At 39.0% G+C, this 115343-nt stretch carries 108 protein-coding genes, 4 tRNA genes and 1 other RNA gene (2 of these 113 cut by a window edge); 86 read left to right on the forward strand and 27 right to left on the reverse strand.

Annotation, left to right across the window (positions count from 1 at the left end; genetic code table 11):
• The 14 genes from LKE05_RS01700 to yfcE form a co-directional block, all read left to right on the forward strand.
• Nucleotides 1-863 carry the 3' portion of a Na/Pi cotransporter family protein gene (locus tag LKE05_RS01700; protein WP_308455733.1) on the forward strand. 904 nt of this gene lie to the left of the window's left edge, so 863 of the gene's 1767 nt are visible here — the last part of the coding sequence; the start codon falls outside the window, past its left edge; it ends in the stop codon at nucleotides 861-863.
• 22 nt (nucleotides 864-885) lie between these two features.
• Nucleotides 886-1554, forward strand: a complete 669-nt coding sequence (locus LKE05_RS01705; protein ID WP_337599188.1) for a response regulator — start codon at nucleotides 886-888, stop codon at nucleotides 1552-1554.
• Nucleotides 1551-2891, forward strand: coding sequence for a sensor histidine kinase (locus tag LKE05_RS01710; protein ID WP_308455734.1), 1341 nt, complete (start codon nucleotides 1551-1553; stop codon nucleotides 2889-2891). Before LKE05_RS01705 ends, LKE05_RS01710 begins: the two co-directional genes overlap by 4 nt.
• 119 nt (nucleotides 2892-3010) lie before the next feature.
• On the forward strand, nucleotides 3011-3457 hold the full coding sequence (locus LKE05_RS01715; RefSeq protein WP_022229936.1) for a MarR family winged helix-turn-helix transcriptional regulator: 447 nt from the start codon (nucleotides 3011-3013) through the stop codon (nucleotides 3455-3457).
• A 53-nt stretch (nucleotides 3458-3510) separates the two neighbouring features.
• Complete coding sequence (locus LKE05_RS01720) at nucleotides 3511-5244, forward strand: ABC transporter ATP-binding protein (protein WP_308455735.1); 1734 nt, start codon at nucleotides 3511-3513, stop codon at nucleotides 5242-5244.
• On the forward strand, nucleotides 5237-7108 hold the full coding sequence (locus LKE05_RS01725; protein ID WP_308455736.1) for an ABC transporter ATP-binding protein: 1872 nt from the start codon (nucleotides 5237-5239) through the stop codon (nucleotides 7106-7108). The genes LKE05_RS01720 and LKE05_RS01725 overlap by 8 nt, the downstream gene beginning before the upstream one ends.
• A gap of 169 nt (nucleotides 7109-7277) precedes the next feature.
• A complete protein-coding gene (gene iorA, locus LKE05_RS01730) occupies nucleotides 7278-9020 on the forward strand; it encodes an indolepyruvate ferredoxin oxidoreductase subunit alpha (protein WP_308455737.1) in 1743 nt (580 codons plus the stop codon).
• Nucleotide 9021: 1 nt separating this feature from the next.
• On the forward strand, nucleotides 9022-9582 hold the full coding sequence (locus tag LKE05_RS01735; protein ID WP_022229940.1) for an indolepyruvate oxidoreductase subunit beta: 561 nt from the start codon (nucleotides 9022-9024) through the stop codon (nucleotides 9580-9582).
• 10 nt (nucleotides 9583-9592) lie between these two features.
• A complete protein-coding gene (locus tag LKE05_RS01740) occupies nucleotides 9593-9715 on the forward strand; it encodes a hypothetical protein (RefSeq protein WP_308455738.1) in 123 nt (40 codons plus the stop codon).
• Nucleotides 9716-9729: 14 nt separating this feature from the next.
• Entirely contained in the window at nucleotides 9730-11037 is a 1308-nt protein-coding gene (locus LKE05_RS01745) for a phenylacetate--CoA ligase family protein (protein ID WP_308455739.1), read from the forward strand.
• 16 nt (nucleotides 11038-11053) lie between these two features.
• The gene (locus LKE05_RS01750) at nucleotides 11054-11488 is read left to right on the forward strand and encodes an ACT domain-containing protein (protein ID WP_022229942.1); all 435 of its coding nucleotides are present in this window, start codon (nucleotides 11054-11056) and stop codon (nucleotides 11486-11488) included.
• A gap of 229 nt (nucleotides 11489-11717) precedes the next feature.
• The gene (locus LKE05_RS01755) at nucleotides 11718-18230 is read left to right on the forward strand and encodes a glycoside hydrolase family 2 protein (RefSeq protein WP_308455740.1); all 6513 of its coding nucleotides are present in this window, start codon (nucleotides 11718-11720) and stop codon (nucleotides 18228-18230) included.
• Nucleotides 18231-18333: 103 nt separating this feature from the next.
• Nucleotides 18334-19032 (forward strand): metallophosphoesterase, encoded by a 699-nt coding sequence (locus LKE05_RS01760; RefSeq protein WP_308455741.1) that lies wholly within the window; start codon nucleotides 18334-18336, stop codon nucleotides 19030-19032.
• A gap of 11 nt (nucleotides 19033-19043) precedes the next feature.
• Nucleotides 19044-19559, forward strand: coding sequence for a phosphodiesterase (gene yfcE / locus LKE05_RS01765; RefSeq protein ID WP_308455742.1), 516 nt, complete (start codon nucleotides 19044-19046; stop codon nucleotides 19557-19559).
• Nucleotides 19560-20067: 508 nt separating this feature from the next.
• Here yfcE and LKE05_RS01770 read toward each other — a convergent pair.
• Nucleotides 20068-20694, reverse strand: a complete 627-nt coding sequence (locus LKE05_RS01770) for a 3'-5' exonuclease (RefSeq protein ID WP_022228941.1) — start codon at nucleotides 20692-20694, stop codon at nucleotides 20068-20070.
• 148 nt (nucleotides 20695-20842) lie between these two features.
• Between LKE05_RS01770 and LKE05_RS01775 the strand changes: the two genes are divergently transcribed.
• The 4 genes from LKE05_RS01775 to LKE05_RS01790 are packed head-to-tail and all read left to right on the forward strand — an operon-like array spanning nucleotide 20843 to nucleotide 23121.
• On the forward strand, nucleotides 20843-21553 hold the full coding sequence (locus LKE05_RS01775; RefSeq protein WP_147514626.1) for a 5'-methylthioadenosine/adenosylhomocysteine nucleosidase: 711 nt from the start codon (nucleotides 20843-20845) through the stop codon (nucleotides 21551-21553).
• Complete coding sequence (locus LKE05_RS01780) at nucleotides 21550-22026, forward strand: S-ribosylhomocysteine lyase (RefSeq protein WP_308455743.1); 477 nt, start codon at nucleotides 21550-21552, stop codon at nucleotides 22024-22026. Before LKE05_RS01775 ends, LKE05_RS01780 begins: the two co-directional genes overlap by 4 nt.
• A gap of 44 nt (nucleotides 22027-22070) precedes the next feature.
• Nucleotides 22071-22442, forward strand: coding sequence for a CidA/LrgA family protein (locus LKE05_RS01785; protein ID WP_022228938.1), 372 nt, complete (start codon nucleotides 22071-22073; stop codon nucleotides 22440-22442).
• A complete protein-coding gene (locus LKE05_RS01790; protein WP_308455744.1) occupies nucleotides 22435-23121 on the forward strand; it encodes an LrgB family protein in 687 nt (228 codons plus the stop codon). The genes LKE05_RS01785 and LKE05_RS01790 overlap by 8 nt, the downstream gene beginning before the upstream one ends.
• On the opposite strand, the gene LKE05_RS01795 is transcribed toward LKE05_RS01790, so the two are convergent.
• Nucleotides 23098-23658: a DUF4364 family protein gene (locus tag LKE05_RS01795; RefSeq protein ID WP_118445778.1), complete on the reverse strand. Its 561-nt coding sequence runs from the start codon at nucleotides 23656-23658 to the stop codon at nucleotides 23098-23100. The genes LKE05_RS01790 and LKE05_RS01795 overlap by 24 nt on opposite strands.
• Nucleotides 23659-23743: 85 nt before the next feature.
• Between LKE05_RS01795 and rnhB the strand changes: the two genes are divergently transcribed.
• Genes rnhB through LKE05_RS01825 form a run of 6 tightly spaced genes read left to right on the forward strand, consistent with a single transcriptional unit; the run spans nucleotide 23744 to nucleotide 27715 of the window.
• The gene (rnhB, locus tag LKE05_RS01800; protein WP_022228935.1) at nucleotides 23744-24391 is read left to right on the forward strand and encodes a ribonuclease HII; all 648 of its coding nucleotides are present in this window, start codon (nucleotides 23744-23746) and stop codon (nucleotides 24389-24391) included.
• Nucleotides 24392-24393: 2 nt separating this feature from the next.
• Entirely contained in the window at nucleotides 24394-24750 is a 357-nt protein-coding gene (locus LKE05_RS01805) for a YraN family protein (RefSeq protein WP_117965449.1), read from the forward strand.
• A gap of 15 nt (nucleotides 24751-24765) precedes the next feature.
• Complete coding sequence (locus LKE05_RS01810) at nucleotides 24766-25662, forward strand: dipeptidase (RefSeq protein WP_308455745.1); 897 nt, start codon at nucleotides 24766-24768, stop codon at nucleotides 25660-25662.
• Nucleotides 25655-26398 (forward strand): 16S rRNA (uracil(1498)-N(3))-methyltransferase, encoded by a 744-nt coding sequence (locus tag LKE05_RS01815; RefSeq protein WP_308455746.1) that lies wholly within the window; start codon nucleotides 25655-25657, stop codon nucleotides 26396-26398. The genes LKE05_RS01810 and LKE05_RS01815 overlap by 8 nt, the downstream gene beginning before the upstream one ends.
• A 25-nt stretch (nucleotides 26399-26423) precedes the next feature.
• Entirely contained in the window at nucleotides 26424-27131 is a 708-nt protein-coding gene (locus LKE05_RS01820) for an NAD-dependent protein deacylase (protein WP_308455747.1), read from the forward strand.
• Nucleotides 27128-27715, forward strand: coding sequence for a 4'-phosphopantetheinyl transferase family protein (locus LKE05_RS01825; protein WP_308455748.1), 588 nt, complete (start codon nucleotides 27128-27130; stop codon nucleotides 27713-27715). The genes LKE05_RS01820 and LKE05_RS01825 overlap by 4 nt, the downstream gene beginning before the upstream one ends.
• Here LKE05_RS01825 and LKE05_RS01830 read toward each other — a convergent pair.
• The 3 genes from LKE05_RS01830 to pdxS form a co-directional block, all read right to left on the reverse strand.
• Nucleotides 27703-27897: a hypothetical protein gene (locus LKE05_RS01830; protein WP_022229531.1), complete on the reverse strand. Its 195-nt coding sequence runs from the start codon at nucleotides 27895-27897 to the stop codon at nucleotides 27703-27705. The two genes, LKE05_RS01825 and LKE05_RS01830, sit on opposite strands and share 13 nt — an antisense overlap.
• An 86-nt stretch (nucleotides 27898-27983) precedes the next feature.
• Entirely contained in the window at nucleotides 27984-28550 is a 567-nt protein-coding gene (gene pdxT / locus LKE05_RS01835) for a pyridoxal 5'-phosphate synthase glutaminase subunit PdxT (RefSeq protein ID WP_308455749.1), read from the reverse strand.
• On the reverse strand, nucleotides 28550-29422 hold the full coding sequence (gene pdxS, locus LKE05_RS01840; RefSeq protein WP_022229529.1) for a pyridoxal 5'-phosphate synthase lyase subunit PdxS: 873 nt from the start codon (nucleotides 29420-29422) through the stop codon (nucleotides 28550-28552). The genes pdxT and pdxS overlap by 1 nt, the downstream gene beginning before the upstream one ends.
• Before the next feature lie 136 nt (nucleotides 29423-29558).
• Here pdxS and pdxR point away from each other — a divergent pair, with 136 nt between their 5' ends.
• Nucleotides 29559-30917: a MocR-like pyridoxine biosynthesis transcription factor PdxR gene (gene pdxR / locus LKE05_RS01845; RefSeq protein ID WP_308455750.1), complete on the forward strand. Its 1359-nt coding sequence runs from the start codon at nucleotides 29559-29561 to the stop codon at nucleotides 30915-30917.
• 91 nt (nucleotides 30918-31008) lie between these two features.
• Here pdxR and LKE05_RS01850 read toward each other — a convergent pair.
• Nucleotides 31009-31083, reverse strand: a tRNA-Gly gene (locus LKE05_RS01850).
• 44 nt (nucleotides 31084-31127) lie between these two features.
• Nucleotides 31128-32558 (reverse strand): glycan biosynthesis hexose transferase WsfD, encoded by a 1431-nt coding sequence (gene wsfD / locus LKE05_RS01855; protein ID WP_308455751.1) that lies wholly within the window; start codon nucleotides 32556-32558, stop codon nucleotides 31128-31130.
• Between the two features lie 175 nt (nucleotides 32559-32733).
• Here wsfD and LKE05_RS01860 point away from each other — a divergent pair, with 175 nt between their 5' ends.
• From LKE05_RS01860 to LKE05_RS01875, 4 genes are all read left to right on the forward strand, one after another.
• Nucleotides 32734-36459, forward strand: coding sequence for a phosphoribosylformylglycinamidine synthase (locus LKE05_RS01860; protein WP_308455752.1), 3726 nt, complete (start codon nucleotides 32734-32736; stop codon nucleotides 36457-36459).
• A gap of 60 nt (nucleotides 36460-36519) precedes the next feature.
• Complete coding sequence (locus LKE05_RS01865) at nucleotides 36520-40563, forward strand: PolC-type DNA polymerase III (protein WP_308455753.1); 4044 nt, start codon at nucleotides 36520-36522, stop codon at nucleotides 40561-40563.
• Between the two features lie 83 nt (nucleotides 40564-40646).
• Complete coding sequence (locus LKE05_RS01870; protein ID WP_308455754.1) at nucleotides 40647-41378, forward strand: threonine/serine exporter family protein; 732 nt, start codon at nucleotides 40647-40649, stop codon at nucleotides 41376-41378.
• A gap of 178 nt (nucleotides 41379-41556) precedes the next feature.
• Nucleotides 41557-43020, forward strand: a complete 1464-nt coding sequence (locus LKE05_RS01875) for a serpin family protein (protein ID WP_308455755.1) — start codon at nucleotides 41557-41559, stop codon at nucleotides 43018-43020.
• Nucleotides 43021-43051: 31 nt separating this feature from the next.
• Here the strand turns inward: LKE05_RS01875 and LKE05_RS01880 are convergent, their stop codons facing one another.
• Nucleotides 43052-47353: an acyl-CoA dehydratase activase-related protein gene (locus LKE05_RS01880; protein WP_373367865.1), complete on the reverse strand. Its 4302-nt coding sequence runs from the start codon at nucleotides 47351-47353 to the stop codon at nucleotides 43052-43054.
• 204 nt (nucleotides 47354-47557) lie between these two features.
• Here LKE05_RS01880 and LKE05_RS01885 point away from each other — a divergent pair, with 204 nt between their 5' ends.
• Both LKE05_RS01885 and LKE05_RS01890 read left to right on the forward strand, forming a co-directional pair.
• On the forward strand, nucleotides 47558-48694 hold the full coding sequence (locus tag LKE05_RS01885) for a trypsin-like peptidase domain-containing protein (RefSeq protein ID WP_147514635.1): 1137 nt from the start codon (nucleotides 47558-47560) through the stop codon (nucleotides 48692-48694).
• Between the two features lie 13 nt (nucleotides 48695-48707).
• Nucleotides 48708-50840 (forward strand): copper amine oxidase N-terminal domain-containing protein, encoded by a 2133-nt coding sequence (locus LKE05_RS01890; RefSeq protein WP_308455757.1) that lies wholly within the window; start codon nucleotides 48708-48710, stop codon nucleotides 50838-50840.
• 41 nt (nucleotides 50841-50881) lie between these two features.
• Here LKE05_RS01890 and recR read toward each other — a convergent pair whose 3' ends face one another.
• From recR to ffs, 4 genes are all read right to left on the reverse strand, one after another.
• The gene (gene recR, locus LKE05_RS01895; protein WP_022229521.1) at nucleotides 50882-51478 is read right to left on the reverse strand and encodes a recombination mediator RecR; all 597 of its coding nucleotides are present in this window, start codon (nucleotides 51476-51478) and stop codon (nucleotides 50882-50884) included.
• Nucleotide 51479: 1 nt separating this feature from the next.
• A complete protein-coding gene (locus LKE05_RS01900) occupies nucleotides 51480-51833 on the reverse strand; it encodes a YbaB/EbfC family nucleoid-associated protein (RefSeq protein WP_022229520.1) in 354 nt (117 codons plus the stop codon).
• A 30-nt stretch (nucleotides 51834-51863) separates the two neighbouring features.
• On the reverse strand, nucleotides 51864-53714 hold the full coding sequence (gene dnaX, locus LKE05_RS01905) for a DNA polymerase III subunit gamma/tau (RefSeq protein WP_308455758.1): 1851 nt from the start codon (nucleotides 53712-53714) through the stop codon (nucleotides 51864-51866).
• A 66-nt stretch (nucleotides 53715-53780) separates the two neighbouring features.
• An RNA gene (gene ffs / locus LKE05_RS01910) (signal recognition particle sRNA small type) lies at nucleotides 53781-53878 on the reverse strand.
• 167 nt (nucleotides 53879-54045) lie between these two features.
• Here ffs and LKE05_RS01915 point away from each other — a divergent pair.
• From LKE05_RS01915 to LKE05_RS01955, 9 genes are all read left to right on the forward strand, one after another.
• Nucleotides 54046-54369 carry a DUF6514 family protein gene (locus LKE05_RS01915; protein ID WP_022229518.1) on the forward strand — a complete coding sequence of 108 codons (324 nt, stop codon included), beginning with the start codon at nucleotides 54046-54048 and terminating at the stop codon, nucleotides 54367-54369.
• Between the two features lie 42 nt (nucleotides 54370-54411).
• Entirely contained in the window at nucleotides 54412-55023 is a 612-nt protein-coding gene (locus LKE05_RS01920) for a ribonuclease M5 (protein WP_022229517.1), read from the forward strand.
• Between the two features lie 78 nt (nucleotides 55024-55101).
• Entirely contained in the window at nucleotides 55102-55434 is a 333-nt protein-coding gene (gene ylxM, locus LKE05_RS01925) for a YlxM family DNA-binding protein (protein ID WP_022229516.1), read from the forward strand.
• 33 nt (nucleotides 55435-55467) lie between these two features.
• Nucleotides 55468-56811 carry a signal recognition particle protein gene (gene ffh, locus LKE05_RS01930; RefSeq protein ID WP_022229515.1) on the forward strand — a complete coding sequence of 448 codons (1344 nt, stop codon included), beginning with the start codon at nucleotides 55468-55470 and terminating at the stop codon, nucleotides 56809-56811.
• A 59-nt stretch (nucleotides 56812-56870) separates the two neighbouring features.
• Nucleotides 56871-57113: a 30S ribosomal protein S16 gene (rpsP, locus tag LKE05_RS01935; RefSeq protein ID WP_022229514.1), complete on the forward strand. Its 243-nt coding sequence runs from the start codon at nucleotides 56871-56873 to the stop codon at nucleotides 57111-57113.
• 17 nt (nucleotides 57114-57130) lie between these two features.
• Nucleotides 57131-57364 (forward strand): KH domain-containing protein, encoded by a 234-nt coding sequence (locus LKE05_RS01940; RefSeq protein WP_022229513.1) that lies wholly within the window; start codon nucleotides 57131-57133, stop codon nucleotides 57362-57364.
• 70 nt (nucleotides 57365-57434) lie between these two features.
• Nucleotides 57435-57947, forward strand: a complete 513-nt coding sequence (gene rimM / locus LKE05_RS01945) for a ribosome maturation factor RimM (RefSeq protein ID WP_022229512.1) — start codon at nucleotides 57435-57437, stop codon at nucleotides 57945-57947.
• A gap of 8 nt (nucleotides 57948-57955) precedes the next feature.
• On the forward strand, nucleotides 57956-58681 hold the full coding sequence (gene trmD / locus LKE05_RS01950) for a tRNA (guanosine(37)-N1)-methyltransferase TrmD (protein WP_147514650.1): 726 nt from the start codon (nucleotides 57956-57958) through the stop codon (nucleotides 58679-58681).
• Nucleotides 58682-58737: 56 nt separating this feature from the next.
• Nucleotides 58738-58822: transfer RNA gene (locus tag LKE05_RS01955), tRNA-Leu, on the forward strand.
• 294 nt (nucleotides 58823-59116) lie between these two features.
• Here the strand turns inward: LKE05_RS01955 and LKE05_RS01960 are convergent.
• The 5 genes from LKE05_RS01960 to LKE05_RS01980 form a co-directional block, all read right to left on the reverse strand.
• On the reverse strand, nucleotides 59117-60046 hold the full coding sequence (locus LKE05_RS01960; RefSeq protein WP_308455759.1) for a site-specific integrase: 930 nt from the start codon (nucleotides 60044-60046) through the stop codon (nucleotides 59117-59119).
• Between the two features lie 132 nt (nucleotides 60047-60178).
• On the reverse strand, nucleotides 60179-60409 hold the full coding sequence (locus tag LKE05_RS01965) for an NYN domain-containing protein (RefSeq protein ID WP_308455760.1): 231 nt from the start codon (nucleotides 60407-60409) through the stop codon (nucleotides 60179-60181).
• A 6-nt stretch (nucleotides 60410-60415) separates the two neighbouring features.
• A complete protein-coding gene (locus LKE05_RS01970; RefSeq protein ID WP_308455761.1) occupies nucleotides 60416-60844 on the reverse strand; it encodes a PIN domain-containing protein in 429 nt (142 codons plus the stop codon).
• A 257-nt stretch (nucleotides 60845-61101) separates the two neighbouring features.
• Complete coding sequence (locus LKE05_RS01975; protein ID WP_308455762.1) at nucleotides 61102-61287, reverse strand: hypothetical protein; 186 nt, start codon at nucleotides 61285-61287, stop codon at nucleotides 61102-61104.
• Nucleotides 61245-61886, reverse strand: coding sequence for a LexA family protein (locus LKE05_RS01980; RefSeq protein WP_308455763.1), 642 nt, complete (start codon nucleotides 61884-61886; stop codon nucleotides 61245-61247). Before LKE05_RS01980 ends, LKE05_RS01975 begins: the two co-directional genes overlap by 43 nt.
• A 167-nt stretch (nucleotides 61887-62053) precedes the next feature.
• Here LKE05_RS01980 and LKE05_RS01985 point away from each other — a divergent pair, with 167 nt between their 5' ends.
• From LKE05_RS01985 to LKE05_RS02005, 5 genes are all read left to right on the forward strand, one after another.
• Nucleotides 62054-63379, forward strand: coding sequence for a minor capsid protein (locus tag LKE05_RS01985; RefSeq protein WP_308455764.1), 1326 nt, complete (start codon nucleotides 62054-62056; stop codon nucleotides 63377-63379).
• 6 nt (nucleotides 63380-63385) lie between these two features.
• A complete protein-coding gene (locus LKE05_RS01990) occupies nucleotides 63386-63694 on the forward strand; it encodes a hypothetical protein (protein WP_308455765.1) in 309 nt (102 codons plus the stop codon).
• A 174-nt stretch (nucleotides 63695-63868) separates the two neighbouring features.
• A complete protein-coding gene (locus LKE05_RS01995; protein WP_308455766.1) occupies nucleotides 63869-64003 on the forward strand; it encodes a hypothetical protein in 135 nt (44 codons plus the stop codon).
• 148 nt (nucleotides 64004-64151) lie between these two features.
• Complete coding sequence (locus tag LKE05_RS02000) at nucleotides 64152-65132, forward strand: minor capsid protein (RefSeq protein WP_308455767.1); 981 nt, start codon at nucleotides 64152-64154, stop codon at nucleotides 65130-65132.
• 6 nt (nucleotides 65133-65138) lie between these two features.
• Nucleotides 65139-65444, forward strand: a complete 306-nt coding sequence (locus LKE05_RS02005; RefSeq protein WP_147514045.1) for a hypothetical protein — start codon at nucleotides 65139-65141, stop codon at nucleotides 65442-65444.
• A 753-nt stretch (nucleotides 65445-66197) separates the two neighbouring features.
• Here LKE05_RS02005 and zupT read toward each other — a convergent pair.
• The gene (gene zupT / locus LKE05_RS02010) at nucleotides 66198-66947 is read right to left on the reverse strand and encodes a zinc transporter ZupT (protein WP_489711273.1); all 750 of its coding nucleotides are present in this window, start codon (nucleotides 66945-66947) and stop codon (nucleotides 66198-66200) included.
• Between the two features lie 181 nt (nucleotides 66948-67128).
• On the opposite strand from zupT, the gene LKE05_RS02015 reads away from it, so the two are divergent.
• The 16 genes from LKE05_RS02015 to LKE05_RS02090 all read left to right on the forward strand — a co-directional run bounded on the left by LKE05_RS02015 (nucleotide 67129) and on the right by LKE05_RS02090 (nucleotide 83027).
• Entirely contained in the window at nucleotides 67129-67899 is a 771-nt protein-coding gene (locus LKE05_RS02015) for a TrmH family RNA methyltransferase (RefSeq protein WP_022230018.1), read from the forward strand.
• Between the two features lie 52 nt (nucleotides 67900-67951).
• Nucleotides 67952-69064 (forward strand): DNA-processing protein DprA, encoded by a 1113-nt coding sequence (gene dprA / locus LKE05_RS02020; RefSeq protein ID WP_308455769.1) that lies wholly within the window; start codon nucleotides 67952-67954, stop codon nucleotides 69062-69064.
• A 16-nt stretch (nucleotides 69065-69080) separates the two neighbouring features.
• Nucleotides 69081-71171, forward strand: coding sequence for a type I DNA topoisomerase (topA, locus tag LKE05_RS02025; protein ID WP_308455770.1), 2091 nt, complete (start codon nucleotides 69081-69083; stop codon nucleotides 71169-71171).
• On the forward strand, nucleotides 71168-72484 hold the full coding sequence (gene trmFO, locus LKE05_RS02030; protein ID WP_308455771.1) for a methylenetetrahydrofolate--tRNA-(uracil(54)-C(5))-methyltransferase (FADH(2)-oxidizing) TrmFO: 1317 nt from the start codon (nucleotides 71168-71170) through the stop codon (nucleotides 72482-72484). Before topA ends, trmFO begins: the two co-directional genes overlap by 4 nt.
• Nucleotides 72477-72881 carry a thioredoxin domain-containing protein gene (locus tag LKE05_RS02035; protein ID WP_308455772.1) on the forward strand — a complete coding sequence of 135 codons (405 nt, stop codon included), beginning with the start codon at nucleotides 72477-72479 and terminating at the stop codon, nucleotides 72879-72881. Before trmFO ends, LKE05_RS02035 begins: the two co-directional genes overlap by 8 nt.
• Nucleotides 72882-72972: 91 nt before the next feature.
• Entirely contained in the window at nucleotides 72973-73836 is an 864-nt protein-coding gene (gpr, locus tag LKE05_RS02040) for a GPR endopeptidase (protein WP_308455773.1), read from the forward strand.
• Between the two features lie 115 nt (nucleotides 73837-73951).
• Nucleotides 73952-75208 carry an EF-P 5-aminopentanol modification-associated protein YfmF gene (yfmF, locus tag LKE05_RS02045; RefSeq protein ID WP_147514089.1) on the forward strand — a complete coding sequence of 419 codons (1257 nt, stop codon included), beginning with the start codon at nucleotides 73952-73954 and terminating at the stop codon, nucleotides 75206-75208.
• The gene (gene yfmH, locus LKE05_RS02050) at nucleotides 75208-76497 is read left to right on the forward strand and encodes an EF-P 5-aminopentanol modification-associated protein YfmH (protein ID WP_147514090.1); all 1290 of its coding nucleotides are present in this window, start codon (nucleotides 75208-75210) and stop codon (nucleotides 76495-76497) included. Before yfmF ends, yfmH begins: the two co-directional genes overlap by 1 nt.
• A 104-nt stretch (nucleotides 76498-76601) precedes the next feature.
• Complete coding sequence (spoVAD, locus tag LKE05_RS02055) at nucleotides 76602-77609, forward strand: stage V sporulation protein AD (protein WP_308455774.1); 1008 nt, start codon at nucleotides 76602-76604, stop codon at nucleotides 77607-77609.
• Between the two features lie 11 nt (nucleotides 77610-77620).
• Complete coding sequence (gene spoVAE / locus LKE05_RS02060; RefSeq protein ID WP_117968211.1) at nucleotides 77621-77977, forward strand: stage V sporulation protein AE; 357 nt, start codon at nucleotides 77621-77623, stop codon at nucleotides 77975-77977.
• Between the two features lie 63 nt (nucleotides 77978-78040).
• Nucleotides 78041-78898: a shikimate dehydrogenase gene (gene aroE, locus LKE05_RS02065; RefSeq protein ID WP_308455775.1), complete on the forward strand. Its 858-nt coding sequence runs from the start codon at nucleotides 78041-78043 to the stop codon at nucleotides 78896-78898.
• Complete coding sequence (locus tag LKE05_RS02070) at nucleotides 78895-79419, forward strand: shikimate kinase (RefSeq protein ID WP_308455776.1); 525 nt, start codon at nucleotides 78895-78897, stop codon at nucleotides 79417-79419. Before aroE ends, LKE05_RS02070 begins: the two co-directional genes overlap by 4 nt.
• Nucleotides 79416-79814, forward strand: coding sequence for an RrF2 family transcriptional regulator (locus LKE05_RS02075; RefSeq protein ID WP_022230426.1), 399 nt, complete (start codon nucleotides 79416-79418; stop codon nucleotides 79812-79814). Before LKE05_RS02070 ends, LKE05_RS02075 begins: the two co-directional genes overlap by 4 nt.
• A 110-nt stretch (nucleotides 79815-79924) precedes the next feature.
• Entirely contained in the window at nucleotides 79925-80617 is a 693-nt protein-coding gene (locus LKE05_RS02080; RefSeq protein ID WP_118446155.1) for an N-acetylmuramoyl-L-alanine amidase family protein, read from the forward strand.
• Nucleotides 80618-80735: 118 nt separating this feature from the next.
• Nucleotides 80736-81815 (forward strand): 3-phosphoserine/phosphohydroxythreonine transaminase, encoded by a 1080-nt coding sequence (gene serC / locus LKE05_RS02085; RefSeq protein WP_117968223.1) that lies wholly within the window; start codon nucleotides 80736-80738, stop codon nucleotides 81813-81815.
• 57 nt (nucleotides 81816-81872) lie between these two features.
• Nucleotides 81873-83027, forward strand: coding sequence for a phosphoglycerate dehydrogenase (locus LKE05_RS02090; RefSeq protein ID WP_022230429.1), 1155 nt, complete (start codon nucleotides 81873-81875; stop codon nucleotides 83025-83027).
• Between the two features lie 131 nt (nucleotides 83028-83158).
• Here LKE05_RS02090 and pflA read toward each other — a convergent pair whose 3' ends face one another.
• The 3 genes from pflA to LKE05_RS02105 form a co-directional block, all read right to left on the reverse strand.
• Nucleotides 83159-83896, reverse strand: coding sequence for a pyruvate formate-lyase-activating protein (gene pflA / locus LKE05_RS02095; RefSeq protein WP_308455777.1), 738 nt, complete (start codon nucleotides 83894-83896; stop codon nucleotides 83159-83161).
• A 6-nt stretch (nucleotides 83897-83902) separates the two neighbouring features.
• Nucleotides 83903-86155, reverse strand: a complete 2253-nt coding sequence (gene pflB / locus LKE05_RS02100) for a formate C-acetyltransferase (protein ID WP_308455778.1) — start codon at nucleotides 86153-86155, stop codon at nucleotides 83903-83905.
• A gap of 249 nt (nucleotides 86156-86404) precedes the next feature.
• Nucleotides 86405-86785 carry a metal-dependent transcriptional regulator gene (locus tag LKE05_RS02105; RefSeq protein WP_022230432.1) on the reverse strand — a complete coding sequence of 127 codons (381 nt, stop codon included), beginning with the start codon at nucleotides 86783-86785 and terminating at the stop codon, nucleotides 86405-86407.
• 379 nt (nucleotides 86786-87164) lie between these two features.
• Here LKE05_RS02105 and LKE05_RS02110 point away from each other — a divergent pair, with 379 nt between their 5' ends.
• The 8 genes from LKE05_RS02110 to LKE05_RS02145 all read left to right on the forward strand — a co-directional run bounded on the left by LKE05_RS02110 (nucleotide 87165) and on the right by LKE05_RS02145 (nucleotide 93235).
• Nucleotides 87165-87377 carry a FeoA family protein gene (locus tag LKE05_RS02110; RefSeq protein WP_022229318.1) on the forward strand — a complete coding sequence of 71 codons (213 nt, stop codon included), beginning with the start codon at nucleotides 87165-87167 and terminating at the stop codon, nucleotides 87375-87377.
• Nucleotides 87378-87398: 21 nt separating this feature from the next.
• Nucleotides 87399-87620: a FeoA family protein gene (locus LKE05_RS02115; protein ID WP_022229317.1), complete on the forward strand. Its 222-nt coding sequence runs from the start codon at nucleotides 87399-87401 to the stop codon at nucleotides 87618-87620.
• Nucleotides 87621-87675: 55 nt separating this feature from the next.
• A complete protein-coding gene (feoB, locus tag LKE05_RS02120) occupies nucleotides 87676-90183 on the forward strand; it encodes a ferrous iron transport protein B (protein ID WP_308455779.1) in 2508 nt (835 codons plus the stop codon).
• 37 nt (nucleotides 90184-90220) lie between these two features.
• Nucleotides 90221-90391, forward strand: a complete 171-nt coding sequence (locus LKE05_RS02125; protein WP_308455780.1) for a FeoB-associated Cys-rich membrane protein — start codon at nucleotides 90221-90223, stop codon at nucleotides 90389-90391.
• A 145-nt stretch (nucleotides 90392-90536) separates the two neighbouring features.
• Complete coding sequence (locus LKE05_RS02130; RefSeq protein WP_308455781.1) at nucleotides 90537-91007, forward strand: MarR family winged helix-turn-helix transcriptional regulator; 471 nt, start codon at nucleotides 90537-90539, stop codon at nucleotides 91005-91007.
• Nucleotides 91004-91699, forward strand: coding sequence for an ABC transporter permease (locus tag LKE05_RS02135; RefSeq protein WP_308455782.1), 696 nt, complete (start codon nucleotides 91004-91006; stop codon nucleotides 91697-91699). The genes LKE05_RS02130 and LKE05_RS02135 overlap by 4 nt, the downstream gene beginning before the upstream one ends.
• Nucleotides 91700-91751: 52 nt before the next feature.
• A complete protein-coding gene (locus LKE05_RS02140; RefSeq protein WP_308455852.1) occupies nucleotides 91752-92162 on the forward strand; it encodes an HlyD family secretion protein in 411 nt (136 codons plus the stop codon).
• A 152-nt stretch (nucleotides 92163-92314) separates the two neighbouring features.
• Nucleotides 92315-93235 (forward strand): ferredoxin-like domain-containing protein, encoded by a 921-nt coding sequence (locus tag LKE05_RS02145; protein ID WP_308455783.1) that lies wholly within the window; start codon nucleotides 92315-92317, stop codon nucleotides 93233-93235.
• 37 nt (nucleotides 93236-93272) lie between these two features.
• On the opposite strand, the gene yycI is transcribed toward LKE05_RS02145, so the two are convergent.
• The 4 genes from yycI to LKE05_RS02165 form a co-directional block, all read right to left on the reverse strand.
• A complete protein-coding gene (gene yycI, locus LKE05_RS02150; RefSeq protein WP_308455784.1) occupies nucleotides 93273-94076 on the reverse strand; it encodes a two-component system regulatory protein YycI in 804 nt (267 codons plus the stop codon).
• A gap of 14 nt (nucleotides 94077-94090) precedes the next feature.
• Complete coding sequence (locus tag LKE05_RS02155; RefSeq protein ID WP_147514101.1) at nucleotides 94091-95905, reverse strand: ATP-binding protein; 1815 nt, start codon at nucleotides 95903-95905, stop codon at nucleotides 94091-94093.
• An 84-nt stretch (nucleotides 95906-95989) separates the two neighbouring features.
• Nucleotides 95990-96688, reverse strand: coding sequence for a response regulator (locus LKE05_RS02160; protein WP_308455785.1), 699 nt, complete (start codon nucleotides 96686-96688; stop codon nucleotides 95990-95992).
• Between the two features lie 185 nt (nucleotides 96689-96873).
• Nucleotides 96874-98037: a nucleotidyltransferase gene (locus tag LKE05_RS02165; RefSeq protein ID WP_308455786.1), complete on the reverse strand. Its 1164-nt coding sequence runs from the start codon at nucleotides 98035-98037 to the stop codon at nucleotides 96874-96876.
• Nucleotides 98038-98268: 231 nt separating this feature from the next.
• Between LKE05_RS02165 and nifS the strand changes: the two genes are divergently transcribed.
• The 16 genes from nifS to LKE05_RS02245 all read left to right on the forward strand — a co-directional run bounded on the left by nifS (nucleotide 98269) and on the right by LKE05_RS02245 (nucleotide 114067).
• Nucleotides 98269-99456: a cysteine desulfurase NifS gene (gene nifS, locus LKE05_RS02170; RefSeq protein WP_308455787.1), complete on the forward strand. Its 1188-nt coding sequence runs from the start codon at nucleotides 98269-98271 to the stop codon at nucleotides 99454-99456.
• Nucleotides 99456-99887 (forward strand): Fe-S cluster assembly scaffold protein NifU, encoded by a 432-nt coding sequence (gene nifU / locus LKE05_RS02175; RefSeq protein ID WP_117965835.1) that lies wholly within the window; start codon nucleotides 99456-99458, stop codon nucleotides 99885-99887. Before nifS ends, nifU begins: the two co-directional genes overlap by 1 nt.
• 333 nt (nucleotides 99888-100220) lie before the next feature.
• Nucleotides 100221-100766 carry a DeoR family transcriptional regulator gene (locus LKE05_RS02180; protein ID WP_022229304.1) on the forward strand — a complete coding sequence of 182 codons (546 nt, stop codon included), beginning with the start codon at nucleotides 100221-100223 and terminating at the stop codon, nucleotides 100764-100766.
• 11 nt (nucleotides 100767-100777) lie between these two features.
• Nucleotides 100778-101785: a phosphate acyltransferase PlsX gene (gene plsX, locus LKE05_RS02185; RefSeq protein ID WP_022229303.1), complete on the forward strand. Its 1008-nt coding sequence runs from the start codon at nucleotides 100778-100780 to the stop codon at nucleotides 101783-101785.
• Nucleotides 101778-102755 carry a beta-ketoacyl-ACP synthase III gene (locus LKE05_RS02190; RefSeq protein ID WP_308455788.1) on the forward strand — a complete coding sequence of 326 codons (978 nt, stop codon included), beginning with the start codon at nucleotides 101778-101780 and terminating at the stop codon, nucleotides 102753-102755. Before plsX ends, LKE05_RS02190 begins: the two co-directional genes overlap by 8 nt.
• A 32-nt stretch (nucleotides 102756-102787) precedes the next feature.
• Nucleotides 102788-103729 (forward strand): enoyl-[acyl-carrier-protein] reductase FabK, encoded by a 942-nt coding sequence (gene fabK, locus LKE05_RS02195; RefSeq protein WP_022229301.1) that lies wholly within the window; start codon nucleotides 102788-102790, stop codon nucleotides 103727-103729.
• A 41-nt stretch (nucleotides 103730-103770) separates the two neighbouring features.
• Nucleotides 103771-104706, forward strand: coding sequence for an ACP S-malonyltransferase (fabD, locus tag LKE05_RS02200; RefSeq protein ID WP_118446400.1), 936 nt, complete (start codon nucleotides 103771-103773; stop codon nucleotides 104704-104706).
• Nucleotides 104707-104724: 18 nt separating this feature from the next.
• Nucleotides 104725-105465 carry a 3-oxoacyl-[acyl-carrier-protein] reductase gene (gene fabG / locus LKE05_RS02205; RefSeq protein WP_117965830.1) on the forward strand — a complete coding sequence of 247 codons (741 nt, stop codon included), beginning with the start codon at nucleotides 104725-104727 and terminating at the stop codon, nucleotides 105463-105465.
• A 65-nt stretch (nucleotides 105466-105530) separates the two neighbouring features.
• Entirely contained in the window at nucleotides 105531-105758 is a 228-nt protein-coding gene (acpP, locus tag LKE05_RS02210) for an acyl carrier protein (protein WP_022229298.1), read from the forward strand.
• Between the two features lie 111 nt (nucleotides 105759-105869).
• On the forward strand, nucleotides 105870-107108 hold the full coding sequence (gene fabF / locus LKE05_RS02215) for a beta-ketoacyl-ACP synthase II (protein ID WP_118446398.1): 1239 nt from the start codon (nucleotides 105870-105872) through the stop codon (nucleotides 107106-107108).
• A gap of 99 nt (nucleotides 107109-107207) precedes the next feature.
• Nucleotides 107208-107909 (forward strand): ribonuclease III, encoded by a 702-nt coding sequence (gene rnc / locus LKE05_RS02220; RefSeq protein ID WP_117965828.1) that lies wholly within the window; start codon nucleotides 107208-107210, stop codon nucleotides 107907-107909.
• Between the two features lie 2 nt (nucleotides 107910-107911).
• The gene (locus LKE05_RS02225; RefSeq protein WP_308455789.1) at nucleotides 107912-108916 is read left to right on the forward strand and encodes an elongator complex protein 3; all 1005 of its coding nucleotides are present in this window, start codon (nucleotides 107912-107914) and stop codon (nucleotides 108914-108916) included.
• Complete coding sequence (smc, locus tag LKE05_RS02230) at nucleotides 108901-112473, forward strand: chromosome segregation protein SMC (RefSeq protein WP_308455790.1); 3573 nt, start codon at nucleotides 108901-108903, stop codon at nucleotides 112471-112473. The genes LKE05_RS02225 and smc overlap by 16 nt, the downstream gene beginning before the upstream one ends.
• Nucleotides 112474-112482: 9 nt before the next feature.
• Entirely contained in the window at nucleotides 112483-113394 is a 912-nt protein-coding gene (gene ftsY, locus LKE05_RS02235; RefSeq protein WP_117965819.1) for a signal recognition particle-docking protein FtsY, read from the forward strand.
• 105 nt (nucleotides 113395-113499) lie between these two features.
• Nucleotides 113500-113697 carry a hypothetical protein gene (locus LKE05_RS02240; RefSeq protein WP_308455791.1) on the forward strand — a complete coding sequence of 66 codons (198 nt, stop codon included), beginning with the start codon at nucleotides 113500-113502 and terminating at the stop codon, nucleotides 113695-113697.
• A 34-nt stretch (nucleotides 113698-113731) separates the two neighbouring features.
• On the forward strand, nucleotides 113732-114067 hold the full coding sequence (locus tag LKE05_RS02245; protein ID WP_147514109.1) for an HIRAN domain-containing protein: 336 nt from the start codon (nucleotides 113732-113734) through the stop codon (nucleotides 114065-114067).
• Nucleotides 114068-114104: 37 nt separating this feature from the next.
• Here the strand turns inward: LKE05_RS02245 and LKE05_RS02250 are convergent.
• Nucleotides 114105-114178 (reverse strand) — tRNA-Gln (locus LKE05_RS02250).
• Nucleotides 114179-114304: 126 nt separating this feature from the next.
• Nucleotides 114305-114388 (reverse strand) — tRNA-Leu (locus tag LKE05_RS02255).
• A gap of 76 nt (nucleotides 114389-114464) precedes the next feature.
• On the opposite strand from LKE05_RS02255, the gene LKE05_RS02260 reads away from it, so the two are divergent.
• Nucleotides 114465-115343, forward strand: partial view of a D-alanyl-D-alanine carboxypeptidase family protein gene (locus tag LKE05_RS02260; RefSeq protein ID WP_147514110.1) — the 5' portion only. 243 nt of this gene lie beyond the right edge of the window; the window shows 879 of its 1122 coding nt (coding positions 1-879); it begins with the start codon at nucleotides 114465-114467; the stop codon falls past the right edge of the window.

Here is a 115343-nt window from a genome sequence, read left to right on the forward strand (position 1 = left end):
TTGCAACGGCTGTATTGTTGCCGTTTAACAAGTTACTTGAAAAACTGGCAAGAATGACAATTAAAGAGGGTGCGGAAGAAAGCACATTCGGTTTGCTTGACGAAAGATTTTTACAAACTCCGTCATTCGCTGTTGAACAATGTATGACGCTTGCTACAAATATGGCATATATGGTAAAAGAGAGCTTTACCATGGCACAGGAATGTGTTGCAAAGTATTCAGAGTCGATAGATAGGAAAATTATAGAAACAGAAAATCTTGCCGATGAATATGAGGACGCACTCGGTGCATATCTTGTAAAGCTTTCGGCAAAGAGCTTGAATGAGTCGGATTCGCAGAAAGTTTCAATACTTCTTCACGCAATATCAGATTTTGAGAAAATGACGGACTATACCGCCGATTTGGTATTTACAGCGAGAGAAAAACGTGATAAAGACGTTCATTTCTCCGACAAGGCAAGACAGGAAATCACTATAATGGTTAATGCCGTCGGTGAAATTATCGACCTTACAATCAGTGCATTTTCAAAGGACGATGTTAAACTTGCTAATAAAGTTGAGCCTTTGGAGGACGTTATCGACAGACTTAGAAATGACCTTAAAAACCGTCATATAAAGCGTATGCAAGAGGGCAGATGCAGTGTAAATCAAGGTTTTGTATTTACCGATTACATTACCGCACTTGAAAAAATATCTGATCACTGTGCAAACGTTGCTGCAGCTATTATTGAACTCAATGACGAAAATTATGATGTGCATCACGTTATGAGTAACAGACGAAACAATCCTGAATATAAAGAATTGTGCGTTGAATTCGGTAAAAAGTATATATTGCCGTTTTCAGTATCGTCAGAAGTTGAATAATGTATAAATGGGGGATTGTTTTATGGATTTGATTTATTGCGTCGAAGATGATGAGGGAATAAGAGATTTAATAACGTATGCAGTGAAATCAGCAGGGTTTGAGGCAGAGGGCTTTGAAAGTGCCTCAGATTTTGAAAAACGACTTGGCGAGCGTTTGCCGTCAATGGTGCTTTTGGATATAATGCTGCCGGATAAAGACGGAATTGCTATACTGAAAGACATACGAAACAACGATACGACTAAAAATGTTCCTGTTATTATGATAACAGCCAAAGGTACTGAAAGTGACAAAGTCAAAGGCTTTGAATACGGAGCGGACGACTATGTAACAAAGCCTTTCGGCGTTATGGAACTTATTTCAAGAATTAAAGCAGTCCTTCGTAGGAGCGGTCCGCAAGCCAGTTCTGATATAATCGAATACAAGGGTATCATTTTGGACAACCAAAGCAGGAATGTAAAGGTTGACGGAAAGGATATTGCGATAACGTTTAAAGAATTTGAACTTCTTAAATATCTTCTGAAAAACAAAGGCACAGTTGTGCCGAGAGAGGTTTTGCTTGAAAAGATATGGGGTTATCACTTTGAGGGCGAAAGCAGAACGCTGGACGTTCATATAGGAAGTTTAAGACATAAACTCGGCGAAAAGGGTAAGTGTATCGAAACTATAAGAAATGTAGGATATAAGATATGAGAAAAGCTATAAACGGCACGCTGAAAATTCTTACAATATCATCAGTTATAGTAAGTATGCTGCTTATTTTGGTGGCATATTGTACACAGTATTCGATAAAGGAAAAATCAGATTTAAAATCAAGAACAAATATATTGGCACAATGCTTAGACGGTTATGACGAAAACAGTGAAATTAATATATTAACCAAAATGTATGATGATGTATCCGATATTCGAGTGACGCTTATCAAATCAGACGGTACGGTTATTTATGATAACGAGGCGGATACAACTACAATGGAAAACCATTTTGAACGACCGGAAGTTAAACAAGCCGTTACATACGGAAACGGGAGCAGTAGCCGTAATTCCGAAACGATTGGTGAAAAAATATATTATTATGCCGTAAAATTGAATAACGGCAGTATATTAAGAATGTCACAGCCGACAAAAGTAATAATGTATATGGTTTTGACCATAATGCCGATAGTTATTATTATTTTAATATGCGTTATTGCTGTTTCGTTTGTGAGTGCAAAGCATTTGACGAAATATATTTTAGATCCGATTAATGAAGTGGATATAAATAATATAGGCAAGGCAGAGATATATGACGAGTTGAAACCGTTTTTTGCAAGAATAGCAAATCAAAATGCGGAAAAAGAAAAGACGGAAAAAATCAGACGTGAATTTACCGCAAACGTTTCGCACGAGCTTAAAACACCGCTTACAACCATTTCGGGATATGCACAAATGATAAGCAACGGTATGGCAAAGGCGGAGGACATCAAGGAGTTTGGCAGAAAGATAGAAAAAGAGTCCGACCGACTTCTTACTCTTATAGATGATATAATAAATCTATCAAATATTGACGAACAGGGAAGTGTTGAAAATCCGGAAAATATCGACCTTTCGCTGGTTACGGAAGAGGCGATATGTGTTCTTGAAAAAGCCGCAAAAGAACGAGGTATTCAGATTTATTATACGAAGATACCGACATTCATAAAAGGTAACGTGACATTGGTGAGTGAGCTTGTATATAACTTGCTTGACAATGCGATAAAGTATAATAAGGATAACGGAAAAATAACCGTATTTGTCGGCGAGTCGGCAAAGGGCGTGGAACTGTCCGTAAAGGATACGGGTATAGGAATACCGCCCGAAGATACGGAAAGAATATTTGAACGTTTTTATCGCGTTGATAAAAGCCACTCAAAAAAAGTCGGCGGTACAGGCTTGGGACTTTCAATAGTAAAGCACGTTTGTGCCTGCCATAATGCGACTATACGCGTAAAGAGCAAAGTCGGCAAAGGTACAACTATTTATGTTACGTTTCCGAATAACGTGAACAATTAATGAACAAAATATGAACTTTGAAAAAGGTTTATTGACATTAATATTAATAATGTGTATAATATGTAGCGTACTACACAAAAAGTATAGTACGCTACATTTTTTTGCGAGGAGGTGTATTTGTGAAAAAGAAAGGTATAGGCTTTTATTTTAAGAGGATAGATGAGATTATGTCTATGGCGGCAAATGCACATCTGAAGAAATACGATATAACCTGTTCGCAGGCAAATATACTTTTTTATATGCTTGAAAAGGGCAAGAATGTTGTAATGCAAAAGGAGATTGAACAGGAATTTGGGTTAAGACATTCCACGATTATCGGACTTTTAAAGCGTATGGAGAAGAATAATTTTGTGCGTGTTGAGGTAAATCCGGAGGACCATAGATGCAGACAGGTTATTTTGTTTGACAAGGCTTTTGAGCTTGGCAGTGAAATGAAAGAACACAGAAAGTATATGGATTCGTTGATAACAGGTGCATTAAATGATGAGGAGGAAAAAGAACTCAAAAAACTTTTAACAAAGGTTTACGAACATATGTACCAAGACAATGATAAGTGTGAAAAATAGGGTATATTTTTACCTTAATATGTAGCGTACTACATTTTTAAAGGAGGAATTAGATGATAAAGACATTATTAAAAAGTGTAAGAGAGTATAAACGTGATTCGATTCTTGCACCGATTTTTGTTACTCTTGAAGTTATTATGGAAGTTGTAATACCGCTTCTTATGGCTATGCTTATTGACAAGGGTATTGACGCTGGAAATATGAATTACATATTGAAAATAGGTATCGCCCTTGCAATTTCATGTGTAATTTCATTGGTTTTCGGTGCATTGTCGGGTAAATTTGCGGCGAGTGCATCGGCAGGTTTTGCGAAGAATTTGAGAAAGGATATGTTCTATAATGTACAGAACTTCTCATTTTCAAATATTGATAAATTCTCTGCATCAAGTATCGTAACAAGACTTACAACTGATATAACGAACGTACAAAATGCTTATCAGATGATAGTCAGAATTGCGGTAAGAGGTCCGATAATGATTATATTCTCGCTTATTATGGCGTTTGGTATAAATCATAAACTTTCACTTGTATTCTTGCTTGCAATTCCTGTTTTGGGCGGCGGATTGTATTTTATAATGACTCACGCACACCCGATATTTGAACGAGTATTCAAGATATACGATAAACTTAACAACGTTGTACAGGAAAATTTGAGAGGTATAAGAGTTGTTAAATCATTTGTAAGAGAAGATTTCGAAGAAAAGAAATTTAAAAACGTTTCTGAAGATATATACGATGACTTTGTAAAAGCCGAAAAACTTTTGGCATTTAACGCACCGCTTATGCAGTTCGCGGCATACGGCTGTATGCTTTTCATATCGTGGTTCGGTGCAAAGCTTATCGTTGCGTCAACTATGACAACAGGTGAGCTTACAAGCCTTATTGCATATACAATGCAAATTCTTATGAACCTTATGATGCTTTCAATGGTGTTCGTAATGATTACAATGGCAAGAGCGTCATCTGAAAGAATCGTCGAAATACTTGACGAAAAGAGCGATCTTACAAATCCTGAAAATCCTGTATATGAAATTAAAAACGGCGATATTTCATTCAGAAATGTAAACTTCGGATATTCAAAGAAAAAGAGAAAACTCTGCCTTAAGAATATAAATCTTGATATTAAATCGGGTGAAACTGTCGGAATTATAGGCGGTACGGGAAGTTCAAAGTCAAGCCTTGTACAGCTTATCCCAAGACTTTACGATACAACCGACGGTGAAGTGATTGTCGGTGACAGAAACGTAAAGGAATATGATATTGAGTCATTGCGTGACGAGGTTGCAATGGTACTTCAGAAAAATGTGTTGTTCTCCGGAACAATCAAAGAAAACTTGCGTTGGGGTAATGACCACGCAACAGATGAAGAAATCGAAAGAGTATGTAAGCTTGCACAAGCCGATGAATTTATTCAGACATTCCCTGATAAGTATGATACTTATATCGAACAGGGCGGTTCAAATGTATCGGGAGGTCAGAAACAAAGACTTTGTATCGCAAGAGCTTTGTTAAAGAAACCGAAAATCCTTATTTTGGACGACAGTACAAGTGCGGTTGATACAAAGACAGATGCAAGTATCAGACGTGCGTTCCGTGAAGAAATACCGAACACGACAAAGATTATTATTGCACAGAGAATTTCATCTGTCGAAGACGCAGATAAGATAATTGTTATGGATAACGGTGAAATAAACGGAATAGGTACTCATGAGGAACTTTTGAAGAACAACGAAATATATAAGGAAGTATATAATTCACAGGTGAAAGGAGGCGGTGACGATGAATAAACACGGTGCACAAAATACCGGTAAGACAATCAAACGTATTCTTTCATATATGAAGGAATACAAATTCAGATTTATCTTTGTATTGATATGTATATTGCTGAGTGCCGTTGCAAACGTTGCCGGCTCAATGTTTATCGGTACGCTTATCGATGACTATATAACACCGCTTTTGGGCAGTACAAACCCTGTATTCACGGGCTTGCTTAAAGCAATCTGCGTAATGGGTATTGTGTATTTAGTGGGAATACTTGCTACATTGTTTTATAACAGAACAATGGTATCAATCGCACAAGGTGTGTTAAAGAAAATTCGTGACGATATGTTTACTCATATGCAGAAATTGCCGATTAAGTATTTCGATACACATACTCACGGCGATATAATGAGTTACTACACAAACGATACAGATACTCTAAGACAGATGATGGCACAGAGTATTCCGCAGATGTTTTCGTCGGCGGTTACAATTATATCGGTAGTCGTTGCGATGTTTATATCGAATGTTTATCTTGCAATATTTGTGTTGGTGTTTGCGACCTGTATGATGTTTGTAATAAAGAAAATTGCAGGAGCGAGCGGAAGATTTTTTGTAAAACAACAGCAGTCCATCGGTAAGGTAAACGGTTATATCGAAGAAATGATTAACGGTCAGAAGGTCGTTAAGGTGTTCTGTCACGAAGAACATTCAAAAGAAGATTTTGATAAGATTAACGAAGAGCTTTGTGAAAACGCAACAGAGGCTAATAAATACGCAAATATCCTAATGCCGATTATGGCTAATTTAGGTAACCTGCAGTATGTGCTTATAGCTATTATCGGCGGTGCACTTGCACTAAACGGAGTTGCGGGACTTACACTTGGCGTTATAGCGTCATTTCTGCAACTTTCAAAATCATTTACAATGCCGATAAACCAAATATCGCAACAGCTTAACTCAATCGTTATGGCACTTGCCGGAGCGGAAAGAATATTCAATCTTATGGATGAAGAAGTAGAACAGGACAACGGCGATGTTACACTTGTCAATGTTAAGTACGACAGAAACGACAATATAGTTGAAACGGAAGAAAAGACATATATGTGGGCTTGGAAAGAAGTTCAAAAGGACGGCAGTGTTAAATACACACGTCTTACGGGTGAAGTTAAATTCTTTGATGTTGATTTCGGATATAATCCCGAAAAAATCGTACTGCATGATATAACATTGTATGCCGACCACGGCGAAAAGGTTGCGTTTGTCGGTGCGACAGGTGCGGGTAAAACTACAATTACCAACCTTATAAATCGTTTCTATGATATTGCCGACGGTACGATAACTTATGACGGAATTAATATTAACCGTATCAAAAAGAAAGATTTAAGACGTTCGCTCGGTATCGTTTTACAGGATACAAACTTGTTTACGGGTACAATTAAGGAAAATATCCGATACGGTAATCTTGACGCAACGGACGAAGAAGTTTATGCAGCGGCAAGACTTGCGAATGCGGATGAGTTTATAAATATGTTGCCTGACGGATACGATACAGTTATTTCGGGTGACGGCGGCAGCTTGTCGCAAGGTCAAAGACAGCTTTTGTCAATCGCAAGAGCGGCAGTTGCAGACCCTCCTGTAATGATACTTGACGAGGCAACTTCAAGTATTGATACAAGAACAGAGGCGATAGTTCAAAGAGGTATGGACGCACTTATGACGGGACGTACAGTATTTGTTATCGCACACAGACTTTCAACGGTAAGAAATTCAGATGTAATTATGGTGCTTGAACTCGGAAGAATTATCGAACGCGGTAATCACGAACAGCTTATTGCACAAAAAGGTAAGTATTATCAACTTTACACAGGTGCATTTGAACTTGAATGATTGTTTGAAACGTGAAAAATCCGAACTGATACCCATTTGCTTAATGCAAATGGGTATTTTAATATGAAAGTATAATATATTTTGTTGCTTTTTTCTACAATGTACTTGACGATAGAGGCGAATTTTGTTAAAATTATAATAATGGTTAAATAACGAGGAGGATTACATGATGAAAAAGTTAATGCTTGGAAATGAAGCGGTTGCACGCGGTGCTTATGAGGCCGGTGTAAGCGTTGTTTCCTCATATCCCGGCACACCGAGTACCGAGATTACAGAAAATATAGTTAAATATGACGATATATACGTTGAATGGGCGCCGAATGAAAAGGTTGCGGCAGAAGTTGCAATCGGTGCGTCAATCGCCGGCGCAAGAAGTATGTCTTGTATGAAACACGTCGGACTTAACGTAATGGCTGACCCTGTTTTCACTGCAAGCTATACAGGAGTAAACGGCGGTCTTGTATTGTGCGTTGCCGATGACCAAGGTATGCACTCATCACAGAATGAACAGGATTCACGTCACTATGCAAAGGCATCTAAAATACTTATGTTAGAGCCGTCTGACAGCGGAGAATGTAAGGAGTTCACAAAGACTGCATATGAACTTTCCGAAAAATACGATACACCTGTATTTTTAAGACTTTCAACAAGAGTTTCTCATTCACAGAGTCTTGTTGAGGAAGAAGAAAAGCAGGAAGTTGCATTAAAGGATTACGAGAAAAATCCGCAGAAGTATGTAATGATGCCGGGTAATGCGATAAAGCGTCACGTTGTCGTTGAGGACAGAATAAACGCACTAAAGGAAATGGCTGAAACATCACCTCTTAACAGAGTTGAAGAAAACGGCTCAAAAATCGGTATTATCGCAGGCGGTATCGCATATATGTATGCAAAAGAAGCACTTGGCGATAAGGCTGATTATTTGAAAATCGGTATAGTTTATCCGCTACCTGAAAAGAAGATAAAAGAATTTGCGTCAAAGTATGATAAAGTTTTCGTTATCGAAGAACTTGACCCTGTTATCGAAGATTTCTGTAAGAGCGTCGGAGTTGATGTAATAGGCAAGGACGTATTTACACTTCAAGGCGAATATACACCGTCAATGATTAAGAAAGCTGTTTTGGATACAGACGCACCTGAATTTGATGTTATAGACGAGCCTACACCTGTTCGTCCTCCTGTAATGTGTGCAGGTTGTCCGCACAGAGGTACATTCTATGTACTAAAGAAACTCGGTCTTGTTGTTTCGGGCGATATAGGCTGTTATACACTTGGTGCAACACCTCCTCTGCAAAGCGTTGACACAACAATTTGTATGGGTGCTTCAATCAGTGCCGCACACGGTATGGCAAAAGCAAGAGGTGCTGAATTTAATAAGAAACTTGTATCAGTAATCGGCGATTCAACATTTATGCACTCGGGTATTACAGGTCTTGTTGACATTGTATACAACAAGGGTAACAATACTGTTATAATTCTTGACAACTCAATCACAGGTATGACAGGTCACCAGGATAACCCTACAACAGGTTACACAATCCGTAAGGAAGAAACAAAGCAAGTTAATTTGATAACACTTTGCAAGTCAATCGGTATTGAACACGTTGTCGTTGCAGATCCGTTTGACGTAAAGAATTTTGAAAAGGTCGTAAAAGAAGAAGTTGAAAGAGAAGAACCTTCGGTTATTATCGCACAAAGACCTTGCGCACTTCTTCCGAATATGCGTAAAAAGTATTCGGGTCACTGTCACATAACAGACAAGTGTAAGAAGTGTAAGATGTGTATGAAACTCGGCTGTCCTGCAATTTCATTAGACGGCGATACTGTTAAGATTGACACAACACAGTGTAACGGCTGCGGACTATGTACAAATGTCTGTCCGTTTGGTGCGATTGAAAAGGAGGAAAAGTAGAATGAACATAATGATAGTCGGTGTCGGCGGACAAGGTACACTTCTTGCAAGCCGTATACTTGGTAAGGTTGCAATTAAAGAGGGTTATGACGTTAAAGTCAGCGAGGTTCACGGTATGAGCCAACGCGGCGGCAGTGTTGTTACATATGTAAAGTATGGTGATAAGGTTTATTCACCTATTATAGACCGCGGTGAGGCGGATTTGATTTTGGCATTTGAAATGCTTGAGGCTATGCGTGCTTTGCCTTATTTGAAAAAAGGCGGTAAGATGATTGCCAATACTCAAAAAATGAATCCTATGCCTGTAATCACAGGTGCTATGGAATATCCTGAGAATATTGAAGAAAAACTTAGTGCAAAGATTAATTTGCAGGCTGTTGACGCACTTTCTCTTGCGGAAAAGGCAGGTACAATCAAGGCTGTAAACGTAGTTTTAATCGGACTTTTGGCAAAGAGTATGGACGTAGATAAAAATGTTTGGATTGACGTTATAAAGGAAACTGTTCCGGAAAAATTCCTTGATGTCAATATTAAAGCGTTTGAACTTGGATATGAACTTTAAGGAGTAAAAAGTGCAATTATTGATTAAAACTCTACATGATTTATTCACTACCTATATAGGTTGGACAGTCGCAATTATTGTTATTTGGGCTGTTATAGCGGCAGTGCTTATAAGAAACAAAAAGAAAAAGTAAAGGAGATGTACCCAATGGGAATGTATCAGCCGGAAATTGAAACAATGGACAGAAACGAGCTTGAAAAACTTCAGCTTGAAAGACTTCAAAAACAGGTAAAGAATGTTTATGAAAATGTTCCGATGTACAGAGAAAGAATGGATAAAAAGGGTGTAAAGCCTGAGGATATAAAAGAACTTAAAGATCTTGCAAAGTTGCCTTTTACAACAAAGCAGGACTTGAGAGATTATTATCCGTTTGAGCTTTTTGCGGCAGACAAAAAGGATATTGTAAGAATACACGCATCGTCGGGTACAACAGGCAGACAGATTGTAGCCGGTTATACAAGAAACGACCTTGATATGTGGGCAGACTGTATGGCAAGACAGATTGCGGCAGCAGGCGGCGATGAAAATTCGGTTGTCCAGGTGTCATACGGTTACGGCTTGTTCACAGGCGGTTTGGGTGCACACGGCGGTTCTGAAAGAATCGGTGCTATGACAATCCCTACATCATCGGGTAACACCGAAAGACAAATCAGACTTATGATTGAACTCGGTGCAACTCACCTTTGCTGTACTCCGTCATACGCAATGTATCTTGGCGAAACAATAAACGAAATGGGCGTTAAAGACCAACTTAGTCTAAAAGCAGGTATATTCGGTGCAGAGCCTTGGACGGAAGATATGCGTCATCAGATTGAGCAGTCGCTTGGTATAAAGGCATATGACGTATACGGACTTACCGAAATCACAGGCCCTGGTGTATCTTATGAATGTTCTGCTCAAAATGGCATGCACGTTTGTGAAGATATGTTTATTCCTGAAATTATCGACCCTGATACGGAAGAAGTACTTCCTCCGGGCTCATTCGGTGAACTTGTTTTCACAACGATTACAAAAGAGGGTATGCCAATGATGCGTTACAGAACGCGTGACTTGTGCGTACTTGATTATGAAAAATGCGAATGTGGCAGAACACTTGTAAGAATGAAGAAACCTGCAGGAAGAACCGACGATATGCTTATTATAAGAGGTGTAAACGTATTCCCGTCACAGATTGAAGAAGTACTTTTGAAAATCGGCGGCGATATTACTCCTAACTATCAGATTATTGTCGGCAGAGAAAATAACACAGATACTCTTGAAGTACAAGTTGAAATGTCGGAGGGCATGCTTTCTGATGATGTTAAGTCTGTTGCGGCGATTGAAAAGAATATCGTTGCAAAATTACGCAGTACGTTGGGACTTGGCGCAAAGGTAACACTTGTTGAACCGAAAACCATCACAAGAAGTGAGGGTAAGGCAAAGAGAGTTATAGATAACCGTAAACTTCACGATTAATAGGGAGGTAAAAGCTATGAAACTGATTAAACAAATATCTGTTTTTGTGGAAAATAAATCGGGCAGACTTTCGGATATACTTAATGTAATAGGAAAGAATGGTATCGACATCAGTGCATTGTCGATTGCGGATACTACTGATTTCGGTATTGTGAGAATGATTGTAAACGATCCGGATAAAGCGGCTGAAATTCTAAAGAGCAATAATCTTGTCGTAAAGGTTACGGACGTTATTGCACTTGCGGTTGCTGATAAACCGGGCGGACTTGCAGGTGAAATTGAAAAACTTAAAAATGCAGGTATTTCTATTGAATATATGTACGCATTTATCGGCAAGAGCGATAAGGGTGCACTTGTAATTGTTCGTGTTGAAAATCCCGAAAAGGCACTTGAAGTGCTTAAAGACGAAAATGTAACGGTTGTTTCACCTGAAGAAGTTTACAGAATGTAAAACAACTTTTGCAAAATAACGATATTTTAAGAGCAGTAATCTATGGTTACTGCTTTTTTTGTATGTAAAAATGCACAAAAAAACAATATTAAAATATACAAGATGTACAGTTATCACAAAGAAAAGCAATTTTTGCAATATTTAAAACAAGATATGCAATTCTTTAATGTTTAAAATTTGATATAATTAAATCAATCGTTAAAGCATATAAAAGAGGAGGAAATGAGAAATGAAGAAAAAAATAAGTATTTTTTGTTCACTGCTGTTGGCATTACAGATGATGTTGTCATTAGCGGCAGTTCCGGTTTTTGCAGACGAAGAACTAACTTCTGCTGTATACGAAGAACCGGAAAGTCCGGCGGTTACATATAATATGAACGTCGACTGGAAGTTCAAAAAAGCGGCAGACGGAAGTGAATATCCGCTTGCTAAGGCATCGGCAAGCGTCGCAAAAGACGGAAAGAACTTTTACGATGCAGATTATGATGACAGCGATTGGGATACGGTCAGTGTACCGCATCCGATAAACGCGGAAGATTCATTCGACGGTGCTTGTTACGATGCCGGTGAGGCAGGACTTTACAGAGGTTTTATGTTTTACAGAAAGCATATAACAATCCCTGAATCAGATGCAGGAAAGAAACTTTTCCTTGAATTTGAGGCAGTAAGAAACTCTGTTTACCTATATGTAAACGGCGAAATAGTCGGTTACTATGAGGCAGGTATCGCGGCAACAGGCTTTGATATTACAGACTATGTTAAACCGGGTCAAGACAACCTTATAGCAGTTGCGACAGATAACGCGGCTGACAGAGGTCAGTCTGACACAACAAAGGTAACAAAAGAAACAAAACCGGGCAGTGAACCGGGTGCGGCAGACGGTAACGGTTATCAATGGAACACAAAGGACTTCAACGAAGTTCAAGGCGGTATCACAGGTGACGTAATCCTTTACGCAAAGGGTAAGACTTATCAGACTTTGCCGCTATACAATAACCTTAAAACAAAAGGTAACTATATTTATGCGACAGACTTTGATATAAGAGGAAAGTCGGCAACAATCACAGTTGAGGGCGAAGTAAGAAATGAAGATGCAGATAAGGACGTTACTTTGGAAGTAAATGTCGTTGAAATGGTTGACCCTAACAAGGACTCAACAGATGCTGACGCAGATCATACAAAGCAACCTTATTTGAGATATTCATTTAAAAGTGACGCAACATCAGTTAAGACAGCAAAAGATACAGGTGCAGATTCTCACTTTATGACAACAGTACCTGACGACGCTTATGACGATAACCCTGCGGCAACAAGCACAGAAACTGTTGATGTAACAAAAATTGTTGCAAGTGCAAAATGTGAAGATATGAAGTTCTGGAGTCCTGATTCTCCAAACTTATATGACGTATATACAGTCCTAAAGGACAGCGAAGGAAATGTACTTGACGTTCAAAAGACAACAACAGGTTTCCGCAAGGTTGAATATGATATAAACGACGGCGGTCTGAAGATTAACGACCAGCCTGTATGGCTTACAGGTTACGCACAGCGTTCAACAAATGAGTGGGCTGTAATCGGTGTGGCAAACGATTGGTTGCAAGACCTTGATATGCAATGGATCAAGGAATCAAATTCAAACTTTATCCGTTGGATGCACGTTGCGCCGAAGCCGTCACAAATTCGTTCGGGTGATAAGTACGGTGTAGTATCGGCGTGTCCGGCTGGTGATAAAGAGGCTGACGTTGACGGAAGAGCATGGGATCAGCGTGTTGAGGCAATGCGTGACGCAATGATTTATTTTAGAAACTCGCCATCGGTAATTTTCTGGGAAACAGGTAACAACGCAGTTACAGCGGCACACCAACAGGAAATGACAGACCTAAAGAATACTCTTGACCCTAACGGTGAAAGATTCTGCGGTTGCCGTACAATTTCATCAACAGACCAAATTCAAGCGGCTGATTATGTCGGCACAATGCTTAACAGACATGCAAGCAATGCAAAGGCATCAATGGCGGCTATAAAGAAGTACGTTCCTATTATGGAAACAGAATATGCCCGTGAAGAGGCTCCGAGACGTGTATGGGATGACTTCTCACCACCTGACTATGATTACAGAAATAAGTGGCTTGGTGCAGGTGCGTCAAAGACGGACGGTTACGATATACACGACCTTACATCGGAAGATTTTTCATTGGTAGACGCAAGAGCTTACAATGAATTTTATTCAGACCGTGTAGGTGGTTTATCAGGTAATGACTACTATTCGGCTGCGGCTATGATGGTATGGTCAGACTCAAATATGCATAACAGAAACACAGGTAGTGAAAACTGCCGTACATCAGGTAAGGTTGACCCTGTAAGAATAAAGAAAGACGTATTCTATACAATGCAGACAATTCAGTCAACGACACCTAAATTGCATATCGTAGGTCACTGGAATTATCCGCAGCTTAGCGACGATACATACAACTATCCGCTAAAGTCATACAACGGTACATATTGGGAAGAAACAGGCGAATACGGCAAACGTGATCCTAAGAACAAGACAGTTTACGTTATCGGTTCGGCAGGTCTTTCAAAGGTTGAACTTTACGTTAATGATAAGCTAAAGGGTACATCAACAAAGCCTGACAGCACATTTATATATTCATTCTCAGGTATTGATGTAACAGAATCGGGTACAGTTAAGGCTGTTGCATATGACGCAAGAGATGAAGTCGTTGCAGAAGACTATATCTCAACAACAGGCGAGGCAACAACATTGAAGATTACTCCTGTTGCAGGTCCTGACGGACTTATCGCAGACGGCAGTGATATTGCATACTTTGACGTTGCAGTAGTAGATAAAGACGGAAACACTTGTCCGCTTGCATATGACAAGATTAATCTTTCATTAAACGGTGAAGGTGTTCTTCTTGGCGGTTACAACAGCGGTATAGGCGACAAGATTACAACAAACAACACTGATTACTGCTATGCAGAATGTGGTACAAACAGAATATTTGTTCGTTCAACAAGAAATGCAGGTGCAATTACTCTATCAGCATCTCTTGAAGGTCAAGCGCCTGTAACGGCTACAATCAACTCAACAGACGACCTTAATATGACAGGCGGTTTGACAACAAAAATGCAACGTACATTTGCACAAGGCGACGTTGCACAGGTAATTCAACAAACAGTTCCGTCACTAAAGACGCTTGGCAGCAGTGCAACTGCTGATTTCTCAGATAACGGCAATACATACACAATCGACCCTGACGAAGATGTTGATAAGTATGAAATGAAGCTTAACGGCACAACAATAACAGGATATACAAAATCACCTTACAGACCTGATACAACAACAGGCGTATTGTGTGACTCAATCAAGACTTTGGAGGCTTTGAAGAAAGTCAATCCGAATATTGAATACACAATTCAAACAGAGGGTGACGTTCCGTCATACACAGACGGTAGCTTGCCGATTGTTTCAATCACAGGCGGTTTGAAAGACGGTTACACACAAATTGATATTCAAAACGGTTCAACAACTTTGTTTGTAAATAAGGGTGCTGACAAGAACCTGTTAAATGCTCAGATTGAGTATAAAGACGGTGAACTTGTATCGGATATAGGTGCTGTACTTGGCTACCTTGACGGTGTAAGTTACAATATGAACACAAATACAAAGACTGCTAACGTAATATACAACGCAGAAAATGCTCCAAATGCAGTTCTTGAATATGCTAACGGTACAGCAAGAGTTACGGCTGTAGACGCTATTGAAAATGCAAACCTGATATTCGCAAGCTATAACCCAGACAAGACTCTAAAGATCATTGATACAAAGAAAGTTACACTTGATAAGAGTGGTGCATATAATGATTATCCTGTATCATCAAGCTTTGTAACAACAGACAATATGAAGATTATGCTATGGAAAAGCGATATGGCTACACCGATTTGCAAACCGGTTGTAATCGGCGAAAGCGAAAAAGCAGACACAACAGCATTGTTCAGCAAAGAAGATGACGGCGATAATGCACTTTTGAGTCTGTCAAGTGTTAAGAATTCAATCGTGGACGGTATTGTGGGATTGTTTGCGGACGATTCAACAGTAGGTACACCTCAAAATCTTGATACTTTGGCAGCGTCAATGAACGGTGAATCAAGTACACTTACATCAATCACGGGTGATAAAGTTGTAGCCGCAACAATCGAAAACGGTGCTCCTGACGGAACAAAGTATATTAAGACAGGTTCATACGGCAATAATAAGTACGGTGAATATTGTCTTGAAAGTGAATGTGCATATCCGGCCAATACAAAGGCTGACGTAATGCTTTCACTTGACGTAAGATTTGATGCAGACGGTGCAGGATTTACACCGGAAGATAAAGGTGATAAGAAGGTTGCAGGTGCGGTTGTATTCAGAAACGGTACAATTCAAATGCAAAGAGGAGGCAAGGATTATACAGATACAAAGATTGGTGCAGATACAAATACATGGTATCATATCGCACTTGTAGGACGTTACAGTGCGGCTGACGCAAATGTTGATATGTATGTATGGAAGTACAATTCAGACGGCACAAAGACATTTGTACAAAAGGTTACGGGTATGCCTCTTAGAAATATGGCAGCATCTAACGGAAACGGTGTGTCACATCTAAACATACTTGCAAATACAAGTGTTGATAATATAGCACTGTATAATCTTGGTGCAGATACAATTTCACTTGACAGCTCAAGCGATACAATCAAAGCCGGTGAAACAATGTTGTTTACTTACGGTGCAACAAGACTTGACCAATACATCACAGCGCCTGCTGTAACATGGGCAGTATATAACGAGGCAAATGACGCAGTTCTGAATGATGAAAACATAACAATATCAGAAAGCGGATTGCTTACAATCGGTGCAAATGCGTCAAAACAAAAGATTACAGTTCGTGCAACAGCGACAAACGGCGTATATGCGTCAAAGACTATTGATGTAGACGCGGTTGACACATCAACAGATACATACGATACACTTACTCTGTCAGCTGATAAAGCAACAGTAAGAGTAGGTGAAAATACACAGATTACAGCAGTTGCATCACTTGGCGGCGCTACAGTAACACCGGGTGACGGTGACTTGAAGTACATTATTTGCAACGAGGCAAATCTAAGAGCATTAAACAACAAAAATATCACAATCACAAATGACGGTGTACTAAGCGTTACAGAAGACGCAGTACCTCAAACAATCACAGTAAGAGGTACAAATAAGTCGGGCAGTGTTCAAGGTACTGTTAAAGTACAGATACTTCCTGCAAATATGAACACAGGTAATGAAGATAAGTACACAGATACATACGTTTCATCAAATGCATGTGAAGAATACGTTTCAGGTGCAACTCTTGAAGAAGGTTCATGGGACGGTTCGGGTTATTACAATGTAACAGCCGCTTATGATTTTGTAGGATTTCCTGCAAATACATCAGCAGACGTTATTTACTCGGCTGATATGAAGTTCGCAAAGGACGGTGCCGGCTGGACAGTATTCAGTAACGATAAGGGTAAGCTTGGTTTACAGCTTTCAAGCTCCGGCACAACATTGAATGCACTTGGTGCAAGTAACAAGACAGTCGGATCAATGACTGTTGATAAGGATTCTTGGTACAATGTACAGGTTATGTGTTCAACAGGTAACGCAAATGCTTATGCAGTAATGACAGTTTATAAGTATGACGAAAACGGTAAGAAAATAAATCCTCAAACAGGTGCGGAAGGCACACCGTACATCTTGACTTGTGCGCTTCGTAATCTTGCAGAAAGCCCTGCAAATCATATCAACATCAGTGCAGGTACTTGCGTAGATAACGTAATGAGCTTTAACGTAGCTCCTGATAAACTGACATTGTCAGTTGACGCACAGACAGTTCTTGCAGGCGGCAGCGCACAGGCATCAACAAAGGCGTCAAGAAAGGGTATTGAATTCCCTTATCTAAATTCAAACTTGATTAAGTATGATATTTATGATGCAGAAAACAAATATCCTTTGGGCAGTGACAAGATTACTATTGATGCGTCAGGTAAGATTAACATTGACGCAATGGCAGACGCTCAAGATGTATATGTAAGAGTATCATCAACAAGCGGCGGTATGAATGACAGCAAGAAACTTACAATTAAGTCGTCGGATATATTTGAAATCAATAAGTTTGGTTTTGAAGATGAGGATAAGACTAAGTTTAAGAGAATTGATGTTACAAAGAACTTTAACTACAGTGATGAAGTTACATTCGTTGCGGCAACATATAATAATCTCGGCGCACTTACATCAATCGCATTAAAGAAAGCATACGGCGATCAACTTACAATCGGTGCAAATAAGGTGACAATGTCTTTGGATTTACCGGATACATTTGATAAGGTAAATGATAAGTTTAACGCATTTGTTCTTACAAAGTTGTCATCAGATGGAGAAACAGCAGTTGATGAAAATATGACAGCGGCTAAGAACGGCACATCGGTAAATGTTGCAAACATTCCTGTATTCGATACAGGTGCAAAAGTTGTTGTTCTGGCACTGAAGAAAGACGCTGACGAAACAGATGTAAAGAGTGAAGATATTCTATACTTTACACAGATTACAGCGGCAGATATTGCCGATAACGCATTGACAATTCCGGCTTATGAGGCAGGAATGCAGATTAAGCTGTCGGGTAACATAAACGGTGTTCACACGGTTGTAAAAACTGTTGCAGAATAATATAACATGACCCTGAAAAGGTGTTCCGAAAGGAACACCTTTTTCTTGCTTTATTTTAGAATTTGCGGTATAATAGTAATCATAAATTTTAAGGAGAAAATGTATGGCATTATATACTATTGCGGATTTACACCTTCCGCTCGGAATAGACAAGCCGATGGATATATTCGGTAAGGCTTGGGAAAATTACGTTGAACGTCTGGCGGATAATTGGCAGTCGGTCGTAAAGGAAAACGACGTTGTTGTTTTACCGGGTGATTTTTCGTGGGCAACGTATCTTGAACAGAGTGTAAAAGATTTTGAATATTTGCATAAATTAAACGGTAAAAAGATTTTGCTTAAAGGCAATCACGATTATTGGTGGACGACAATGAATAAATTGCGTGAGTTTACCGCAGAGTGTGGTTTTGATGATATAGAATTTTTACAGAATAATTCGTTTATGTATGAGGACGTTGCAATTTGCGGTACTCGCGGTTGGATAAATCCGGGTTGGGATAATTTCGGCGGTGAGGACAGAAAAATATTCGATAGGGAAGTTTTAAGACTTGAATTGTCATTAAACAGTGTAAAGGAATGTAATGAAATATATGTGTTCACGCACTATCCGCCAATGCCTGTTTCGCTTAAGGAAAATGAATTTGTACAAATGATGAAAAAGTACCCTGTAACAAAGTGTATCTACGGTCATCTTCACGCGGCGGCTCACAGAAACGCTGTTGAGGGGACAATAAACGGAATTGAATATAAACTTGTTTCGGGAGATTACTTGGGATTTGATCCGATAAAATTACATGATTAGGAGAAATGAATATGAAGTTAATGTTTGCGTCAGATATACACGGTTCGTACTACTATGCCCAAAAAACAGTTGAGGCATACAGAGAGGAAAAAGCAGAAAAGTTGATTTTGCTCGGCGATATACTCTATCACGGACCGAGAAACGATTTGCCGAAAGATTACGCACCGAACAAGGTTATTGAACTTTTAAACGGCATTAAAAACGAGATACTTTGTGTAAGAGGTAACTGCGATACGGAAGTAGACCAAATGGTGCTTGAATTTCCCGTACTTGCCGATTATGCAGTTATATTCGTTGACGGAAAAACATTGTATTTGACTCACGGACACAAATACAATCCGAATAATTTGCCTCCGATAAAAAAAGGCGATTATCTTGTGAACGGTCATACACATATCTTGGCGAATGAGGATATGGGCGATTTTACATACTTAAATCCGGGTTCTGTTTCAATTCCCAAAGGCGGTAATCCGCATACGTATATGATATATGAAAACGGTGAATTTAAAATTAAAGAATTGAAGTAGGAGAACAGAGAGAGTTGCTTGTATGGTAGATTATAACCGCATTTACTTCATAAGGGACGGTACCACGACGTCCCTCTTGCCACCCCTCAGACGGTTCCGCCGTCAGCTCCCCTCAAGGGGAGCCGATTGTAAGTGTGGCTGATACAAAAAAATATGCAATTCGTAGGGGCGATCATCGGTCGCCCGAAAATCGCATACACTTCGTAGGGAACGGCACCCCGAGTCCCTCTTGCCACCCCTCAGACGGCTCCGCCGTCAGCTCCCCTCAAGTGGAGCCGATTGTAAGTGTGGCTGATACAAAAAAATATGCAATTCGTAGGGGCGATCATCGGTCGCCCAAAAATCGCATTCACTTCGTAGGGGACAGTGCCTCGGCGTCCTTTTTGCCGCCACTCCGTCACTTCGTGCCACCTCTCCTCAAGGAGAGGCTTTTAAGGCGCCCCCTTGAGGGGAGCTGTCGTGAAACGACTGAGGGGTGTCGAACAACAATTTAACATCAAAAAAGCCGTCATTCATTGACGGCTTTTTTTGAATTTTTCTTTTGTTTCTTCTTATTCTTTTTACACTTCAAATGAGTATCCGGAGTAAGGTGACCGATTTCCATTTCAAAACATTCCTCAACTTCATCAAGGTTCAAAAGACTGTAATCTTCAAGTATTCTAACCATAACTGCAGCACAGGCATATGCGTCATCATAAGCACGGTGATGATGAAAATGAATACCGAGTGCGTCACAAAGATTATTTAATTTATGACTCGGAAGTTCGGGATATGCTTTTTGCGACAATTTCACCGTACACAAATAATCAAAAGTCGGGAACGGTATATTAAAATGTTCCAAAGTCGCACAAAGTGCACCGACATCAAAACCTGCATTATGTGCAATAACTGTTTTGTGGTCAAGGTACGGCTTTAACTTATCCCAATAATCCGCAAGTGTAGGCTTGTTCACAACCATATCAGGTGTAATTCCGTGAATTTTTATATTATAATCATTAAACTCAAACGGTTCAGGTTTAATAAGAATTTCTTTTCTGTCAGTTATCTTGTTGTTTTCCACCACACATATACCAAGACTGCATACGCTTGTATAATTTGATGTGGCGGTTTCAAAGTCAATAGCTACAAAATCCATATAATCTCTCCTAACGTCATATCATTATACAACTTTTTTTGCCGAATGTCAAAGGATAAAGCAAAAAAGAGTAATTATTTGTACAGAACATAAATTGACAGGCAATTTTATTAGTTATATAATAGATAGAAAGTTAGGAGGGACATATATGCTTGTTGGAATAATAGGTGCAATGGACCTTGAGGTTCAGGCATTAAAAGGACTTATGGACAATGCAGTGGTGGAAACAATCAGCACCATTGATTTTTATAAAGGCAATATTAACGGCGTGGAAACGGTTGTTGCGGTTGCGGGAGTCGGCAAGGTAAATGCGGCGGTCTGCTCACAGACTATGATACTTAAGTATTCGCCTGACATTATGATAAACGTGGGTGTTGCCGGAGGACTTTCGGACGAATTTAAAATCGGCGACATAGCCGTTGCGGACAGCGTTGTTGAACACGATATGGACACATCACCGATAGGTGACCCTGTCGGCTTGATTTCGGGCATTAATCTTGTCAATATACCTTGTGACAAAAAGCTTGCCGATTTAATGGAGCAGGCAGTAAGCAAGGTAGGCACAATAACATCAAAAAGAGGTGTTATTGCTTCGGGCGACCAATTCATCAGCAAACAGGAACAAAGAGATAGAATAAAAGATAATTTCGGTGCTATTGCCGCTGAAATGGAGGGAGCAAGTATCGGACACGTTTGTTATATGAACGGTGTGCCTTTCGGTGTACTGCGTGCAATATCGGACGGCGCAAACGACGATTCACATATGGATTATCCCGAATTTGTAAAAATGGCAGCGGCAAATTCAATCAAGATTATACTTGAACTTTTAAACAGCATAAACGGAGGAAAATTACAGTGAATAAAATAAAGAGCTTTCAAGTTGACCACAGGAAACTCGGTGTGGGAATTTATGTATCAAGAGTTGATGTAGATATAGTGACATACGATTTACGTTTTTGTAAACCGAACAGCGGAACGGTGCTTGATAATGTGACAATGCACACGATTGAGCATATGCTTGCAACGTTCGTAAGAAATTCTGATATAAAGAATGAAGTATTATATTTCGGTCCTATGGGCTGTCAAACAGGTTTTTACTTGCTTGTACGCGATGTGGTTCCGAAAGAAAAAGTTCTTGAAACGGTAAAAGATATTTTGGCAAAGACAATTAAACACGACGGCGAAGTTTTCGGAGCGAGTGAGATTGAGTGCGGAAATTATAAAACACTTAATCTTGATTGTGCAAAGAAAGCGTGCAGAGAACACCTTGAGGCTATTCGTGATATAAACGACATAATAACGTATGATGATGTAAACCAAAGGGGATGCTGATGAAGTATTCCTTTTTTATTTGAACACGGTAGGAGTGAATTTTTATGAAATACATTTATCAATTATTTATAATATTGGTTGTTACATTTGTCGGAGAATTGTTGCATTATTTTATACCTATTCCCGTACCTGCGAGCATATACGGACTTATAATAATGCTTATACTTTTGTGTACAAAGGTTGTAAAGCTTGAACACGTTGAAAGAACTTCGGACTTTCTTATTGAAATAATGCCGCTTATGTTTATTCCGGGCGGCGTCGGACTTGTAACGGCTTGGGGCGATTTGAAAGATATGATGTTGCCGGTTGTCGTTATAACAATCATATCGACAATCGTGGTTATGGCGGTTACGGGCAAAGCGACTGAATTGATTATGAAAACAGGCAAGAAGAAAGAGGGCAAAAAAGATGAATAATATAATGACAGACAGCATATTCTTCGGTGCGGTAATCAGCGTTGTGGGATATTTGATAGGAATATTTTTAAGAAAGAAAATTTCGGTTTTAAATCCGTTGCTTGTATCAATAATCTTTGTAATCGCGGTTATAAAGATATTTCACATTGATTATGAAACATATAACAGCGGTGCAAAGTATATAAGCTATCTTTTAACACCTGCAACGGTCTGCCTTGCAATACCGCTATACCGTCAAATATCCGTGCTTAAAGAACACGCAAAGGAAGTGTTTATAGGCATACTTGCGGGAGTTTTGGCAAGTATGGGAAGTATACTTTTGATGTCGTATTTTTTCGGACTTACGCATGAACAGTATGTAACGCTTTTGCCGAAATCAATCACAACGGCAATAGGAATGGGCGTGAGTGAAGAACTCGGCGGAATACAGACAATAACCGTTGCGGTAATTATCATAACAGGAGTACTCGGCAATATAATCGCTGAGGCGGTTTTGAAAATTTTCAGAATAAAAGAGCCTGTTGCAAAAGGTCTTGCGATAGGAACTGCGTCCCACGCAATCGGTACAACAAAGGCTCTTGAAATCGGTGAAATCGAGGGCGCAATGAGCAGCCTTTCGGTTGCGGTTGCAGGACTTATGACTGTCATATCAGCGTCAATCTTCGCTAATATGATGTAATTCCTCGTTAAAAGCAGTAAGAATTGTTTCGTAAACGATATTCGGCTCATTCTTGAAATACACAGCCATACGTTCTGCCTCTTCACGCGAGCCGGCATATAGTGAAAGCTTTAAAAGGTTGGTGTCGTCATCGTCGTAAAGCTCACATTCGACGCTGTATTCGTTTTTGCGTATACGGGTAATCTTACTGCGTACGGAATTACGGACTTTTTCGGTATTGAAAAGCTCATTGATAGAATTATCAATAGGTTCTTTTATGTAAACAGGTATGTTTGGAGTGTAAAGGTCACTTGCATTCATACCTTTTTTTGTTATTTTATATTTTTCGTTGTGTTCACTTTCAAGAAAGGTTTTAACGTGATGTGTATGTTCGAGATTATCAAGTGCGACTTGAAAATCTTGAAAATTAATGTTACAATTATCAAGAACAAGGTTTATAAGATTATTGTACGGAACATAATCTTTTGCTTGATTTAATGTATAAAGAATAATAAATTGTATTAAAACGGGATCGTTAATTTCCCTTTGATACAACATAAAAAATCACCTCCGTGTATTTAATATCAGTATAACACATTTAATATTAAATTGGTAGAGGTAAATAGAAATCAGGAGAAAAAATATGCCGAGAAAGAAACTTACAGAGGAAGAAGAAATTGCACGCGTAAAGGCGATGTATGAGTATGAACATAATTGCCGCGATAACGGATATACGGTTGTTGCGGGAGTTGACGAGGCAGGAAGAGGTCCGCTTGCCGGCCCTGTATATGCGGCGGCGGTTATACTTCCGAATGACATTATAATCAAAGGAATAAATGATTCAAAAAAACTTTCCGAAAAAAAGAGAGAAGAATTGTTTGAAGAAATAACCGAAAAGGCAATCGCATATAATATATTCAGTGTGGACGAAAAACGAATTGACGAAATAAATATTTTAAACGCAACGTACGAGGCAATGAACGGTGCGGTAAACGGACTAAGCACTGCACCCGATTTTGTGCTTATAGACGGTAACAGAATAAGCGGAATGGAAATACCGCACGAAACGGTTGTAAAGGGTGACAGTAAGAGTATTTCAATAGCGGCGGCGTCTATTTTGGCAAAAGTGAGCCGTGACAGATTTATATGTCAAATGGCGGAAAAGTATCCCGAGTACGGCTTTGAAAAGCATAAGGGTTACGGCACAAAGGCACACAATGAGGCTATTTTAAAATACGGTCCGTGTCCGATACACAGAAGAACATTTTTAAGAAAATTATTGGGAGAATGATTATGACGACAAAGGAAATAGGAGATTTCGGAGAAAAGGCGGCAGAGGATTATCTTGTTGAAATGGATTACTTAATCCTTGAAAGAAATTACCGTTTGAAATTCGGCGAAATTGATATTATCGCCGCAAAGGACGGCGGACTTGTTTTTGTGGAAGTAAAGACGAGAAAGAGTAATTTATTCGGTGAGCCGAGCGAATATGTTGACCGCAAAAAGCAGGAACGGGTGAAAAAAGCCGCAATGGTTTATGCAGATGTGGAAAATACCGATATGCGATTTGATGTGATAGAAGTATTTTATGAGGAGAAAAACGGAGAATTATTTCTTGTTAAAGTTAATCATATTGAAAATGCTTTTTAATAAGGGGACACTAAAATGAATAGGGACACTAAAAACAACTATTCCGTATTTGACACACATTGCGATACATTGTGTTGCGTGCGTGATGACGGTAAAAGCCTTAATGAAAATGACTGTCATGTTGATTTAAAAAGAATGTCGGAATATAAAAGCTATACGCAAGTTTTTGCTTGCTTTATAGATCCGATATATAAGACGTGCGGTGCGGAGCGAACAATGAATTTAACAGATACATTCCACACGCACACGCAAAATCTACCGCAGAATGTTAAAGCTGTTTTAAGCATTGAGGGCGGAGAGGGGATATATTCACTTTCGGCACTTCGCAATTATCACAGGCTCGGCGTAAAAATCGCGGCACTAACATGGAACTATTCAAATCATATTGCTTCGGGTGCGTTGGAAAGTGACGAAAACAGAGGACTGACCGATTTCGGGAAAAAGGTTGTGGCGGAAATGAATAAAATCGGTATGCTTATAGACGTTTCACACCTTAACAGAAAGTCATTTTACGATATTGCAAAGGTAACAAAAATGCCGATTGTCGCAACACATTCTTGCTCGGACTTTATATGTCCCCATAAAAGAAATTTAACAGACGAACAATTTAAAATTATTAAAAACAGCGGCGGTTGCGTCGGAGTGAATTTTTATCCGCCGTTTTTAACGAACAGAGATAAATGCGGTATTGACGATATTGTAAAGCATATTGAGCATTTTATGGAGCTTGGCGGTGAGGATAATATCGGTATCGGTGCGGATTTTGACGGCGTTGACTGTCTGCCCGAAGGTATAAGCGGTGTTGAAGATATGTATAAAATATTTGACAGACTGCTTGCAAGAGGATATACTGAAGAACAAGCAGAGAAAATAAGTCATAGAAATTTTGAAAGGATTTTTGAAAATGCCTAAATTTTTTGTAACACAAGATAAAATATCAGATAATCAAATTATAATAGACAGCGAGGACGTAACTCATATTTCAAGGGTACTCCGTCTTGAAAAAGGTGATAATGTTACGGTGTGTGACGGACAGGGAACGGATTATGACGCTCAAATCGATACGATAGAGCCTAAGAAAATTCTTTTGAATATCGTATCAAGACAAAAGAGCGAAACAGAGCCGAATATAAAGGTTACACTTTTTCAGGCACTTCCAAAAGCGTCCAAAATGGAGTACATCATTCAGAAAACAACGGAGCTTGGCATATCCGAAATTGTGCCTGTGAAACTTTCAAGATGTGTTGTGAAAATAGACAATAAAAAGGACGAGAAAAAGAAAATTGACCGTTGGCAAAAGATTGCCGAATCGGCGGCGAAACAGTCGGGAAGGGGTATTGTTCCGACAGTGTCTGAATTTATGACTATCAATGAAGTGATTGAAAAATCAAAAGAATTTGATTTGTTTTTTGTGCCGTACGAATGTGAAGAACAGAAAACACTGAAAGAGATTTTAACTTCAAAAAGTGACGTTAAGTCGGTGGGATTTGTCATAGGTCCGGAGGGCGGTTTTGATTTAAGCGAAACCGAAAAACTTCATTCAAGCGGTATCGATACAGTAACGCTCGGTAAGAGAATACTACGCACGGAAACAGCCGGTGAGGCGGTTTTGGCAATGACAATGTATGAGATAGGCGACATAAACTGAGAGCATGTTTTAGGAGATGATTGCAATGACTTTACAAGAGATAATTGATTCAAGTGACAATATTGTATTTTTCGGCGGTGCAGGTGTGTCAACCGAAAGCGGTATACCGGATTTCAGAAGTGTTGACGGACTTTATAATATGAAGTACGATTATCCGCCTGAAACTATTTTAAGTCATACGTTTTTTATGAATAATACGGAGGAATTTTACAAATTTTATCGTGACAAGCTGATTGTAAAAGGTGTTAAGCCGAACAAGGCACATATTGCACTTGCAAAACTTGAAGAAAAAGGAAAACTGAAAGCGGTTATAACACAGAACATAGACGGACTTCATCAAATGGCAGGCAGTAAAAATGTGCTTGAACTTCACGGTTCGACTCTTAGAAACTACTGTATGGATTGCGGAAAATCGTACGATATTGATTATATTGAAAGCAGCAAGGGTGTGCCGAAATGTGAATGTGGGGGTATAATCAAGCCTGATGTTGTGCTGTACGAAGAAATGTTAAATGACGATACAATCACAAAATCGGTGCAGTATATCAGCAATGCGGACGTACTTATAATCGGAGGTACATCACTTAACGTATATCCTGCGGCAGGGTTTATAAATTACTTCAAAGGCAGTAAACTTGTTATTATCAATAAAGCCGCCACTTCTGCCGATAAAAATGCCGACCTTGTTATAAGCGAGCCTATAGGCGAAGTTTTGGGAAGTCTGAAAATATGAAAGTATATTATATGAACGTCAAAAGCATAAATGCCGATGATGAAAAATGGTTTAAGTATTTGTCGCAAAAACGAATTGAAAAAGTCAATAGGTTAAAAAAGGCAAATAAAAAATCACAGTCAATAGGTGCGGAACTGCTGCTAAATTATGCGGTAAACGGTGATATAAAAAAAACGGTAAAGTGGGACACAGAAAACGGCGGAAAACTTTACTTAACGCAAAACAAGGATTTGTATGTAAATCTATCACATTCCGGCGGATATGCGGTATGTGCCGTACATAACAAAGATGTTGGCATTGACATACAACACTTGCGAGAATGTGATATGAATTTGGCAAAACGATTTTTTACGGCGGAAGAAACCGAATATATAAATTGTTCAGCCGATAAAAACAATGCGTTTTTTGAGGTGTGGACAAAGAAAGAAAGCTTTGTCAAGGCAATCGGTACCGGACTTACAATTCCGCTAGACAGCTTTTCGGTGCTTTCCGATACAATCAGGTATGACGGTAAAACGTATTGCTTTAAAGAGTATTCGGTCGGAGAAGACGATTATAAAATGTTTGTCTGCTATTTGTCGTAGTTGTAGATGTTTGCACTTTCGGGTGAGTAGTTTATAATTTCGTCATAAGCGTCAAGCTGCTCTTCGCTGTTCGGTGCCCACGGAATAAGCCCGGTACAGTCAGTTGCGGATATGGCATTGCATACGTCAAAGTCAAAATTACTGTTACGGAAAATAACGTGATTCGGATATTTTCTTTTCATAACATCAAAACCTTTCTGCTCAAATTTAGTTTGGAGCAGTATTAGTATTATAAAAATCCCGATGAATTATGTCATCGGGATTTTTGCTATTTTATCATATTTATGAAATATTTGTGAAAATCAAGATTTTTTGTAAGTTCGGGGTGGAACGAAGTTACAAGCATATTGTTTTCTCTTGCGGCAACTATATGACCGTTCAGCTTACACAAAATTTTTACGTTATCGCCGACACTGTCAATCCACGGCGCACGGATAAATACAAGAGGAAACGGTTTATCCGATACTTCGGGGATAACGACTTCTTCGGAAAAACTGTCGATTTGCTTGCCATATGCGTTGCGTCTTACGGTAATATCCATAGTACCTATGTGTGCCTGTTCGCCCTCAATATTTTTCGCAAGAACGATAAGTCCGGCACAAGTACCGAAAACAGGCATACCGTTTTCAATCATATTTTTAATCGGCTCATATAAATCGAGCTTGTGAAGAAGTTTGCCGATTACCGTACTTTCTCCGCCTGGGATAATAAGACCGTCAAACGGTTTTTCAATGTCTTTTTTTTGACGTATTTCAAATGATTCCGCACCAAGTGCGTCAAGCGAATATTTGTGTTCAATAAATGCACCTTGAAGTGCAAGTATACCGATTTTCATTATTTACCACGCTCCGCCATAAGTAGTGCAATTTCGTTTTCGTTTATGCCGACCATTGCTTCGCCAAGATCCTCTGAAAGCTCTGCAAGAAGTTTGTCGTCAGTGTAATTTGTAACGGCTTGAACAATGGCAGACGCTCTTTTTGCAGGGTTGCCTGACTTGAATATACCCGAGCCTACGAATACACCCTCTGCACCGAGATGCATCATAAGTGCGGCGTCGGCAGGTGTTGCAACACCGCCTGCGGCAAAGTTTACAACAGGCAATTTACCGTTTTCGTGAACATATTCAACAAGGTTGTAAGGCACTTGAAGTTGCTTTGCAGCCTCATAAAGTTCGTCTTCCGACATATTTTGAATACGTCTGATTTCAGACATCATCATTCTCATATGACGTACTGCCTGAACAACGTCACCTGTACCCGGTTCACCCTTTGTTCTTATCATAGCCGCACCTTCGTTTATACGTCTTAGTGCCTCACCCAAATCCTTTGCACCGCATACGAAAGGTACTTTAAAATCGTTCTTGTTGATGTGGTACTTGTCGTCGGCAGGTGAAAGCACTTCGCTTTCGTCTATGTAGTCAATTTTGATTGCTTGCAAAATTCTTGCCTCTGCAAAGTGACCGATACGGCACTTCGCCATAACAGGGATTGAAACTGCGTCTTGAATACCCTTAATCATTTTAGGGTCGCTCATTCTTGACACACCGCCTGCGGCACGAATATCGGCAGGGATACGTTCAAGAGCCATTACAGCACAAGCGCCTGCCTCCTCGGCAATTTTAGCTTGTTCAGGTGTTGTTACGTCCATAATTACTCCGCCCTTTAGCATTTGGGCAAGGTTTCTGTTTAGTTCCATTTGTGTTGACATAGTTATTAACATTCCTTTCTGCTCGGCTTAAATAAATCAGCCGTATGTTGACTTTTTCCCTGGGATTGGTTATAATTATACCACCGATTGACACTATTAAAAGTGCCAAAATACAAGTTTTTTATGGGGTCAGATTATGTTTAACTTTATTTTTACAGCCGATAAAGCGTCCAAAAAACCGCTTTACGAACAGCTTTATTCGTATGTCGCAGATGAAATAAAAAATAAAAATATTAAAGAAAATGAGCGTATGCCGTCAAAAAAAGCACTGGCAAAATATCTCGGAATAAGCGTAAATACCGTTGAAACAGCATATTCGATTTTGGTACAGGAGGGGTATTTAAGAGCGGTTGCAAGGAGTGGTTTTTATGTTTGCAAGGTTGATATTCCCGTTGGTGACAGAAACTTTGAATATGAAGAAGAACAAGAGAGTGTAACGGCATATAAGGCGGATTTTAAGACAAATAAAGTCGATATAAATTCGTTTCCGTATTCGACTTGGATAAAGCTTTCAAAGGAGGTTATGTACTCAACACCGGAGTACCTTAATTCCGGAAATGTAAAGGGCGATTATGAATTGCGAGAGAGTATTGCGAAATACTTGCACGAATTTCGCGGAGTAAAATGTTCGCCTATGCAGATTGTGGTCGGTGCGGGTATTGAGTATTTGACAATGCTCCTTACAGAACTTTTTGACAGAGATAAAGTGTTTGCCGTTGAAAATCCCGGTTATAAAAAAATATCGGCAATACTCAGAAACAACAACAGAAAAATAAATTATATAGACGTAGATGAAAACGGACTTTGTACGGATTGTTTAAAACAAACAGATTCGGATATAGTGTACGTAACACCGTCACACCAATTTCCGACAGGTGCTGTTATGCATGTATGGCGTAGAATGGAACTTCTTTCGTGGGCGGAAGAAGGGGAGGACAGATATATAATTGAAGACGATTATAACAGCGAGTTTAATTTTTCGATTAAGCCTGTTCCCGCAATGCAGGGACTTGCAAACAGTGACAGAGTTGTGTATTTAAGCACATTTTCAAGAGTTCTTGCACCGTCAATCAGAATTGCATATATGGTACTTCCGAAAAAATTGCTTGAAAAATTCGACAAGCATTTCGGTACATATTCGTCAACCGTTCCGCGTTTTGAACAGCATACGTTAAATAAATTTATTTCGGGAGGGTACTATTCAAGACATTTGAGCAGAGTGAAAAATATCTATAAAAAAAGACGCGATAAGATTATCCAGTCGCTCGGTAACGCAGATATAAGCGGTGAAAGAGTCGGACTTCATATAGTCGTTAAAACGGATAAGGCAAAGGAAATAATAGAGTATGCTCTAAAATGTGACGTGAAACTTTACGATATGGACGATTATTATATGACAGAAAATAAAAAAAGCAATTCAATCATCATAGGCTATGCCGGTGCGGAAGATGATGATATTGAATTACTGAAAAATATATTTGATAAATTTATATAAGTTAAAGTGTAAAATATAAAAATAATATTTTGCACATTCTGAACACTTTATCAACAATATGAAAAAAGCTCCGATAAAATCGGAGCTTAAATGGAGCGGAAGACGAGATTCGAACTCGCGACGTTCACCTTGGCAAGGTGACGCTCTACCACTGAGCCACTCCCGCATTTCTTGACTGCTTTGTTATTATAGCATGGGAAATACGGTTTGTCAACTGTTTTTTGAAATTTTTTTTGATAATTTTTTTGAAACTGTCTTAAACAGCATATAAATCAGCACGGTTAAGCCGAAATCGAACGATATGTTAAACAGAAAAAGCTGTTTTGAAATATCAGCCGCACCGTTGCCGATATACGGCATAGGGAACTGAATAAGTCCCATAAGTATCACGAAAATAAACGGAACGGCATATCTGTTTTTCTTTTTCAACATCACAATACCAATCAGTAAAAATACCGCATAACTCGGTATTATAAAGAACAATGTTTTCGGCAAATGCTCACGGATATTTTCCCATAAATCAAAACGATATGAGGACGTATTCGGTGCATAGCCGTATTTTTTCTCAAATGTACCGAGGTTTATTTTGTTTGTAAAAGCATTTTGTGCGGTTGTTTCCATAACAGATACAAGACGCAGGGGATGAGTGATGTAGAATTTTATAAGTTTTCCGTTACTCATTTTTGAATGAAACTTTTCATTCATAATATCACTTCGCGGCGGATATTTGTATTCTGATTTATCAAGGTATGCGTGCTTACCGCTGTCGGCCGCCATATCTTCGTCAAGTCCCATATCGATTAAATCCTGTTTCGGATTGGGACTGTCTTTTAAAATACCGTAAAACACACTGTTATACTGTGTATCCAAATTAAGCTGACCGCCGTTTATAACGTATCCGCCGACTCCGTGCCAAAGTAAAACGATTGAACACACAATGCACAAATTTCGCTTGTTGCTTTTAAAACCGACATACAATACAGCGATAATAAGGAACGGTGTAAATACGGCACACTGCAATTTTGAACCGAGTAACAGGCAAGACGAAACAGTGAAAAATATTATTACGCTGTTTTTAGCATCGTGTACATTTTCAAACATATACAATCCGAAAAGCACGACAGTTGCAAACGATACAAGCATAACGCTTTGACCGTACAGACTGTTTAAAATCGTCAAATTAACTCCGTTAAAAAATACAACGATAAAAAACAACAGAAAAATATAATGCAAAAACTTATTTTCAATTTTAAATTTACGTTGTATAAAAAAGCATACCGTTGCGTACCACAAAAACATCATAACCGCCAAAATCCGCATATCAAACGCACCGAACGGCAGACATATAAGTCTTGTTGTAGCGGTAGGGAATATAAACGTAGTAGTCGGTACTAAAAATAAAAGTCTTGGCACATATAGCAACAAGTCAACCGATGTAAATTTCATATAAAAAAATCTTACGGCATAATCGTAAAAAGAGTAGTCGGACGGGAAATCAAGTCCGCACGGACGCATAACTCTTTCAAAATCGCCCTGGTCGGCAACCGAATGGACAGGCGGTACAAATACCGCGTATACAAACACAGCAATGACCGATATTATAAATATTATATCGTATGCGGAAAAAATCTTTTTCTTCAAGTAAAATCACTCCAAAATCAGTAATGTAAATTTATTATACAAAATAACGGAAGCATTTGCAATAAAAATTGTACGCGCAATCACAAAATCTTGTGCAATTAATGTTGATAAATCTTTTATTTTGTGATAGAATGAATATATATTGAGTTTAGTTTTAATATAAAGGAGTTAAATCATGGAAAACGTAAGAAGAATTTATGTTGAAAAGAAAAACGGATTTGACGTTGAGGCAAAGGGTGTACTTGCCGATCTTAAAGAAAACCTTTCTTTAAAAGGTCTTAAAGACGTCAGAATTATTAACAGATATGATGTTTCGGGCGTAAGTGATGAGGAATATCAAAAGGCGAGAAATCTTATTTTCTCAGAACCTCCTGTTGATAATGCTTATGATGAAGAAATTGAAATCAGTGAGGGCAAAGTGTTTGCGGTTGAATTTTTACCGGGACAGTTTGACCAGAGAGCCGCATCGGCTGAAGAATGTATTTCAATTCTTACGGAAAAGGAACGTCCGACTGTAAGAAGTGCAAAGGTATATGTTCTTATCGGCGATATTTCAGATGAAGAAACAGAGGCTGTTAAAAATTACGTTATAAACCCTGTTGAGGCAAGAGAGGCGAGTCTTGAAAAGCCGACTTCGCTTGTTATGGAAACAGTTGTTCCCGATGACGTTGCGACAGTTGACGGCTTTACCGAAATGGACGAGAGCAAAATGGAAGAGTTTCTTTCAAAGATGGGCTTTGCAATGGATATGGACGACCTTGCATTCTGTCAGAAGTATTTTAAGGATACGGAAAAGCGTAATCCTACAATTACAGAACTTCGTATGATTGATACATATTGGTCTGACCACTGCCGTCATACTACGTTTTCCACTAAGATAAATGATGTTAAGATAAATAACGGCAAATATGCCGATGTCATTAAGGCTGCATATGATGAATATAAGGCTGCAAAAGCTGATTTGTATGCACCTGACAGAGATACTTGCCTTATGAATATGGCAACAATCATAGTTAAGCAGCTTAAAAAGCAAGGTCTTTTAAAAGAAATTGATGAATCGGAAGAAATCAATGCTTGTTCAATCGTTGTTGATGTTGACGTAAACGGCAAGGACGAGCCATGGCTAATTATGTTTAAAAACGAAACTCATAACCACCCGACAGAAATCGAGCCTTTTGGCGGTGCGGCAACTTGTCTTGGCGGTGCTATTCGTGACCCGCTTTCAGGAAGAAGTTATGTATATCAGGCTATGCGTGTAACCGGTAGCGGTGATCCGAGAGTATCACTAAAGGATACACATGCCGGAAAGCTTATGCAGAGAAAGATTACAACAGGTGCGTCGGCAGGTTACAGCTCATACGGTAACCAAATCGGTCTTGCAACAGGACAGGTTCAGGAAATATATGATGAAGGCTACGTTGCAAAGAGAATGGAAATCGGTGCGGTTATAGGTGCGGCACCAAAGAAGAACGTTATTCGTGAAGTGCCGTCAAAGGGCGACGTTATCATTCTTCTCGGAGGAAGAACAGGTCGTGACGGTATCGGCGGTGCAACAGGTTCTTCAAAGGCGCATAATGAAGAAAGCGTTGTTACTTGCGGAAGTGAAGTACAAAAAGGTAATCCGCCTGTTGAAAGAAAAATTCAAAGACTTTTCAGAGATGAAAAGGTTACCACACTTATAAAGAGATGTAACGACTTTGGTGCAGGCGGTGTATCGGTTGCTATCGGTGAGCTTGCGGACGGACTTGTTATTGACCTTGACAAAGTTCCTAAAAAGTATGAGGGACTTGACGGAACCGAACTTGCAATCAGCGAATCGCAGGAAAGAATGGCTGTTGTTGTAAGAGCGGAGGACTCAGATAAGTTTATAGAATATTCAAATAACGAAAATCTTGAGGCAACAAAGGTTGCATATGTCACAGACGAGAACAGACTTGTTATGAACTGGAGAGGTAAGACAATCTGCGATATTTCAAGAGATTTTCTTAACACAAACGGTGCAACCAAGAATACGGATATTGAAGTTGTACTTCCTGATACTGAAAACAGTTTCTTTAAGCAAGAAGTTGTTACTGACGTAAAGGCAAAGTGGCTTGAAACACTTTCAGATCTAAATGTATGCTCACAAAAGGGACTATGTGAAAAGTTTGACTCAACAATCGGTGCAAACAGTGTACTTATGCCGTTCGGAGGTAAGTATCAGCTTACTCCGTCAGACGGTATGGCTGCAAAAGTTCCTGTACTTGGCGGCGAAACAAATACGGCAACTGTTATGACATTCGGTTATAATCCGAAACTTTCAAGCTGGAGCCAATATCACGGTTCAATATATGCAATCGTTGAATCTGTTTCAAAAGCGGTTGCGTTGGGTGCTGATTATAAGAAGATTTATCTTACGTTCCAAGAGTACTTTGAAAGACTTGGAACTGATCCTAAGCGTTGGGGCAAGCCTTTTGCTTCATTGCTTGGCGCATATAAGACACAGCTTGCATTAGGCATTGCGGCAATCGGCGGTAAAGACTCAATGAGCGGTTCGTTCAACGACCTTGACGTACCTCCGACACTTACATCATTCGCCGTTGCACCTGTAAAGGCTGATAAGGTTATTTCACAGGAAATCAAGAAAGCAGGCTCAAAGCTTGTTATGTTCACAGTTAAACGTGACGAAAACGATTTACCTAAGTTTGACGAATTGAAGAAAATGTATGACACAGTTCATAAGCTTATTCTTGACGGCAAAGTATTGTCGGCAAGCGTTGTTAAGGGATTCGGTCTTGTTGAAACTGTTTCAAAAATGGCATTCGGTAATATGATCGGTGTTGAATTTGACAAGAACCTTACAAATGATATGCTATTCTATGCACCGCTTGGCTCAATCGTACTTGAAGTTGAAGAAGAAATTGACGGTGCCGTAACAGTCGGTACAACAGGCTCTGACTCATTTACGGTAGGCGGAGTAAATATTCCGCTTAGCGAGGCGGTTGAAGTATGGAAAAAACCGCTTGAAAAGGTATTCCCTACAAAAGCAGGTCACTTTACAAGTGAGCCTGAAACATTCAGCTATGATAAGAGAAATATAACTGTTGCAACAGAAAAATTTGTGAAACCGAGAGTATTTATTCCTGTATTCCCGGGTACAAACTGCGAATACGATACTGCAAGAGCATTTGAAAACGCAGGTGCTGTGGCAGATGTATTTGTTGTAAGAAACCTTACGGGTGACGACGTTGTTTACTCAATGAAAGAAATGCAAAAGAGAATAAACAATTCTCAAATCGTAATGATTCCGGGCGGTTTCTCAGGCGGTGACGAACCTGAGGGCAGCGGTAAATTTATCGCAACCGCATTCAGAAATCCGCTTGTTAAAGACGCGGTTATGAATATGCTTAAAAACCGTGACGGTCTAATGCTTGGTATCTGTAACGGTTTCCAGGCACTTATAAAGCTTGGTCTTGTACCTTACGGAGAAATTCGTGACCTTGACAGTAATTCACCGACACTTACATTTAACACAATCGGCAGACACGTTTCTTGTATGGCAAGAACAAGAATTGCGTCAAACAAGTCACCATGGCTTGCAAATGTGAATACAGGTGATGTTCATACAATCGCACTTTCACACGGTGAAGGTAGATTTATCGCGTCGGAAGAACAGGTTAAGGAACTTGCGGCAAACGGACAGATTGCAACTCAATATGTAAACCTTGAAGATAAGGCAACATATGATATTGACTGGAATCCAAACGGTTCGGTATATGCTATTGAGGGTATAACAAGTCCTGACGGCAGAGTGCTTGGTAAAATGGGACACAGTGAACGTATCGGTAAGAACGTATCGTTTAATGTTCCCGGTAACAAAGACCAAAAGCTGTTTGAGGCAGGCGTTAAATATTTTAAATAATACAAAAAGGCTGTCGGCAAATGTCGGCAGCCTGTTTTATCACGAGGAGAAAGATGTTATATGAAACCGAAAATTGGTGTTGTGTTTCCAAAGATAACGGATAAAGATATAGCCGATTTGGAAATAGAAAAAATAAGAGTTTCAAAAAACAGAAGAAAAATAGGTATTTTGCTTGGCTCTGACACGTCCGCTTATCAGCAGGCGAAGGTCGAAAGTGAAGTAAAAAAGGCTTGTAATCTTACGGAAGTAATCGTTAGGGTTGATAACAGAATTAAACAGCAAGATAAAAATGTAATGATTTACGAAGTCGAACCCGGTCATGAGGGGACTATGCAGTCTGCATCATCAGGCCCGAAAATCAAAGGTAAAGCCAATGTTTCGGATATGCTTTACGGCAGACCAATTAATGACGATATTATATCAATTCATTCGATTAACGATAATTCGGGCAGAGTTGTATTTTCGGGTAAGGTATTTTTTGTTGAGGACAGAGATATTAAATCTAAAAAAACTGGCAAGGAATTTCACCTTATAACAATGGATATTACCGATAACGAGGACTCAATATCTGCGAAAATGTTCGTTACAAAAACGGAAGATGACGAGCCGTTTAACAAGCTTTTTTCAAAATTGAAAAAGGGAGTCAAGGGCGGCGGTATATATATCGTTGCACGCGGTAAGGCACAGTTCGACCAATATGCAGGTGAAACGATTGTGATGATTAACGACATTGCGGAAATTGAAAAACCGCCTGTTCGTATGGATGAGGCATCGGAAAAACGTGTGGAACTTCACTTGCATACACAGATGTCGGCGATGGACGCGGTTTCCTCCGTAAACGACCTTATCAACAGAGCGATTTATTGGGGACATAAAGCGATTGCCGTTACCGACCACGGAGTTGTGCAGTCGTTCCCGGACGCAATGAAAGCGTCTAACTTTAATGAAAAAATTAAAATTCTTTACGGTGTTGAGGGATATTTGATTGACGACAGCAAGAAGATTGTCTATAATGCGGAAAATCAGAATATCGACTCACCGTTTGTTGTGTTCGATATAGAAACAACAGGACTTCACAACGACAAAAACAATATCACCGAAATCGGTGCGGTAAAGGTTGTAAACGGTCAGATTGTCGATAAGTGGTCTACATTCGTTAATCCGTGTCAGCCGATACCCGAAAATATTGTGGAACTTACGGGTATTACGGACAGTATGGTGGCTGACGCACCGAAAATCGAAGAAATACTCGGTGAGTTTTTTGAGTTTTGTAAGGATTGCATACTTGTTGCACATAACGCGGCGTTCGATATAGGATTTATAAAAAAGGCGGCAGAACGTCATAATTTTGAATTTAATTTCTGCTACCTTGATACGCTTATGCTTGCAAGATGTATGTATCCCGAACTTCCGAATTTTAAACTTGATACGCTTACAAAACATCTTCACGTTATTCTTGAAAATCATCACCGTGCGGTAGATGATGCAAAGGCTACGGCTGATGTTTTCGTTAAGATGATAGAAAAACTTCGCGAAGAAGATAAGACGGAGCTTAAAACTTTCAATGATATTTTTGATTTAAGAAGTGCGTCAAAGAAAAATAAAGCGTATCACATTATCATACTTGCAAAAAATCAAATCGGTTTAAGACATATTTATGAAATGATTTCGGAATCGCATTTGAAATATTTCTTCAGAACACCGAGAATACCGCGAAGTTTGCTTGAAGAAAAACGCGAGGGACTTATACTCGGTTCGGCTTGTGAGGCTGGCGAACTTTTCAGAGCGATGATAGACGGTGACAGTGACGAGGAATTAAAGGAAATAGTTGATTTTTACGACTATCTTGAAATTCAGCCGATAGGCAATAATGCGTATATGAAAACCGATCCGAAACACCCTATGGTGAATACGGACGAAGATTTGCAAAATTTAAACAGACATATTGTTGCACTTGGCGAAAAGTATAATAAACCCGTTGTCGCAACGTGTGACGTGCATTTTATGGATATGGAGGGCGCGGATTACAGAAAAATCCTTATGAATTACAAAGGATTTTCGGACGCTGACAATCAAGCACCGCTGTATTTCAGAACAACGGAAGAAATGCTTAAAGAATTTGAGTATTTGGGCAAGGAAAAGGCGTATGAGGTTGTTGTTAAAAACACAAATCTTGTAGCCGATATGATAGAGGACGTCAGACCGATTCCTGCGAAAAAGTGTCCTCCTGTAATTGAGGGGGCGAAAGAGGGTATCATAAACGACTCGACAACGAGAGCAAAGGAAATATACGGCGATCCGCTTCCTGAAATCGTGCAGAAACGTCTTGATAAGGAACTTCATTCGATTACGACTTACGGTTTTTCGGTTATGTACAGAATTGCACAGGAGCTTGTACGTCATTCACTTGCAGACGGATATTTGGTTGGCTCACGTGGTTCTGTCGGCTCGTCGCTTGTTGCGTATTTGTCGGATATAACGGAGGTTAATTCACTTCAAGGTCACTATATTTGCCCGAATTGTAAAAACGTAGAGTTTATTGAGTCTGAAATCGGTTTGTCGGGGTGTGACTTGCCCGATAAGGTGTGTCCGAAATGCGGAACGAAGTACAGAAAAGACGGCCACGATATTCCGTTTGAAACATTCCTTGGATTTAAGGGCGATAAAGAGCCTGATATTGACCTTAACTTTTCGGGCGTGTATCAGCCGGTAATCCATAAATACACCGAAACATTCTTCGGCAAGGGTAAGGTTTTTAAAGCCGGAACAATCGGTACTGTCGCGGAAAAAACCGCATTCGGTTATGTAAAGAAGTATTGCGAGGAGAGAAATCTTGTGATGCGTAATGCGGAGATGAAACGACTTGCAAAAGGCTGTGAGGGTGTAAAACGTACGTCGGGACAGCACCCCGGCGGAATTATCGTTGTACCGTTTGAAAATGATATACATGAATTTTGCCCTGTTCAGCACCCTGCGGACGATCCTAATTCGGATATTATTACGACTCACTTTGATTACCATAAAATCGACCAAAACCTTTTAAAACTTGACGAGCTTGGACACGATGATCCGACGGTTATAAGAATGCTTGAGGATATAACGGGACTGCACGCACGGGATATTCCGATAGGCGACCCCGAAACAATGAGTTTGTTTACGTCAAATAAAGCGTTGAAATTACTTCCGGGTAAGGATATAGGTACAAATTTGGGTACATACGGAATACCTGAGTTCGGTACAAAGTTTGTACGTCAAATGCTTGAAGATACAAAGCCGACAACATTCTCTGAACTTGTAAGAATTTCGGGACTTTCGCACGGTACTGATGTGTGGCTCGGCAATGCACAGGAATTAATCAGAGAGGGCAAGTGTGACCTGTCGCACTCAATATGTGCCCGTGACGATATTATGATTTATCTTATTTCGTGCGGTGTTGAAGAAGAACATTCGTTCAAGATAATGGAAATGGTGCGTAAAGGTAAAGGCCTGACGCCTGAATATGAACAGGAAATGCGTGATAATAATGTGCCTGATTGGTATATTGAATCGTGTAAAAAAATCAAGTATATGTTCCCTAAGGCACACGCTGCCGCTTACGTTATGTCGGCATTCAGAATTGCGTATTTTAAAGTACATTATCCAGAAGCATTTTATATCGCATATTATACGGTGCGTGCGGACGATTTTGATGCATCGGTAATGGCGAGGGGAGAAGAACGCGTTCGTGAAGAAATGCGTTCAATCAACGCAAAGAAAAAGGACGGAACAGTTACTCCGAAAGAAGAAAACCTTATACCGATACTTGAAATTTGTATTGAAATGTACGCAAGAGGAATTAATTTTGTGCCTGTCGATTTGTACGAATCACACGCGACCGATTTCAGACAGGTTGAGGGCGGTATTCTTCCTCCGCTTTCCGCACTTCCGGGACTTAGCGAAAACGACGCGATAAGCATTACGGAAGAAAGAAAGAACGGCGAATTTAGAAACGTCGAAGATTTAAGAATTCGTACAGGTATAGGTAAAAATCCGCTTAATATCCTTGAAGAAAACGGCTGTTTCGATGATTTGCCGGATACCGACCAAGTGTCGTTGTTTGACTAACGAATATATTGACTTTTGATATTTTAAGCGATATAATAAAGAAAAGAATGTCAACATTTTGTGAAAAATGGGAGGTATCATATATGACGAAAGAAGAATTTATTAAGCATTTACTCAAAGCAAAAGTTGTTTTGGAAAAATTAGCAAAAAAACAAGATGTCTATGATGAAATAGAAGAGAGAATGTATGAGGAATACAGAAAAGAAGAAAATATAAGAAATGAAACAAAGAGAAAGTGGATTAATTTTCTTAGAATCATCGGAATTGCATCAGCATGTTTGTCTTTGTATTTCTTTTTTAAAGATAAAATGATTCTTGCTATATTGAGCTTTATAGTAATGGGAGTAATGCTTGTTGCATTTAGTGTACTAAGCCAAAATACAAAAAATGGTCGTGTAAATGAAGAATACTATAATCAAAAGATTTTACCTATTGAAAAAGAACTAAAACAACAAGAAAAAGTGATAGAAGATTTTATAAAAAGCGAGGAAATGAGAAATTTAAGCGATATTATTCCTCAAAAATATTTGAATTTAAAAGCTGTATTATTCTTGTTAGAAGTTTTGCAAACGGGAAGAGCCGATAGCTCTAAAGAGGCATATAATCTTTATGAAGAAGAACTTCATCGTGAAAAAATGCAGGAAATGCAAGAGGAACAGTTGGATTATGCAAGACAAACTTTACATGAGCAAAAAAATCAAACTAAACTTCAAAAGAAACAATATGAAGTTCAAAAGCGTATATCACGTCAGGTTAGTTATGGAAATTATATAAATACCAAAAATTATTATCATAATCGATGGGGAAGAAAATAATTATAAAATATCGATAATCACAAAAAAGCACCGAAAGGTGCTTTTTGTGTAGAGTTTGTAAATAATCTTGAAAATTTTGTCTTTTTATGATATTATAAAAGAAATATTTAACATTTAATAAACTTTTTGAGGTATTGAAAAGTATTAATAGCGAAAGGAAAAATAGGAGGGACACAAAATGAAAAAGATTATACCGATAATATTGTCATTGACGGTGGTAATGTCAGGGTGTACGACGTTAGCAGAGGAAAAAATAAAAGTTACGTTAGACGGTCAAGCAATGGATTTTGACGTTGCACCGATAATACAGAACGACCGTGTTCTTGTACCGATGCGTGCGATATTTGAAGAACTTCATTGCAGTGTTGATTATACCGATATTGACGGCAAGCAGATTATAACTGCGAAAAATGACGACAACACAATCAGTTTGGAAATCGGCAGTAATGAAATGACGGTTAATGACGAAAAAGTGAGTCTGGACACAGTACCTGTAATCATAGACGACCGAACACTTGTACCGCTAAGAGCGGTGTCGGAGGCGCTTGACTGTAATGTGGATTGGGATGGGGACACTAAAACCGTTGCAATAGCACCTCACAAGTACAATGAATACTACACGCAAAAACTTATGGAAAATCTGCCTAAGGACGAAAACTATGTTATATCTCCGTTTTCGCTTGAAATGGCAATGATGATGGCGTCAGAGGGGGCAGTAGGGGACACAAAACAAGAAATAACGCAAGCATTTGATTCACCGAATACAAGCCTATACAGCCAAATAATAACCGATAACAAAAATAAGGGCATTGATATAGCCAATTCAATATGGTTTAACAAGGACAGCGGGGAAAATGCTTATTTCGCCGACGACTATCAAAAGAAAATACAAACCGACTACCAAGGAACTGCTCAATCGGTTACGAACGATGACAGTATTGAAAAGGTAAATGAATGGGTAGAAAAACAGACGAACGGCAAAATAACAGATATGCTTTCGGAAGATAACAGATATTATGTATGTGCACTTGCGAATGCGATTTATATGAAAGCGGATTGGGTAAATAAATTTGAAAAAGAGGGTACATATAAAGAAAATTTCACCGATATAAACGGTGATGAATCGGAAATTGATTTTATGCACCAAGCGGCAGCTTTTCAATATTATGAGAACGGTGACACTAAAGCCGTGAAATTGCCATATGAAAACGGACTAAGTATGGTTGTTGTTTTAGGGGACACTAAAAATATTCTTAACGATATTCATAATGGGAAAATGACAAGCAAGTTGGTTGAGGTGACATTGCCGAAAATTAAAGCTGAATATTCGATAGACTACGTAAACATACTTAAAAATATGGGAATAGAAAAGGCTTTTGATTACCAAAATGCTGATTTCAGCTTAATGCTTGAAAATTACCCAGAACGTATAAAAATTGATTTTGTTCTGCAAAAAGCTATGATAGATGTTGATGAAAGGGGAACAGAAGCTGCCGCCGCAACTGTTGCGTTAGTAACTAAGTCAGCACTGTCCGTAGATGAAGAAGTTATAGAATTTAAAGCCGATAAACCGTTTACATATTACATATTGGACGATAGCGGAAATGTATATTTTGCGGGACGATATGTAAAAGCGGAATAACAAAAAAAGCACCATTCGGTGCTTTTTTTTGTTACTTTTCTATTTTAACAGTTTCTCTTACTTCTGTTTTCTTTGGCATAACGGAGTCATACATTTCGTCTTTTTTCATATTTTCAAAAGCGACTGCAAGCATAAGTTTAATACGGTTAAGCTGATTAACTTCACTTGCACCCGGGTCGTAGTCAACCGCAACGATATTGGCTTGCGGGTACTGTCTGCGAAGTTCCTTAATCATACCCTTACCTGTAACGTGGTTAGGCAAGCAAGCGAACGGCTGAACACAAGCAATATTCGGAACACCCGAATTTATAAGCTCAATCATTTCGCCTGTCAGGAACCAACCCTCACCTGTGCAGTGACCAAGCTGTAAAACGTGCTTTGCACCCTCGGCAATATCCGCGATATGTTTCGGTGAACGCGTACGGAACTTAGGATTTTCATTCATAACCTTTGCCATATGCTTTCTGAAACTTTCAATACCCCAAATTGCAAGATTGCAAAGTGCGGCGGTTGAACGTTTAGAACCAAGATTATCACGCTTGAAGTTGTTGTTATACAAACAATAAAGCATAAAGTCCGCAAGTCCCGGCATAACTGCCTCACCGCCCTCCGACTCAATAACATCAATAATATTGTTATTCGCGTCAGGGTGGAACTTAACAAGAATTTCACCGACTACACCGACTTTTGGCTTTTTGACTGTTTCGTCAATTTCGATTGCGTCAAAGTCTGCGATTATTTCATCAATAACCTTTTTAAGTTTAAGCTGTTTACGGTTATTATTAATAATATCGCTGTACAAACGCTTTTGCCACTTTTCGTGTACCGCATTTGTTTCGCCCTCGTTTACCTCGTAAGGACGGATACGAAGTGTAACGGCAAGCAATAAGTCGCCCCAAGTACAAGCCTTTAAAAGACCGTCAACAAGCTTCGGAGTAATCTTAAATCCGGGATTGCCCTCAAGTCCCGACACGTTAAGCGAAATTACGGGAACATTCGGATAGCCTGCCTCTTTAAGCGCCTTACGAAGAAAGGCGATATAGTTAGTCGCACGACAGCCGCCGCCTGTTTGTGTAATCATAACGGAAGTGTTGTTCGGGTCACATTTGCCGCTTGTAAACGCATTGACAAGCTGACCTGTTACCATAATTGACGGATAACAAGCGTCGTTATTAACGCTCTTTAAACCAGCTTCAACGTCCTCTGCCGTTGCGTGTTCAAGCACAAGTGCATTGTAACCGTTTGCACGCATAACCGCCTCGAAAAGTCCGAAGTGGGTAGGACTCATTTGAGGGAAGATTATAGTATGCTTTTTGCGTTCTTCCTCTGTAAACTTAACTCTGTTAATTGTGTAATCATCAATTTTATGCGGAATAAAGTCGTTATCGTCACGTTCCTTGACTGCCGCTTTAAGCGAACGAACTCTTATTCTTGCAGTACCGAGATTTGAAACCTCATCTATTTTCAATGTCGTATAAATCTTTTCGTGTGACTGCAAAATTTCCTGTACTTGGTCGGTCGTAACTGCGTCAAGACCGCAGCCGAACGAATTAAGCTGAATTAGCTCAAGACGCGGATTTTTGATAACCTGTGCCGCTGATTCGTAAAGTCTTGTATGGTATGCCCATTGGTCAACAACTCTGATATCACGTTCAAGATGACCGAGATGTGCAACGCTGTCCTCTGTAAGAACGGCAAAGCCGAGTGATGTAATCATATCCGGAATACCGTGATTGATTTCAGGGTCGATATGATACGGTCTGCCGGCAAGTACGATAGCACGTTCATCGTGTTCGTCAAGCCACTTCAAAACTTCTTCACCCTTATTTCTGATGTCTTGCTTGTAATGCTGAAGTTCGGCAAAAGCCTTTTCAGAAGCGTTGTCAATTTCTGTTTTTGTAAAGCCGTAATCGTGCAACGCTTTCATCATTTGACGTTTAAACGACGGCTTGTCGGCAAGATTGATGAACGGATACAAGAAGTTAATATCGCTTTGACGCACAACGTCCATATTGTTGTAGATAACCTCCGGATAAGATGTTACCATAGGACAGTTGAAGTGATTGCCTGCGTCCGAATATTCTATCTGCTCATACGGAATACAAGGGTAAAAAATCGTTTTTATGCCCTTGTCGATAAGGTCTTGAATGTGACCGTGTACAAGTTTTGCAGGGTAGCAAGCACTTTCACTCGGTATCGAGTCGATACCTTTTTCGTAAAGGTCGTGCGTACTTCTGCCGGAAATTCTTACGGAGAAACCAAGCTCAGTAAAGAATGTAAACCATAGCGGATAATTTTCGTATATATTAAGCACACGCGGTATACCGATAACACCGTTCGGTGCATTCTCTGCCTTTAACGGCTTGTATGCAAATGCACGTTTGTATTTATAATCATAAAGATTAGGCATTTGCTTTTTGGCTTTTTCAAGTCCGGCACCGCGTTCACAACGGTTACCGGATACAAACTGACTTCCGTCAGAAAATTTTGTTATTGTAAGCTGACAGTGGTTGTTACACTTTTGACAACGTGTAAGTGAAGTATCGAATGTGAACGAATCAAGTTCATCAACACGAAGAATATCACATTCACCGCCGTTCCAACGTTCTTTTGCGATAAGTGCCGAACCGAACGCACCCATAATACCTGCAATATCCGGACGGACAACATTTTTACCTGTCAAAAGTTCAAAACAACGAAGTATAGCATTGTTGTTGAAAGTACCGCCTTGAACAACGATATTAGTACCCATTTGTTCGGGGTCACGAAGTTTTATAACCTTGTAAAGAGCGTTTCTGACAACGGAATAGGAAAGACCTGCACTGATGTCACCGACAGTCGCACCCTCTTTTTGGGCTTGTTTAACACGCGAATTCATAAACACCGTACAACGCGTACCAAGGTCAACGGGATTGTCTGCCACAAGTGCCTCTTGTGAGAATGATATTGTATCAAGTCCCAAACTTTCCGCAAATGTCTGAATGAATGAACCACAGCCCGATGAACAGGCCTCGTTAAGCATAATGCTGTCGATTACGCCGTTTCTGATTTTCATACATTTCATATCCTGACCGCCGATGTCGATGATAAAATCAACACCCGGTGAAAAATAATTTGCGGCTTTGTAGTGGGCGATAGTTTCAATTTCGCCTTCTTCAATTCTGAAAGCAGTCTTTAACAAAAGTTCGCCGTAACCTGTTGTACAGGCATTTGCGATATAAGCCGATTTCGGCAATTTTGAATACAATTCACGAAGTATTTTTATACCGCAGGTAATAGGACTGCCTTCGTTTTTGCTGTAATAATCATAAAGAATATCGCCGTCCTCGTTAATAAGTGCGGCTTTGATAGTCGTTGAACCGATGTCAAGACCAAGGAATACAGGACCGTTTGCGGTTGAAATATCCTTACGTCTTGCAACGTCTTTGCCGTGTCTGTCGAAAAATTCCTTGCGTTCTTCCTCTGTTTCAAACAGCTTGCGCATACGCGTGATTTCGGCGTCAACCGATTTTGCGTTTGCAAGCTGTGAAATAAGTGTGTCTATGTCGGAAGTCTTGTCTTCGTACATAAGTGCCGCACCGATTGCCACGAACAGCTGTGCGTTTTCAGGAGTTTTGAAAGACTTCGCATTGTCCTTTAAAGTTTCCTCAAACTGACGTCTTAGCTGAGGTAAGAAGTGCAAAGGTCCTCCAAGAAATACGATATTGCCCTTTATAGGTCTGCCTTGTGCAAGACCGCTGATTGTCTGAGTTACAACGGCTTGAAGAATTGACGCGGCAATATCTTCACGTGCCGCACCCTCGTTTAAAAGCGGCTGAACGTCCGATTTTGCGAAAACACCGCAACGGGCGGCGATAGGGTAAATAATAGTGTGCTTTTCTGCAAGTGCATTAAGGCCGTCTGCATCTGTTTTTAAAAGTATAGACATTTGGTCAATAAAAGAACCTGTACCGCCGGCACAAGTGCCGTTCATTCTTTGCTCAAGTCCGCCCGAAAGATAAAGGATTTTTGCGTCCTCACCGCCAAGTTCAATAACAACATCTGTTTCAGGCATAAATGTTTTTATAGCTGTTTTGTTTGCTATAACCTCCTGTACGAAAGGCAAATCAAGCATTTTTGAAAGTAAAAGACCGCCCGAACCTGTTATAACAACAGTGAACTGTTCGTTTTTGACAACCTCCTTGACTTCTGCAAAAAGGCCTTTAACGGTGCTTTTTATATCTGAAAAATGACGTCTGTATTCTGCAAATAAAGTATTATTGTTTTCATCAAGCACAACAACTTTAACTGTTGTTGAGCCTACATCAATACCCATATGTAGTCTACTCATCAATGTAACCCCCTCACATATTGTAGAGTATAAAATTATTCTATTCTATTATACATTCTAATAAGAAATTAGTCAAGTAAAGTTTGATTATGTTCATAACGATTTTACATAAAATCGTATAATTAAAATTTGTTGAAAATATTGACAAATAAATTGGAAAATGATATTATATTTGTACAAAATAAATAAAATCGGAGGGGATGACAAATGAAAAGAAAAATAGTTTTTGCGTGCATGATTTCTGCATTGCTTTTGTCGCAAACTGCAATGGCGGCACCGAATGTTGAAGTGAACGGAACGCAGATAGATACTGACGCGGTAATAATCGACGACAAAACGTATGTACCGCTTAGAGGTGTTTTTGAGGCCGCCGGAGCAGAGGTTTCATGGAACGAGGAAACGCAGACAGCAGGCATTAATATATCAAATTCGCTTAGTGATGATGAATTAATTCCTTCGGTGATTGAATCGGTAAGTCCGTCAGTGGTCGGAATTATCGGGCGCGGTAAGACGGAAAGCTATTACGGCTCGCAAGAGGGTATTATGAGCGGTTCGGGTGTTATAATAAAGACCGGCGGTGAAATTCTTACCAATGCACACGTTGTAAAAAATATGAACACGATTTTAGTTGTGATGAATGACGGAAAAGGCTATGAGGCGCAACTGAAATATATAGATGAAGATACAGACCTTGCGATTGTTAAAATAAAAAAGATTGGTTTGCCAGTTGTGAAATTCGCAAACAGTGAAGATATTGTTGTTGGTAAACAGGTTATAGCAATAGGAACACCGATAACGTTTTCATTGCGTAATTCCGCAACGGTAGGGCATATAAGCGGACTAAACAGAAGTGTCGGCGAGCCGTACAGACTTGTTCAGACAGATACGGCTATCACTCACGGAAATTCGGGCGGTGCACTTATTAATATGAACGGTGAGCTTGTTGGTATTACATCAAGCGGATATTCGGGTACAAATACTAATTTTGCAGTTCCTGTTGATACAGTTAAGTATGTACTTAATCAGTTTGAATTGTACGGAAAAGTCAGACATATATCATTTGGTGCAGAGTTCCAAGAGGACTGGCTTGCAGAGCTGGGAGTTCCGTCAGAGGCAGGACTTACAATAAAAGGGCTTGAAAAATCATCACCTCTTGCAAAGGCGTCGTTTAAGACCGGTGACGTGTTGGTTTCGGTCGATGATGTTGCGATAAACAGTATAGTTGAACTTAACGAATTGATGAAGAATTATCTTCCGGGCGATACTGTCAAAGTAGGTGTGAAAACCAACGGTGAAATCAAGTATGCGGATATAGTTCTTGACGAAAAAGCTAAAACGGAATAGGGGTGAGAATGATATGAAAAAGTTTATTTCTTTGATGATATGTGTGGCGATGATATTGTCGTCAGTCGGCGCTATGGCGGATAGTGACAGCCTTATAGTGAATACTGTTAAGGTGAACGTAAGTAGTGGCAGTGTTACGCTAAACGATGAGGGAATGTCTGTTTCAGCCGCACCGTATGTCAATCAAAACGGTGATACAATGGTTGATATGTATGCGCTGGTAAATGCACTCGGCGGCGAAATAACCGAAAAAGACGGAGTTTATTCGGTGACTTATGATGATGTTGAAATTAAGTACACATTAAATTCAACGGAAGTTGACGTTGCAGGACAGACGTTGACTATAAGTTCAGCTGTTACAATCAGTGATAACGGAACTGTAATGGCACCGTTGAGATTTGTTTCGGAGTCGCTTGGTGCAGACGTAACATACAACAGCGAAAGCGGAGAAATTGTAATTGTTTCGGCAGGCGGTCTGGATTCGGGAGTGAATTACAAGCTGTTGTTTAAGTATACCGAGAAAGAAAAAATAGGTAATTCAAAGGAACATTGGCGCTTTACAAAGACAGATAATTTTGATATGTCCGAGAGCAGTTACGGCAGTAGTTACAGATTTTCAATGAATGATATATCATTCACATTAAGAAGTCAGAAAAACGACGGAACCAGTTCTTTAGAACAATATTATCTTTCAATGCAAAAATCATATTTATCAAGTTACAACCGAAATGTAATGTATGATAAAGGAAAGGGCGAGCATAACGGCGTTGAGTATGTGTATACAAAGTACAGAAGACTTGATACTGTGACAGAGGCATATGCTTATAAAACAGACGAGTATTTTTGTTTTATAACAATACAGCGAAGTTTTGAAAACTTTGAAACTGCCAAAGAAAATACTGATGTTACTGCGTTTTTGAATTCGCTTGAATTTGATTATAAAGGCGGCGACGAAGAAAATACAGTTGATGTAGCCGAAATAGGTCTTGAAAAACAGCTTGCGGGAGAGGAAAAATCGGAATATGTAGACGGAAATTACAGATGGAGTATCAAATTAAATGAGGATTGGTCTGTAAACGAATACTACGGTTTTTACAATAAAGTGACAGTCATAAAACCGACAAGCATTGAAACGGACGATAATTTTAATTACGGCTATGGTTACGATTATGACGATATGTATTATTACAGTTCGTATTCAAGTGTAAGAGATCCTCTGATTATGATTTCTACATATTCTAATCCGAATAGGCAGTCTGCCGCAGATTGGGCAAAAAAGAACCGTGATGATTACGAAAAGACCGTTAATTCTGAAAAATATAAAATATCCGAAATAAAAGAAACTCAAATCGGACAGATTAAAGCATATTATTTTGAGGAGAATTATTCGGAGGACGAAAATGAGTATGTCGAAAAAACGTATTATATGAATTACGGTGATTTTAGATATAAAATTAATCTCGGATATGATAAGAGAGAAGAAGAGGCGGAGGGATTTAAGGAAAGTGCTGACGCAGTTATAAAGTCGTTTGTGCCTGGAGAAATAAATATAAATGAATTGGGCGACGCACTTGAAAGCGATAGTGATATTGACGCGTTGAACGTACTAAATGAATTTAAAGGCGATATTTTCAGTATCAATTATCCTTGTTTGTGGAATATAAGCGAAACAGATACGGGATTACTGTTGGCAAAGGATCGTTCTAAGAATGGAATGGATACAACGGGATTACTGTCGGTGATTTTCCCTAACTTTTCTCTTATGTTAAGTGCGGCTGACGGCAGTTCATTGCGTGCAGAAAAGACGTCGTTGTCATATTACGACGATAAATTAAATAAAAGCACATATACTTTGGAAGAATATATGTATAAAAATATTGCAGGAATGCTTAACAGTTCAAGTTCATATTTGAATATTTCAATGCCGAATGAAATTGAAGAAGTAACATTGATGGGCAAAAAGGGATATAAAGCTGATCTTGTTTTAACGATTAATGGTGTTAATAATGTGTATTATACAATGTATTTTATCCCATATGACAGTGAAAATCTGATTACGGTAATAAAAGCGTGCAATGAAAGTGAAAAGAATACAGTTTACGAAAATGCTTTGGATAAGGCATTGAATAGTTTGAAACTTTCGTAATATACAAAAAATCCGATGAATTTAATTCATCGGATTTTTATTTACATAGTTTGTCTGCCCTCAAGAGCCTTTATAAGAGTAATCTTATCGGCATATTCGAGGTCGCTTCCTATCGGAATACCGTGTGCGATACGGGTAACTTTTACGTCAAACGGAGCAAGAAGTTTAGAGATATAGACTGCTGTTGCTGTGCCGTTTACGGTTGGGTTGGTAGCCATAATGACTTCCTTAACCGTACTGTCGCTGAGACGGAGTAAAAGCTCGTTAATCTTTATGTCATCGGGGGTTATACCGTCCATAGGGGACAATGACCCGTGAAGTACATGGTAAAGACCGTTAAATTCGTTTGTCGCCTCGATTGCCGAAACATCTTCGGGACTTTCGACAACACATATAACGGAATTATCGCGTTTCGGTGATGAACATATTTTACACGGTGATGTATCGGTCAGATTTTGACATACAGGGCAAAGCGTAATTTTTTCTTTCGCCTCTGTGATTATGTTAGACATTGAAACTGCGTCCTCTTTTGACATATGTTCAAGAATGTGAAAAGCAATTCTTTCTGCACTTTTTCTGCCGATGCCGGGAAGTTGTTCAAATTTTTCGATTAAATTTTCAATGACTGTTGCGTGCATATTAGAATAAGCCCGGAATATTAATTCCGCCTGTAACGGCACTCATACCTTCAGCCATCATATCGTCAGCCTTTTTGACTGCATCGTTGACTGCGACCATAACAAGGTCCTCAAGTGTTTCAATATCTTCAGGATCAACAGCGTCAGGACTGATTTTAAGTGAAAGAATTTCTTTCTTGCCGTTAGCGGTAGCTGTAACTGCACCGCCGCCAGCTGTACCTTCAACAACCTTATCTTCAAGTTCTTCCTGAACCTTTTCCATTTCAGCCTGCATTTTTTGAGCTTGCTTGATAACGTTACTCATATTCTTATTAGCGTTCATTCCTGAACCTGCAAAACCTTTGTATTTTCCCATTGTAATTTACCTCTTTCTTAGTTTTTAAAATTAATTATTATCATCCTCAGGGGATAATTCTTTGCCTTCCAAAAATTCTTCGGGAGCATTGTCATCATCTTCGCTATTGTTATCGTCAAGAGATGACTGTGAGAAGTTATCCTTAGAGGAATCATATTCCGTAAATTCGCTTTCGTCTACATTTTCGACGATTTCACCGAAATTCGCTACAAGATTGTCAAGGGGATCGTCGGATACTTGTATCGGTTCATTTACTTCGCCGTTGCCGCCGGGCAAGTTCCAAAAATCAATGAGTTCTTCTTGTATGTCGTTTTCGTATGCAACCTTTACCGCAAAGTCTGTACCGGACGCACGTTTAAAAATAACCTGCATTTTATCCTTGTACGCTGCCGCAATATTGTAAGCACCTTTCTCTTTGGGGTTGAACAAAAGTATAATACCGTCTGAATCAATGGTTATATTTCTGTTCATCAAAGCGGCTTTTAAGTAACCTGCCGAGTTGCACATCGTTCGCGATATGTTGTCCCAATTCTTTGCAACCTTGACAATAGGATTGTCGGAGGTGAGTTCTTCTTTCGGAATTGGGTTATATAATCTGACCGAAGTTTTCTTCTTCTCGGTTACTTCTTTTTTTTTAACCGTTTCGGTCGGCTGCACCGTTACACCGTTTTTTACCTTTTCCTCAAGATTTGAAATTCTTTCGGATAGGGAAGAAGTATCGGTAACGGCACCGTTTTTAACTTTGTTTTCCAATGACGCAAGCCTGTCCATAACCGCTGACGGTGAATCGTCATATTCGGGTCTGGCAAGTTTGATAAGTGCCAACTCATATACTATACGAGGCGACTTCATCCATTTAGTATCGGCTTGTGCGTCGGACAGTACCGATGTTGCGTGAGAAATCTTCTCAAAAGACATTTTGTCTGATAACGCTTTTAATTTTACCATATCTTCTGCATTGTAGTCAAGCATTGCGGAAGAATCTTCTGTAATTTTACAAATAAGCATATCGCGAAAATTCTTTATAAGTGAGTCGATAAACACTCTTAAATCTTTACCGTCTGACATAATATTGTCAATTACGGAAATTATTTTATTTACATCGCCTTTTTCAATGGCGTCTGTAATCTGAAATATTGATTCGGCAGTTGAAATGCCGAGAGTTGCCGTTATATTTTCGGCGGTAATCGAATTACCGCATGCGGAAACGACTCTTTCAAGTATGCTCAGTCCGTCACGCATTGAACCGTCCGCAAGACGTCCCAAAAGCTCATATGCGTCCTCCGATATGTTAAGCTTGTCGCCGTGTGCGATTTCTTTCATACGAAGTATAATATCCGACGGCTTTATGCGTTTAAAATCAAATCTTTGGCATCTTGACAAAATCGTTTGAGGTACTTTGTGAGCCTCAGTCGTTGCAAGAATAAATATAACGTGCTCAGGAGGTTCTTCAAGTGTTTTCAAAAGGGCATTAAACGCACCGGTTGAAAGCATATGCACCTCGTCTATGATGTAAACCGTGTATTTTGCGTTTGTGGAAACATAACGCACATCGTCACGGATTTCGCGGATATTGTCGACACCGTTGTTTGACGCCGCGTCAATTTCTTTAACATCCAAAATACTGCCGTCCAAAATGCCTTTGCATACTTCACATTCATTGCAAGGACTTCCGTCATGCGGATTAAGGCAGTTTACTGCACGCGACAAAACCTTTGCACAAGTTGTTTTACCCGTTCCGCGCGTTCCGCAGAATAGGTAAGCATGACCGATTTTGTCGTTTAAAATCTGATTTTTTAAAGTTTGTGTAATATGGCCTTGACCGACAATGTCCTCAAACACCATAGGACGCCATTTTCTGTAAATAGCTTGATGTGCCATATAATCTCCAATACCTTTCTTTATACGAAAAAACGCCATATAGGCGTTGTAATAATCAAAATAGGCTCCGACCGAGTTTACCGTAACACATTGAAAGCACCGCTTATTGCTGCTTGGTTCCCCATCTGACAAGGTTCACGGGTTTCAATCGCACGGGCTCGGCCGTCATCGCCAATCAAATCTTCAGTTAGCTATAATATTATAATACATTTTTTAAAAAACTGCAATACCTATTTTAAATTTTTTTTAGAATATTCAAAAATTTTTATGCATATAATGGTTAGGTGGCTCGGTTAGGAGGCATAAATATCAAAAAGACGGAGGAATTAATATGGATAATGAGATTTTGTACAAAAGTTTAAAAAAGGAAAGTGAGGTTTACATTTGTTTGGATTATTATATTATACCCGAGAGCATATCGGCAGATTATTGTGATTTAAAGTGCTACGGAATTAAGATAGAAAAGACAACCGTGTATGCAGGCGGAGGTAAAATAGTGGAAAGCAAGCAGATAAATAATATTTTTTACCGATACAAAGACGCAACGGAATTTTCTGATACCATTATAAAGAAACGTATCGAACCGCAGGGACTTCGTGACATTGTGGAAAATTATATAATAGAAAGTATTGACAGAGCAAGACAAAGTGCATAAAATAAATATCGAAATATAATTTACAAAGGGATATTATTTATTATGTACAAAATAAAAGAAACGATTGTTGTCGAGGGGATATACGACAAAATAAAGCTGTCACGTTTTATAGATGCGGTGATAATAGTGACAAACGGATTTTGCGTATTTTCCGATGACAGAATATTGGAAAGCATAAAAAAGATGGCGGACGAAACGGGAATTGTTATTTTGACCGATTCCGACAGTGCCGGCTTTAAAATAAGAAACTATATAAAACAGTCTTTGCCGAAAGAAAAGGTAAAACACGCTTATGTACCCGATGTTTACGGCAAGGAAAAACGCAAGAGAGAACCGGGAAAAGAGGGACTTTTGGGTGTTGAGGGGATTAAGGACGATATAATCCTTGATTCCCTCAAAAAAGCGGGTTGCACGATTGACGGAAGTGCGACGGCGGTAAAAGAGGGACGCGAAATCACAAAAGCCGATTTGTATAAAGCAGGTCTTTCGGGGGGAGAAGGCAGCGGTGAAAAGCGTAACGCACTTGCACATTCTCTCGGAATACCTATGAAAATTTCCGCGAATATGCTCCTTGATTTGCTCAACAGACTGCTTAATTATGATGAGTTTTGTGAAATTGTACAAAACATTGACGATTTGAAAGAAGAAATTTGATAAAAAATATATTGACAAACTGTCCGAAATCGTGTAAAATATCACCTGTAAATAAAAATAACTTTACAGGTGATGCAAATGGCAAAGGACTTGAATGTTACCATTTTGCTTGACGTATACGGTCAGTTGCTTACGGAAAAGCAACGTAATGCCATAGATATGTATTATAACGAGGACTTGTCGCTGTCGGAGATTGCCGATGTAATCGACATAAGCAGACAGGGCGTCAGAGAGTCGATTAAGCAAGGCGAAAAGCATTTGACGAATTATGAAGAAAAACTCGGAATAGTCGAACGATTTCATAATATAAGTTCAAAGCTTGAAAAATTAAATGCGTTGCTTGAAAATACCGATTTTGACGGTAAAGACGAGTTTTACGGATTGATTGACGAAATATCAAAAGAAATATAGATAGAGATTATTTGCGGAAAGGAGTCACAGCTTATGGCATTTGAAAGCCTTGGTGATAAGCTGCAGGGAGTTTTCAAAAAACTTCGCGGTAAAGGAAAGCTTAACGAAAAAGATATAAAAGACGCAATGCGTGAGATTAAGCTGGCTCTTTTGGAGGCAGATGTAAACTTCAAGGTTGTTAAGGAATTTGTGAACATAGTTTCCGAAAAGGCACTTGGTCAGGAGATTATGGAGTCGCTTACTCCGGCACAACAGCTTGTTAAAATAGTTAATGAAGAACTTACCCAAATGATAGGCGGTGAAGTTTCAAGACTTGAATTTTCGCAAAAACCGCCGACAGTCATTATGATGTGCGGTCTGCAAGGTGCAGGTAAGACAACTGCAACAGGTAAGCTTGCATTAAACCTTACAAAGAAAATGAATAAGCGTCCGCTTATGGTTGCTTGTGACGTGTACCGTCCGGCGGCTATAAAACAGCTTGAAGTTTTGGGTAAACAAATTCAAGTACCGGTATTTTCAATGGGTGCAGACGTAAATCCCGTTACTATCGCAAAAGAGGCGGTAGCACACGCAATAAAGCATGGAAACGACCCTGTTATCCTTGATACGGCAGGTCGACTTCATATAGATGAGCAGCTTATGGACGAGCTTGCGAACATAAAAGCGGAAGTAAATCCGACGGAAATACTTCTTGTTGTAGACGCAATGACAGGTCAGGACGCAGTAAACGTCGCAAAATCATTTAACGATCAGCTTGATATAACAGGTGTTATACTTTCAAAGCTTGACGGTGATACAAGAGGCGGTGCGGCACTTTCCGTAAAACAAGTTACGGGTAAGCCGATAAAATATGCGTCGGTCGGTGAAAAATTGAGCGACCTTGAACAGTTCCATCCGGACAGAATGGCGTCAAGAATTTTGGGTATGGGTGATGTGCTTACTCTTATCGATAAGGCACAGGAAACCATAGACGAAAAGAAAGCACAGGAGCTTGAAGAAAAAATCCGTAAACAACAGTTTGACCTTGATGATTTCCTTGAACAGTTCAAGCAAATCAGAAAAATGGGTTCATTCTCACAAATACTCGGTATGTTGCCGGGAATAGATAAGAAAATGCTTGAAAGCGTTGACACTGAAGAAAATGAAAAGAAAATGCTTCATATTGAGGCGATAATTCAGTCAATGACACAGGAAGAACGCAGAAAGCCGAGTATAATCGGCGCAAGCAGAAAAGTCCGTATATCGAAAGGTAGCGGAACAAGAGTACAGGACGTAAATCAGCTTTTGAAACAGTTTGAACAAATGCAAAAGATGATGAAACAGCTGTCAGGCGGACGTCAGGCAAAAATGCTTAAACGTCTCAGAAAACGTAAATAAGGTATGATAAATACTTTATGATATATTTATGCTTATAATTTATGGGAGGTGAAAGAACAATGGCAGTAAAAATCAGATTGAGAAGAATGGGTGCAAAGAAGGCTCCTTTTTATAGAGTAGTAGTTGCAGATTCAAGATACCCAAGAAACGGTAGATTTATTGAAGAAGTTGGCACATACAATCCTCTAACAGACCCTGCAACAGTTAATATTGATGCAGAGGCAGTTAAGAAGTGGATCTCAAACGGTGCTCAGCCAACTGATACTGTTAAGGCTCTTCTAAAGAAGTCTAACATTATCTAATTATGGAGGATAGGCTAATGAAAGAAGTATTGGAGATAATAGCCAAATCACTTGTTGACTATCCCGAACAGGTTGATGTTAAGGAAATTAACAACGAGGACCAGACAGTAACTTTGGAACTTAGAGTTGCTGAAAGCGATATGGGTAAGGTGATTGGTAAACAGGGTAGAATTGCTAAGGCAATCAGAACTGTTGTCAAAGCTGCCGCAAGTCGTGAAAATAAAAAAGTTGCGGTTGAAATCTTACAATAGGATAGTAGGGGCTTGCATTTGTGAGCCCTTTTTGTATTTTAATTTCCGATGTTGAAGAAAGGATTTAGTTATGGACTTGCTTGAGGTAGGAAAAATAGTTAATACACACGGTTTAAGAGGTGAAGTTAAGGTTGTTCCTTGGACCGATTATCCCGAAGTGTTTGAAGATATAGATTTTGTTTATGTAAAGAAAAAGTCTGAATATGAAAGACTTGACGTAAAGGGTATAAAGTATCAGAAGAATAATCTTATCGTGAGATTTTCTCAGATTACTGATATAAATATGGCTGAAAAGTATAAAAATCAAGTGATTTATGCCGAACGCGAGATTTTGGGCGAACTTCCTGATGGCGTGTATTATATTGCCGACCTTATCGGTCTTGATATTGTAACGGAGGACGGCGAAAAAATCGGTACTGTAAGCGATGTTTTCAACACAGGCAGTAACGATATTTACGAAGTAAAGCGTGAGGGAAAGAAAAATCTTTTGTTGCCTGTTATAGATGACGTTGTTCTTAATATCGACGTTGAGGGCGGTAAAATAACCGTCAGAATGATGGACGGCTTGGAGGACTTGGCGTGAAAAATCATATGAGATTTGATGTGCTTACATTGTTTCCGCAAATGTTTGAGGCGGTTTTGGGTGACAGTATAATCGGTCGTGCGAGAGAAAATAATATTCTTGAAATGAATTTTATTGATATTCGTGATTTTTCAACCAATAAACATAGAAAGGTTGACGATTATCCGTATAGCGGCGGCGGTGGTATGCTTATGAACGCACAGCCTGTGTATGACGCGTATATGTCTGTTGCGGAGGGACTTGATTATAAACCGTTTACGATATATATGTCGCCGCAGGGAAAGGTGTTTAATCAAGGTATCGCGATTGACCTTGCAAATTATGAGCATATCGTTTTGCTTTGCGGTCATTATGAGGGTATTGACCAAAGAGTTATAGATGAAATTGTGGATATGGAACTGTCCGTCGGTGATTTTGTTATGACAGGCGGCGAAATTCCGGCGATGACTGTTATTGATACTGTTTCAAGACTTGTTCCGGGAGTTTTGGCTGCTGAAACTTCGTATGAAAATGAGTCGCATTTTAACGGACTTTTGGAGTATCCGCAGTATACCCGTCCGGCAGTTTGGCACGATAAACCGATTCCCGATGTACTTATTTCCGGTCATCACGCGAAAATCGAACAGTGGAAAAGGGAACAGTCACTCATTAATACACTCAAAAAGCGTCCCGATATGCTTGAAAAAGCCGAACTTACCAAGGAAGATATAAAATTTTTGAAAGAATATAAGTAGATTTTGGATTTGACTATTGAATTTTGAATGTACATTTGATATAATAGTTAAGTCGGGCGGATATGGCGGAATTGGCAGACGCGCATGATTCAGGTTCATGTGGGGCAACCCATGCAGGTTCAAGTCCTGTTATCCGCACCAAAAAGCAAACAAACCGCATAGCTATGCGGTTTGTTTTTATATATACACGTTTTTACACGAATTTTTTGAATTCACACGATTTTGTTTAAAATTTCAACGGCTTTTTCTTCTTGGTGAGGGTACAGGTGCGAATATATGTTCCATGTGATTTCTATATTGGTATGTCCCAAACGTCTGGCGATTTCTTGAATGTTAATACCGTTATCGCTAACAATGAAGTGTGGCTGTGTCTAAAATCGTGAATGCGTATTTTTTTGACATTTGCAATATCGGCAAACTTTTCATTTCGCTTTTCTATGGTTGTATCACGTAAACACTTAATACCGCCACATATCCGCAAGTTATCAGAATAACCGTCAATAGCCTTATAACGCTTTTGGTGTTCATCCATATATTAATAAGTGGCAATGGCATTTGCAAATCACGCACAGAAGATTTATTCTTGGGTGATGTTTCTCTGTCGTCACCCTTTAACTTTTGGGCAATACTGCGTCGTACATGAATTATTTTATCATCTATATCCGACCACTTCAACGCATTTATTTCACCTTTACGCATACCTGTATAGAATGCGATATTAAAAAATACATAGAAATTCCATTCATATATACTTCCTGTTGATTGTTCGGATAGTTCTGCTTGCTTTTTGGCGGCTTGTATGTACTTTTTAAATTCTTCGGGGGTGTAAAAATCCATTTCCCTTTTATTTTCGTATGGGTTTCTAAAGTTTCCGACAACAGTAGGAGGATTTCTCGGTATGTATTCCATTTTTACCGCATAGTTCATCAAGGCACGAAATTCGCCGAAGATATTTTGTTTCATACTTGATAAAAGTTTTTCTTTTGGCTTTTTGGCATTTGTACAGGTTTCAATATATTGTTTCCACTTTTGCAACTCTGATGATGTAATCTTGTTTAATTTGTAATCTTTAAATTTAGGCAATACATATAGCTCTAATCGTCCTATGATAGTACGCATAGAATTTTCTCTGACTTCAAACTTTTTTACGGCAATGTATTCATCATATAGTTGTTGCAATGTTATTTTCTTTATTGTTTCGTCACTGAGGTTGTATGCTAATTGCCGTTCAAACTCCTTTGCCGTTTCTTTGCCGTAGGCAACACGGTCAATTTGTTTTGATTTGCCGGAACTGTCAGTGAAATTAATTCTTACACGATACTTCTGCAAACCGTTTTTTTTACCGTCCATTTTATAAATAGGCATAAAAATAACACTCCTTTTCATTTTTATATTGAAAACAGAGTGCATTTATGATACAATATTATTGATTTGAGTATTGTGTATAAACGCACTTTATTTTTTTCCTCTGTCTGCTCCAACAGGCAGGGGGATTTTTTATTGCTCTTTTGGTATGAAATATTTTATTTTACTTCTAATGCCGTCAATATGTTCATTAAGGTCGTCATTTATAGTTTGCCCCATTGGTTCAAGAATGAAGTCGACACCTTCTCTTCGGGTGAGCTTTGCCGAAGGGACAAAATCACTATCTCCGGCAATCAGTATAATTTGATCTACTTGCTTTTTTAGTGTAATATAGGCAATGTCAGTGCCTAATTTCATATCCATAGTCTTTTATTTAATATCAAGTCTAAAATTGTCCTCGGTAATATCAGAAAAACTTATTTTGTTTGCACATAGAGCTTTCATTTTCTCGGGTTTGATAATATAACCTGTATCATTACTTGAGAGTCTACCCATACGCAAGGCAAATTTACGCGTTGATTTTAATTCATTAAGAAAGGTATTCATCCATGTATATAAATCACTTTTCTTTAAATTTATATTCCTTTGTAGAAAAGGGTGATATATATTTTTATCGCAAGGTGGATAATCATAGTAGAATATTCTATATAAATAAGTTCCAGTTTTATCTTGAAGAAGATGTTTTTTACAATATTCTTCAAGTTCTGTTGCTCGTTCGGCCGCAGTTTTTTGACCAAATAAACGATTTGCTCTTTTTCTATAATATCCTTCGTCAACCAGTATTGCAACTCTTATCATTTCATCGTCTCCTTTAAGTATAAAAAAAGCTCTCAGGTTTCGTCTTTTTCCGTATGGTGGAATGACTACTCCCAGAGAGCACATAAGCAATGTGTAACTAATTAAACTCTTATACTATATGCTTTTTTTAGTTTTGTAAATCCCTAAAAGCGATTTTTTGAAGATTTTGATGCTTTTTTATTTCAACTCACATGATTTTTGGACAGTATGACCACAATGTAAAAATGTATGAACAGTTTTTTCTATATAATTCCAACTCATGTGCTCCGTAAGGAGCGGTCGTGTGCAATTACCGCCATTAACGGCTCACTGTCGTGATTGATAAACTCTGTTTTGGTTTCATCACTGCCGTAATATTTAATGATGTCTATAATATCAATCTCCTTAAATTCAATCTTATCTACAGTTTTCTTTTTATTGACCGAACCAATCCAAAAACCCAAATACGCAAAACATTTTCATTTTCAAAACGTCTGACAGGGTACATCAGATTTATCGAATGTAATTCAATAAAATTAGGACCGTATACGATTTTCTTAATAACGCCTTCTTCATCATCAATCAATACCACGGCATAACTGCCACTGTCTACCGACGACTGACATCTGACAAGTACAAGGTCACCTTCTTCAAACTTCGGATACATACTGTCGCCCTTAACTGTTAAATATCTGTACTCTTGTCCGTCTTTTACGTCATCGTAGTCTGTCGGTTCATACCAGATAATTTCATTATCGGCAAGACAAACCGTTCCGGCTGCAACAGAACCAATAACAGGAACATTTACAAACTTTATATCATCTAACGGATATGTGTTTGATGGGGCAGGTGATTCAGCTTGCATTGGAACGTCATATCCCATAAGCCATGCTTCACTTACATTTAACGCTTTACCTAATATATATAGTTTATGTTGTCCAGGTTCTGATTTACCCGCCACATATTGACTTATATCGTTTCTGCCTAATCTCGTATTATTTTCTTTGCAATAAGGCTCTGCCAATCTTACTATATCAATCTGTTTTAAATTACGTTCTTTCATTAGGGCAACAGAATTTACGGCTTGGGCGAATGGGGCGAAACAGGCGGATTGATATTCTCAAATTATCGCATTGAGGAATTTGAATCAAGAATGTAAACAATGACATTGAGAAAACGTTTAAAGCCTATATTTCAACCGATATACCCGAAAAAGAGGCACGTCGGCTGATGAGTATAGCCGACAGCGACAAACAGTACGAAGAACTACTTGAACTGTACGACGAAACAGACGACAAGACAGTCAAAAAGGAAATTCTAAACCGCATAAATGCACAGGCATACGGTGCGAGAATTAGCCGATTAGAGGGATTGAAACGTAATGTGTACATCTATTTCAGACACGTTGCGAATGAGGCTATAAAGGAACAAAAGAAACTGTATGACAGTGCGGTAAAGACGGCTTATTATACAAACATATTTGATACTGCACAAGGTTTAAACTGCGGTATTGATTTTTCACTTGTACCGCAAAAGGCGGTTAATAAAGTGTTAAGTGAGCCGTGGCACGGTCACAACTACAGCGAGAGAGTGTGGATACATAACGACAGATTTATACAGGCAGTCGGACAAACGATTGAGGACGGTATAATCAGCGGTCACAGTGTAAGCCGTATGACTGATAAGCTGATTGATTACGTCAAAGATACTGCACCGGGTGGAATACGAACATCAGCCGAAACTCTTGTGAGGAGTGAAACGGCGCATTTTATGAATCAAGGGCAGAGAATGGCATATGAGGAAATAGGCATAAAGCAGTATCGTTTTGTTGCGGCACTGTCTGAATTAACGTGTGACACCTGCGGTAATCTTGACGGTAGCGTGTTTGATACCGACAAAGCCGTTGAGGGCGAAAACTTCCCACCGATACACCCGCGTTGTCGGTGCGTTACGATTATGGCAGACGTGAATTTGACAAGTCGTATTGCACGCGATCCGCTTACGGGCGAAAATTACAAAGTTGACGGAAGTATGACGTTTGACGAATGGAAAAACAGTCTGTCGGACGAACAGAAAAATGCGTTAAAATATGTTGCAAATAGTGAAAAACGTGGTATAATAAAGGTAGATAAAGATGTTGCACAGGCTTCGCAAAAATACTTAAACAAAAACGATATGTTGTATATAAATTCAAAAAATATAAAGCAACTAAAGGGATACGAGGACATTGTATGTCACGGAGATAGATACAGTTTAGTGTTTAAAGATATGAATGGCGACGAAAGCAATGTTTCAGCAAAAGAGTTTGTTGATATATTAAAGCAAAACCCCGATTATAAGGGCGGTAATATTCGACTTATAGCTTGTGAAGTGGGTGCAGGCGAGGGAATTGTACCACAATATATCGCAAATGAATTAGGGGTTAAAGTATTAGCACCTACGGAAGTGGTTAATGTATTTCCGAATGGTGATATGTGTGTTGCGAATGACATACAAGACGCATTGCAAAAGAACGAAACTGGTGAATGGAAAATGTTTGTACCAAAAAGGAAGTGATAGATTATGCAACTTATAGGTTTTAAAGAGTTAAGCGGGTGTAATAGTTGTTCAGAAAGTTTACATAACAATATATCTGATGTTGAATGTGCAAACAAGAAAACAATATTAGACTATTTAAAAAAGGGAACATCTATCTTTGTGCGTACAGATATTTTGCACGATATATTTACGGGTGATACCATATCGTATGAAAATTGCGTTTTAGGTGATAACAAGTACATATGGAGCAATGAATTAATATATTATGTTGAAAAATATAATGCAGAGTTGCCTGATGAATTTATAAAACATATATTAAAAGCACGTTGTTAGACGTGCTTTTTTGATACATTGAAAGGCGGTGATAGTGTGAGAATAGGCACAACATACACATAGAAGAAAGGAATGGTGATCCGATTATCTCCCGTGCAGGGTTAAGCATTGTCCTAAACAAGACATAAAAAGGTTTTATTTTTATACAATTTTTCAGAAAGAAATGATTTAATTATGGCAGAGCCAAACACAGACACAACACCACCGACAGACCCAAAAACTTCAACACCGCTGACAGACGATGAGGGCAAGGCGATTGATGACGCAGTAGCGGCGGGCAAAAGCGAAGAATGTATATATTTACTTTAGGCACGTTGCAAACGAGGCTATAAAGGAACAAAAGAAACTGTATGACAGTGCGGTAAAGACGGCGTATTATACGAATATTTTTGATACCGCACAAGGTTTAAACTGCGGTATTGATTTTTCACTAATTCCGCAAAGAGCGGTTAATAAAGTGTTAAGTGAGCCGTGGCACGGTCACAACTACAGCGAGAGAGTGTGGATACATAACAACAGATTTATACAGGCAGTCGGACAGACGATTGAGGACGGTATAATCAGCGGTCACAGTGTAAGCCGTATGACCGACAAGCTGATTGATTACGTCAAAGATACTGCACCGGGGGGAATACGAACATCAGCCGAAACTCTTGTGAGGAGCGAAACGGCGCATTTTATGAACCAAGGTCAAAAGATGGCGTATGAGGAAATAGGTATAAAACAGTATCGTTTTGTTGCGGCACTGTCTGAATTGACGTGTGACAGGTGCGGAAGTCTTGACGGTAGCGTGTTTGATACCGACAAAGCCGTTGAGGACGAAAACTTCCCACCGATACACCCACGTTGTCGGTGCGTTACGATTATGGCAGACGTGAATTTGACGAGTCGTATTGCACGCGATCCGCTCACTGGTGAAAATTATAAGGTTGACGGCAATATGACGTTTGATGAATGGAAAAACAGTTTGTCGGACGAACAGAAAAATGCGTTAAAATATGTTGCAAATGCTGAAAAACGTGGTATAATAAAAGCGGAGCCTTTATCAATTAGATTTGTTAATTCATCGGATAGCTTGTACAATAATTCAAAAATGATAAAACCTATTAAAGGATTTGAAGACGTGGTTATACACGGAGATAAAACAGGCTTTGCATATTTTGATAAAAGTGGCAAAGAATTATACTATACAGTACGCGAATTTGCTGAAATACTAAAAAGTAGTGGATTATATCAAGGTGGAAATATAAGATTAATATATTGTGAAACTGGAGCCGATGGAGCTACTACAGCAATGAGTTTAGCAGAACAATTAAATGTAAAAGTAATAGCTCCCTCGAATGTTGTATGGGTAATGCCAGATGGTACAATGACAATAGGAGATACACCCAATTCAAATAATGGAGAGTGGAGAGTTTTTGAGCCTAAAAGGAAGTGATATGAAATGAAACAGGTATGTAGTTCAAAAGATTTATACATAAATTCAAATTATATAAAACACCATATAGGTAATAATCATTTTACAGGACAGCAACAAATTGTAGAATATTTAAAGCAAGGAAAATGTATAGCAAGTGCGGCTGGACGTGCAAAAGACATATTTACAGGAAAAACTATAAACGAAGAATTGACATTTATGACGGATGGTAAATATGAATGGCGTTCTGATATTGCGTATTATGTGGAAAAATATAATTTGAGATTGTCAAAAGACTTTGAAGATTATGTGTTAAAAAAACGAAAAAATTAAGCACGTTTGCGGACGTGCTTTTTTGATATTCAAATTTATTGAAAGGCGGTGATAGTGTGAGAGTAGGCACAATAATAAAAAAATCAACAAAAATTTGAAAAATATTGACAATATGTTGTAATATAAATACAAGGTAAGGAAATGAACCTAAGTATTAAAGAAGGGAGTACAAGACCAATGCTTGATATAATCGAAAAAAGGTCAGCCTAACAACATCCGTTATCTCACTAATAACGGCAATATATTGTTTAAACTAACCAAAAAGTAACCGTAGTAGAGGGTAAAACCGCTCTGTACAGTGTTATTATATATCAAGCAGGATTATGCAAACAGATTTATGCAAATATTAACGTTAATTATCAGTATTATTGCTATTATTATTAGTATCGCTGCATTGGTAAATGTGTGTAAAAAATAATGCACGAAAAACAAGAAAGTATGAGGAAGTGTCTGTCAAAACACTAATTTCACTTTGACAATTTAGTCCAAGCACGCGAATATAATAAAAGAAACGGAGTACAAAAATCTGTACTCCGTTTAGTCTGTATCACTAAGGGACAAAGCTGTTTTAATCAAGCGATATATCTTTCCATTTCAACATCTGTGCAGTTTTGCGTAAATTGCGTAGCCTTAGTCCAATATTATAGCTCATAGCATTCACCAATTTGTATTTTATAGTATAGAATTTTTCTTTTCAAACTGTTATAGTATATATTTTTTTAAAATAACTATTGTTTATATATTGTGTAAAATTTATAGAAATAAAAGTAAGCTGAGCGCTATTATTGCCATACCGAGTATGACGCCTATAATAGTGACTTTGCTTTTTTCATATTCACGTGCCATCGGTAAAAGTTCTTCTATTGAAATAAATACCATAATTCCGGCAATTATTCCGAATAAAATACCGAATACGACATCGTTGAAAAACGGACGTAAAATTAAATAACCGATTATAGCACCTAAAGGTTCCGTAATACCCGAAAAAAACGATACTATAAATGCTCTTTTTCTGCTGCCTGTTGAGTAGTATATCGGTACAGACGTAGCAATTCCTTCCGGAATATTATGGATTGCTATGGCGACAGCTATGGCAAGCCCAAGATGGGGGTCTTTTAGGGCGGAGGTGAAGGTTGCGAGGCCTTCGGGGAAGTTATGTATGCCGATTGCGAGGGCTGTCATAAATCCCATACGTTTTAGGGCAATCGAGCGGGTTTCGTTTTCGGTCAGATTACCTATATCACCCTCTGTTGACGGCACAAAGTAGTCTATAAGTCCGATAAGAAGTATTCCGACAAAGAATGATACTACCGCGATATAATATCCCACAGTGTCATTTGTAGCTGACGCGATATATGTGCGTGACTTCTGAAAAATTTCAATCATTGAAACGTATATCATTACTCCGGCTGAAAATCCGAGCGAGCCGGCGAGAAATTTTGTATTTGTGGTTTTTGCAAACAATGCTATTATACTGCCGATTCCGGTTGCAAGTCCTGCCATAACCGTCAGCGACAGCGCGAACAGTACATTTGTTTCCACTAAAATCATCTCCTTAAAAGTTCTTATGGTATAATACGTTGCACGAATTTTTTTTGTTACTTAAATTAATTGTTGCCAATTTCAAAAAAAGGGTATATAATTAGTTGAAAATACTTATATAGAATAGATAAGGAAATGATTTATGTTAGAGATTACTTCTTCATCAAACAATAAATGCAAATATGTAAAATCGCTGTCGCAGAAAAAATCAAGGCAGAAATACGGTGAGTATACAATAGAAGGAATAAAATCGGTATCGGACGCATTAAATTCCGAAAGGGAGATAACGGCACTATATGTATCGGACAGTTTTTTTGAAAACGAAAAATTCAAATATCCGAAAGATATTTCATTATACAAGGTACAAGACGACGTATTTATGAAAATGTGCGATACAAAAGCACCGCAGGGCATACTTGCGGTTGTGAAAATCGAAGATGAAACCGATTTTACACCAAACACGGAAAAATCGTATATATATTGCGACTGTATAAATGACCCGGGTAATCTCGGAACGATAATCAGAACGGCTGATGCGGCAGGATTTGACGGAGTGTTGTTGTCGGATGGGTGCGTTGATTTATACAGTCCGAAAACGGTGCGTTCAAGTATGGGTTCGTTTTTTAATATGAAAGTTGTGACAGGTGTGTCATATGAAAAACTCAGCGAATACAAAAACAGCGGTTTTCAGCTTATCGGCGGTGCACTTGGTGACAATACAATAGATTACCGCAGTGCGGATATGAAAAAACCTACTATTATAATAGTAGGAAATGAGGCAAACGGAATATCGGAAGATGTTCAGAAAATGTGTCAATGCGTTAAAATTCCGATTTTGGGGAAAGCCGAATCGCTAAATGCGGGAGTTGCGGCGGCAATATTAATGTACGAACTTGTTCGCCAAAGGTCTTGACAATTTTTGAGATTTGTAGTAATGTAACATATGTATTTTAGGTGGTGGATTGATGGAACATATACTTTATTGGTTATGGCTTACAACTAAATACGGTGTTACGCCATCAAAAATTAAAGTGCTTTTAGAGTATTTTAAAACTGTTGAAGAAATATATTTTTCAAAAAACTTCAATAATATATACGGTTTGAGTGACAAAATAAAATCAAGTCTTGCAGACAAGGATTTATCCAAAGCAGAAAAAATACTTGAACAAACCGCAAAATTAAATCAGAAAATATTGGTTTACGACAGTGAAAGCTATCCGCAAATATTAAAGAATATATCAAGTCCGCCGTATGTCTTGTATGTACAGGGCAAGGTGTTGGAGCTTGATAAGGTGCTTACAATAGGCGTTGTGGGTACACGAAATTCGTCGGAATACGGACGTGTTGTGACGGACAGGATATGCCGCGAATTGGCACAATACGGTGTGGTGACTGTCGGCGGACTGGCAAGAGGTATTGATACGGTCGGTGCGTGGGCAACGCTTGATGTCGGCGGAGTGGCAGTCGGTGTTGTCGGCAGCGGACTTGATATAGTGTATCCGTCGGAAAATGTTGAACTTGTCAAAGCAATTACCGAAAAAGGTTGTATAATATCAGAATACGCACCCGGTACACCGCCTGTAAGAAATCATTTTCCTGCAAGGAACAGAATTATAGCCGGACTGTCACGCGGAATACTCGTAACGGAAGCACCGGAAAAGAGCGGCGCGCTTATAACAGCAAAATATGCACTTGAAAATGACAGAGATGTATTTGCGGTACCGAGAAATATTACAGATACAAATTCCTTGGGAACGAACAAAATCATTCAACAGGGTGCAAAACTGATAAACGGCGCAGCGGATATAATAAGCGAATATCCATATGCCGAAAAAGTTATACCTAAAAAGGTAAAAAGTGAGCCGATACAAAAAACTGTTGATGACAGTAAATACAGCAAACTGAATGAATTTGAAAAACAGATAATAGATATATTAAAGAAAAGCGATATGCAGATAGATGAAATTTCAAGAGAACTGAAAAGAAACGTAAGCGAAATAAATACAAAGCTTATAATGCTTGAAGTCAAGGGATTGGTTAAGAAACTTCCCGGAAGTAAATATCAACTGAAATTATAGATACGGAGGAAATTATATGGCAACGAAAAAGCTGTTAATAGTGGAGTCACCGGCAAAAGCGGGGACAATAAAAAAATATCTTGGCAAGGACTATACAGTTATGGCGTCTATGGGGCATATAATCGACCTTCCGAAAAGTCAAATGGGTATAGACTTTGAAAATGATTACACACCGAAATATATAACAATACGCGGTAAAGGACAGCTGCTTACACAACTGAAAAAAGAGGCTAAAAAAGCCGATGTAGTTTATCTCGCAACTGACCCGGACCGCGAGGGTGAGGCAATAAGCTGGCATTTGGCGGAGGCACTTAAAATAGACCCCGAGTCAAATTGCCGTGTAACGTTTAACGAAATTACAAAAACAGCCGTTAAGGCGGCCATAAAACAGCCGAGAAAGATTGATATGGACCTTGTTGACGCACAACAGGCAAGACGTGTGCTTGACAGAATTGTGGGTTATACAATCAGTCCTATTCTTTGGGAAAAGGTTAAAAGAGGACTTAGTGCCGGTCGTGTACAGTCTGTTGCGACAAAGCTTATATGTGACAGGGAAGAAGAAATCGAAAACTTTACTCCTCAGGAATATTGGTCAATCGAAACGGTTTTGCATGATCCGAAAAGTAAAAAGGATTTTAATGCAAAATATTACGGTGAAAAGGGCAAAGAAGTAAAGCTAAACAATGCCGAAGAAACAAAGAAAGTTTCGGACGCAATAGCAAATGCCGATTTTGTTATAGAAAAGGTTAAAAGAGGTCAGCAAAAGCGTAATCCTCAACCGCCGTTTACGACAAGTACTCTGCAGCAGGACGCGTCAAGAAAGTATAATTTCCAAGCGGCAAAAACAATGCAGATTGCACAAACTCTTTACGAAGGTATTAACCTCGGTGGAAAGATAGGAACGATAGGTCTTATAACGTATATGAGAACAGATTCGCTAAGAATTGCCGACGACGCACAAAAAGAGGCGGTTGCATATTTGACCGAAAATTACGGAAGCGAATATGTAAAGGCAAAGCAATACAAGACAAAAAAGAATGCACAGGACGCCCATGAGGCTATCAGACCGACTTCAATAAACATAAAGCCGATTGATATTAAGGATAAACTTACAAACGACCAATACAGACTTTATAAGCTTATTTGGGAACGATTTGCCGCAAGTCAGATGACAAGTGCGGTATATGACACAATGCAGGTAACTATTGACGCAAACGGTCATACATTTAAGGCAAGCGGTTCAAACATAAAGTTTAAGGGTTATATGACGGTGTACGTTGAGTCAACGGACAACAAGGAAAAGAAAGAAAAAATGCTTCCTAACCTTGAAGAAAATCAAACCGTTACACTTAAAAGTTCGGAGGAAAAGCAACACTTTACTCAACCTCCCGCAAGATATTCGGACGCTACGCTTATCAAGGAGCTTGAAGAAAACGGCATAGGCAGACCGTCAACGTACGCACCGACCATTTCAACAATCGTGTCAAGAGGATATGTCGTAAGAAGTAAGAAACAGCTTGTTCCGACAGAGCTTGGATTTGTTACGTCGGAAATTATGAAAAATAACTTTTCGGATATTGTGGACGTTGAATTTACGGCTGATATGGAAAAAGAGCTTGACAGCGTTGAAGAAGGCGAATTGAATTGGAAAAAGCTGATTAACGATTTTTATCCGTCATTTAAGGATACACTTGAAAAGGCACAGAAGAACATCGAAAAAATTCAGATTAAAGACGAAGAATCGGATGTCGTATGTGAAAAGTGCGGAAGAAAAATGGTGTACAAGCTGAGTAAATTCGGTAAATTCTTGGCTTGTCCGGGTTATCCCGAATGTAAAAATACAAAGGCTATCCGTGAAGAAACAGGTGCGAAATGCCCTAAGTGCGGCGGTGAAATACTTGTTAAAAAGTCAAGGAGAGGTAAGGTTTACTACGGTTGTGAACATTCGCCGAAGTGTGACTTTATGGTATGGGATATGCCTGTTAAGGACGAGGCTTGTCCGCAGTGCGGCGGCTTGCTCCTTAAAAAGCAAGGCAGAAACGGTAAGATTTTCTGCTATAACGAAGATTGTAAATATGAGAGAAAGTTAAAGGACGAAAAGAAGTGAAAGTAAAAGTTATAGGAGCCGGACTTGCCGGTTGTGAGGCGGTATGGCAGCTTGTAAAGCAGGGAATTGACGTTGACCTTTACGAAATGAAACCGGTAAAGTATTCACCGGCACATTCAAATGAAAATTTTGCGGAACTTGTGTGTTCAAACTCTTTGAAGGCTGACAGAATTGAAAATGCGTGTGGTCTTTTAAAAGAAGAAATGCGTATGTTTGATTCGGTTATGATGGAGGCGGCTGATATAAGCCGTGTACCCGCGGGCGGTGCTTTGGCGGTTGACAGAGATGTTTTTGCAAAGCATATAACGGAAAAAATTAAAAATCATCCGCGTGTAACCGTATTTAATGAAGAAGTTACGGAAATCAATCCCGATGAATATACAATAATCGCAACAGGTCCGCTTACTTCGGACGGACTTGCTGATGAAATAAAGAAAATTACAGGTTCGGACGAATTGTACTTTTATGACGCAGCCGCACCGATTGTGACGGAAGAAAGTATTGACAAAGACAAAGTTTTCAAAGCGGCAAGATACGATAAAGGTACTGCCGATTATATCAACTGTCCGATGACAAAAGAGGAATATACCGCTTTTTATAACGAGCTTATCACGGCTGAAACAGCACCGCTTAAAGAATTTGAAAATCAAAAGGTTTTCGAGGGCTGTATGCCTGTCGAGGTTATGGCAAAAAGAGGTGAACAGACGCTTGTGTTCGGACCGTTAAAACCTGTCGGTCTTGTCAATCCAAAGACTGGCAAGGACGACGCATATGCGGTTGTTCAGCTAAGACAGGATAATAAAGAGGGTACGCTCTATAACCTTGTCGGTTTTCAGACGAATTTGAAATGGGGAGAGCAAAAACGCGTGTTCTCAATGATTCCGGGACTTGAAAATGCCGAATTTGTGCGTTACGGAGTTATGCACAGAAACACTTATATAAATTCTCCGACGCTTTTAAATAAGTATTATCAAATGGAGAAGTACCCGAAAGTATTTTTTGCGGGACAGATAACGGGTGTCGAAGGTTATGTTGAGTCGGCGTCAAGCGGAATACTTGCCGGATATAATATGGCGGCTATGCTTAACGGAAAAGATATGTTTGAACCGGATTCAAAAACTTGTATCGGTGCATTACCGCTTTATATTTCAAATTCTGCAAATACAAAGTTCCAGCCTATGAATGCGAATTTCGGCATTATAGACGGACTTAACGAAAGAATAAGAAATAAAGCCGAACGCTATAATAAAATAGCAAATCGTGCTTTAGATATAATGAAAGATAAATTGAAAGGTGAGAATGATGATGAGTAAAAAGAAAATTATAGCATTGGCAATGTCAGCCGTTATGGCAGTCGGAATGATTGCAGGCTGCGGAAGTACAAATAATTCAGGCACAGACACGGCACAAACAGAAAGCACAGAAAAGGTAACTCCTACATTTATGTACTTTGTGGCAAATGCGGACGATAACTTTGACGCAACAAACACAATGTACACTGAACTTGAAAACGAATATAAGGACAAAATCAACTTTCAACTTGTAAATGTTGACGAAAATCCTGAGGCACTTGAAAACTTCTCATTGGTAAAAGACCAAACTCCGGCACTTATTATGCTTGATACATCAAATAATATCTCGGCTATTGAATTTAAGTGCAGTGACAAGGATAAACTAAAAACAGACATAGACAATGCACTTGGAAAATAATCGAAAAGATGAGCGATACAACCGTATCGCTCTTTTTTGTATAATACTCTCTGTTTTTTCAAAAGATAGATGAAAAAAGGAGATTGTATAAATGCAGAATATAAGAACAGACCTGGCGGTGGAGGCACACGAACTCAGCAGACGTGAGGCGAAAAATGTAACGGAAATAGACGGTGTTATATCCGATGTGCGTACAGAGGACGGAATAACCGTTACGAATATAGAAATAACAAACGAAAACGGAAGTAAGGCACTCGGCAAGGCGATAGGCAATTATATAACGATTGAGTCGCCGAATTTGAAATACAGTATTGATATATACGAAAGGGTATGCACTCTTATTTCGGAGGAAATTCGTAAAATGGCCAATATAAAAAGTGACAGCCTTACACTTGTCGTAGGACTCGGAAACCGTGACATAACGCCTGACGCACTCGGTACGGAAGTGGTGTCAAGGCTGTTGGTGACACATCATATAAAACAGAATATGAAAGATTTTTTTGATGATAATATAAGCGGTGTATGTGCGTTGATACCCGGAGTTCTCGGAACAACAGGCATTGAAACTGCGGAGATTATCAAGGCGGTAAGCGAAAAGGTGAAACCGAATCTTATTATCGCCGTTGACGCAATGGCGGCGGCGGATATAAGACGTGTTTCGACCACTGTACAAATATCGGATACAGGTATTCAACCGGGTGCCGGCGTGGGAAATAACAGAGAATGTCTTAATGAAGAAACGATTGGTGCAAAGGTGATTGCGATAGGTGTACCGACCGTTATAGACGCCGCAACAATATCAAAGGTTGAAATACCAAAAGAGCTTGCACCGCTTATGGTTACGACAAAGGATATTGACCTCGTAATCGAAAGAACGGCTAAAACCGTTGCAAACGGAATTAATCTTGCACTGCACCGAGATATGACATTAAGAGATATAGAAAGCTATGTTTAAGTTCGTTGACAGTTCTAAAAATCACATCATAGATGTAATTTTTGAGGATTTTCGATGATTGACATATGGTTTATTTTGGGGTAAAATATATTAAAAACAGTAAAGGAGAAACGGAATGGAAAGTATTAATATAAATTCAAATATAAATCTGTATTATATACCTATGACGAAGTTGAAAACAACTACGATTGACGTATATATTCACAGAGATTTAAACGAAGAAGAATCGTCGCTTAACGCACTTTTGCCTTATGTGCTTAAAAGAGGCTGCAGACTTTGCAGTGACAGTGAGGCAATTTCAAAGTATCTTGAGAATCTGTACGGTGCCGGAGTCGGCGTCGGAGTTTTAAAACGCGGTGACGACCATATTTTGCACGTTGCATTTGAAACGATTTCCGATAAATATGCACCGAACGGTGAAAAACTTTGTGACAGCGTTATTGACCTTATGCTTTCAATAATGTTTGAATCAACTTCATTCAGCGATGAAATTGTCGAACAGGAAAAGAAAAACGCAAAAGACAGAATAATGGCAATGATGAACGATAAGCGTCAGTATGCTGTAGAACGCTGTATCGAAACAATGTTTGAGGGTGAAAATTATGCAATTTCAAAACTAGGTACACAAGAGGGTATTGATAAAATAACTGCCGACAATTTGAAAAAGCATTATGAGAATATTATTACATCATCTGTTATTGATATTTATATATGCGGTGATGCGGACGCAAATGCACTTGCCGAAAAGATAAAGAAATACACAGGCAAAATTGCGTTTAAGAATGCGGATATTCCTAAGACGGAAATATATGTTCCGAAGAACGAAGTTAAAAACGTTACTGATAAAATGGACGTTGTACAAGGCAAACTTTGTATGGGATTTTCAACAGGCATAAAGCCTACAGACAGCGATTATCCCGCATTGATGGTTGCAAACAGTATATTCGGCGGCGGCGCTCACTCGAAGTTGTTTAACAATGTGCGTGAAAAGCTTAGCTTGTGCTATTATGCTTCGGGCAGTCTTGATAAAAACAAAGGCGCTTTGTTTGTAAACGCAGGTATTGAATTTAAGAATTTCCAAAAGGCATATGATGAAATACTTGTTCAGCTTGAGAATGTTAAAAACGGAGAAATATCACAGCTTGAATATGAGTCAAGCATTAATGCGATTATAAATTCGCTTGAATCATACAAGGACGACCAAGATATGTTGCAGTCATTCTATTTGGGGCAGAAAATAGTCGGAACTGATTATGATATAGACACGCTTAAAGAAAAGATAAGCAAGATAACGATGGAGGACGCCGCAAGAGTGTTTAAAAACGTTAAACTTGAAACAGTGTATTTCTTAACGGGAAAGGAGGATGCGTAATGGAATTGCAGTACAGAAAAAATGACAAAACAGGTGAGGAACTGTATTACACAACACATTCTTCAGGACTCGGAATATATATAATTCCTAAAAAAGATTACAGCAAAACGTATGCAATATTCGGTACAAGATACGGCTCTGTCGATTCAAAGTTTGTCGTACCGGGTGAGAGTGAGCTAACGGAAGTGCCTGACGGTATAGCACATTATCTTGAACATAAAATGTTCGACCAGCCGGACGGCAGTAATGTATTTGATAAATTTTCAAAGTACGGCGGCAATGCAAATGCGTTTACATCATTTAATATAACGGCGTATCTGTTCTCGGCAACGTCTAATATCGAAGAAAATATCGAAACGCTTATGGACTATGTTCAAAGTCCGTATTTTACGGAGGAAAGCGTACAAAAGGAACAGGGTATTATCGGACAGGAAATAAGAATGTATGACGACAGCGGAAGCTGGAAGTTGTTCTTTAATTTCTTGAACTGCCTGTACAAGGAACACCCTGTCAAAAAAGAAATTGCAGGTACGGTTGAAAGTATAAGCCATATAACGCCTGAATATTTGTATAAGTGCTACGATACATTTTATAACTTGTCAAATATGTCGATAGTTGTTGTCGGAAATGTTGACCCGGTTAAGATTTCTAAAGTTATTGAAAACGGTGTAAAGAAGAATGAGCCGTTTGAAGAAAAGATTAAAAAGGTATATCCGACAGAGCCTGATGAAGTGGCAAAACAGTACGCAGAACAAAGTTTGAGCGTTGCAATGCCGTTGTTTATGACAGGTTTTAAAGATACAAATAACGGTTTCGGCGGTGATGAGCTTTTAAAGAAAAGTATAGAAACGAATATTATTTTAAAAATGCTTTTCGGAAGAAGTTCAAAGTTTTATAAGAGCCTTTACGAAAAAGGACTTATAAACAACAGATTTTCGCTTGAATACACAATGCAGCCCGATTATGCGTATTCATCAATAGACGGTGAAAGCAGTGACCCTAAGGCAGTGTATGAGGCGGTTATAAACGAAGTTGAAGAAACAAGAAAGAACGGTCTTTCAAAAGAAGATTTTGAGAGAATTAAAAAGGTTGTTTGGGGCGAATATATCCGTTCACAGAATGATGTAGAAGATTATGCAGTGACATTTTTACAGATGTTGTTTATGGATATTGATTATTTCAATTTCTATGATGTGTATAAGACAATAACTTTTGAAGATGTTCAAAAACGTTTTGAAGAACATTTCGTCAAAGAACATTCGGCATTGTCGGTAATCAATCCTGTATAAAAAATATCGGTGACAAACAAAAATACACCTATGTTAAGAGGTGTATTTTTTTGTGCATAAAATTAAGTATTTTTACGAAAACTAACAAACAAGGAGATGATAATATGAATAACAGACTCGGACGGCAGACTGTTACGTTTGACAATCCGCCGATAATAATAGAAACCGCCTCGACAGTGGGTCAAAAAGAGGGAAAAGGACCGCTTAAAAGTACATTTGACGTAATACTTGACGACGATACTTTAGGTGAAAAGTCGTGGGAAAAATCGGAGAGTATGCTCCAAAAAAAGACCGCACTTTTAGCACTTGAAAAAGCAAAATTACAACAAAGCGATATAGATTACATTCTTGCCGGTGATTTGCTGAATCAGTGCGTGGGTGCACATTACAGCGTCAGAGATTTTGATATACCGTTTTTGGGATTGTACGGTGCGTGTTCAACTATGACTGAGAGTATGTCAATAGGAAGTATGATTGTCAGTGCCGGCTTTGCGGATTATGCAATGTGCCTTACTTCAAGCCATTTTTGTTCGTCGGAAATTCAGTTCAGAAATCCGCTTGAATACGGCGGTCAGCGTACACCGTCGGCACAATGGACCGTTACGGGTGCAGGGTGTGCGATATTGTCATCAAAGGGAACAGGTCCGAAAATAACGCACGTCACAACGGGAAAAGTAATAGACAAAGGCGTAACGGATATAAGCAATATGGGTGCGGCTATGGCACCGGCGGCGATTGATACGCTTATCGCACATTTTAACGACACACACAGAACTCCCGATTATTACGATATGATACTTACGGGTGATTTGGGTGTTGTCGGCTCGGATATTCTTGTGGAGCTAATGCTGAAAGAAGGCTTTGACATACGAACAAAGCATAAGGACTGCGGTAAAATGATTTTCGATATTGAGGGACAGGACGTTCACGCAGGTGGCAGCGGTTGCGGTTGCTGCAGCAGTGTTTTTTGCGGATATGTGTACAGAGAACTTAAAAGACATAATCTGAGTAAGGTGCTTGTTATGGCGACCGGTGCGTTGATGAATCCTATGATTATAGAACAGGGCGAGAGTATTCCGGCAATCGCTCACGCAGTTGCGATAGAAATTTAGGAGGGAGAATAATGGACTATTTAAAGGCATTTATAGTAGGCGGTCTTATATGTGCGGTTGGTCAGATTTTGATAGATAAAACCAAATTGACTCCGGCAAGAATTTTGGTTACGTTTGTTGTGGTCGGTGTATTTTTACAGCTTATAAAAATATATCAGCCGTTGGTTGATTTTGCAGGAGCCGGTGCAACTGTTCCGCTGACCGGTTTTGGATATAATCTTTGCAAAGGCGTGGAAAAAGCCGTTTCGGAAAAAGGCTTTTTGGGAATATTCACAGGCGGTTTAACTGCAGCGTCGGGCGGTATTGCGGCGGCACTTGTGTTCGGTTTCTTGGTGTCGATTATTTTTAGGTCTAAATCGAAAAAATAGTCTATTCAAATTCATATAATTATGGTATAATACCATATATACTTTATGAATGGAGATAAAATAATGTTTGAAATAAACGGACACACAAAACAGCTTGGAATAATCGGATATCCTGTTGAGCATACGTTTTCACCTAATATGCACAACTTCATATCCGAAACCGTACATAACAACTATGTTTACGGAGCATGGTGCGTAAAACCCGAAGATTTGAAGGACGCAATAGGCGGTATGAGAGCACTCGGAATAAGCGGAATTAACGTCACAGCACCGCATAAAGTTGAAGTTATGAAGTACATAGACGTTGTAACGGACGGTGCAAAAAAGCTTGGCTCCGTAAATACGGTAGTAAACAGGGACGGTAAATTATACGGCTATAATACAGACGCAGACGGCTTTTGTATGGCACTTACAAAAGCGGGTATTGAAATCGAAAACAGCAGAATACTTATAATAGGTGCAGGCGGTGTGGTGCGTCCTACGCTTATAAGATTAATTGACAATAAGCCGAAAAGCATAACTGTTGTGAACAGAACTAAGAGCAAGGCTAAGACGCTTGCAGAGGATATTTTGAAGAGTACGGGATTTGAGGTTAATACTGAAATAGATAAGCTTGAATTTGATATAGTCATAAATACAACATCGGCAGGTATGGAACCGCAGGAAAACGTAATGCCGATTGAAAATATTGAAGAAATCAACGATTTATCGTTTATAAACGAAAATACGGCGGCGGTCGATATGATATACAATCCCGACAAAACATTGTTTTTGCAAGAGGCGGAAAAACGCGGTGCAAAAATTCTAAACGGACTTGGTATGCTAATATATCAAGGAATTATTGCATATGAATTATTTACAGATACAAAACTTCCTGACGATATAGGTGAGAGAATCAAAAAGGAGGTTTTCGGAAGATGAATATAGTGCTTACAGGTTTTATGGCTACGGGTAAAACCGAAATAAGCAAGGCTATTTCTGAAATTTCAAAGTATAATCTTGTTGATACGGACGATATGATTGTGGAACAAGAGGGAATTACAATTAATGAAATTTTCGATAAGTGCGGAGAAGAATATTTCAGAAAAACTGAATGTGAAGTTATAAAAAAAGCGGCTGAAATGAAAAATGTTGTTATCGCAACAGGCGGCGGCGTTGTACTAAATGAACAGAATATAGAAAATCTCAGAAAAACAGGTGTTATTTTTAATCTGTCGCCCGATTTTTCGGTTATACGGGAACGTCTTGAAGAAGCAAGAAAAACAAGACCGCTTTTAAAGCAGGACAGCATTGAAAACATCAAAAAAAGATTTGACGACAGAAAACCGTTTTATGATAACTGCGATTACAAAATCAAGGTTATACACGGCCGTACTCCGCGTTCGTATGCTATGGAAATATTAGAAATTATGGAGAGCAGACAGGGGGCAGAAAAGCAATGAAAATAACGAGAGAGGCAGATTATGCACTTAGAATTATTGCTATGTTGGCTGATGAAAACAGACAGATAGAGGCAAAAGCGATTGCCGAAAAAAACGATATTCCGTATAGGTTTACTTTAAAAATTTTACGAAAAATCGTTCAAGCCGGAATAATTAAATCGTACAGAGGTGTAAACGGCGGATATGTTTTGAATAAAAAGCCGTCGGAGATAACTCTTAAAGACGTGATTGAAACGATAGACGGCAAAATTGCGATAAATAAATGTATGGAAAATCCCGAGTCGTGCAAAAATAACGGCATATGTAAAGTTCAGCGTAAGCTGTACAAAGTACAAAAAGTTTTGGCAGATGAAATGTCTAAAATAACTTTTCAAGACGTTTTGGAAGGAAAATAATATGTGAGCAGATAAAGCATAGAAATGTTTTGTCTGCTCTGTTTTTGTGTATAACAATGCCGTTTATCACATATTAATGTATTATTCTTACTTGAAAGGTGAGGGGTAGTATGATATTTACAAGAAAACATATTGTGATAGCGGTATTATTTGCGGTTGTGGGTATTGCGATTGGTATAGGTATAAAACATTATGAAACGTTACAGACCTTTTCAAGTTCCGATATAAAGGTTGTGCTTGACGCCGGACATGGCGAGCCTGACGGTGGGGCGGTGGGTGTGAGCGGAGTGGTGGAAAAGGACATTAATCTTGCGATTGTTCAGAAATTGCAGGAAGTGCTTGAAAGCAAAGGCTTTGAAGTGATTTTAACACGCAGCGGCGACAGCGGTTTACAGGACGAAAATGCCGAGACTATTCGCAAAATGAAAGTATCGGATATGAACAAACGGTTAGATATTATGAAAAACAGTCACGCAGATATTTTTGTGAGCATACATATGAATTCGTTCGGTGACCAAAAAGTGAGCGGTCTGCACATATTTTACGACAAAAATCACCCCGAAATCGAGAGGCTTGCAAAAAGTATTCAAAATAAAATGAGCGAGGTGACGGGGGCGGAAATGCACGCGGTAAAGACCGCAGATGAACGATTATTTTTAATGAAAAATCCGCCTATGCCCGCAATACTTGTAGAATGTGGTTTTTTGTCAAATCCGGACGAGGAGAAAAAACTTGCAAGTGACGAATATCAGTCAAAAATTGCGTGGGCAATCGCAAGTGCAATAGAAAATTATACAAAGTGATGTAAAAATAAAGAGAAATTATGTTAAATTTTTATCGGAGTTTGGTCAATATGTATTGACGGAAAGGGAATTTTGATATATAATAATATGTATATTATATATATTGGAGGCTAAAAAAATGAGTAGAGTTTATAACTTTTCAGCCGGACCATCAATGCTGCCTGAGGAAGTATTGAAGAAGGCGCAAACTGAAATGCTGGAGTACGGTACAAGCGGTATGTCCGTTATGGAAATGAGCCACCGATCTAAGGACTATCAAGATATTATCGACAGTGCTGAAGCTCTTGTAAGAGAACTTATGCACGTTCCTGATAATTACAAAGTATTGTTCTTGCAAGGCGGCGGTTCAACACAATTTGCTATGATTCCGCTAAATCTTGCGTCCAAGAATAAGAAAGCTGATTATGTTATAACAGGTCAGTGGGCGAAGAAAGCAGCTGCCGAGGCTGAAAGATACATTACAGTCAACAGAGTTGCATCTTCTGCCGATAAAACTTTTTCATACATACCAAAGCTTGATAAATCAACATTTTCAAGCGATGCAGATTACTTCTATATCTGCTACAACAACACAATTTACGGAACAAGATATACAGAACTTCCACAGTGCGACGTTCCTCTTATCGCAGATATTTCATCATGCGTAATGTCAGAGGAAATCGACGTTTCAAAGTTCGGTTTACTGTTTGCCGGAGCACAGAAAAATCTTGGCCCTGCAGGTGTAACACTTGTAATCGTTCGTGAGGACCTTATAGGCGACGCAATGGATATTACTCCTACAATGCTTGACTATAAGACACATGCCGACAACGGCTCAATGTACAATACTCCTCCGACATACGGAATATATGTACTAAAGCTTGTTCTTGAATGGATAAAGGAACAAGGCGGAGTTAAGGCACTTCAGGAAATCAACGAAAAGAAAGCTAAAATTCTTTATGATTATCTTGATTCATCAAAGATGTTCAAGGGTACAGTAGTTCCGGAGGATCGTTCACTTATGAACGCACCGTTTGTAACAGGTAATGAAGAACTTGATGCTAAGTTCGTTGCAGAGGCAAAAGCTGCCGGTTTTGTAAACCTAAAGGGCCACAGAACAGTCGGCGGTATGAGAGCAAGCATTTACAATGCTATGCCTGTAGAGGGAGTAGAGAAATTAGTCGAATTTATGAAGAAATTCGAGTCAGAGAATATGTAATTATATTACACCCGAAGCTATTCGGGTGTTTTATATAAATGAAAAGGAGATTAGACAATGTTCAATATATTGACACTTAATAAGATAGCTAAATGTGGTCTTGACCAGCTTAACGATAATTATAAAATAACTGATGATGCCAATGTTGACGCAGACGGTATCATTCTTAGAAGTTTTAAAATGCACGATATGGAATTGCCTGAATCACTAAAGGCAGTTGCAAGAGCAGGTGCGGGAACAAACAATATTCCGATTGACAAGTGCAGTGAAAAGGGTATCGTAGTATTCAATACTCCGGGTGCAAACGCAAATGCTGTTAAGGAATTGGTTATTGCAGGTATGTTGTTGGCATCAAGAGATGTTATCGGCGGTGTCGCTTGGGCAAATACACTTACCGGCGATGACGTTGACAAGCAGGTTGAAAAGGGTAAGTCAAACTTCGCAGGCTGCGAAATTAAGGGCAAGACTCTTGGTATAATCGGTTTGGGTGCTATCGGTATTCTTGTTGCAAATGCGGCTTATGCTTTGGGTATGGAAGTTATCGGATATGACCCTTATTTGTCGGTTGACTCTGCTTTAAAACTTTCAAGACACGTTAAAAAGGCTAACAGCCCTGAAGAAGTTTATGCGGCGGCAGATTACATAACAATTCACGTTCCGCTAATGGATTCAACAAGAAATACAATTAACGCCGAAACAATCGCACAAATGAAAGACGGTGTTATAATTCTTAACTTTGCAAGAGGCGGTCTTGTAAATAATGCGGATATTAAAAAGGCTTTGGCTGACGGTAAGGTTGCTAAGTACGTTGTTGACTTTGCTGACAGTGAAACAGTCAACCAACCGGGTATTATAAACATTCCTCACCTTGGTGCGTCCACTGCCGAATCGGAAGATAACTGTGCAGTTATGGCTGCTCAGGAATTGGCTGATTACCTTGAAAACGGTAATATCCTAAATTCGGTAAACTTCCCGAATTGTTCACTTCCTGAAGACAATATCGGAAGAATTGCTATTGCGCATAAAAATATTCCGAATGTTATCGCTAAGTTTACAGAGGCACTTTCAAGTGTGAATATCTCAGATATGATTAATAAGTCAAAGGGTGAGCTTGCATATACAATCATCAATACTGACCACGCAATCCCTGCAGAAGCTATTGAAAAGCTAAATCAAATTGACGCTGTTATAAGAGTCAGAGTTATTAAATAATTGAATTTATAGCTAAATATGAGCCGTACAGATTAAAGCTGTACGGCTTTTTGCATGCGTAAAAGTTTGGAGTGTTATAATTAACAACAATACCAACAAAAAAAGACGGAGCATATGCTCCGTCTTATATATTACTGTTTTCTGATACCTGCGTGAATTCGCTGTTTAGCATTTTCAATGCGTTCGGCAGATGGGGGAGATATACTTTCCAAAGTGTAAGGAATACCTAAGTTCTCCCACTTGAATTTACCAAGTGTATGATAAGGTAAAATCTCTACACGGTCTACATTTGAAAGTGTATCAATAAAATCACCCAAAGCGTCTAAATCTTCATCAAAATCGCTGTGTTCGGGAACAAGAACGTGTCTTATCCAAACAGGCTTATTGATTTCAGAAAGATACTTTGCCATTTCGATAATATTTGAATTATCAAAACCTGTTAGGTCTTTATGGCGGGTAGGGTTGATTTCTTTCAAATCAAGAAGCAGTAAATCGGTATATTTCATAAGTTCTTCAAACTTGCTGAAGAAAGGTTCTTCCTTTGTGAAAGGATTACCGGCAGTATCAATACAAGTATTAATACCAAGCTCTTTAGCTTTTTTGAACAATTCAATTACAAAATCAATTTGTAATAACGGTTCGCCGCCGCTTATGGTAATACCGCCGTCTTTACCCCAATAAGGTTTAAAACGCAATGCACGTTTTAAAATCTCATCGGCAGTTACTTCATCTCCGCCGTCCATTTTCCAGGTATCCGGATTATGACAGTAGCGGCACCGCATATGACAACCTTGCATAAAGACTATAAATCTTACGCCGGGTCCGTCAGCGGCACCAAAACTTTCAGTTGAATGAATGTGTCCTATCATATCAAATTACATTGATGCGTGACAAGTTCTTGAGATAACGTCAAGCTGTTGCTCACGAGTAAGGTCAATAAACTTAACTGCGTAACCTGATACACGGATTGTAAAGTTAGCGTATTCTTCTTTTTCAGGATGTTCCATAGCGTCGATAAGCTTTTCTTTACCGAATACGTTAACGTTTAGGTGGTGAGCACCTTGATCAAAGTAACCGTTAAGAACGTTTACAAGGTTTGTAACCTGTTCTGATTCTTCGTGACCAAGAGCGTCAGGGTTAATTGTTTGTGTATTTGAAATACCGTCAAGAGCATACTCATATGGCAATTTAGCAACTGAGTTAAGTGATGCAACCAAACCGTTTTGTTCTGCACCGTATGATGGGTTAGCACCCGGTGAAAGTGGTTCACCTGCTTTACGTCCGTCAGGAAGTGATGCAGTAGCCTTACCGTAAACAACGTTTGATGTGATTGTAAGGATTGATGTTGTAGGCTCTGAGTTACGATATGTGTGGCACTTCTTAATCTTAGCCATAAATGTCTTTAGTAGCCATACTGCGATTTCGTCAGCACGGTCATCATCGTTACCATAACGAGGGAAGTCGCCTTCTGTTTCAAAGTCAACTACAATGCCGTTTTCGTCACGAACTGTCTTAACCTTAGCGTACTTAATAGCTGAAAGTGAGTCAACAACGTGTGAGAAACCTGCGATACCTGTTGCGAATGTACGACGTACATCTGTATCGATAAGAGCCATTTCAGCTGCTTCATAGTAATACTTGTCGTGCATGTAGTGAATTACGTTTAGTGTACGTACATAAACTCTTGCAAGCCAATCCATCATCTTGTCATACTTGTCAAGAACTTCATCATAATCAAGATATTCAGAAGTGATTGGTCTGTATTCAGGGCCGACTTGTACCTTTGTTCTTGCGTCCATACCACCGTTGATAGCGTATAGAAGACACTTAGCAAGGTTAGCTCTTGCACCGAAGAATTGCATTTCTTTACCTGTCTGTGTTGCAGATACGCAGCAGCAGATAGCGTAGTCGTCACCCCAAGTAACACGCATAACGTCATCGTTTTCGTATTGAATTGAGCTTGTACGAACTGAAATAGCTGCAGCATAACGCTTGAATGCTTCAGGAAGCTTTGATGAGTAAAGAACTGTTAGGTTTGGTTCAGGTGAAGGACCCATGTTTTCCAATGTGTGAAGGAAACGAAAGTCATTCTTTGTAACCATTGATCTGCCGTCAACACCTTTACCGCCAACATTAAGTGTAGCCCAAACCGGGTCACCTGAGAATAGTTCGTTGTATGATGGGATACGAGCGAACTTAACCATACGGAACTTCATAACCATATGGTCGATAAGTTCTTGAGCTTCTTCTTCTGTTAGAGTACCGTTGTCAAGGTCACGTTGGATATAAATATCAAGGAATGTTGATACTCTACCAACACTCATTGCAGCACCGTTCTGTGTCTTGATAGCTGCAAGATAACCGAAGTATAGCCATTGGCAAGCTTCTCTTGCGTCCTTAGCAGGCTTTGAAATATCGAATCCGTATGATTCAGCCATTGTCTTCATTTCTTTAAGAGCGTTGATTTGCATTGTGATTTCTTCACGTTGACGAATTTCATCTTCAAACATTGATTCACTTTGGCATTCAACGAAATCTTCTTGTTTCTTTGCGATAAGCATATCAATACCGTAAAGAGCAACTCTACGATAGTCGCCTACGATTCTGCCACGGCCGTATGTGTCAGGTAGACCTGTAATAATCTTGTTCTTACGAACTGCACGCATTTCAGGTGTGTATACATCAAAAACACCTTGGTTATGTGTCTTGTGATACTGAGTGAAAATCTTGTGAAGTTCAGGGTCCGGCTCATAACCGTATGTGCTGCAAGCTTCTTCTGCCATCTTAATACCGCCGAAAGGCATAAATGCACGCTTAAGAGGCTTGTCTGTCTGTAGACCTACTATCTTTTCAAGGTCTTTCATGCTTTCGTCAATATATCCTGGCTTATGAGCGTTGATACCGGTAACGATATGAGTATCCATATCAAGTACGCCGCCCTTAGCTCTTTCTTGCTTCTGAAGCTCTTGAAGTTTACCCCATAGCTTGTTTGTTGCGTCTGTTGGACCTGCAAGGAATGACTCGTCGCCGTCGTATGGTGTGTAGTTCTTCTGGATGAAATCACGAGTGTCGATATCATCGCACCATTTACCTTGTTCAAATCCTTTCCATTGTTCGAAATCTGTCATTTGTTTTGACCTCCCATAATATATTCAACTGTTTTGTAAACAGTTGTGAACTGATAGTGTTTTACAGTTAGCAAAAAGTTAGCTAAAAGTAAGTTTTTACTGCATGGTTAGCTGTTTCTAACCACGTTGATTATACCATATTAAACATACTTTTGTCAACGATTCATACTATATTGGTATGAGAATTGTCGAAGTATATTAATAAGCAGATAAAAGACAAAATAATTTAGATAATATTGCTAAAACAAATCATATATTTTCATTTGTGTGACTAAGAAAATATTCTTTGATTTTCTGAAAAGTAATATCACTTAAATCATGCTCTATTTTACAACTGTCATCATACGCAGTTTCTTCATCGACACCGAGGGCGATAAGAGCCTTAGCAATAACCTGGTGACGTTCATAGATTTTTTGAGCAATCTCCATACCTTTGTCGGTAAGAGTGATATTGCCGTCGGTATCAACGGTAACATAGCCTTCTTCACGAAAGGATTTCATTGCAACGGATACGCTCGGCTTTGTGAAGTTAAGATGATGAGCAACATCAATACTGCGAACATAACCATTTTTGTTCTTTAACATAAGTATGGCCTCCAAATAGTTTTCGGCCGACTCTTTGATTATCATAGTTTAACACCTTTCTGTGTGAAAATGTGTACATATTGTAGTAGTAAAGATATTATATCACAATAAATTGCGATTGTCAAAAAATATATTGAATATTTTTAAAAAAATTCCGATATTTTTTTAGTTTAAAACAGTAAGATTAGGCTAACAAATTTTAGGGACGAATAAAAAATGAGCAAAAATAAGGCGGGATACAACATTTTGTGCAAAGTGAACAACAATTTTTAAAGTTGACGCGTAAAAAAGATATGACATATACACTTGACAAGAAAGGTTAGTTTTGATAAACTAACTAATGGTTAGAAAGTGCTAACCAAAAACTATATTCTTGGGGTTAGTTTTTATTTATACGAATGCTAACCAGAACGGAGGTAAATTTATGATGCCTTTAACACTGGTAGATGTTGATGAAGACAACATAATTAAAAAGATTGGCGGAAAGCCGGAAGTAAAAAAACATCTTGAAAATCTTGGGTTTGTTGTTGGAGGACACGTCAAGATAATCAGTAAACTTGGCGGAAACGTAATTGTAAATGTAAAAGAAACCAGAGTTGCAATCAGCAACGAACTGGCACAAAAAATTATGATTTAATTAAAGGGAGGTACAGCGCAAATGAAAACACTTAAACAGGCAGCAATCGGCGATACTGTAAAGGTAGTCAAATTGCACGGTGAAGGTGCGGTAAAACGCAGAATTATGGATATGGGTATCACAAGAGGTGCTGAAGTGCATATTCGTAAGGTTGCACCGCTTGGTGATCCGATTGAGGTCACAGTAAGAGGTTATGAGCTTTCATTAAGAAAAGCCGATGCAGAAATGATTGAAGTTGAATAATTTTGGTATATTCATTAATGTACTGAATTAAATTGTGAAAGAGAGGAATTTAAGAATGAATGTAAGAATTGCCCTTGCGGGTAACCCGAACTGCGGTAAGACAACACTATTTAATGCTCTTACAGGTTCTAATCAATTCGTAGGTAACTGGCCGGGTGTTACGGTCGAGAAAAAAGAAGGTAAATTAAAGAAACATGACGGTGTTGTCATCACTGACCTTCCGGGTATTTATTCACTTTCTCCATATACATTGGAAGAAGTTGTTGCAAGAAATTATCTTATCGGCGAAAGACCAGACGCAATACTTAATATTGTAGACGGTACAAACCTTGAAAGAAACTTGTATCTTACAACTCAGCTTACAGAATTGGGTATTCCGGTTGTTATCGCAGTCAATATGATGGATATTGTCAAGAAAAACGGCGATAAGATTAATATTCAGGAACTATCCCGTCAGCTTGGATGTAAAGTTGTTGAAATATCTGCTCTAAAGGGTACAGGTATTATGGAAGCTGCCGAAGAAGCTGTTTCAGCCGCTAAAAACGGTAAGACAATTCCAAAGCACGAGTTCTCGGGGCCTGTTGAACACGCAATAGCACATATCGAAGAGGCTGTTCTTCACGATATGCCGGAAGAACAACAGAGATGGTATGCAATAAAGATTTTTGAACGTGACGAAAAGGTGCTTGCACAACTTAATATTCCGCAGGAAAAATTGTCACATATTGAAAATGATATTAAAGCGGCAGAGGATGAACTTGACGATGACGCAGAAAGTATCATAACAAACGACAGATATGTTTACATAGCAGAACTTATTAAGGGCTGTTATAAAAAGAAGAGTGCTGGTAAGCTTTCATCATCTGATAAGATTGACCGAATTGTTACAAACAGATGGTTGGGACTTCCGATATTCGCAGTTGTAATGTTCCTTGTATATTACATAGCAATGGTAACAGTAGGTTCAAGTGCCACAGACTGGGCAAACGACGGATTGTTCGGTGACGGCTGGCATTTATTCGGTATCGGTTCATCTGCTTACACAGAGGCTGCTGACGAATTCACAAGTGCGTCAGATATAGTAAACGGTTATATTGACGCTGCAAGCGAACAGGGTATTGATACAGACGCAGTTGCAGAGGCACTTGATACAGAATCAGAAGATTTTGATCCTGAAGTTGCTAAGACAGAACTTGCTGCATTTGTTGAAGATGTAAAAAACATTGATGAAATCGAATATACAGTAGTCGATGAAGAAACAATGGCTGATGAAGAAGATACTGCTACATATGATGATCTTCTTGACTCGGTTGGCGTTTATGATAAGTACGAATGTGCAGAACCTGATCCTGCCGATTACGGTTTATGGGTACCGGGTATCCCTGTACTTGTTGAAAACGGACTTGACGCAATCAACTGTGCAGACTGGCTAAAGGGACTTATCCTTGACGGTATAGTTGCCGGTGTCGGTGCCGTACTTGGTTTCGTACCACAAATGCTTGTATTGTTCATCTTGCTTGCATTCCTTGAATCTTGCGGTTATATGGCTCGTATTGCATTCGTATTGGATAGAGTATTCCGTAAGTTCGGTCTTTCGGGTAAATCATTTATCCCTATTCTTATCGGTACAGGCTGCGGTGTTCCGGGTATTATGGCGTCGAGAACTATCGAAAATGACCGTGACAGAAAAATGACTATAATTACAACAACATTTATACCTTGCGGTGCTAAGACTCCGTTTATCGCAATGATTGCCGGTGCTATCTTCGGCGGTTCGGCTTGGGTTGCTACATCAGCATACTTCATCGGTATGGCTGCAATTATCATTTCGGGTATTATGCTAAAGAAGACAAAGATGTTTGCGGGCGATCCTGCTCCGTTCGTTATGGAACTTCCTGCATACCATATGCCTACAGTTATAAACCTACTTCGTTCAATGTGGGAAAGAGGCTGGTCATTCATTAAGAAAGCCGGAACAATTATTCTTCTTTCAACAATCCTTGTATGGTTTACAACATACTTCGGTTTTGTAGACGGAGCATTCACAATGCTTACAGAAGACCAAATCGACTACTCAATTCTTGCAACAATCGGTAAAGCAATTTCTTGGATATTTGCTCCTCTTGGCTGGGGTAACTGGCAAGCAACAGTTGCATCAATTACAGGGCTTGTTGCTAAGGAAAATATCGTTGGTACATTGGGTATTCTTTACGGTGCGGGCGACGGTACTGTTTATCAGAATATGGCTCAGAACTTTATCCCAATCAGCGGATATTCATTCCTTGTATTCAACCTGCTTTGTGCACCTTGTTTCGCCGCAATGGGAGCTATCAAGCGTGAAATGAATAACGCTAAGTGGACTGCATTCGCAATCGGCTATCAGTGTGTATTCGCTTACGCAATCGCACTTGTAATTTATCAAATAGGTTTGCTTGTTACAGGCAGTGTAAACGTAATCGGTCTTATATTTGCAATCGCAGTAATTGCATTTATCTGCTATATGCTGTTTAAGCCTTATAAAGAATCAAACACTTTAAAGACTCAAAGATCAGTATCGGCGTAAAACAATATAAGACAAATAATATAAGGAGGGTTTTAAAATGACATGGTTAATGAATAATTTATCTACAATAATTGTGTGTATTGTACTTATTGCGGTAGTTGTACTTATTATCAATAAGATGATAAAAGATAAAAAGAAGGGCAAATCCTCCTGCGGCTGCGGTTGCAGCAACTGTGCCATGGCAGGTAAATGCCACGGCAAACACTAAAAAATTATGAAAATAACAGCACTTTTGATGTGCTGTTATTTTTTTTATCAAAACCATAAAATATTCAGTAAACAGCATTGACAATTACGGAGTGAAAGTCTATAATATATTAAGACAACTAATTGTTAAGGGGGTTAATGATTAAATGGATGAAGAAATACAAAAATTTATAAGTATATTTGATCCTAATAAGCGAATAGATTTTACAAAAGTTTTGACAAACGACATAACAAGATCGGAATATGCGGTTCTTTGGATGTACAAAAATATGGCTCAAAATTCGGATGTTGTGTATGTGTCGGATATTGTAAAAAAGTTTCCTGCGTCGGCACAGGCACTTTCAAAACATCTTAGAACGTGCGAAAACAAGGGATATATCGAACGTGTGAACGATAAAGTAAACAGACGTAACGTGATGATAAACTTAACGGACAAAGGCGAAAAGGTTTTTGAAATTACAACGCAGGAATTTGTGTTGTTGAAAAATAAAGTGTTTGAGAAAATTGATATAGACGAATTTCGAGAGGCTATAAAAAAGATGTTTGAATTTAGGGAGGTGTTGAGTGCAACGATAGATGAATTGAGCAAGAAAACAGGAGGCGGAGAAAATAATTGAGTAAAGTTTTCTATTATATGAAACAGTATTATCTCTGGCTTATAGTAGCGGTTGTAATGCTTTTTATACAGGCAATGTGTGATTTGGCACTTCCCGATTATATGTCTGATATTGTTAATGACGGTGTTATGGGCGGAAGTATTCCGCTTATAGCTAAGTACGGTTTGAAAATGATAGGCGTGACATTATTGGGTACTGTGGTATCTGTATTTGTCGGCTATCTTGCGGCAAATGTTGCGGCTAAGGTTTCGAGAGATATGCGAAAAGACGTGTATAAAAAGGTGGAACTGTTCTCAAATGCCGAATTTGATAAATTCTCTACCGCGTCACTTATAACGCGTACGACAAACGATATTACGCAAATTCAAAATTTGCTTGTTATGCTTATTATCAGGATGGTGTTTTATGCACCGATTTTGGGCGTCGGCGGTGCTGTTAAGGCTCTTGAAAACAGTAAGGAGCTTTCGTGGATAATCATTGTTTCACTGTCGGTAATAGTGATTTTGATAGTGTTTATATTCCTTGTGGCAATGCCTAAAATGACGCTCATGCAAAAACTTGTTGATAAGCTTAACTTGGTCAGCCGTGAAAATATAGAAGGTATGCTTGTAACAAGAGCATTTAATTCGCAGAATTTTGAATTTAAACGATTTGACAAGGCTAACGGAGATTTAAAAGACACAGGTACTTAAGTTTAATGCCTATGTCGGCAAATACGTTGAGTCAGGCGAGATATTGGGACGTGTGGACGGCGGTCCGTATATTAAATCGCCGTCAAACGGAAAGTTCATAGAAGTTGACGCCGAGAGGGGTGACTATGTTCTTACAACCGATGTTATGGGTTATGTGGCAAATACATACGATATGTATATCGGTGCGAATATCGAAGAAACGGATATAACCAAAATAAAAGAAGGTCAGTCGGTCAAAGTAACGCTTGACGCATACGGTTCACAAAAATTTGAGGGCATTGTAACGCAGGTGAACAGCATTACAAATAATGCACTTACGGGACAGACAACAAGTTTCTCAACTTCCGGTACATACACAAAAACAACTCAGCTTATACCGATTAAGATAAAGTTGGTAAATTCCGATATACCGCTTGAAAATATTATAGGAACAAATGCAACGGTTAATATAAAAGTGAAATAGTAAAAAAAGCATAGAGATAATTTGGAAAATAATTATCAACTATGCTTTTTCTATGGAAAAAATTTAGATTAAGCCGAATATTGATTGACAAGAAATTTGTGCCGTGATAAAATTATTGTAATTTTATAAGAGAAAATGAGAGAGGTGTTTGTATGGCAAAATTGAAACCTGCACAGATAGCGGAGGTAAAGGGAAAAGGCTTTTTGATTAACAGAGGTACTGAAAATTTTTCGGGAAGAATTGTACCGCGCGGAACTGTATTTTCTCCGGACGATTTGAAAACCGTATCGGAAATATCAAGTAAATTCGGTAACGGTAAAGTAATTCCTACAACACGTCTTGGGCTTGAAATTCAGGGTATTCCTTATGAAAACGTACAAGACGCGATTGATTATGCCGAAAGTCACGGACTTAAATTCGGCGGAACGGGAAATAAAATCCGCCCGATTACATCATGTAAAGGTACAACTTGTGTTTACGGCAATTATGACACTCACGCACTTGCCGCAAAACTTTATGATGAATATTACATAGGCTGGGCTGATATAAAATTGCCGCATAAGTTTAAAATCGGTATAGGCGGCTGTCCGAACAGTTGCGTAAAGCCTGCGTTGAACGATTTTGGTATCGAAGGTCACAGAATACCTAAGTACAATTCGGAAAATTGCAAAGGCTGTAAGGTTTGTATGATTGAAAAATCATGTCCGTCAAAAGCCGCTAAACTTGTTGACGGTAAAATGGTTATAGATGAAAATGTCTGTAAGACTTGCGGAGTGTGCAGTGAAAGCAAATGTCCGTTTAAGGCAGTGAAACCGCATAATGAAGTCGTTTATCAAATATATGTAGGCGGTACATGGGGTAAAAAATCAAGAATGGGTACACCGCTTTCAAAGTTCGTTTCGGAAGACGAAATTGCACCGATACTTGAAAAGACAATGATTTGGTTTAAACTTAACGCTAATCCAAAAGAACGTCTTGGCGTTGCGATAGACCGCTTGGGTGTTGAAAAGTTTGAAAAAGATGTTCTTGAAAATGATGAATTGTTAGAGAAGAAAGATATTTTGTTTGAGTAATAATAAAGAAAATGCACATCTGTCAGATGTGCATTTTTTATGCGTTTATATAATATTTTGAGCCGTCTTTCAATGTTATTCTCCATACGGGCTGAAGTTCGGTAGGGGAGGTGTCAAAATCAACGATATTATATCCGAGTGTAATATCGCTTATTTCGATTTTTCCGTTGGGCTTATCTTTACTTGCCGAAAATTCAAGCAGAGCGTCGGCAACGCTTTTTGCGTTGCGATATTCGCCGAGTGAATTTTGCGTAAACCATACACCGCTAAAACCCATAAGACCGTCGGAAGTTATATCAAATGTCATATAGTCATTAAAGACAGGTAAATTTTCTATTGTGTAAGTCATAAAAATATGATATTTTCCGTTGTCATCAGATGAAACAATCAAAGCGTTTTGACTGTCGAAACCGTAATAAGCGGCGATTTTTTTACCTTTCTTTGAGGCATTAACCGCATCTATGCCGTGCGTTTCGGACAATGCAACAGGTGTTTTCGGTACAAAAGAAAACTTATTGCCGTCAAAAATAACTTGATTTTCATTTGCTGTGTATGTTTCACCGTTTTTTGTTACTTCTTTTTTTGCTCCTAAAATATTTTTTGCAAAAGCATCTCTGTCTTCAATAAAATTTTGCAGTGTGGCAGAAGAAACTTTTTTTGTTTCTTTATCGATAATTGTCGGAGAAACGTTTATATCGTTTTTGTTCAAAAAAGTAACAAGATTGTTTACAACCTCTTCAGAATCGTTATCGGACATAGAAGTGGGGAATGTACAAATAACGGTCAGGTTTATTACTATAAACAATGAAAGTAAAATAACTTTTATAGGAAAACGTTTCACTTCAACAAGCCTCCTTATTCACTGACAGGAATAGTGATAGTTACTTCAGTTCCTTTGTGGAATTCACTTGATATTTTAATCTTACCGTTAAATGATGATTCAAGCGTTTGTTTTGCGATGGCAAGACCAAGACCTGTACCGCCTGTGTCACGCGAACGTGCCTTGTCTACACGGTAGAAACGGTCGAAAATGTGCGGAAGTTTATCTTCTTGTATTCCGATACCGTTATCGGCTACTTTGATACAAATGTCGTTATAAACCTTGCTTGAATATACTTCGATAGTACCGCCCTCGCGTGTGTATTTCATTGCGTTGCTGACGATATTTATAATAACGCGTTCCAAACCGTCGTGATCGCCGGATATAACAGGCACTTCATTAATAGGGTGATATGTCAAAGTCTGATTTTTCTTCTTTGCCGTAAGCGACATACGCTCAACGATTGATTCAAGCATTTGACGAATGTCGATCGGCTCCGGCGGTTTTGTGAATGTTTGGTTTTCGTCAAGCTCCGATAGGGTAAGCAGGTCGCTTATAATTCTTGCCATTCTGTCAGATTCGGATGCGATAACGTCAAGAAAACGTACTTGCAATTCTCTGTCAACATCGGGCATATCGGCAAGTGTTTCGGAGTAAGACTTGATTGTTGTAAGCGGTGTACGAAGTTCGTGCGACACGTTCGCAACAAAGTCACGACGTGACTGCTCAAGTTTTTCCTGCTTTGTAACATCGTGTATAACGACAATGATACCGCCGACTTTGTTATCAGCTTTGAACGGTGCAAAGTTTAAACGTAAATATTGGTTTGCAAGCTTGATTTCACGTTCGACAGAACCGTCGGGATTCATATAAAGCAAATCACCAAGCGTGATGTTTGCATTGATTTCTTTAAAGAAACGGTCAAATCTAATATCGTCAAGATACTGGCGGTTAAGAAGTTTTTTTGCTTCACGGTTAAAATGGATAAGATTGCCTTTTAAGTCAAATGCGATAATGCCGTCATTCATATTTTGAAGAATGGTTTCAACCTTAATTTTTTCGCCTTTTGCTTGGTCGGAGGACTGCTTTCTTGTGTGAGCAAGATTGATAAGCGAGTTTGTAAGGTCGGCAATTTCATCTTTTGAATCTGATTTTTGAAGTGCGTTTATATCACCTGCCGCAAGTTTTTTTGCCTGTACCGAAAGCTGTTTGATAGGGTCGGTGATAGACTTTGAAATAATACTTCCCGCGATTGATGATATAATAAGAGATACCAACAATAAAATCAAAAGAATTGTCACCATACTGTGAGTTACGCTGTTTTGCATTTGGCAAGTGTCTTTGATGTATATAACATACTTTACCGCGTCACCGTTGTGTAACGGAAATGCGTAGTCCATATAGCTTTGAGTAAGCTTTGTTTCTTTCGATTCCGTACCGTTTAGGGCATTCATAAGTGACGGAGTTGCGTCGGTGGTTGTAGAGCCGTTTGATGAAAATAAAATCTCGCCCGATGAACCGTCAACAATATTGTAATATCTTGATGATGTAATTCCGAGTTTGCCTGAGTGGGAAGATAGGATATTGTTGATTAAATTAATATTGCTTTGGGAATTTTCTTCTATAACAATAGATGTATCCGTACTTTCGGCAGGAATACTTATTTCGTTTGCAGCGGCAAGGAGGTCGTTTTTAATATCTTCGGTGAATACCTCATTAATGCTGTTTGAAAAATCATCGTGATAATGTTTCATAACGCCTAAAATATTGAAACCGCCTATGAATAATTCCGTGGCGAGTACAAGAAGTACAAATATAACTGTTATTTTCCAACGTATACTTTTAAACATAAAATAAAAACCTTTCTATAATAAATACTTAAATACTACAAAACACCCAAAACAAATTAATGTTTCGGGTGTATGAGTTCAATATTATTTGTTGAAATAGTAGCCTACGCCACGTTTTGTGATAATGTATTTAGGCATACTCGGATCATCTTCGATTTTTTCTCTAAGACGTCTTACCGTAACATCGACAGTACGAACATCTCCGTAATATTCGTAACCCCATACATTTTCAAGCAATTTCTCACGAGAAAAAATCTTATCCGGCTGCATGGCAAGGAATTTAAGAAGTTCAAATTCGCGAAGTGTTATGTCGATAATTTCACCGTTCTTAGCAACTTCGTATCTTTCAACATTGATTGAAAGCTCACCCGAATTAATTGTATTTTGATTTTCAGGTTCTTCCTCAACAACAGGCTGTGCCGCACTTCTTCTTAGATTGGCTTTAACTCTTGCGGTAAGTTCACGCATTGAATACGGCTTTGTTATGTAGTCGTCCGCACCAAGCTCAAGACCTAAAACTTTGTCAACTTCGTCTTCACGGGCAGTAAGCATAATAATAGGAACTTGTGATTTTTCACGAACTTTTCGACATACTTCAAAACCGTCCATTCCGGGTAGCATTACGTCAAGTAAAATTAGGTCAGGGTTTTCTTTAAGTGCCATTTCAAGACCTTTTACACCGTCAAATGCAGACAAAGTCTTATAACCGTCTTTGCCAAGTGAAAATGCAAGAATATCATTAATTTTCTGTTCGTCCTCAATAATGAGTATAGTTCTATCCATTATTAAATATCAATCCTTTCGATTATAGAATAATATTTAAACGAATAACATTCGTAAATATTATTACAAATTTTTCGTAACCATTACATATATTTTATCAGAATTTAACATACTGTGCAAGGGTATTTTACAAAAAAATTAAAAAATATTAAAAAAATGCGTTCAAATGCAAGAAAAAAATATTTTTATTTCATTATAATAGGAGATTTCTTTAAATCCGCATTGCCGATACGGTGCGTCGGTATGGGATTGCATAGCATTGCTATATTTGTGGCACGCACATCAAGATTAAATTGCGGACTTTGTTCTTTAAAGTCGGCTGTTTTTGTAATTATCGGAACTTTGCAGGTGTCTTTTGCCTGTTTTAAAATCGTCATACCGACCTTATTCATACCGAGAATACGGATATACTGTGGCATAGGGGAGTATATATCCTTTGTAAAGCCTATCAAAGCCGAGATTATCATACGTCTGATTTTGCTTGTGGTGTATCGCTTGTTTTTCACGTTTTCGACAAGGGTTTCAAAACTGTATGACATATTTGCACTGCTTAAAATTCTGTTTTCAATCCCCTCTGTAACTTCACTGATATTTTGCAAATCTTCAGCGGTCATAAGACGTAATTTTGAAATGATTGCACTGTCCAAATTCGATATGTCGTACGGAATGTCACAATTAATATCTTCTAATTTATATGGTATAAAGTCATTTATATTTTCATTGTTTCTTTTCATTTCACGAAGTTTTGTAGCACTTGCGATATTTTGATACAAATTTCTGTCGTGATAGCCTGCTTTGTGACGTTTGACGGTCATAGGCTTGATTTTGCTGTCAGAGCGGATTAATGCACGAATATATTCCGTTGCAAGAATGTTGTTTGGCTCAGACAATATATCTGACGGGATAAGTGCGGAATATGCCTTTGTGAGCGCGTTTGGATAACTCATACCGCCCATAACGTATTTTTTTATTTTTTCGGATATTTCGCTGTTTTCGTTTTCAAGCAATTCTGCGGCAGACATAAGTTCATCGATACTGCCTGATTCAGAGCCGAAACAAATGTTGTTGACAACACCGAGTGCGTTTAAAATATTAATACCGCCTGTCGCAAAATTCGGTGCGGCATTTAACGCATAACATACAGGAAGTTCAATAACAAGGTCAACACCGCCCGAAAGTGCCATTTTTGCACGTGACCATTTATCCGTTATCGCAACGTCGCCACGCTGTACAAAACTGCCGCTCATTACGGCAATCACTGCGTCCGAATGTTTTTTTATTTCGTCAATTTGATATTTGTGTCCGTTGTGAAAAATATTGTATTCTGTTATAATACCGGTAATGTTCATTTTTATCTCCTCAAAATTACATTGTTAATATATATTATATCTTAAAATAAGAAGTATAGCAATAAATAAAATTGGAATATTAAATAAAGCAATGATGTAAAACAGACATAAATTTTGTATAGAATAAAAGAAAGAAATTCTACAAAACCTATTGACAAAGTAGGAAATATAAAGTAAAATATGTTTGAACAGTTATTCAAATGTTCAATTTTAATACAGGAGATGATTTTAATGAATTCAGTATACATGGACAACAATGCTACTACAAGTCTTAAAAAAGAAGTTCTTGATGCAATGATGCCATATTATACAGATATATACGGCAATGCGTCATCGAAATTCTATAAAATAGGCAGAGATGCCGAACAGGCACTTTATAAGCTTAGAGAGAGCGTTGCAAAAAGCCTTAATGCAAAAAACGTAAACGAAATTTATTTTACGGGTTCCGGTTGCGAGGCTGACAACTGGGCGATAAAAGGTATTGCACTTGCAAACAAGTCGAAGGGCAACCACATTATAACAAGCAAAATCGAACATCACGCAATTTTAAGCACTTGCGAATATCTTGAAAAGCATGGCTTTGAAGTTACTTATCTTGATGTTGACGAATACGGTTTTGTAAGTCCGAAAGCTGTTGAGGACGCTATAAAGGACAATACAATACTTATTTCAATAATGACGGCTAACAATGAAATCGGAACAGTTGAGCCAATTAAGGAAATTGCGGAAATTGCAAAGAAACACAGAGTTATTTTCCATACGGACGCAGTACAGGCTATCGGACATATGAAGATAGATTTGCAGGATTTAGGCGTTGACTTGCTTTCGCTTTCTGCACATAAGTTCCATGGTCCTAAGGGTGTCGGAATGTTGTACATCAGAAACGGTATAAGAATAGACAACCTTATTCACGGCGGAGGACAGGAAAGAGGAAAGAGAGCCGCAACGGAAAATCTTGCAGGCATAGCAGGCCTTGCAAAGGCACTTGAGCTTGCAACGGAAAACCTTGATGAAAATATCGAACACGCAAAGAAAATGCGTAACAGATTGATTGATGGTATCAGAAAGAATATTCCTTATTGCCGTCTTAATGGCCCTGAGGACGAGGGCAGACTTTGCAATAACGTAAACTTCTCATTCCAATATGTTGAGGGAGAATCAATATTGATGATGCTTGATATGAAAGGTGTTGCGGCGTCAAGCGGAAGTGCTTGTGCGTCAGGCTCGCTTGATCCGTCACACGTTCTTATTGCAATCGGTTTACCTCACGAAATTGCTCACGGTTCGCTAAGACTCAGTGTAGGCGATGAAACAACAGTGGAGGATGTTGACTACGTAGTAGAGGTACTTCCTCCGATTATACAAAGATTAAGAGATATGTCACCTTTATATGAGGGTGTAGAGAAAGGAGATAATTAATTATGTACAGTGAAAAAGTTATGGACCATTTCTCAAATCCAAGAAATGTAGGCCAGATAGACAACGCAAATGCAGTCGGTGAAGTCGGCAATGCAAAGTGCGGTGATATTATGAAGATATATATGGATATTCAAGACGATGTTATAAAAGACGTTAAGTTCAAGACATTCGGTTGCGGTGCGGCTATTGCAACAAGTTCAATGGCAACTGAAATGGTTAAGGGTAAGACTGTTGACGAGGCACTTGCTCTTACAAATAAAGCGGTTATGGAGGCACTTGACGGACTTCCGAAAGAAAAAATTCACTGCTCTGTTCTTGCTGAAGAGGCTATTCAGTCTGCAATCAACGATTACAGAAGCAAAAAGGGTGAAGCACCGCTTGAAAATAATTGTGACTTCTGTTACAAGAAATGTGACAATTCAGACAAATAATCCTATAAAATACAATATAAAAACAGACAAAACATTATTGTTTTGTCTGTTTTTGCGTTTATAATCATAAAAAAATGATGATTTACGGATACAATATGGTGTTGGTAGCAGGTGTTAAACAGACTACACAGCACAATATTTTGTATCTATTGGGTAATTATGAACATATCAGAGCAATATATTTAAACATATTGTACAATGTTTATGTTTATTTGCAAGAAAATATTGCAAAGTTATTAACGATAGTATATAATCATTGAGGTTATTAATTTAGTACCTACTACTAACAATAATTAATAAAATGTCGAAAAACATAGAAAGGAACGCTTGAAAGTGACAAGAACAATATTGAAAAAGAAACGTCATGAGTATTTGCTCAGAAAAATAAAACAAAATCCGTTTTTGAAAGACGAAGAACTTGCACAGGCTTGTAACGTGAGCGTGTCCACTATTCGTTTTGACAGAGCGGAACTTGGTATAGCAGAATATCGTGAGAGAATAAAGTCGGTGGCGGAAGAAGGTTTGGTAGCGGATACGGCGGTTGGCGAAGTGCTTGACCTTAACTTGTATCATGACGGAATATCGGTGCTTAAAACCGATGATACGATGACCTTTGACGGTACTGACATAATAAAAGGACAGTGTATATATGCTTTTGCGGAAAATTTGGCGCTAAGCGTTATTGACGCGAAGGCGGCGTTGGTGAAAATCGCAAATGTGAAATATATGCACGAGGCACACGCAGGGGAAAGACTGATTGCCAAGTCGGACGTTATGAGAGTGAAAGACGGAGGATATATCGTTCGTGTTGTCATAAAGGCAAATATGAACGAAGTATTCAGAGGAAAATTCAGCCTTGTTATGACTGATGTGAAATAGTCGGAGGAAAGATGAAGATTATAGTAGATGCAATGGGTGGTGACAATGCTCCTATGGCGCCTGTCGAGGCGGCTGTAAGAGCGGTAAAGGAACTTGATGTGGAAATAGTTCTTGTCGGCAAAAAAGAGGTTGTCGAAAAGGAACTTTCGGCATATGACTACCCAAATGATAAAATCAGTATAGCGAATGCTGATGAAGTGATAACAAACCACGAAGAACCGGCAAAGGCGGTAAGAAGCAAGAAAAATGCATCGGTGGTCGTTGCGGCAAATATGCTGAAAAAAGGCGAGGGTGACGCAATGCTTTCGATGGGTAATACAGGTGCGCTCTTAGCGTCGGGATTGCTTATTGTCGGAAGAATAAAGGGAATTTTAAGACCTGCACTTGCAACGCTTCTGCCGAGTGCAAAAGGACCGAAAATGCTTATAGACGCCGGTGCAAATACAAACTGCAAACCTGAAAATCTTGTTCAGTTCGGTATTATGGGCAGTATATATATGAAGAATGTACTCGGAATTGAAAGCCCGACTGTCGGACTTATGTCAAACGGTGAAGAAGAAGGCAAGGGCGATGAACTTACAAAGGAAACATTCCCGCTTTTGAAAAAAGCACCTATAAACTTTATCGGCAATATTGAGGGCAGAGATGTTATGGAAGGTACGGCTGACGTAATTACCTGTGACGGCTTTGTCGGAAATGTAATACTTAAAACCGTTGAGGGTATGGGACACGTCGTAAGTACGAAAGTTAAAAATATATTTATGAAAAACTTGTTTACAAAGCTCGGTGCAATATTTGTAATGGGTGGCTTGAATGAGTTTAAACAGTCTATGGATTACCGTGAATACGGCGGTGCACCGCTTTTGGGTACAAAACGACCTGTTATAAAAGGACACGGCTCGTCAGACGGTAAAGCGGTATTTTCTGCAATCAGACAGGCAAAGAAATTTGTTGAAACAAACTTAATAGAAGAAATAGTTAATAATATAAACTGTATGGAGGAAAAGAGTAATGATTAATGCAAAGATAACAGGTGTAGGCGGATATGTTCCGGAAAAGGTATATGACAATGCGTATATGGAAAGCATTGTTGATACAAACGACGAATGGATAACAAGACGTACAGGCATAAAGGAAAGACATATTTCAGCCGACAACGAATATACAACGGATATGGCAACAATCGCCGCTAAGCGTGCTATTGAAAATGCAGGACTTACACCTGAGGATATTGACCTTATAATGCTTGCAACAGTTACACCTGATTACTTCACACCGGCTTGTGCTTGTATTGTGCAAAGCAATCTTGGTGCAGTAAATGCGGCGGCATTTGACTATAATGCGGCTTGTTCGGGATTTGTTACAGGTCTTACTATCGCAGAACAGTTTATAAAAGCAGGAACATACAAGCATATCGTTGTGGTATGTGCCGACACATTAAGCAAGGCTACAGATTATAAAGACAGAGCAACTTGCGTATTGTTCGGCGACGCGGCAGGTGCGGCAGTTGTATCTGCAAGTGAAGAACAAGGTATTATCGCAACAGACATCGGTGCAGACGGCTCAAGCGGTCACGCTATAACAAGTCTTGCATACAGAAATGATGAAGAAGAAACAGAAAAGAGAATAAGCCACAGAAAAGATACTATTTGGATGGCAGGACAAGCTGTTATGAAGTTTGCCGTCAAAGCAATGGCAGACGCAAGCGCAAGAGTTGTAAACAGCGCAGGATTGACTTGGGACGATATTGCACTTGTTGTACCTCACCAGGCTAATTACAGAATTGTTGAAAGTGCCGTAAAGAGAATGGGTATCACTGATGAAAAGGTATTTTTGAACCTTGAAAAGTACGGTAACACATCAGCGTCTTGTATCCCTGTTGCACTTACAGAGGCAGTTCAGCAAGGCAGAATTAAAAAGGGCAACAAGGTTGTACTTGTAGGCTTCGGCGGCGGACTTACATGGGGTGCGGCACTTATTGAGTGGTAAAAAATACGTTAAATAAGAAAAGGAGAAGAAAAATGAAGACAAGATTATGTGAATTACTTGGTATTGAATATCCTATTATTCAAGGCGGTATGGCATGGGTAGCTACAGCCGAGCTTGCGGCAGCTGTTTCAAACGGCGGCGGTATCGGACTTATCGCGGCAGGAAATGCACCGGCGGACGTTGTAAGAGCACAAATTCAAAAGGCAAAGTCACTGACAGATAAGCCTTTTGGCGTAAACGTGATGATGATGTCACCGTTCGTTGAAGAAGTTATGCAGGTTATTATAGAAGAAAAGCCGGCAGTAGTTGCAACAGGTGCCGGTAATCCGGGTAAATACATACCGTCACTTAAAGAGGCAGGAATTAAGATTATGCCGGTTGTTGCAAGTGTTGCAATGGCAAAAAAGATGGAAAAAGACGGTGCAGACGCAATTATCGCAGAGGGTACAGAGGCAGGCGGACATATCGGTGAACTTACAACAATGGTACTTGTACCGCAAGTTGTTGACGCGGTAAGTATTCCGGTTGTAGCGGCAGGCGGTATAGCTGACAGCAGAGGTGCTGTTGCGGCATTTGCACTTGGCGCAGACGGTATTCAAGTCGGTACAAGATTTATCTGCTCAACAGAGTGTATCGCACACGATAACTATAAGCAAGCCGTTATAAAGGCAAAAGACAGAGATGCGGTTGTTACGGGTAGATCAACAGGTGCGCCTGTAAGAGCGCTTAAAAATAAACTTACTCGTGAATATGACAAACTTGAAAAGCAAGGTGCGTCATTTGAAGAAATAGAAGCACTTGGCGTTGGCGGTCTAAGACGTGCATTTGAAGAAGGTGACACACAAACCGGTTCACTTATGGCTGGTCAATCAGCCGCTATGGTACACGAAATTCAACCTTGTGCAGACATAATCAAGAGTTATTTTGACGGTACAGAGGCAGTTATTGAAACAATTACTTCTAAACTTAAATAAGAATTTCTTATTAGATAAATTAAGAAAGGAAAATAAATATAATGGGTAAATTAGCATTTGTATTTGCAGGACAAGGCGCACAAGCTGTCGGAATGGGTAAGGAACTTGCCGAAAACTTTCCGATTGCCGATAAGACATTTGACGAGGCAAGTGAGGCACTTGGCTTTGATATAAAGGATATGATTTGGAACGGCGACAGTGAAACTCTTATGATTACAGAGAACACGCAGCCGACAATCGTTACAATGAGTGTTGCGGCACTTAGAGTATTGCAAGAAAAAGGTATTAAGCCTGACGTTGTTGCCGGACTTAGCCTTGGTGAATATACTGCACACATTGCGTCGGGTTCAATGGAATTTGCTGACGGTGTAAGACTTGTAAAAAAACGCGGTAAGTATATGCAGGAGGAAGTGCCTGTAGGAAAAGGCGCTATGGCGGCTATTATCGCACTTTCCGCAGAGGACGTTATCGCTTGCTGCGAAGAGGCTTCAAAAGTCGGTATTTGTTCACCTGCAAACTTTAACTGTCCTGGTCAAATCGTTGTATCGGGTGAAGTTGCGGCAGTGGATAAGTGTTGTGAATTGGCAAAGGAAAAGGGCGCAAAACGTGCTTTAAAACTTCCTGTTTCAGCTCCGTTCCATTGTGCTATGCTTATAGGCGCAGGCGAAAAACTTGCAAAAGAACTTGAAAATGTAGAAGTTAAGGATATGCAAATTCCTGTAATCACAAACGTAACTGCTGATTACGTTTCTTCAAAGGAAGATATTAAACCGCTTTTAATCAAGCAAGTATCTTCATCTGTTAAATGGGAAGAAACTATCAGAAGAATGATAGCAGACGGAGTTGATACATTCGTTGAAGTCGGACCGGGTAAGGCACTTAGCGGATTTATAAAGAAAGTTTCAAGAGATGTAAAGGTGTTTAACGTAGAGGACATGGCGTCACTTGAAAAGACTCTTGAAGGTCTTAACGCATAACAGAGAGGAGATAAAGAAATGTTAAAAGGTAAAACAGCGGTAATTACAGGCTCGGGCAGAGGTATAGGTAAATCAATCGCCCTAAAACTTGCGTCACACGGTGCAAATATCGTTATAAACGATATTCCTTCATCGGATTATGCAGACGAAACTTGTGAAGAAGTTAAAAAGCTTGGTGTAGAATGTATAGTTGTTAAAGGCGATGTAAGAAATACCGAAGATGTTCAGAAACTTGTATCGGAAACTATGGATAAATTTGGTCATATCGACATATTTGTTAATAACGCAGGCATTACAAGAGACGGTCTTATGATTAGAATGTCAGAAGATGATTGGGATCTTGTTATGGATATAAATCTAAAGGGTGCATTTAATTGTATCAAAGCAGTTGCAAGACCTATGATGAAACAAAGAAGCGGTGCTATAATCAATATGGCGTCAATCGTAGGTGTTATGGGTAATCCGGGTCAGGCAAACTATGTTGCCTCAAAAGCAGGTCTTATCGGTCTTACAAAGACAACAGCAAAGGAATTTGCATCAAGAGGTATCAGATGTAACGCAGTAGCACCGGGCTTTATCCGTTCTGCTATGACAGACGTATTGTCTGACGATGTAAAGAAGAAATATCTTGATTCAATTCCGCTTGGGGAATTCGGAGAAACTGAAAATATTGCAGATGTTGTTGCATTTTTGGCATCTGATATGTCAAAATACGTTACAGGTCAAGTAATAAATGTTGACGGCGGACTTGTTATGTAATATAATATGTATATAATTCGTTTAGAATTTATATAGACATTACTGAAAGGGGGTGCAAGTGAATAATGGAATTTGAAAGAGTAAAGAACGTTATCGTTGACCAACTAAGTGTTGATGCAGATGAAGTAACTTTGGAAGCATCATTCGTTGACGATTTGGGTGCAGACTCATTGGACGTTGTTGAACTTATCATGGGTCTTGAAACAGAATTTGATATCGAAATCCCTGATGAAGATGCTGAAAAGATCAGCACAGTAGGCGACGCAGTTGAATATATTAAGAGTCATGCGTAAGATACGAAGTCGTGCCTTGTATCAATACTCTTGGTGCAAGGCATGAAATTTTTTTGAAAAAAGAAATTAATTTTATTATATAGATAAGGATAAACAATAGGAGGTAACTAAATGAGAAGAGTTGTTGTAACAGGCTTAGGTGCTGTAACCCCTATAGGAAATAACGTTGAAGAATTTTGGAACGGTATCAAAGCAGGTAAATGCGGTATTGATAAAGTAACACTTTTTGACGCAACTGATTTTAAGACACAGATTGCCGGTGAAGTTAAGAATTTTGAGCCGACTGATTTTATCGAGAAGAAAGACGCTCGTAAAATGGACAGATATACTCAGCTTGCAATGGTAGCGGCTGACGAGGCTGTTAAGGATTCCGGTCTTAATATGGAAGACGAAGACCCTTGGAAAGTCGGAGTTATAACAGGTTCGGGTATCGGCGGTATCCATACTCTTGAGGAACAGCATAAGTCACTTCTTGACAGAGGTCCGGGACGTGTAAGTCCGTTCTTTATTCCTATGATGATAGGTAATATGGGTGCTGCACAGATTGCTATTAAGTACGGAGCAAGAGGTGTAAATGAAAATATCGTTACAGCTTGTGCTTCGGGTACAAACGCTATCGGTGACGCTTTAAGACACATTCAGCACGGTGCTAACGATGTTATCATCGCAGGCGGTGCAGAGGCGGCTGTAAGTCCGCTTGCATTTGCAGGCTTCTGTAATATGAAAGCTATGTCAACAAGAAATGACGATCCTAAAACAGCGTCAAGACCGTTTGATGCAGAACGTGACGGATTTGTTCTAAGTGAAGGTGCAGGCTTTATAGTTATAGAAGAACTTGAACACGCAAAGAAGAGAGGAGCTCACATTTATTGTGAACTTGTCGGCTACGGTGCAACTGATGATGCTTACCACATCACAAGCCCTATTCCGGGCGGTGTCGGCGGTGCAAAGGCTATGTCACTTGCAATCGAAGACGCAGGTTTAAAGCCTGAAGATGTAACATACATCAATGCTCACGGTACATCAACAAAGTACAATGACGAGTTTGAAACACAAGCCATAAAAGAGGCTCTTGGCGACGCGGCTAAGAACGTTGCAGTAAGCTCAACAAAGTCAATGACAGGTCACCTTTTGGGTGCGGCAGGCGGTGTCGAGGCAATCGTTTGTGCATTGGCTATCAAGGACAGTTACATTCCTGCAACAATCAATTACAATACACCTGACCCTGCTTGTGATTTGGATATAGTTCCGAATAAGGGCAGAGAACAGGAAGTTAAAGTTGCAATGTCAAATTCACTTGGATTTGGCGGTCATAATGCAACTATCGTAATGAAAAAATACGAAGATTAATTAAATAAACTTAAACAATAGGGGATGTCTTTTTAAGGCACCCTCTACTGTTATGTGGATTGCTCTAAGCGGTGAACGGTTTACTCTTTAGAGCAGTGTATGTACAGAGAAAGGAAAGCTGTTATGAAAAACGTACAAGAGAAAATCGGTTACACATTTAAAAATGTCAATCTTTTAGAAACGGCACTTACACACAGCTCATATGCGAATGAGTGTAAAAAAGAAAATAACGAACGTCTTGAATTTTTGGGCGATTCTGTTTTGAGTGTTATAATTAGTGACTATATATTCAGACGTTTGCCGAATGTTGACGAGGGCTGGCTTTCAAAATATCGTGCAACGCTTGTCTGCGAACAGTCGCTTAACGAAATATCTAAGAAAATTTCGCTTAGCAAATTTATATTGCTTGGTAAGGGTGAAGAAATGACAGGCGGACGTCAGAGAGCGTCTATCGTTTCAGATGCATTTGAGGCAGTTTTGGCGGCAATTTATCTTGACGGCGGTATGGAAACGGCAAGAAAATGGGTAATCGACCTTATGCGTGATTCGATTAACGAAGTTGTGACAGGTCACGGATATGCCGACTATAAAACAATGCTGCAAGAGGCACTTCAAAAAGGTACACAGGGCAAAGTCACATACAGAACAATCGGCGAATCCGGTTTGGATCACAACAAAGTGTTTGAAGTTGAAGTGCTTGTCGATGATGTTCCTAAAAATAAAGGAACAGGTCACAGCAAAAAAGAGGCTGAACAAAATGCGGCACATACTTTGCTTAAATCAATGGGAAAAGTACAGTGACTATGAAAACGTATAATATACCGATATTTGTACCGCACAGAGGTTGTCCGTTTGATTGTGTTTTTTGCAATCAAAAACGTATAACGGGGACACAAAAAGAAGTCACGGCTGATGATGTTCATAATATCATAGGAGAATATCTTAAAACATTGCCGAGTAAAAACAGACGTATCGAGGCGGCGTTTTTTGGCGGCAGCTTTACCGGTATACCGATTAACGAACAAAGCGAACTTTTAGCCGCTGCGAATGAATATCTTAAAAAAGGAGATATTGACGGAATACGTCTTTCAACCAGACCTGATTATATAGATAAAGAAATACTTGATAATCTGCTTAAATACGGAGTTACAACGATTGAACTCGGTGTACAGTCTATGGACGACGGTGTTTTGAAATCATCAAACAGGGGACACACAAGAGAAGATGTTATTAATGCGGTAAAGCTGATAAAGGAATATCCGTTTACACTTGGACTTCAGATGATGACAGGTTTGCCGGGTGATACCGATGAAAAATCTCTTTATACGGCAGATGAAATAATAAAGCTGAAACCTGATATTGTACGCATATATCCGACGCTTACCATAAAGGACACATTCCTTGAAAAAATGTATCTTACGGGTAAATATAAACCGCAGTCGGTTGATGAGGCGGTTAATCTTGCAAAACAGCTTTTATTGAAATTTGAAAAGAATAATATAACTGTTATAAGAGTCGGTTTGCAGTCAACCGATGAAATAAGCGAGAACGGTTCTGTTGTTGCAGGACCTGTACACAGCTCATTTCGTGAACTTGTCGAAAGCAGTATTTATTATGACATTATATGCGGTAAATTGAAAGACGGCTGTAAAAGAGCAGACGTTTATGTAAATCCGAGAGAAGTTTCAAAAGCAGTCGGTAATAAGCGTTGCAATATAATTAAATTAAAACAAGAGAAAAATATTGATGTAAAGATATGTACAGATGAAAATTTGGAAAAAAGAGAGGTGAGATGTACTTGCTATTAAAAAGACTTGAACTGCAAGGTTTTAAATCATTTGCCGATAAAACAATTCTTGAATTTGTTGAAGGCTCAACGGCGGTCGTAGGTCCTAACGGCAGCGGAAAAAGTAATATTTCCGACGCTATTCGTTGGGTTATCGGTGAAATGAGTGCAAAATCTCTCAGAGGTTCTAATATGCAAGATGTCATTTTTGCAGGTACAGAAACGAGAAAGCCTGTCAATTTTGCGGAAGTGAGTCTTGTACTTGATAACAGCAGTCATTTGTTTGATATAAATTATGATGAAGTTGTTGTAACAAGACGACTTTTCAGAAGCGGTGAAAGTGTGTATCAGATTAATCGCTCAAACTGTCGTTTGAAAGATATACATGAGCTGTTTATGGATACGGGTCTTGGACGTGACGGTTATTCTATTATCGGACAGGGTAATGTGTCACAGATATTGTCAACCAAAGCCGAGGACAGAAGAAGTCTGTTTGAGGAGGCGGCAGGTATATCAAAATATAAGTACAGACGTGAAGAGGCGGAGCGAAAGCTAAAGGGTGTTGAAGAAAACCTTGTAAGAATTTCCGATATAACGACTGAACTTGAAGGTCAGCGAGGACCTCTTAAACGTCAGTCGGAAAAAGCGAGAAAGTATTTGACATACTATGAAGAATATAAAGGACTTGACGTAAATTTAAGCATTATAACGATAGACAAAAACCGACTTGCCGCCAAAGAGGCAGACAGGCTTTATAACAGTGTTGAAGAAGAACTTGCCGAGCTCAGAGCAACAGAATCGGAAACAGAACAAAAAATCACATCGCTTTATAATGAAAGTGAACAAGCCGATACCGAAATAGCGGAACAGAACAAACTTCTTCGTGAGGCTGAGTCAAAGAATATGGAAACCAAAAATCATATTTCTTTATTTGAAAACAACATAAAGAATAATGAGCTTATGCTTAAAAGAATTGATAACGAAATTCAAAGCATAAAAGATAAAAATATTGAACGTGAAAACGGTATAGAAAAGCAAAAGGCAGAGATTGAAGAAAAGAATAAAGATGCCGAAGAAATGCTTACTGCGTTCGATTCTATGAAAGAGGAACAGGACGAAATTGCAAAGCAGAAAGATACTCTTTCAAAAGAAATCGACAGTCTGCAGGGCGATATTATCGAAAAGCAGAATTTGATTGCGACAAATCGTGCACAAATAAACGGTGTTGAAAATTTGAGGAGCAGTTTTATAGAACGACGAGAAGTGGTTGAAACCGAAATAAAGACCTTTAACGAGGGTGTTTCAAACACAAAACAGGAGATAGAAAACTGCAAAAAGGAAATATCGGAAAAGTCTGAAAAGTGCGGTAAGATGAAAGAAACCATAAACCGCCATAACGAAAACATAAATAAGTTAAAATCCGAAAACGATAAACTTACATCAAGTCTTAACAATATGAATGTCGAGTATAATTCAAAATCTTCAAAGAAGAAAATTCTTGAGGGTATGGAAAACGATTATGCGGGATATTCAAAGAGCGTAAAGGCGGTGCTTAAAGCCGAAGAACTAAAAAAAATCAGAATTTACGGTACTGTATCGGGACTTGTGGACGTAAAAAAGGAATACGTTACGGCTATTGAAATCGCACTCGGCGGAGCGTTGCAGAATATCATAGTAGAGAGCGAAGAGGACGCAAAGACGGCGATTAATTATCTTCGCAGAAATAATGCAGGTCGTGCAACATTTTTGCCGGTGTCGGCTGTAAAAGGCAGAGAACTTGATAATGTTGGCGAAATAAGCAAGCAAAAAGGCTTTATCGGACTTGGAAGTAAACTTATAAAGTATAACAGTAAGTACGACGGTATTATAAAAAGTTTGCTCGGCAGAGTTGTTGTGGTTGATAATGTGGATAATGCCATTGCTATGAGCCGACATTTCGGGTATAAATTCAGAGTTGTAACACTTGAGGGCGAAATATTGAACGCAGGCGGTTCGATGTCGGGCGGCAGCGTAAATAAGCAAAGCGGATTTTTGTCGAGAGCTACTGAAATAAAAACACTTACATCGGAATTAAACGATTTGTCAGTTAAAATAAAAGAGGTTGGCGACAAAAAACAGCAGATTGAAAATGATATGAGAACTATAAATAATCAGTTGTCGTCATATGTTCCGCTTGTGAGAGAGTATGAGGACGAGATACTTCGTCTGGAAAATACGCAAAAACATCTTGAAGAAAAGATTGAATCGGGAAGTAATACGGAGAAAAACTATAAAGCAGAGCTTGGACAGATTGAAAAGCAGCTGTCGGAATCTTCGGATGATATTGCCGAGCTTTTGCAGAATGTCAGAAATCTTGAAAAAGAAAGTAATGACTTACAGAGCAAAGCGGAAAAACTGAATGAAGAATTTAATCGAATTTCAGAGAAAAAAGACGAGAAGTCACAAAGCTTGATGGATAACACGATGAAACTTGCAGATATGCAAAGGGACATTAAAGTTATCGAAAAAGATATTGAAACAAAGAAGAATGATATTGCAAATTCCGTAAAAGATATAGCACAAAAAGAGCAGGATAAAACAAGAATATGTGCCGAAAACGAAAGTTTAAAACAGCAGATTGAGGACAAAAACAAGCTGACGGAAGAAATCGCAAAGAGTACGGCGGATATAAATAATTATATCGAGAGTATTCAGAAGAAGAAAAGCGATATTTCAACGTCACTTCAAAATATCCAAAATTCAAATAAGGATTTAACGGATAAATTGCTGAACTTGCAACAGGAACTTTCAAGACTTGAAAACAGACGTGAAAAACTCAATAACGATATTGAAAATATTATAGGCAGATTGTGGGAGGACTACGAACTGACTTATAACAGTGCGTGTGAAATTAAAACAGAGGTGGAAAACGAGAAAGAATCGTTTGCAAGATTGTCGGAATTGAAGTCGCAGATAAAATCACTTGGCAGTGTAAACGTCGATTCTATCGAAGAATATAAAGCGGTAGAGGAGAGGTTTGTGTTCTTGACAGAGCAAAAGAGCGATCTTGAAAAGTCGAAAAACGAACTTAACGGAATAATAGAGTCAATGGAAGAATTGATGAAAGAGCATTTCGGGAAGCAGTTTCAGGAAATCAATGAGAGTTTCAGTCTGGTATTCAGTGAACTTTTCGGCGGCGGCAAAGGTGAATTGACTTTGTCTGATCCGAGCAATGTTCTTGAAAGCGGTATTGAAATTATCGCACAGCTTCCGGGTAAAGGTTCGCAGAATATCAATCTGTATTCGGGCGGTGAAAAGTCGTTTATTGCTATTGCACTTCTGTTTGCAATACTTCGAGTAAAACCGGCTCCGTTCTGTATTTTGGACGAGATTGACGCGGCACTTGACGATGTAAACGTTTCGAGATTTGCAACATATTTAAAAAATTATATTGAACAGACACAATTCATTGTTATCACTCACAGACGTGGTACAATGGAGGCGGCAAATATTTTATACGGCGTAACAATGCAGGAAAAAGGCGTTTCTAAGTTGTTGTCACTTCATATAGATGATGTCGCAGACGATATGGTCAGTTAGGAGTAGTATATGGGATTCTTTGATAAGTTAAAAAACGGTTTAACAAAAACTCGTGAATCAATCGCAAAACAAGTTAATAATGTATTCAGTGTGTTCGTAAAAGTTGACGACGAACTTTTTGAAAATCTTGAAGAGGCACTTATTATGGCAGATATAGGTGTAGAAACTTCAACATACATTATTGAAAAACTTCGTGATAATGTTAAACACAAGCATATCACGGACGGAAACCTTGTAAAAGAGGAATTAAAGAGCATAATAAGCGAAATACTCAGTGCGCTTGATACAACGGTGAATACGTCAACAACACCGTCTGTTATTTTGGTGATTGGCGTAAACGGTGTCGGAAAAACAACAAGTATCGGAAAAATCGCATCACATTATAAGTCGATGGGTAAAAAGGTACTTCTTGCGGCGGCTGACACATTCAGAGCGGCAGCGATAGATCAGCTTGACATATGGGCGCAGAGAAGCGGTTGTGATATAATCAAGCACCAAGAAAACAGTGATCCGGCGGCAGTTGTGTTTGACGCTTGTACGGCGGCAAAGGCGCGTGGTGCTGATATTCTTATATGTGATACAGCCGGCAGACTTCATAATAAGAAAAATCTTATGGCGGAGCTTGCAAAGATTAACCGTGTAATTGAACGTGAACTGCCTGATTCGGCAAGAGAAACATTGCTTGTCCTTGACGCGACAACAGGTCAAAATGCGGTAAGTCAGGCAAAATTGTTCTCCGAGGCGGCGGATATTACGGGAATTATCCTTACAAAGCTTGACGGTACGGCAAAAGGCGGTATTGTAATATCAATAGCAAAAGAACAGAATGTTCCGGTTAAATTTGTCGGCGTCGGTGAAGGTATCGACGACTTGCAGGAATTTAACAGCGATGATTTTGCAAAGGCTATATTTGAAGAATAAATAATATAAACTCTGACAGTCAAAAAAATGGCGGTCAGAGTTTTTTTGTACAGTTTTTTGGACATAGGTGAATGTATAATTTAAGTAGAAAAGGAGATGGGAGAAATGAAAGAACAAAATAAAAAATTGACTATTGCAGAACCTATTGCAGAACGTTTAAGAAATGGAGAAAAAGTTATTTGTGCAAAGTGTAAAAAAGGCTATTATGTTACTGATGCGAAATATATAAGTACAAGTCATGGATTTTATTGCAACAGATGTAATTCTATGGTGAATATAGATCCGGTTATAGATATTGAATAGAAAAAGTATAAAAAGTTGAAAGGAGATGAAAGAAATGAAAAATTCGGTTTTAGTCACAATAACGGGACTTGCTCATTATTACGGAACGAAGCCGTTCAAAGTCGGAGCGGTAATAAAATTGAAAAAGGAATATGATAACAAATATGATGACGAGGCGATAAGAGCACAACTGCCGTATATCGGTACAGTCGGTTACGTCGCAAACAGTACATATACGGTTTATTCGGGTACATACAGTGCGGGACGTTTATATGATAAAATAGGCGAATGTGCGTGTGCGAAAATTATTTTAATAACACATTCAAGCGCTGTTGCGGAAGTAATAGAGGGCTGTCCGTCAGAGAGTATGGGCGAATGTGTATTTGAATAAAAATAAAAAAAGTTATCCATAAAGGATAACTTTTTTGTGGCTGCGGATCCAGGATTCGAACCCGGACAGAACGAGTCAGAGTCGTTAGTGCTACCTTTACACAAATCCGCAACGATAACTGACAAATGATATAATACCATATAATCTAACTTTTGTCAACAGTTTTTTTAAAAAGTTTTTTTGCTGTTGATAAATATAATTTTATATGATAGAATATATATTATTAATCAAAAAAAATGGTGCGAGGGACCGGACTTGAACCGGCACGGTTAAACCACACGCCCCTCAAACGTGCGCGTCTGCCTATTCCGCCACCCTCGCATTAACGTGATTTATTATACCAATAAAAAAGAGTTTTGTCAATTAAAATAAATATTTTTTGTGGAGATGTTTTTTAATGAAAAAAATTTTGGCACTTGTTATTATGACTATAATTACTTTTTCACAGTTAAGTGCTTTTGCAATGGTGGAATCTGCCGAGTGTGCGTGCGTTATAAATGCGTTGACGGGTGATGTTGTATTTTCAAAAAATATGAACCAAAAACACGCAATGGCAAGCACAACTAAAATAATGACAGCCATTGTTGCTATTGAACGTTGTAATATGGACGAAATTGTTGATGTGAGTGCGACGGCGGCAAATCAAGAGGGCTCGGCGGCATACATATCTGAGGGAAATCAATACTATATGAAAGATTTGCTTTACGGTTTAATGCTTAATTCCGGAAATGACGCGGCGGTAGCGATAGCCGAACATGTGTCGGGAAGTGAGGAATCATTTGCGGAGCTGATGAATGAAAAAGCGGAAGAACTCGGACTCGGCAATACGCATTTTATGAATCCGAGCGGACTTGACAATCCGGAACATTACACAACGGTTTACAACCTTGCACTTATTGCAAGATATGCAATGACGCTGCCGCAGTTTCGGGAAATAGTCGCAACGCAGACTGCACAAGTACAGGCATTAAATTCAGATGAAATACTTTATTTTTCAAACCACAATAAAATGCTAAGTCTGTATGAGGGAGCAAACGGCATAAAAACAGGCTTTACGAAGTCAACGGGCAGATGTCTTGTATCGTCTGCGCAGAGGGACGGAATGGAGTTTATAGCGGTGACTTTGAATGATTCGAACGATTGGAATGACCACGCGGAAATGCTTGATTACGCATTTTCGGAACATTATCCGAAAAAACTTATAGAGCAGGGCGATACTGTAAAGGTTACGAATATTGACGGAAAAGATTATTCAATGGTTGCGGCGAGTGACTTT

This window comes from Hominilimicola fabiformis (assembly GCF_020687385.1).
Classification (GTDB): domain Bacteria; phylum Bacillota; class Clostridia; order UBA1381; family UBA1381; genus Hominilimicola; species Hominilimicola fabiformis.

Coding starts and splice junctions, on each gene's coding strand:
- LKE05_RS01790 (WP_308455744.1), top strand. CDS start 22,435: ATGAATAATATAATGACAGACAGCATATTCTTCGGTGCGGTAATCAGC.
- spoVAD (WP_308455774.1), top strand. CDS start 76,602: ATGAATAACAGACTCGGACGGCAGACTGTTACGTTTGACAATCCGCCG.
- fabG (WP_117965830.1), top strand. CDS start 104,725: ATGTTAAAAGGTAAAACAGCGGTAATTACAGGCTCGGGCAGAGGTATA.
- yfmH (WP_147514090.1), top strand. CDS start 75,208: ATGGAATTGCAGTACAGAAAAAATGACAAAACAGGTGAGGAACTGTAT.
- LKE05_RS02155 (WP_147514101.1), bottom strand. CDS start 95,905: ATGTTTAAAAGTATACGTTGGAAAATAACAGTTATATTTGTACTTCTT.
- smc (WP_308455790.1), top strand. CDS start 108,901: ATGTACTTGCTATTAAAAAGACTTGAACTGCAAGGTTTTAAATCATTT.
- LKE05_RS01750 (WP_022229942.1), top strand. CDS start 11,054: ATGAAACTGATTAAACAAATATCTGTTTTTGTGGAAAATAAATCGGGC.
- yfcE (WP_308455742.1), top strand. CDS start 19,044: ATGAAGTTAATGTTTGCGTCAGATATACACGGTTCGTACTACTATGCC.
- LKE05_RS01810 (WP_308455745.1), top strand. CDS start 24,766: ATGAATAGGGACACTAAAAACAACTATTCCGTATTTGACACACATTGC.
- LKE05_RS02105 (WP_022230432.1), bottom strand. CDS start 86,785: ATGATAATCAAAGAGTCGGCCGAAAACTATTTGGAGGCCATACTTATG.
- rnhB (WP_022228935.1), top strand. CDS start 23,744: ATGCCGAGAAAGAAACTTACAGAGGAAGAAGAAATTGCACGCGTAAAG.
- LKE05_RS01970 (WP_308455761.1), bottom strand. CDS start 60,844: ATGATAAGAGTTGCAATACTGGTTGACGAAGGATATTATAGAAAAAGA.
- dnaX (WP_308455758.1), bottom strand. CDS start 53,714: ATGGCACATCAAGCTATTTACAGAAAATGGCGTCCTATGGTGTTTGAG.
- fabF (WP_118446398.1), top strand. CDS start 105,870: ATGAGAAGAGTTGTTGTAACAGGCTTAGGTGCTGTAACCCCTATAGGA.
- LKE05_RS02070 (WP_308455776.1), top strand. CDS start 78,895: ATGAATATAGTGCTTACAGGTTTTATGGCTACGGGTAAAACCGAAATA.
- LKE05_RS01795 (WP_118445778.1), bottom strand. CDS start 23,658: ATGTTGTATCAAAGGGAAATTAACGATCCCGTTTTAATACAATTTATT.
- pflA (WP_308455777.1), bottom strand. CDS start 83,896: ATGATAGGACACATTCATTCAACTGAAAGTTTTGGTGCCGCTGACGGA.
- topA (WP_308455770.1), top strand. CDS start 69,081: ATGGCAACGAAAAAGCTGTTAATAGTGGAGTCACCGGCAAAAGCGGGG.
- LKE05_RS01755 (WP_308455740.1), top strand. CDS start 11,718: ATGAAGAAAAAAATAAGTATTTTTTGTTCACTGCTGTTGGCATTACAG.
- LKE05_RS01860 (WP_308455752.1), top strand. CDS start 32,734: ATGGAAAACGTAAGAAGAATTTATGTTGAAAAGAAAAACGGATTTGAC.
- LKE05_RS02005 (WP_147514045.1), top strand. CDS start 65,139: ATGAAACAGGTATGTAGTTCAAAAGATTTATACATAAATTCAAATTAT.
- LKE05_RS01940 (WP_022229513.1), top strand. CDS start 57,131: ATGAAAGAAGTATTGGAGATAATAGCCAAATCACTTGTTGACTATCCC.
- LKE05_RS01870 (WP_308455754.1), top strand. CDS start 40,647: ATGACGAAAGAAGAATTTATTAAGCATTTACTCAAAGCAAAAGTTGTT.
- LKE05_RS01725 (WP_308455736.1), top strand. CDS start 5,237: ATGAATAAACACGGTGCACAAAATACCGGTAAGACAATCAAACGTATT.
- LKE05_RS01805 (WP_117965449.1), top strand. CDS start 24,394: ATGACGACAAAGGAAATAGGAGATTTCGGAGAAAAGGCGGCAGAGGAT.
- acpP (WP_022229298.1), top strand. CDS start 105,531: ATGGAATTTGAAAGAGTAAAGAACGTTATCGTTGACCAACTAAGTGTT.
- LKE05_RS01825 (WP_308455748.1), top strand. CDS start 27,128: ATGAAAGTATATTATATGAACGTCAAAAGCATAAATGCCGATGATGAA.
- LKE05_RS02090 (WP_022230429.1), top strand. CDS start 81,873: ATGTTCAATATATTGACACTTAATAAGATAGCTAAATGTGGTCTTGAC.
- LKE05_RS01990 (WP_308455765.1), top strand. CDS start 63,386: ATGCAACTTATAGGTTTTAAAGAGTTAAGCGGGTGTAATAGTTGTTCA.
- LKE05_RS02145 (WP_308455783.1), top strand. CDS start 92,315: ATGGCAAAATTGAAACCTGCACAGATAGCGGAGGTAAAGGGAAAAGGC.
- aroE (WP_308455775.1), top strand. CDS start 78,041: ATGTTTGAAATAAACGGACACACAAAACAGCTTGGAATAATCGGATAT.
- LKE05_RS01890 (WP_308455757.1), top strand. CDS start 48,708: ATGAAAAAGTTTATTTCTTTGATGATATGTGTGGCGATGATATTGTCG.
- LKE05_RS02110 (WP_022229318.1), top strand. CDS start 87,165: ATGATGCCTTTAACACTGGTAGATGTTGATGAAGACAACATAATTAAA.
- LKE05_RS01915 (WP_022229518.1), top strand. CDS start 54,046: ATGGATAATGAGATTTTGTACAAAAGTTTAAAAAAGGAAAGTGAGGTT.
- LKE05_RS01720 (WP_308455735.1), top strand. CDS start 3,511: ATGATAAAGACATTATTAAAAAGTGTAAGAGAGTATAAACGTGATTCG.
- LKE05_RS01815 (WP_308455746.1), top strand. CDS start 25,655: ATGCCTAAATTTTTTGTAACACAAGATAAAATATCAGATAATCAAATT.
- LKE05_RS02245 (WP_147514109.1), top strand. CDS start 113,732: ATGAAAAATTCGGTTTTAGTCACAATAACGGGACTTGCTCATTATTAC.
- LKE05_RS02130 (WP_308455781.1), top strand. CDS start 90,537: ATGGATGAAGAAATACAAAAATTTATAAGTATATTTGATCCTAATAAG.
- LKE05_RS01705 (WP_337599188.1), top strand. CDS start 886: ATGGATTTGATTTATTGCGTCGAAGATGATGAGGGAATAAGAGATTTA.
- nifS (WP_308455787.1), top strand. CDS start 98,269: ATGAATTCAGTATACATGGACAACAATGCTACTACAAGTCTTAAAAAA.
- LKE05_RS02240 (WP_308455791.1), top strand. CDS start 113,500: ATGAAAGAACAAAATAAAAAATTGACTATTGCAGAACCTATTGCAGAA.
- LKE05_RS02035 (WP_308455772.1), top strand. CDS start 72,477: ATGAGTAAAAAGAAAATTATAGCATTGGCAATGTCAGCCGTTATGGCA.
- LKE05_RS01760 (WP_308455741.1), top strand. CDS start 18,334: ATGGCATTATATACTATTGCGGATTTACACCTTCCGCTCGGAATAGAC.
- LKE05_RS01865 (WP_308455753.1), top strand. CDS start 36,520: ATGAAACCGAAAATTGGTGTTGTGTTTCCAAAGATAACGGATAAAGAT.
- zupT (WP_489711273.1), bottom strand. CDS start 66,947: ATGGCAGGACTTGCAACCGGAATCGGCAGTATAATAGCATTGTTTGCA.
- LKE05_RS02075 (WP_022230426.1), top strand. CDS start 79,416: ATGAAAATAACGAGAGAGGCAGATTATGCACTTAGAATTATTGCTATG.
- LKE05_RS01785 (WP_022228938.1), top strand. CDS start 22,071: ATGAAATACATTTATCAATTATTTATAATATTGGTTGTTACATTTGTC.
- LKE05_RS01960 (WP_308455759.1), bottom strand. CDS start 60,046: ATGCCTATTTATAAAATGGACGGTAAAAAAAACGGTTTGCAGAAGTAT.
- rpsP (WP_022229514.1), top strand. CDS start 56,871: ATGGCAGTAAAAATCAGATTGAGAAGAATGGGTGCAAAGAAGGCTCCT.
- LKE05_RS02115 (WP_022229317.1), top strand. CDS start 87,399: ATGAAAACACTTAAACAGGCAGCAATCGGCGATACTGTAAAGGTAGTC.
- LKE05_RS02080 (WP_118446155.1), top strand. CDS start 79,925: ATGATATTTACAAGAAAACATATTGTGATAGCGGTATTATTTGCGGTT.
- gpr (WP_308455773.1), top strand. CDS start 72,973: ATGCAGAATATAAGAACAGACCTGGCGGTGGAGGCACACGAACTCAGC.
- pdxR (WP_308455750.1), top strand. CDS start 29,559: ATGTTTAACTTTATTTTTACAGCCGATAAAGCGTCCAAAAAACCGCTT.
- LKE05_RS01745 (WP_308455739.1), top strand. CDS start 9,730: ATGGGAATGTATCAGCCGGAAATTGAAACAATGGACAGAAACGAGCTT.
- LKE05_RS01965 (WP_308455760.1), bottom strand. CDS start 60,409: ATGGATATGAAATTAGGCACTGACATTGCCTATATTACACTAAAAAAG.
- fabK (WP_022229301.1), top strand. CDS start 102,788: ATGAAGACAAGATTATGTGAATTACTTGGTATTGAATATCCTATTATT.
- LKE05_RS01710 (WP_308455734.1), top strand. CDS start 1,551: ATGAGAAAAGCTATAAACGGCACGCTGAAAATTCTTACAATATCATCA.
- rnc (WP_117965828.1), top strand. CDS start 107,208: ATGTACAGAGAAAGGAAAGCTGTTATGAAAAACGTACAAGAGAAAATC.
- LKE05_RS01920 (WP_022229517.1), top strand. CDS start 54,412: ATGTACAAAATAAAAGAAACGATTGTTGTCGAGGGGATATACGACAAA.
- LKE05_RS01900 (WP_022229520.1), bottom strand. CDS start 51,833: ATGGGAAAATACAAAGGTTTTGCAGGTTCAGGAATGAACGCTAATAAG.
- LKE05_RS01770 (WP_022228941.1), bottom strand. CDS start 20,694: ATGGATTTTGTAGCTATTGACTTTGAAACCGCCACATCAAATTATACA.
- LKE05_RS01820 (WP_308455747.1), top strand. CDS start 26,424: ATGACTTTACAAGAGATAATTGATTCAAGTGACAATATTGTATTTTTC.
- ffh (WP_022229515.1), top strand. CDS start 55,468: ATGGCATTTGAAAGCCTTGGTGATAAGCTGCAGGGAGTTTTCAAAAAA.
- serC (WP_117968223.1), top strand. CDS start 80,736: ATGAGTAGAGTTTATAACTTTTCAGCCGGACCATCAATGCTGCCTGAG.
- LKE05_RS01830 (WP_022229531.1), bottom strand. CDS start 27,897: ATGAAAAGAAAATATCCGAATCACGTTATTTTCCGTAACAGTAATTTT.
- dprA (WP_308455769.1), top strand. CDS start 67,952: ATGGAACATATACTTTATTGGTTATGGCTTACAACTAAATACGGTGTT.
- pflB (WP_308455778.1), bottom strand. CDS start 86,155: ATGACAGATTTCGAACAATGGAAAGGATTTGAACAAGGTAAATGGTGC.
- rimM (WP_022229512.1), top strand. CDS start 57,435: ATGGACTTGCTTGAGGTAGGAAAAATAGTTAATACACACGGTTTAAGA.
- LKE05_RS02160 (WP_308455785.1), bottom strand. CDS start 96,688: ATGGATAGAACTATACTCATTATTGAGGACGAACAGAAAATTAATGAT.
- LKE05_RS01875 (WP_308455755.1), top strand. CDS start 41,557: ATGAAAAAGATTATACCGATAATATTGTCATTGACGGTGGTAATGTCA.
- LKE05_RS01735 (WP_022229940.1), top strand. CDS start 9,022: ATGAACATAATGATAGTCGGTGTCGGCGGACAAGGTACACTTCTTGCA.
- fabD (WP_118446400.1), top strand. CDS start 103,771: ATGGGTAAATTAGCATTTGTATTTGCAGGACAAGGCGCACAAGCTGTC.
- LKE05_RS02015 (WP_022230018.1), top strand. CDS start 67,129: ATGTTAGAGATTACTTCTTCATCAAACAATAAATGCAAATATGTAAAA.
- LKE05_RS01775 (WP_147514626.1), top strand. CDS start 20,843: ATGCTTGTTGGAATAATAGGTGCAATGGACCTTGAGGTTCAGGCATTA.
- recR (WP_022229521.1), bottom strand. CDS start 51,478: ATGCACGCAACAGTCATTGAAAATTTAATCGAAAAATTTGAACAACTT.
- LKE05_RS02190 (WP_308455788.1), top strand. CDS start 101,778: ATGATTAATGCAAAGATAACAGGTGTAGGCGGATATGTTCCGGAAAAG.
- trmD (WP_147514650.1), top strand. CDS start 57,956: ATGAGATTTGATGTGCTTACATTGTTTCCGCAAATGTTTGAGGCGGTT.
- pdxS (WP_022229529.1), bottom strand. CDS start 29,422: ATGTCAACACAAATGGAACTAAACAGAAACCTTGCCCAAATGCTAAAG.
- yfmF (WP_147514089.1), top strand. CDS start 73,952: ATGGAAAGTATTAATATAAATTCAAATATAAATCTGTATTATATACCT.
- LKE05_RS02125 (WP_308455780.1), top strand. CDS start 90,221: ATGACATGGTTAATGAATAATTTATCTACAATAATTGTGTGTATTGTA.
- LKE05_RS01985 (WP_308455764.1), top strand. CDS start 62,054: ATGAGTATAGCCGACAGCGACAAACAGTACGAAGAACTACTTGAACTG.
- LKE05_RS02225 (WP_308455789.1), top strand. CDS start 107,912: ATGAAAACGTATAATATACCGATATTTGTACCGCACAGAGGTTGTCCG.
- feoB (WP_308455779.1), top strand. CDS start 87,676: ATGAATGTAAGAATTGCCCTTGCGGGTAACCCGAACTGCGGTAAGACA.
- ylxM (WP_022229516.1), top strand. CDS start 55,102: ATGGCAAAGGACTTGAATGTTACCATTTTGCTTGACGTATACGGTCAG.
- pdxT (WP_308455749.1), bottom strand. CDS start 28,550: ATGAAAATCGGTATACTTGCACTTCAAGGTGCATTTATTGAACACAAA.
- iorA (WP_308455737.1), top strand. CDS start 7,278: ATGAAAAAGTTAATGCTTGGAAATGAAGCGGTTGCACGCGGTGCTTAT.
- LKE05_RS01885 (WP_147514635.1), top strand. CDS start 47,558: ATGAAAAGAAAAATAGTTTTTGCGTGCATGATTTCTGCATTGCTTTTG.
- LKE05_RS01995 (WP_308455766.1), top strand. CDS start 63,869: ATGGCAGAGCCAAACACAGACACAACACCACCGACAGACCCAAAAACT.
- plsX (WP_022229303.1), top strand. CDS start 100,778: ATGAAGATTATAGTAGATGCAATGGGTGGTGACAATGCTCCTATGGCG.
- spoVAE (WP_117968211.1), top strand. CDS start 77,621: ATGGACTATTTAAAGGCATTTATAGTAGGCGGTCTTATATGTGCGGTT.
- ftsY (WP_117965819.1), top strand. CDS start 112,483: ATGGGATTCTTTGATAAGTTAAAAAACGGTTTAACAAAAACTCGTGAA.
- LKE05_RS01980 (WP_308455763.1), bottom strand. CDS start 61,886: ATGAAAGAACGTAATTTAAAACAGATTGATATAGTAAGATTGGCAGAG.
- LKE05_RS02165 (WP_308455786.1), bottom strand. CDS start 98,037: ATGAACATTACCGGTATTATAACAGAATACAATATTTTTCACAACGGA.